Annotated in this window: 115 protein-coding genes (2 of these 115 only partly in view); 68 read left to right on the forward strand and 47 right to left on the reverse strand. The window is 68.3% G+C overall.

Annotated elements, in window-relative coordinates; translation table 11 throughout:
* The 7 genes from QMG86_RS07460 to trmD form a co-directional block, all read left to right on the forward strand.
* A protein-coding gene (locus QMG86_RS07460; protein WP_281878502.1) for an amidohydrolase family protein crosses the window boundary here: on the forward strand, positions 1–484 show its end. 611 nt of this gene lie to the left of the window's left edge; the window shows 484 of its 1,095 coding nt (coding positions 612–1,095); its start codon lies beyond the left edge, outside the window; it ends in the stop codon at positions 482–484.
* 54 nt (positions 485–538) lie between these two features.
* Positions 539–1,522 (forward strand): LLM class F420-dependent oxidoreductase, encoded by a 984-nt coding sequence (locus tag QMG86_RS07465; protein WP_281878504.1) that lies wholly within the window; start codon positions 539–541, stop codon positions 1,520–1,522.
* A gap of 49 nt (positions 1,523–1,571) precedes the next feature.
* The gene (locus QMG86_RS07470; protein ID WP_281878506.1) at positions 1,572–2,309 is read left to right on the forward strand and encodes a class I SAM-dependent methyltransferase; all 738 of its coding nucleotides are present in this window, start codon (positions 1,572–1,574) and stop codon (positions 2,307–2,309) included.
* Positions 2,310–2,537: 228 nt separating this feature from the next.
* A complete protein-coding gene (gene rpsP, locus QMG86_RS07475; protein ID WP_281878507.1) occupies positions 2,538–2,969 on the forward strand; it encodes a 30S ribosomal protein S16 in 432 nt (143 codons plus the stop codon).
* 64 nt (positions 2,970–3,033) lie between these two features.
* On the forward strand, positions 3,034–3,276 hold the full coding sequence (locus QMG86_RS07480; protein ID WP_011210690.1) for an RNA-binding protein: 243 nt from the start codon (positions 3,034–3,036) through the stop codon (positions 3,274–3,276).
* Positions 3,277–3,801, forward strand: coding sequence for a ribosome maturation factor RimM (rimM, locus tag QMG86_RS07485; RefSeq protein ID WP_281878509.1), 525 nt, complete (start codon positions 3,277–3,279; stop codon positions 3,799–3,801). It begins immediately after the preceding gene.
* Positions 3,802–3,874: 73 nt separating this feature from the next.
* Complete coding sequence (gene trmD, locus QMG86_RS07490) at positions 3,875–4,579, forward strand: tRNA (guanosine(37)-N1)-methyltransferase TrmD (protein ID WP_159838754.1); 705 nt, start codon at positions 3,875–3,877, stop codon at positions 4,577–4,579.
* Positions 4,580–4,904: 325 nt separating this feature from the next.
* Here trmD and QMG86_RS07495 read toward each other — a convergent pair whose 3' ends face one another.
* The gene (locus QMG86_RS07495) at positions 4,905–5,756 is read right to left on the reverse strand and encodes a helix-turn-helix transcriptional regulator (protein WP_281878510.1); all 852 of its coding nucleotides are present in this window, start codon (positions 5,754–5,756) and stop codon (positions 4,905–4,907) included.
* A 99-nt stretch (positions 5,757–5,855) separates the two neighbouring features.
* On the opposite strand from QMG86_RS07495, the gene QMG86_RS07500 reads away from it, so the two are divergent.
* The 13 genes from QMG86_RS07500 (at position 5,856) to QMG86_RS07560 (ending at position 20,764) form a co-directional block, all read left to right on the forward strand.
* The gene (locus QMG86_RS07500) at positions 5,856–7,490 is read left to right on the forward strand and encodes an AMP-binding protein (RefSeq protein ID WP_281878511.1); all 1,635 of its coding nucleotides are present in this window, start codon (positions 5,856–5,858) and stop codon (positions 7,488–7,490) included.
* A complete protein-coding gene (locus QMG86_RS07505) occupies positions 7,487–9,127 on the forward strand; it encodes an AMP-binding protein (RefSeq protein WP_281878512.1) in 1,641 nt (546 codons plus the stop codon). Before QMG86_RS07500 ends, QMG86_RS07505 begins: the two co-directional genes overlap by 4 nt.
* Positions 9,128–9,232: 105 nt before the next feature.
* A complete protein-coding gene (locus QMG86_RS07510; RefSeq protein ID WP_281880825.1) occupies positions 9,233–11,623 on the forward strand; it encodes a Tex family protein in 2,391 nt (796 codons plus the stop codon).
* 27 nt (positions 11,624–11,650) lie between these two features.
* Positions 11,651–12,571, forward strand: a complete 921-nt coding sequence (locus QMG86_RS07515; protein ID WP_281878515.1) for a hypothetical protein — start codon at positions 11,651–11,653, stop codon at positions 12,569–12,571.
* Between the two features lie 62 nt (positions 12,572–12,633).
* Complete coding sequence (locus tag QMG86_RS07520; RefSeq protein WP_281878517.1) at positions 12,634–12,924, forward strand: hypothetical protein; 291 nt, start codon at positions 12,634–12,636, stop codon at positions 12,922–12,924.
* Between the two features lie 332 nt (positions 12,925–13,256).
* Positions 13,257–13,598, forward strand: a complete 342-nt coding sequence (rplS, locus tag QMG86_RS07525; protein WP_011210681.1) for a 50S ribosomal protein L19 — start codon at positions 13,257–13,259, stop codon at positions 13,596–13,598.
* A gap of 77 nt (positions 13,599–13,675) precedes the next feature.
* Positions 13,676–14,458, forward strand: coding sequence for a signal peptidase I (gene lepB, locus QMG86_RS07530; protein ID WP_434085554.1), 783 nt, complete (start codon positions 13,676–13,678; stop codon positions 14,456–14,458).
* A 48-nt stretch (positions 14,459–14,506) separates the two neighbouring features.
* A complete protein-coding gene (locus QMG86_RS07535; RefSeq protein WP_281880827.1) occupies positions 14,507–15,292 on the forward strand; it encodes a ribonuclease HII in 786 nt (261 codons plus the stop codon).
* A 46-nt stretch (positions 15,293–15,338) separates the two neighbouring features.
* The gene (locus QMG86_RS07540) at positions 15,339–15,644 is read left to right on the forward strand and encodes a DUF2469 domain-containing protein (protein WP_011210678.1); all 306 of its coding nucleotides are present in this window, start codon (positions 15,339–15,341) and stop codon (positions 15,642–15,644) included.
* Between the two features lie 102 nt (positions 15,645–15,746).
* A complete protein-coding gene (locus tag QMG86_RS07545) occupies positions 15,747–16,103 on the forward strand; it encodes a YraN family protein (protein WP_281878519.1) in 357 nt (118 codons plus the stop codon).
* Positions 16,104–17,612 (forward strand): YifB family Mg chelatase-like AAA ATPase, encoded by a 1,509-nt coding sequence (locus tag QMG86_RS07550; RefSeq protein ID WP_281878520.1) that lies wholly within the window; start codon positions 16,104–16,106, stop codon positions 17,610–17,612.
* A 1,028-nt stretch (positions 17,613–18,640) separates the two neighbouring features.
* Positions 18,641–19,786, forward strand: a complete 1,146-nt coding sequence (dprA, locus tag QMG86_RS07555) for a DNA-processing protein DprA (protein WP_281880828.1) — start codon at positions 18,641–18,643, stop codon at positions 19,784–19,786.
* Between the two features lie 54 nt (positions 19,787–19,840).
* Complete coding sequence (locus tag QMG86_RS07560) at positions 19,841–20,764, forward strand: tyrosine-type recombinase/integrase (RefSeq protein WP_281878522.1); 924 nt, start codon at positions 19,841–19,843, stop codon at positions 20,762–20,764.
* A gap of 12 nt (positions 20,765–20,776) precedes the next feature.
* On the opposite strand, the gene QMG86_RS07565 is transcribed toward QMG86_RS07560, so the two are convergent.
* Positions 20,777–21,274, reverse strand: coding sequence for a GNAT family N-acetyltransferase (locus tag QMG86_RS07565; protein WP_281878523.1), 498 nt, complete (start codon positions 21,272–21,274; stop codon positions 20,777–20,779).
* Positions 21,275–21,534: 260 nt separating this feature from the next.
* On the opposite strand from QMG86_RS07565, the gene QMG86_RS07570 reads away from it, so the two are divergent.
* Complete coding sequence (locus QMG86_RS07570; RefSeq protein ID WP_281878525.1) at positions 21,535–22,170, forward strand: FHA domain-containing protein; 636 nt, start codon at positions 21,535–21,537, stop codon at positions 22,168–22,170.
* A 35-nt stretch (positions 22,171–22,205) separates the two neighbouring features.
* Here QMG86_RS07570 and QMG86_RS07575 read toward each other — a convergent pair whose 3' ends face one another.
* From QMG86_RS07575 to QMG86_RS07585, 3 genes are all read right to left on the reverse strand, one after another.
* On the reverse strand, positions 22,206–22,871 hold the full coding sequence (locus QMG86_RS07575; RefSeq protein ID WP_281878526.1) for a chymotrypsin family serine protease: 666 nt from the start codon (positions 22,869–22,871) through the stop codon (positions 22,206–22,208).
* 171 nt (positions 22,872–23,042) lie between these two features.
* Positions 23,043–23,348, reverse strand: coding sequence for a hypothetical protein (locus tag QMG86_RS07580; protein WP_195083897.1), 306 nt, complete (start codon positions 23,346–23,348; stop codon positions 23,043–23,045).
* 191 nt (positions 23,349–23,539) lie between these two features.
* Positions 23,540–25,003 (reverse strand): MFS transporter, encoded by a 1,464-nt coding sequence (locus QMG86_RS07585; RefSeq protein WP_281878527.1) that lies wholly within the window; start codon positions 25,001–25,003, stop codon positions 23,540–23,542.
* A gap of 54 nt (positions 25,004–25,057) precedes the next feature.
* On the opposite strand from QMG86_RS07585, the gene QMG86_RS07590 reads away from it, so the two are divergent.
* The 5 genes from QMG86_RS07590 to QMG86_RS07610 all read left to right on the forward strand — a co-directional run bounded on the left by QMG86_RS07590 (position 25,058) and on the right by QMG86_RS07610 (position 29,834).
* Positions 25,058–25,804 (forward strand): TetR/AcrR family transcriptional regulator, encoded by a 747-nt coding sequence (locus tag QMG86_RS07590; RefSeq protein WP_281878529.1) that lies wholly within the window; start codon positions 25,058–25,060, stop codon positions 25,802–25,804.
* Between the two features lie 133 nt (positions 25,805–25,937).
* On the forward strand, positions 25,938–26,660 hold the full coding sequence (locus tag QMG86_RS07595) for an acetoacetate decarboxylase family protein (protein ID WP_281878530.1): 723 nt from the start codon (positions 25,938–25,940) through the stop codon (positions 26,658–26,660).
* 553 nt (positions 26,661–27,213) lie between these two features.
* Positions 27,214–27,579 (forward strand): YidH family protein, encoded by a 366-nt coding sequence (locus tag QMG86_RS07600; RefSeq protein WP_281878531.1) that lies wholly within the window; start codon positions 27,214–27,216, stop codon positions 27,577–27,579.
* Positions 27,576–27,884: a DUF202 domain-containing protein gene (locus tag QMG86_RS07605; RefSeq protein WP_281878532.1), complete on the forward strand. Its 309-nt coding sequence runs from the start codon at positions 27,576–27,578 to the stop codon at positions 27,882–27,884. The genes QMG86_RS07600 and QMG86_RS07605 overlap by 4 nt, the downstream gene beginning before the upstream one ends.
* 48 nt (positions 27,885–27,932) lie before the next feature.
* Complete coding sequence (locus QMG86_RS07610; RefSeq protein ID WP_281878533.1) at positions 27,933–29,834, forward strand: alkyl/aryl-sulfatase; 1,902 nt, start codon at positions 27,933–27,935, stop codon at positions 29,832–29,834.
* 12 nt (positions 29,835–29,846) lie between these two features.
* Here the strand turns inward: QMG86_RS07610 and QMG86_RS07615 are convergent, their stop codons facing one another.
* The 3 genes from QMG86_RS07615 to QMG86_RS07625 all read right to left on the reverse strand — a co-directional run bounded on the left by QMG86_RS07615 (position 29,847) and on the right by QMG86_RS07625 (position 31,572).
* Positions 29,847–30,338 (reverse strand): hypothetical protein, encoded by a 492-nt coding sequence (locus QMG86_RS07615; RefSeq protein ID WP_281878534.1) that lies wholly within the window; start codon positions 30,336–30,338, stop codon positions 29,847–29,849.
* A gap of 79 nt (positions 30,339–30,417) precedes the next feature.
* Complete coding sequence (locus QMG86_RS07620; protein WP_281878535.1) at positions 30,418–30,930, reverse strand: DUF1990 domain-containing protein; 513 nt, start codon at positions 30,928–30,930, stop codon at positions 30,418–30,420.
* Positions 30,931–31,053: 123 nt separating this feature from the next.
* On the reverse strand, positions 31,054–31,572 hold the full coding sequence (locus QMG86_RS07625; RefSeq protein WP_281878536.1) for a M23 family metallopeptidase: 519 nt from the start codon (positions 31,570–31,572) through the stop codon (positions 31,054–31,056).
* A 696-nt stretch (positions 31,573–32,268) separates the two neighbouring features.
* On the opposite strand from QMG86_RS07625, the gene rpsB reads away from it, so the two are divergent.
* From rpsB to QMG86_RS07650, 5 genes are all read left to right on the forward strand, one after another.
* Positions 32,269–33,081 carry a 30S ribosomal protein S2 gene (rpsB, locus tag QMG86_RS07630; RefSeq protein ID WP_159838796.1) on the forward strand — a complete coding sequence of 271 codons (813 nt, stop codon included), beginning with the start codon at positions 32,269–32,271 and terminating at the stop codon, positions 33,079–33,081.
* A gap of 163 nt (positions 33,082–33,244) precedes the next feature.
* Complete coding sequence (gene tsf / locus QMG86_RS07635; RefSeq protein ID WP_159838798.1) at positions 33,245–34,069, forward strand: translation elongation factor Ts; 825 nt, start codon at positions 33,245–33,247, stop codon at positions 34,067–34,069.
* A gap of 195 nt (positions 34,070–34,264) precedes the next feature.
* Entirely contained in the window at positions 34,265–34,993 is a 729-nt protein-coding gene (pyrH, locus tag QMG86_RS07640; RefSeq protein WP_174183891.1) for a UMP kinase, read from the forward strand.
* Between the two features lie 49 nt (positions 34,994–35,042).
* Positions 35,043–35,600 (forward strand): ribosome recycling factor, encoded by a 558-nt coding sequence (gene frr / locus QMG86_RS07645; RefSeq protein ID WP_281878537.1) that lies wholly within the window; start codon positions 35,043–35,045, stop codon positions 35,598–35,600.
* 111 nt (positions 35,601–35,711) lie between these two features.
* Positions 35,712–36,722, forward strand: a complete 1,011-nt coding sequence (locus QMG86_RS07650; protein ID WP_281878539.1) for a phosphatidate cytidylyltransferase — start codon at positions 35,712–35,714, stop codon at positions 36,720–36,722.
* A gap of 9 nt (positions 36,723–36,731) precedes the next feature.
* Here QMG86_RS07650 and QMG86_RS07655 read toward each other — a convergent pair whose 3' ends face one another.
* The gene (locus tag QMG86_RS07655) at positions 36,732–37,079 is read right to left on the reverse strand and encodes a LapA family protein (protein ID WP_281878541.1); all 348 of its coding nucleotides are present in this window, start codon (positions 37,077–37,079) and stop codon (positions 36,732–36,734) included.
* Between the two features lie 125 nt (positions 37,080–37,204).
* Between QMG86_RS07655 and rlmN the strand changes: the two genes are divergently transcribed.
* Positions 37,205–38,314: a dual-specificity RNA methyltransferase RlmN gene (gene rlmN / locus QMG86_RS07660; RefSeq protein WP_281878542.1), complete on the forward strand. Its 1,110-nt coding sequence runs from the start codon at positions 37,205–37,207 to the stop codon at positions 38,312–38,314.
* Between the two features lie 104 nt (positions 38,315–38,418).
* On the opposite strand, the gene QMG86_RS07665 is transcribed toward rlmN, so the two are convergent.
* Positions 38,419–38,832, reverse strand: a complete 414-nt coding sequence (locus tag QMG86_RS07665) for a DUF5997 family protein (RefSeq protein ID WP_281878544.1) — start codon at positions 38,830–38,832, stop codon at positions 38,419–38,421.
* Between the two features lie 167 nt (positions 38,833–38,999).
* Between QMG86_RS07665 and QMG86_RS07670 the strand changes: the two genes are divergently transcribed.
* Positions 39,000–39,923, forward strand: a complete 924-nt coding sequence (locus tag QMG86_RS07670) for a LysR family transcriptional regulator (RefSeq protein WP_281878545.1) — start codon at positions 39,000–39,002, stop codon at positions 39,921–39,923.
* Between the two features lie 46 nt (positions 39,924–39,969).
* Here the strand turns inward: QMG86_RS07670 and QMG86_RS07675 are convergent, their stop codons facing one another.
* Positions 39,970–40,284 (reverse strand): hypothetical protein, encoded by a 315-nt coding sequence (locus QMG86_RS07675; protein ID WP_281878547.1) that lies wholly within the window; start codon positions 40,282–40,284, stop codon positions 39,970–39,972.
* 139 nt (positions 40,285–40,423) lie between these two features.
* On the reverse strand, positions 40,424–40,690 hold the full coding sequence (locus tag QMG86_RS07680) for a DUF2631 domain-containing protein (protein WP_063019818.1): 267 nt from the start codon (positions 40,688–40,690) through the stop codon (positions 40,424–40,426).
* Positions 40,691–40,834: 144 nt separating this feature from the next.
* Here QMG86_RS07680 and dxr point away from each other — a divergent pair, with 144 nt between their 5' ends.
* From dxr to QMG86_RS07705, 5 genes are all read left to right on the forward strand, one after another.
* A complete protein-coding gene (gene dxr / locus QMG86_RS07685) occupies positions 40,835–41,974 on the forward strand; it encodes a 1-deoxy-D-xylulose-5-phosphate reductoisomerase (protein ID WP_281878548.1) in 1,140 nt (379 codons plus the stop codon).
* 166 nt (positions 41,975–42,140) lie between these two features.
* Positions 42,141–43,340: a M50 family metallopeptidase gene (locus QMG86_RS07690; RefSeq protein WP_281878549.1), complete on the forward strand. Its 1,200-nt coding sequence runs from the start codon at positions 42,141–42,143 to the stop codon at positions 43,338–43,340.
* Between the two features lie 152 nt (positions 43,341–43,492).
* Positions 43,493–44,650 carry a flavodoxin-dependent (E)-4-hydroxy-3-methylbut-2-enyl-diphosphate synthase gene (gene ispG, locus QMG86_RS07695; RefSeq protein WP_281878550.1) on the forward strand — a complete coding sequence of 386 codons (1,158 nt, stop codon included), beginning with the start codon at positions 43,493–43,495 and terminating at the stop codon, positions 44,648–44,650.
* Between the two features lie 67 nt (positions 44,651–44,717).
* Positions 44,718–45,581 (forward strand): GNAT family N-acetyltransferase, encoded by an 864-nt coding sequence (locus QMG86_RS07700; RefSeq protein ID WP_281878552.1) that lies wholly within the window; start codon positions 44,718–44,720, stop codon positions 45,579–45,581.
* 68 nt (positions 45,582–45,649) lie between these two features.
* Positions 45,650–47,437 carry a penicillin-binding transpeptidase domain-containing protein gene (locus QMG86_RS07705; RefSeq protein WP_281878553.1) on the forward strand — a complete coding sequence of 596 codons (1,788 nt, stop codon included), beginning with the start codon at positions 45,650–45,652 and terminating at the stop codon, positions 47,435–47,437.
* A 96-nt stretch (positions 47,438–47,533) separates the two neighbouring features.
* Here the strand turns inward: QMG86_RS07705 and QMG86_RS07710 are convergent, their stop codons facing one another.
* The 6 genes from QMG86_RS07710 to QMG86_RS07735 form a co-directional block, all read right to left on the reverse strand.
* Positions 47,534–48,538 (reverse strand): hypothetical protein, encoded by a 1,005-nt coding sequence (locus QMG86_RS07710; RefSeq protein ID WP_281878554.1) that lies wholly within the window; start codon positions 48,536–48,538, stop codon positions 47,534–47,536.
* 122 nt (positions 48,539–48,660) lie between these two features.
* Complete coding sequence (locus QMG86_RS07715) at positions 48,661–52,101, reverse strand: beta strand repeat-containing protein (RefSeq protein WP_281878555.1); 3,441 nt, start codon at positions 52,099–52,101, stop codon at positions 48,661–48,663.
* Between the two features lie 335 nt (positions 52,102–52,436).
* Positions 52,437–52,742, reverse strand: a complete 306-nt coding sequence (locus tag QMG86_RS07720) for a hypothetical protein (RefSeq protein WP_281878556.1) — start codon at positions 52,740–52,742, stop codon at positions 52,437–52,439.
* Positions 52,739–53,176: a hypothetical protein gene (locus QMG86_RS07725; RefSeq protein WP_281878557.1), complete on the reverse strand. Its 438-nt coding sequence runs from the start codon at positions 53,174–53,176 to the stop codon at positions 52,739–52,741. The genes QMG86_RS07720 and QMG86_RS07725 overlap by 4 nt, the downstream gene beginning before the upstream one ends.
* A complete protein-coding gene (locus QMG86_RS07730; protein WP_159838940.1) occupies positions 53,173–53,394 on the reverse strand; it encodes a hypothetical protein in 222 nt (73 codons plus the stop codon). Before QMG86_RS07730 ends, QMG86_RS07725 begins: the two co-directional genes overlap by 4 nt.
* Positions 53,395–54,176: 782 nt before the next feature.
* A complete protein-coding gene (locus tag QMG86_RS07735) occupies positions 54,177–54,914 on the reverse strand; it encodes an IPT/TIG domain-containing protein (protein ID WP_281878558.1) in 738 nt (245 codons plus the stop codon).
* A 655-nt stretch (positions 54,915–55,569) separates the two neighbouring features.
* On the opposite strand from QMG86_RS07735, the gene QMG86_RS07740 reads away from it, so the two are divergent.
* Positions 55,570–55,872 (forward strand): hypothetical protein, encoded by a 303-nt coding sequence (locus QMG86_RS07740; RefSeq protein WP_281878559.1) that lies wholly within the window; start codon positions 55,570–55,572, stop codon positions 55,870–55,872.
* 320 nt (positions 55,873–56,192) lie between these two features.
* Here QMG86_RS07740 and QMG86_RS07745 read toward each other — a convergent pair whose 3' ends face one another.
* The 10 genes from QMG86_RS07745 to QMG86_RS07790 form a co-directional block, all read right to left on the reverse strand.
* The gene (locus tag QMG86_RS07745) at positions 56,193–56,729 is read right to left on the reverse strand and encodes a hypothetical protein (protein ID WP_281878560.1); all 537 of its coding nucleotides are present in this window, start codon (positions 56,727–56,729) and stop codon (positions 56,193–56,195) included.
* 17 nt (positions 56,730–56,746) lie between these two features.
* On the reverse strand, positions 56,747–57,622 hold the full coding sequence (locus QMG86_RS07750) for a WXG100 family type VII secretion target (RefSeq protein WP_281878562.1): 876 nt from the start codon (positions 57,620–57,622) through the stop codon (positions 56,747–56,749).
* Positions 57,619–57,933, reverse strand: coding sequence for a hypothetical protein (locus QMG86_RS07755; RefSeq protein ID WP_281878563.1), 315 nt, complete (start codon positions 57,931–57,933; stop codon positions 57,619–57,621). The genes QMG86_RS07750 and QMG86_RS07755 overlap by 4 nt, the downstream gene beginning before the upstream one ends.
* Complete coding sequence (locus QMG86_RS07760; RefSeq protein ID WP_281878564.1) at positions 57,930–58,409, reverse strand: hypothetical protein; 480 nt, start codon at positions 58,407–58,409, stop codon at positions 57,930–57,932. Before QMG86_RS07760 ends, QMG86_RS07755 begins: the two co-directional genes overlap by 4 nt.
* 505 nt (positions 58,410–58,914) lie before the next feature.
* Positions 58,915–59,691 (reverse strand): ESX secretion-associated protein EspG, encoded by a 777-nt coding sequence (locus QMG86_RS07765; protein ID WP_281878566.1) that lies wholly within the window; start codon positions 59,689–59,691, stop codon positions 58,915–58,917.
* Between the two features lie 106 nt (positions 59,692–59,797).
* Positions 59,798–60,958 carry a WXG100-like domain-containing protein gene (locus QMG86_RS07770; RefSeq protein WP_281878568.1) on the reverse strand — a complete coding sequence of 387 codons (1,161 nt, stop codon included), beginning with the start codon at positions 60,956–60,958 and terminating at the stop codon, positions 59,798–59,800.
* Positions 60,955–61,434 carry a hypothetical protein gene (locus tag QMG86_RS07775; protein ID WP_281878569.1) on the reverse strand — a complete coding sequence of 160 codons (480 nt, stop codon included), beginning with the start codon at positions 61,432–61,434 and terminating at the stop codon, positions 60,955–60,957. Before QMG86_RS07775 ends, QMG86_RS07770 begins: the two co-directional genes overlap by 4 nt.
* 40 nt (positions 61,435–61,474) lie before the next feature.
* The gene (locus QMG86_RS07780; RefSeq protein ID WP_281878570.1) at positions 61,475–62,041 is read right to left on the reverse strand and encodes a DUF3558 domain-containing protein; all 567 of its coding nucleotides are present in this window, start codon (positions 62,039–62,041) and stop codon (positions 61,475–61,477) included.
* A 210-nt stretch (positions 62,042–62,251) separates the two neighbouring features.
* Positions 62,252–62,464 carry a DUF397 domain-containing protein gene (locus QMG86_RS07785; RefSeq protein ID WP_281878572.1) on the reverse strand — a complete coding sequence of 71 codons (213 nt, stop codon included), beginning with the start codon at positions 62,462–62,464 and terminating at the stop codon, positions 62,252–62,254.
* Positions 62,461–63,339, reverse strand: coding sequence for a helix-turn-helix domain-containing protein (locus QMG86_RS07790; protein WP_281878573.1), 879 nt, complete (start codon positions 63,337–63,339; stop codon positions 62,461–62,463). The genes QMG86_RS07785 and QMG86_RS07790 overlap by 4 nt, the downstream gene beginning before the upstream one ends.
* Before the next feature lie 251 nt (positions 63,340–63,590).
* Between QMG86_RS07790 and QMG86_RS07795 the strand changes: the two genes are divergently transcribed.
* Both QMG86_RS07795 and QMG86_RS07800 read left to right on the forward strand, forming a co-directional pair.
* A complete protein-coding gene (locus QMG86_RS07795) occupies positions 63,591–64,052 on the forward strand; it encodes a DNA-directed RNA polymerase subunit beta (protein WP_281878575.1) in 462 nt (153 codons plus the stop codon).
* Positions 64,049–64,477 (forward strand): DUF4254 domain-containing protein, encoded by a 429-nt coding sequence (locus tag QMG86_RS07800; protein ID WP_281878577.1) that lies wholly within the window; start codon positions 64,049–64,051, stop codon positions 64,475–64,477. Before QMG86_RS07795 ends, QMG86_RS07800 begins: the two co-directional genes overlap by 4 nt.
* 6 nt (positions 64,478–64,483) lie before the next feature.
* On the opposite strand, the gene QMG86_RS07805 is transcribed toward QMG86_RS07800, so the two are convergent.
* The gene (locus QMG86_RS07805) at positions 64,484–64,981 is read right to left on the reverse strand and encodes a peroxynitrite isomerase (protein WP_281878579.1); all 498 of its coding nucleotides are present in this window, start codon (positions 64,979–64,981) and stop codon (positions 64,484–64,486) included.
* 116 nt (positions 64,982–65,097) lie between these two features.
* On the opposite strand from QMG86_RS07805, the gene QMG86_RS07810 reads away from it, so the two are divergent.
* The gene (locus QMG86_RS07810; protein WP_434086162.1) at positions 65,098–66,453 is read left to right on the forward strand and encodes a TIGR03118 family protein; all 1,356 of its coding nucleotides are present in this window, start codon (positions 65,098–65,100) and stop codon (positions 66,451–66,453) included.
* Positions 66,454–66,501: 48 nt separating this feature from the next.
* On the opposite strand, the gene QMG86_RS07815 is transcribed toward QMG86_RS07810, so the two are convergent.
* The 3 genes from QMG86_RS07815 to QMG86_RS07825 all read right to left on the reverse strand — a co-directional run bounded on the left by QMG86_RS07815 (position 66,502) and on the right by QMG86_RS07825 (position 68,620).
* Positions 66,502–67,002 carry a hypothetical protein gene (locus QMG86_RS07815; protein WP_281878581.1) on the reverse strand — a complete coding sequence of 167 codons (501 nt, stop codon included), beginning with the start codon at positions 67,000–67,002 and terminating at the stop codon, positions 66,502–66,504.
* A 178-nt stretch (positions 67,003–67,180) separates the two neighbouring features.
* A complete protein-coding gene (locus QMG86_RS07820; RefSeq protein ID WP_281878583.1) occupies positions 67,181–68,239 on the reverse strand; it encodes a DNA polymerase III subunit beta family protein in 1,059 nt (352 codons plus the stop codon).
* 33 nt (positions 68,240–68,272) lie between these two features.
* Positions 68,273–68,620 (reverse strand): winged helix-turn-helix transcriptional regulator, encoded by a 348-nt coding sequence (locus QMG86_RS07825; RefSeq protein WP_281878584.1) that lies wholly within the window; start codon positions 68,618–68,620, stop codon positions 68,273–68,275.
* Positions 68,621–68,690: 70 nt separating this feature from the next.
* On the opposite strand from QMG86_RS07825, the gene QMG86_RS07830 reads away from it, so the two are divergent.
* The 3 genes from QMG86_RS07830 to QMG86_RS07840 all read left to right on the forward strand — a co-directional run bounded on the left by QMG86_RS07830 (position 68,691) and on the right by QMG86_RS07840 (position 71,415).
* The gene (locus QMG86_RS07830; protein ID WP_434086163.1) at positions 68,691–69,449 is read left to right on the forward strand and encodes an SDR family oxidoreductase; all 759 of its coding nucleotides are present in this window, start codon (positions 68,691–68,693) and stop codon (positions 69,447–69,449) included.
* 315 nt (positions 69,450–69,764) lie between these two features.
* The gene (locus QMG86_RS07835; protein WP_281878586.1) at positions 69,765–70,703 is read left to right on the forward strand and encodes a phosphotransferase; all 939 of its coding nucleotides are present in this window, start codon (positions 69,765–69,767) and stop codon (positions 70,701–70,703) included.
* A gap of 259 nt (positions 70,704–70,962) precedes the next feature.
* Entirely contained in the window at positions 70,963–71,415 is a 453-nt protein-coding gene (locus tag QMG86_RS07840; RefSeq protein ID WP_281878587.1) for a DUF4254 domain-containing protein, read from the forward strand.
* On the opposite strand, the gene QMG86_RS07845 is transcribed toward QMG86_RS07840, so the two are convergent.
* The 4 genes from QMG86_RS07845 to QMG86_RS07860 all read right to left on the reverse strand — a co-directional run bounded on the left by QMG86_RS07845 (position 71,416) and on the right by QMG86_RS07860 (position 74,791).
* The gene (locus QMG86_RS07845) at positions 71,416–71,913 is read right to left on the reverse strand and encodes a M48 family metalloprotease (RefSeq protein ID WP_281878588.1); all 498 of its coding nucleotides are present in this window, start codon (positions 71,911–71,913) and stop codon (positions 71,416–71,418) included.
* Positions 71,914–72,005: 92 nt separating this feature from the next.
* Positions 72,006–73,394, reverse strand: a complete 1,389-nt coding sequence (locus QMG86_RS07850) for an APC family permease (RefSeq protein WP_281878589.1) — start codon at positions 73,392–73,394, stop codon at positions 72,006–72,008.
* 81 nt (positions 73,395–73,475) lie between these two features.
* Positions 73,476–74,345: a helix-turn-helix domain-containing protein gene (locus QMG86_RS07855; RefSeq protein WP_281878591.1), complete on the reverse strand. Its 870-nt coding sequence runs from the start codon at positions 74,343–74,345 to the stop codon at positions 73,476–73,478.
* A 110-nt stretch (positions 74,346–74,455) separates the two neighbouring features.
* A complete protein-coding gene (locus QMG86_RS07860; protein ID WP_281878592.1) occupies positions 74,456–74,791 on the reverse strand; it encodes a hypothetical protein in 336 nt (111 codons plus the stop codon).
* 109 nt (positions 74,792–74,900) lie between these two features.
* Between QMG86_RS07860 and QMG86_RS07865 the strand changes: the two genes are divergently transcribed.
* The 3 genes from QMG86_RS07865 (at position 74,901) to QMG86_RS07875 (ending at position 78,362) form a co-directional block, all read left to right on the forward strand.
* Positions 74,901–75,572, forward strand: a complete 672-nt coding sequence (locus tag QMG86_RS07865; protein WP_281880831.1) for a PAS and ANTAR domain-containing protein — start codon at positions 74,901–74,903, stop codon at positions 75,570–75,572.
* A gap of 278 nt (positions 75,573–75,850) precedes the next feature.
* On the forward strand, positions 75,851–76,963 hold the full coding sequence (locus QMG86_RS07870) for a terpene synthase family protein (protein ID WP_281878593.1): 1,113 nt from the start codon (positions 75,851–75,853) through the stop codon (positions 76,961–76,963).
* A 118-nt stretch (positions 76,964–77,081) separates the two neighbouring features.
* Positions 77,082–78,362, forward strand: coding sequence for a sensor domain-containing diguanylate cyclase (locus QMG86_RS07875; RefSeq protein ID WP_281878595.1), 1,281 nt, complete (start codon positions 77,082–77,084; stop codon positions 78,360–78,362).
* A 20-nt stretch (positions 78,363–78,382) separates the two neighbouring features.
* On the opposite strand, the gene QMG86_RS07880 is transcribed toward QMG86_RS07875, so the two are convergent.
* Positions 78,383–81,805 (reverse strand): serine/threonine-protein kinase, encoded by a 3,423-nt coding sequence (locus tag QMG86_RS07880; RefSeq protein ID WP_281878597.1) that lies wholly within the window; start codon positions 81,803–81,805, stop codon positions 78,383–78,385.
* A 251-nt stretch (positions 81,806–82,056) separates the two neighbouring features.
* Between QMG86_RS07880 and QMG86_RS07885 the strand changes: the two genes are divergently transcribed.
* The 3 genes from QMG86_RS07885 to QMG86_RS07895 all read left to right on the forward strand — a co-directional run bounded on the left by QMG86_RS07885 (position 82,057) and on the right by QMG86_RS07895 (position 84,305).
* Positions 82,057–82,872 carry an amidohydrolase family protein gene (locus QMG86_RS07885; RefSeq protein ID WP_281878598.1) on the forward strand — a complete coding sequence of 272 codons (816 nt, stop codon included), beginning with the start codon at positions 82,057–82,059 and terminating at the stop codon, positions 82,870–82,872.
* A 158-nt stretch (positions 82,873–83,030) separates the two neighbouring features.
* A complete protein-coding gene (locus QMG86_RS07890; protein WP_281878600.1) occupies positions 83,031–83,411 on the forward strand; it encodes a DUF1304 domain-containing protein in 381 nt (126 codons plus the stop codon).
* A 534-nt stretch (positions 83,412–83,945) separates the two neighbouring features.
* Entirely contained in the window at positions 83,946–84,305 is a 360-nt protein-coding gene (locus QMG86_RS07895) for a DUF4254 domain-containing protein (RefSeq protein ID WP_281880832.1), read from the forward strand.
* Between the two features lie 218 nt (positions 84,306–84,523).
* On the opposite strand, the gene QMG86_RS07900 is transcribed toward QMG86_RS07895, so the two are convergent.
* The 3 genes from QMG86_RS07900 to QMG86_RS07910 all read right to left on the reverse strand — a co-directional run bounded on the left by QMG86_RS07900 (position 84,524) and on the right by QMG86_RS07910 (position 85,947).
* Complete coding sequence (locus QMG86_RS07900) at positions 84,524–85,132, reverse strand: DUF4126 domain-containing protein (RefSeq protein WP_281878601.1); 609 nt, start codon at positions 85,130–85,132, stop codon at positions 84,524–84,526.
* A 99-nt stretch (positions 85,133–85,231) separates the two neighbouring features.
* Entirely contained in the window at positions 85,232–85,426 is a 195-nt protein-coding gene (locus tag QMG86_RS07905; protein WP_281878602.1) for a hypothetical protein, read from the reverse strand.
* Entirely contained in the window at positions 85,423–85,947 is a 525-nt protein-coding gene (locus QMG86_RS07910; RefSeq protein ID WP_281878604.1) for a hypothetical protein, read from the reverse strand. The genes QMG86_RS07905 and QMG86_RS07910 overlap by 4 nt, the downstream gene beginning before the upstream one ends.
* A 348-nt stretch (positions 85,948–86,295) precedes the next feature.
* On the opposite strand from QMG86_RS07910, the gene map reads away from it, so the two are divergent.
* The 5 genes from map to QMG86_RS07935 all read left to right on the forward strand — a co-directional run bounded on the left by map (position 86,296) and on the right by QMG86_RS07935 (position 90,144).
* Positions 86,296–87,159, forward strand: a complete 864-nt coding sequence (map, locus tag QMG86_RS07915; RefSeq protein ID WP_281878605.1) for a type I methionyl aminopeptidase — start codon at positions 86,296–86,298, stop codon at positions 87,157–87,159.
* Between the two features lie 64 nt (positions 87,160–87,223).
* Entirely contained in the window at positions 87,224–88,762 is a 1,539-nt protein-coding gene (locus QMG86_RS07920) for a cobyric acid synthase (protein ID WP_281878606.1), read from the forward strand.
* Positions 88,763–88,848: 86 nt separating this feature from the next.
* Positions 88,849–89,133, forward strand: a complete 285-nt coding sequence (locus QMG86_RS07925) for an AbrB/MazE/SpoVT family DNA-binding domain-containing protein (RefSeq protein WP_228829070.1) — start codon at positions 88,849–88,851, stop codon at positions 89,131–89,133.
* Positions 89,133–89,525 carry a type II toxin-antitoxin system VapC family toxin gene (locus tag QMG86_RS07930; protein WP_159839010.1) on the forward strand — a complete coding sequence of 131 codons (393 nt, stop codon included), beginning with the start codon at positions 89,133–89,135 and terminating at the stop codon, positions 89,523–89,525. The genes QMG86_RS07925 and QMG86_RS07930 overlap by 1 nt, the downstream gene beginning before the upstream one ends.
* 55 nt (positions 89,526–89,580) lie before the next feature.
* Positions 89,581–90,144, forward strand: a complete 564-nt coding sequence (locus tag QMG86_RS07935) for an alpha/beta hydrolase (RefSeq protein WP_159839012.1) — start codon at positions 89,581–89,583, stop codon at positions 90,142–90,144.
* Here QMG86_RS07935 and QMG86_RS07940 read toward each other — a convergent pair.
* Positions 90,124–91,194, reverse strand: coding sequence for an alpha/beta hydrolase (locus QMG86_RS07940; protein WP_281878607.1), 1,071 nt, complete (start codon positions 91,192–91,194; stop codon positions 90,124–90,126). The two genes, QMG86_RS07935 and QMG86_RS07940, sit on opposite strands and share 21 nt — an antisense overlap.
* A 299-nt stretch (positions 91,195–91,493) precedes the next feature.
* On the opposite strand from QMG86_RS07940, the gene mqo reads away from it, so the two are divergent.
* From mqo to QMG86_RS07970, 6 genes are all read left to right on the forward strand, one after another.
* Positions 91,494–93,008 (forward strand): malate dehydrogenase (quinone), encoded by a 1,515-nt coding sequence (gene mqo, locus QMG86_RS07945; protein ID WP_281878608.1) that lies wholly within the window; start codon positions 91,494–91,496, stop codon positions 93,006–93,008.
* 19 nt (positions 93,009–93,027) lie between these two features.
* Complete coding sequence (locus QMG86_RS07950; RefSeq protein ID WP_281878609.1) at positions 93,028–93,477, forward strand: GNAT family N-acetyltransferase; 450 nt, start codon at positions 93,028–93,030, stop codon at positions 93,475–93,477.
* A gap of 252 nt (positions 93,478–93,729) precedes the next feature.
* Positions 93,730–95,709: a VWA domain-containing protein gene (locus tag QMG86_RS07955; RefSeq protein ID WP_281880833.1), complete on the forward strand. Its 1,980-nt coding sequence runs from the start codon at positions 93,730–93,732 to the stop codon at positions 95,707–95,709.
* Between the two features lie 24 nt (positions 95,710–95,733).
* Positions 95,734–96,348: a cob(I)yrinic acid a,c-diamide adenosyltransferase gene (gene cobO, locus QMG86_RS07960; RefSeq protein WP_281878611.1), complete on the forward strand. Its 615-nt coding sequence runs from the start codon at positions 95,734–95,736 to the stop codon at positions 96,346–96,348.
* A gap of 79 nt (positions 96,349–96,427) precedes the next feature.
* Complete coding sequence (locus QMG86_RS07965) at positions 96,428–97,996, forward strand: cobyrinic acid a,c-diamide synthase CobB (RefSeq protein ID WP_281878613.1); 1,569 nt, start codon at positions 96,428–96,430, stop codon at positions 97,994–97,996.
* Positions 97,983–98,351, forward strand: coding sequence for a cobalamin biosynthesis protein (locus QMG86_RS07970; protein WP_281878615.1), 369 nt, complete (start codon positions 97,983–97,985; stop codon positions 98,349–98,351). The genes QMG86_RS07965 and QMG86_RS07970 overlap by 14 nt, the downstream gene beginning before the upstream one ends.
* Before the next feature lie 41 nt (positions 98,352–98,392).
* Here QMG86_RS07970 and QMG86_RS07975 read toward each other — a convergent pair whose 3' ends face one another.
* Both QMG86_RS07975 and QMG86_RS07980 read right to left on the reverse strand, forming a co-directional pair.
* Positions 98,393–99,490 carry an Rv3169 family protein gene (locus QMG86_RS07975; RefSeq protein ID WP_281878616.1) on the reverse strand — a complete coding sequence of 366 codons (1,098 nt, stop codon included), beginning with the start codon at positions 99,488–99,490 and terminating at the stop codon, positions 98,393–98,395.
* Between the two features lie 2 nt (positions 99,491–99,492).
* The gene (locus tag QMG86_RS07980; RefSeq protein WP_281878618.1) at positions 99,493–100,623 is read right to left on the reverse strand and encodes a phosphotransferase family protein; all 1,131 of its coding nucleotides are present in this window, start codon (positions 100,621–100,623) and stop codon (positions 99,493–99,495) included.
* A 237-nt stretch (positions 100,624–100,860) separates the two neighbouring features.
* Here QMG86_RS07980 and QMG86_RS07985 point away from each other — a divergent pair, with 237 nt between their 5' ends.
* Both QMG86_RS07985 and QMG86_RS07990 read left to right on the forward strand, forming a co-directional pair.
* Positions 100,861–102,219 (forward strand): DoxX family protein, encoded by a 1,359-nt coding sequence (locus tag QMG86_RS07985; protein WP_281878620.1) that lies wholly within the window; start codon positions 100,861–100,863, stop codon positions 102,217–102,219.
* A gap of 100 nt (positions 102,220–102,319) precedes the next feature.
* Positions 102,320–103,675: a DoxX family protein gene (locus QMG86_RS07990; RefSeq protein ID WP_281878622.1), complete on the forward strand. Its 1,356-nt coding sequence runs from the start codon at positions 102,320–102,322 to the stop codon at positions 103,673–103,675.
* A 9-nt stretch (positions 103,676–103,684) separates the two neighbouring features.
* Here QMG86_RS07990 and QMG86_RS07995 read toward each other — a convergent pair whose 3' ends face one another.
* On the reverse strand, positions 103,685–104,128 hold the full coding sequence (locus QMG86_RS07995) for a nucleoside deaminase (RefSeq protein ID WP_281880836.1): 444 nt from the start codon (positions 104,126–104,128) through the stop codon (positions 103,685–103,687).
* Positions 104,129–104,393: 265 nt separating this feature from the next.
* On the opposite strand from QMG86_RS07995, the gene cobA reads away from it, so the two are divergent.
* The gene (cobA, locus tag QMG86_RS08000; protein WP_281878624.1) at positions 104,394–105,668 is read left to right on the forward strand and encodes a uroporphyrinogen-III C-methyltransferase; all 1,275 of its coding nucleotides are present in this window, start codon (positions 104,394–104,396) and stop codon (positions 105,666–105,668) included.
* A gap of 278 nt (positions 105,669–105,946) precedes the next feature.
* The gene (locus tag QMG86_RS08005) at positions 105,947–107,407 is read left to right on the forward strand and encodes an MFS transporter (RefSeq protein WP_281878625.1); all 1,461 of its coding nucleotides are present in this window, start codon (positions 105,947–105,949) and stop codon (positions 107,405–107,407) included.
* Between the two features lie 180 nt (positions 107,408–107,587).
* Here QMG86_RS08005 and QMG86_RS08010 read toward each other — a convergent pair whose 3' ends face one another.
* The 3 genes from QMG86_RS08010 to yaaA all read right to left on the reverse strand — a co-directional run bounded on the left by QMG86_RS08010 (position 107,588) and on the right by yaaA (position 110,653).
* Positions 107,588–108,001, reverse strand: coding sequence for a PPOX class F420-dependent oxidoreductase (locus QMG86_RS08010; protein WP_281878626.1), 414 nt, complete (start codon positions 107,999–108,001; stop codon positions 107,588–107,590).
* Positions 108,002–108,279: 278 nt separating this feature from the next.
* A complete protein-coding gene (locus tag QMG86_RS08015) occupies positions 108,280–109,770 on the reverse strand; it encodes a CoA-acylating methylmalonate-semialdehyde dehydrogenase (RefSeq protein ID WP_281878628.1) in 1,491 nt (496 codons plus the stop codon).
* A gap of 139 nt (positions 109,771–109,909) precedes the next feature.
* Complete coding sequence (gene yaaA / locus QMG86_RS08020) at positions 109,910–110,653, reverse strand: peroxide stress protein YaaA (RefSeq protein ID WP_281880838.1); 744 nt, start codon at positions 110,651–110,653, stop codon at positions 109,910–109,912.
* A gap of 58 nt (positions 110,654–110,711) precedes the next feature.
* On the opposite strand from yaaA, the gene QMG86_RS08025 reads away from it, so the two are divergent.
* Positions 110,712–112,469: a proline--tRNA ligase gene (locus QMG86_RS08025; protein ID WP_281878630.1), complete on the forward strand. Its 1,758-nt coding sequence runs from the start codon at positions 110,712–110,714 to the stop codon at positions 112,467–112,469.
* Positions 112,470–112,636: 167 nt separating this feature from the next.
* A protein-coding gene (locus tag QMG86_RS08030) for an acyl-CoA dehydrogenase family protein (RefSeq protein WP_281878631.1) crosses the window boundary here: on the forward strand, positions 112,637–113,556 show its 5' portion. The gene runs 832 nt beyond the window's last position; the window shows 920 of its 1,752 coding nt (coding positions 1–920); it begins with the start codon at positions 112,637–112,639; its stop codon lies off the right edge, out of view.

The following is a 113,556-nucleotide window of genomic DNA, read 5'->3' on the forward strand; positions in this document are numbered from 1 at the left end:
CACCGGCCTCACCGACGAGACCATCGAGATGATGGTCGAACACGGCACCGCGCTGGTCCCCACCCTGGTGAACATCGACACCTTCCCGGGCATTGCCGACGGCGCAGGCAAGTTCCCGGTCTACGCCGCGCACATGCGCGAGTTGCACCGGCGGGTGCGCGGCACGGTCGCCGCCGCGCATGAAGCGGGCGTACCGATCTTCGCGGGCACCGACGCGGGCGGCTCCATCCGCCACGGGCGCATCGCCGACGAGATCGCAGCGCTCGCCGCCGCGGGCCTGTCCCGGCACGACGCGCTCGGCGCGGCCTCATGGAACGCACGCGACTGGCTTGGGCGCCCCGGCATCGAACCCGGCGCGCCCGCGGATTTCGTTGTCTACGAGCAGGATCCGCGCATTCACCCGGAAACGCTCGGTACGCCTTACGCCGTCGTCCTGCGCGGGCGGGTGTACGGCGAACGCGGTCCGGTCACCGGGCATCGATAACTCGTCACCCGGGCTCACCCGCGCGTTCGCGAACGGGGCGTAAGGTCGGATTCCGTGACGATTCGCCTCGGATATCAGATGCCCAACTTCAGCTACGGCAAGTCGGTGCGCGAGCTGTTCCCCACGGTTGTCGCGCAGGCCAGAGAGGCCGAAGCCGCCGGCTTCGACACGGCCTTCGTCATGGACCACTTCTATCAGCTGCCGGGCATCGGCACGCCCGACGAGCCGATGCTCGAGGCTTACACCACGCTCGGCGGCCTGGCCACGGCGACGGAGCGAATCCAGTTGTCGGCGTTGGTCACCGGCAACACCTATCGCAACCCGGCCATGCTCGCCAAGACCGTCACCACGCTCGACGTGGCCAGCGGCGGCCGCGCGGTGCTCGGCATCGGCGCGGGCTGGTTCGAACTCGAGCACCGCTCCCTCGGGTACGAATTCGGCACGTTCACCGACCGCTTCGAGCGGCTCGACGAGGCGCTGCACATCATCCAGCCGATGCTGCGCGGCGAGCGGCCCACCTTCGAGGGCAAGTGGTACCGGGTCGAGAACGCCATGAACGAGCCGCGCGTGCGCGACGACCTGCCGATCCTGCTCGGCGGCAGCGGCGAGAAGAAGACCTTCGGCCTGGCCGCCCGCTTCGCCGACCATCTCAACATCATCTGCAACGCCTCCGAACTGCCGCGCAAGATCGAGGCGCTGCGAGCACGCTGCGCCGAGGTCGGCCGGGATCCGCAAACTCTGGAGACCAGCTACCTGTGCTTCGTGATGATGGACGAGGACGGCGATCTGGTGCGCAAGCAGCAGCGCGATTACCTGAGCCGCATGGGTATCGACCTGTCGTCGCTCTCGGACGCGGAGCGCGCGCAGAGCCCGGCCGACCGTCAGTTCGTCGGCACCCCGGACGAAGTTGCCGAACAGCTGCGGACCCGCGTTCTCGACCACGGAGTCGATGGCCTGATCATCAACATGGTGTTCAACGGGCACGAGCGGGGCGCGGTCGAACTCGCCGGACGCACCTTTGCTCCGCTGGTGCGCTGACAAGCGCGAACCGGGCGCGAATGCCGTTGGCGCCGGATACAATCGGCCGATGATAGCCCCTCCGTGGCGCGCGTCGTACGGTGTCGACGCGCCGTCGGTGCTGCTGTTGCTGGGAGTTCTCGCGGTCGGGTATCTCGCCGCCGCCCTGGTGGTGGCGCTGTTCCAGCAACTGCGTCCGAGTCTGCTGCTCCTGCTGATCGGCGTCGTGCTGGCCGCGCAGTTCGCGTTGTTCCTGCACGCGACCCGACGGGGCAAGTTCCAGGTCTGGGCGGGCTTGCTCGACGACCTGGACCTGCGCGGCGACGAACGACTACTCGATATGGGGTGCGGCCGCGGGGCGGTGTTGCTGGCCGCGGCGCGCCGCCTGCCCGCCGGGCGCGCCGTGGGTCTGGACCTGTGGTGCTCGGCCGACAACTGCGGGAACACCCCGGCCACCGCCGAACAGAACGCGCTCGCCGAGAACGTCGCCGACCGGATCGAGCTGCGCACCGGCGACATGACCCGCATGCCGTTCCCGGACGACGTGTTCGACGTCGTCGTCTCCAGCCTGGCGATCCACAACATCCGGACCGCGGAGGGTCGCGCGGCGGCGGTCCGGGAGGCGTGCCGTGTGCTGCGTCCCGGCGGCAAATTGGTCATCGTCGACATCGGCAAGACCCGGGAATATCGCGCCGTCCTGGCGGCCGATGGCGCGACCGCCCTCACCCTGCGCCCGGTGGGGTGGCGGATGTGGTGGGGCGGCCCCTGGGTGCCCACGCGAGCGCTCACCGCCGTCGCTCCGGGGTAGTGCCGGAGGTGTTGTGGCGGGCGGGCGCCGGTTCGTGAACACGGGACGCGATTTCTGGCGTGATCGTCCGGTCTGGCACAATGGACCACCGTCCTTCCGGACAAGTGTCAGCCCGTCTCCGGTTCCGTACCGCGCGGCGGTCACACACTCGAAAGCGCAAAACCGGGCTCGCAGACCATGCGGGTCGCCGAATTGCGTCGTGACCAACCAACGAAAGGCAGATCAGCAGTGGCTGTTCGCATCAAGCTCACCCGCATGGGCAAGATCCGCAACCCGCAGTACCGCGTCGTCGTCGCCGACGCCCGCACCCGCCGCGACGGCCGGGCCATCGAGTCCATCGGCAAGTACCACCCGAAGGAAGAGCCCTCGCTGATCGAGATCGACTCCGAGCGCGCGCAGTACTGGCTTGGCGTGGGCGCGCAGCCGACCGAGCCGGTCCTGCAGCTGCTGAAGATCACCGGCGACTGGCAGAAGTTCAAGGGCATCGACGGCGCCGAGGGCACCCTGAAGGTCAAGCCGGCCAAGCCGTCGAAGCTGGACCTGTTCAACGCCGCGCTGGCCGCCGCCGACAACGAGCCGGTCGCCGAGGCCGTCACGCCCAAGAAGAAGGGCAAGAAGGACGCCGAAGATGGCGCCGAGTCCGCTGAGGCCGCCGAGTAATGTCCCCCGCCGCCCATGGACCGGCCCGGACGACGGGTGAGTCGCGTCTCGAGGTGATGGAGCAGTGAGCGCCGTCGTCGCCGATGCCGTCGAGCACTTGGTGCGCGGCATCGTCGCCAATCCCGATGACGTCCGCGTCGAGCTGATCACCGGCCGCCGCGGGCGCACCGTCGAGGTGCACGTTCATCCCGATGACCTGGGCAAAGTGATCGGCCGCGGCGGACGCACCGCGACCGCGCTGCGCACCCTCGTCGCCGGTATCGGCGGCCGGGGCATCCGGGTCGACGTGGTCGACACCGACCAGTAGATGGAACTCGTCGTCGGACGGGTCGCCAAGTCGCACGGTGTGCGCGGCGAACTCGTCGTCGAGGTGCGCACCGACGAGCCAGAGGCGCGTTTCGCGCCGGGCACCAGGTTGCGCGGCCGGCTGCCGCGAGCGGCGGAGGTCCGCGAATTCACCGTGGAGTCGGCCCGGGAGCACTCGGGCCGACTTCTGGTGTTCCTGGCCGGCGTGACCGACCGCACGGCGTCCGACGCGCTGCGCGGGATGCTGTTCGTGGTCGACAGCGCCGAGCTCCCGCCGTCCGAGGACCCGGACGAGTTCTACGACCACGAGTTGGAGGGGCTGGAGGTCCGGCTCGCCGACGGCACGGTGGTCGGATCCGTGCGCGAAGTGCTGCACTCCGCTGCCGGTGAGCTGCTCGAGGTGCGTGCCGCCGACGATGGGCGGGAGATCCTGATCCCGTTCGTCACCGCGATCGTGCCGACGGTGTCCCTCGCCGAGGGTGTGATCGTGATCGATCCGCCCGAGGGCCTGCTCGACCCGGAATGAGGCGGTGCGGAATTCGCTCCCGCGTCGCGCGCCCGGCCGGTGCGACGCGGCCCGGCGGCGAGAGGAGACAGGCATGAAACTCGACGTCGTCACGATCTTCCCGGAATACCTGGAGCCGCTGCGCACGGCGCTGCTCGGGAAGGCGATCGACAAGGGACTGATCTCGCTCACGGTGCACGACCTGCGCCGCTGGACGCATGACGTGCACAAGTCCGTCGACGACGCCCCCTACGGAGGTGGGCCGGGCATGGTCATGAAGCCGACCGTGTGGGGCGCCGCGCTCGACGAGGTCTGCCCCGACGACGCACTACTCGTGGTCCCCACCCCGGCCGGAGTGCCGTTCACGCAGTCGACCGCGCACCGCTGGGCCGCCGAGCGGCATCTGGTCTTCGCCTGCGGCCGCTACGAGGGCATCGACCAGCGCGTCTTCGATGACGCCGCCCGCCGCGTGCGGGTCGAGGAGGTCAGCATCGGCGACTACGTGCTGATCGGCGGCGAGGCAGCCGTACTGGTGATGACCGAGGCCGTGGTCCGGCTGCTGCCGGGCGTGCTCGGCAATCAGCAATCCCATCAAGAAGATTCGTTCTCCGACGGGCTGCTCGAAGGCCCCAGCTACACCCGCCCGGTCTCCTGGCGCGGCCTCGACGTCCCGCCGATCCTGCTGTCCGGTGACCACGCGAAAGTCGCGGCCTGGCGGCGGGAGCAATCCCTCGCCCGCACCCGCGAACGCCGCCCCGACCTGCTGGCGGCCCAGGACGAGGCCGGACCCGGGCGATAGACCGGATTCGCCTCGCTCCCAGCCCGAGGGCCACATATCGTCTCGTAGCCGTGCGGTGCGGCGCGCTGTCCCATCCGGCTCGCTTCGAGTTGGTTTCCGGCGCGCGGACGATCGACTCCTCCGAACTCGACGCGGCCGCCCATGCGGCGTAGGACGCGTTGGTCGACGTCGTCGCCCGATGCCAGACCGCGGGGGACCTTCCGGCTCCCGGCCTTGCGCAGGGCGCCGCCGATCCGGCCGCCTCGCCGCGAAGGGCGAGGCCGAGCCGACGCCGCCGACCTGCTCGCCTATCTCCGTCCGGCGTCGTGCCGGGGACCATCACGTCTCACGGCAGCAGGCCGTGGCGGCGGGCGGCCACCACCGCCTCGTGCCGGGAGTGGGCGTCGAGTTTGACCATCGCGTTGCGCAGATAGCTCTTCACGGTTTCCGGTCCGAGTGAAAGGCGTTGCGCCGCTTCCTGATTGGTGCAGCCCAGGGCGATCTGGGAGAGCACGTCGAGTTCGCGGCGGGACAGTTTCGGGCGATCGGGGTGCGGCTCGCCGGTGAGGACCCGGGTGAGTCGCTCGCACACCGCGTGCAGGCGTCCGCGCAAGCGGTCGTCGTCGGCCGAGCGCGCCATGTCGCGCAGTTCGGCGTGGATGTCGCGCAGTTCCTCGGTGATCGCCGGGGCCGCCGAAGGAGACGGCGCGGCCGCCTCCAGCATCCGCAGCCTGCGGTCGACCTCGTCGCGCACGGCGATCTCAGTGGCCAGGCGGCGACCGGCCTGGACGACGAGATCCGCGGTGCGGTCGCCCAGCGGGCTCGCCCCACGCGTCGCGGCGTAGAGCACCGCGCGGGAGCGGCGGTCCACCACCACGGGCACGGCCAGCACGGAGCGGATGCCCTCGCCCGCGACCGGCCCGTCGTAGTCGTGGGTGATCGAGGAGGCGCGGCGATAGTCCGAGACCGCGGCGGGCCGCCCGGAATCCATCACGCGGCCGCCCAGTCCCGAGGTCCGCACGACGGCCAGGCCGCGCAGGCCGTTGGTCAGCGTGCCGACGAATTCGGAGAGCAACAGCGCGTCGCCGTGCACCTCGCCACCGAACGCCACCGGCACGCCCGCGGTGCTCGCCACCCAGCGGATCTCGGCACGCAGAGCATCGCTGTCGCGCGGGCGCAGCAGAGCGGTGTGGGTCACGGGACTCACCCCTTTTCGGGGGTAGTGGGCGGCGGGATGTGACCCACATCCTATTGCACACCCGGGTTGCGCTGGATCACAGAACGAGGAGAACCGAAGATGGGCACCGATCCGAATCAGCGGGTGCGCGAACTGCTGGACTGTTACGACCGCGCCGACGCGTCGGCGGCGGACCTGCTGTGCGACCGGCACCCGGCCGACCGGGTCGCCTTCACGATCGTCGAGGCCGACCTGTCCTCGACCGACCTCACCTACGGCGAACTGCGCGAACGCTCCGCCCGGTTTGCCGCCGCGCTCGCCGGGCTCGGCGTCGAGCCCGGCGACCGAGTCGCCACGCTGATGGCGAAGTCGGCCGACCTGGTGGTGGCGTTGCTCGGCATCTGGCGGCGCGGCGCGGTGCACGTGCCGCTGTTCACCGCCTTCGCGCCGCCCGCCATCGCCCTGCGGTTGACCGCGAGCCGGGCATCGGTCGTCGTCGCCGATGCCGACCAGGCGCCGAAGCTGGCGCCCGGACCGGATCTGCCCGCCGACCCGCCTTGGCGGTTGATCGTCGTGGGCGCCGAGGTCCCGGCGAGCGCACTGCGGTTCGACGACCTGCTCGACGCCCACTCGGCCACCCACCCGCACGCCCGTCCGGTCACGGTCGGCGGCGACGGACTGCTGGTCCAGCTGTTCACCAGCGGAACCACGGGCACACCCAAGGGCGTCCCGATTCCGCTGCGCGCGCTCGCCTCGTTCCACGTCTATCAGGAATTCGCGCTGGACGTCCGGCCCGACGACGTCTTCTGGAACGCCGCCGACCCGGGTTGGGCATACGGCCTCTACTACGCCATCCTCGGCCCGCTGGCCACCGGTATCCGCAGCATCCTGCTGCACGCGGGTTTCTCCGCCCCGCTCACCTGGCAGGTGCTGGACACCTTCGGCGTCACGAACTTCGCCGCCGCCCCGACCGTCTATCGCGCGTTGCGCGCCGACAGCACCACGCCGCCCGTGCATTCCCGGCTGCGCCGCGCCTCCTCGGCTGGGGAGCCGCTGACGCCGGAGGTCGTCGCCTGGTCCGTCGAATATCTGGGTGTCGCGGTGCGCGACCACTACGGCCAGACCGAGCACGGCATGGTCATCTGCAACGCCTGGCACGAAGACCTCGACATCGAGACTCCCGCGGGATCGATGGGGCGCTCGTTGCCGGGCTGGACCTGCGCCGTGCTCGCCGACGACGCCGACATCGTCGCCCGGCCAGGGCAATTGGGGCGCGTCGCGATCGACACCGAACGCAGCCCGCTGCTGTGGTTCCTCGGCTACCTCGACGCCCCGGAACGTACCGCGCAGCGTTACACCGCAGACGGCCGCTGGTATCTGACCGGCGACGCGGGCTCGCAGGACGCCGACGGCTTCTTCCGTTTCTCCTCCCGCGACGACGACGTGATCATCATGGCGGGCTACCGCATCGGCCCGTTCGAAGTGGAGAGTGTGCTGGTGCTGCACGAGCAGGTCGCGGAGGCGGCCGTGGTCGGCATGCCGGACGAATTGCGCGGGGAAGTGCTCGAGGCGTTCGTCGTGCTGCGCGACGGCGCGGAAGGCGGTCCGGAGCTGGAAGCCGAGTTGCAGAGCCTGGTGAAGCGGAAGTTCGCCGCGCACGCCTATCCGCGCAAGGTCCACTTCGTGGACGGCCTGCCGAAGACGCCCAGCGGCAAGGTGCAGCGGTTCGTGCTGCGGCAGGGCGGTGCCCGATGACCTCGGCCGCCGCGCTGCCCCTCCCCAGTTACGCCTCCGGTATCTCGGACGTCCCCCTGCTCGGCGACACCATCGGCGGCAATCTCGATCGCACGGTGGCGGCGTTCCCGGATCGGGAAGCGCTGGTGGACCGGCCGAGCGGACGGCGCTGGACCTACCGTGCGCTCGGCGCCGCCGTCGACGCGCTGGCCTGTGGACTCGCCGGCCAGGGCATCGGCAAGGGCGACCGGGTCGGCATCTGGGCGCCGAACTGCGCGGAATGGTTCCTCGTGCAATACGCCACGGCGAAGATCGGCGCGATCCTGGTCAACATCAACCCCGCCTACCGCACCAGCGAACTGGAGTACGTGCTGCGCCAGGCGGGCGTGCGGATGCTCATCGCGGCCGAGCGGTTCAAGTCTTCGGACTACGTCGCGATGATCGAACAGGTCCGGCCGGATTGCCCGGCGCTGACCGAGGTGCTCGTGCTGGGCACGCCCGCGTGGGACGCGCTGACTCGCACCGCGATCGACGCCGATCGGCTCGCCACGCTGGGTGCGCGGCTGTCGGCCGACGACCCGATCAACATCCAGTACACCTCCGGCACAACGGGTTTCCCTAAGGGCGCCACGCTCAGCCATCACAACATCCTGAACAACGGATATTTCGTCGGCGAGTTGTGCGGATACACCGAACAGGACCGGATCTGCGTCCCGACGCCCTTCTATCACTGCTTCGGGATGGTCATGGGCAACCTCGCGAGCACCAGCCACGGTGCGGCCATCGTCATCCCGGCGCCGTCGTTCGATCCGAAGGCGACGCTGGCCGCGGTCGCGGCGGAGCGCTGCACCTCGCTCTACGGCGTGCCGACGATGTTCATCGACATGCTCGCCGAACTGGAAACGGCGGCTGTGGATCTGTCCACGCTGCGCACCGGGATCATGGCAGGCTCGCCGTGCCCGGTCGAGGTGATGAAGCGAGTGATCGGCCGGATGGGTATGCGCGAGGTGAGCATCTGCTACGGCATGACCGAGACGTCGCCGGTCAGCACCCAGACCCGGCGCGACGACGGCATCGACCGGCGCACCGCGACGGTCGGCCGGGTGGGGCCGCACCTGGAGGTCAAGATCGTCGATCCCGCAACCGGTCTCACGGTGCCGCGCGGCGAACCCGGTGAGCTGTGCACGCGTGGCTACTCGGTGATGCTCGGGTACTGGGACGATCCGGAGAAGACCGCCGAGGCCATCGATGCCGCCCGCTGGATGCACACCGGCGACATCGGCGTGATGGACGCCGAGGGCTACGTGGCCGTCACCGGCCGGATCAAGGACATGGTCATCCGCGGCGGTGAGAACATCTACCCCCGCGAGATCGAGGAATTCCTCTACACCCATCCCGACATCCTGGACGCGCAGGTGATCGGCGTACCGGACCCGAAGTACGGCGAGGAGCTGATGGCCTGGGTCCGGATGCGCGAGGGTGCAACGCCGTTGGACGCCGCAGCCGTGCGTGAGTTCGCCGCGGGCAAGCTGGCGCACTTCAAGATTCCTCGCTACGTGCACGTGGTCGAGGAATTCCCGATGACGGTCACCGGCAAGATCCGCAAGGCGGAGATGCGGGAGCTGTCCAGGCGGCTGCTCGGGCTCGGCGAGGGTTGAGGTGGCGGGGTTCACCTGGGCGTGGACCGCGTGTCAGGCGGCGACTGTAGTGTCTCCGACGTGACGACAGCGCCCGAGACTGCCAGTGCAGAGTCCACACCCGCCGTGCCACGCTCCGACACCGCGGGCCCAGCCAGCGTGAACCGTCGTATCGCGGAGGAGCTCGCGGTGCGTGAGCCCCAGGTGCGCGCCGCCGTCGAGCTCCTCGACGCGGGCTCGACGGTGCCGTTCATCGCCCGGTACCGCAAGGAGGTCACCGGCGGACTGGACGACGCGCAGCTGCGCGTGCTCGAGGAACGTCTGCACTATCTGCGCGAACTCGACGAACGCCGCGCCTCGATCATCGAATCGATCCGCGGCCAAGGAAAACTCGACGACGCCCTGCACCGGCAGATCCTGCTCGCCGAGACCAAGGCCCGGCTCGAGGACATCTACCTGCCGTACAAGCCGAAGCGGCGCACGAAGGCGCAGATCGCGCGCGAGGCCGGGCACGAGCCGGTGGCCGATGCCCTGATCGAGGATCCGAACACCGATCCGGCGCAGTACACCGCCGAGCAACTCGACGGCGCGCGCGCCATCCTCGTCGAACGCTTCGCCGAGGACGCCGACCTGGTCGGCGAGTTGCGCGAACTGATGTGGAACCGCGGGCAGATCACCTCGACCGTGCGGGCGGGCAAGGAAGAAGCGGGCGCGAAGTTCGCCGACTATTTCGAGTTCAGCGAGCCGTTCGACAAGCTGCCCTCGCATCGCATCCTGGCGCTGCTGCGCGGCGAGAAGGAGGAGGTGCTCACGCTGCACCTCGAGCCGGACACCGAGGAGCCGCAGCCGGGCGAACGCACCGTCTACGAGGGCCGCATCGCCACGCGCTTCGGCATCGCCGACCGGGGCCGCCCCGCCGATTCCTGGCTGCTGGACACCGTGCGCTGGGCTTGGCGCACCAAGCTGCAGGTCAGCCTCGGCATCGACACCAGGATGCGACTGCGGCAGGCCGCGGAGAAGGACGCGGTCGACGTGTTCGCCGCGAACCTGCGCGACCTGCTGCTCGCCGCCCCCGCGGGCACCCGTACGACGATGGGTCTGGACCCGGGCTACCGCACCGGCGTGAAGGTCGCGGTGGTCGACGCCACCGGCAAGGTCGTCGCCACCGAGGTGATCTATCCGCACAAGCCGCAGGGCCAGACCGAGAAGTCGCTTGCGGTGCTGGGCGCGCTGGTCGCCCGATTCGGCGTGGAGCTCATCGCCATCGGCAACGGCACCGCCTCGCGCGAGACCGATGCCCTTGCCGCGGAATTGATCTCGCGGATCCCGGAGAACAAGCCCACCAAGATCGTGGTCTCCGAGGCGGGCGCGTCGGTGTACTCCGCCTCGGCCTACGCTTCGCAGGAGCTGCCCGACCTCGACGTCTCACTGCGCGGCGCGGTGTCGATCGCACGGCGGTTGCAGGACCCGCTGGCCGAGCTGGTGAAGATCGATCCGAAATCCATCGGCGTCGGCCAGTACCAGCACGACGTGTCCGAATCGCTGCTGGCCCGCTCGCTGGGCGCGGTGGTCGAGGACGCGGTGAACGCGGTCGGCGTCGACGTCAACACGGCCTCGGTGCCGCTGCTGTCGCGGGTGTCCGGCATCGCCGGGTCGGTGGCGGAGAGCATTGTGGCGCACCGGGACCAGAACGGCCCCTTCCGCAGCAGGACCGCGCTGCTCGACGTCCCGCGCCTGGGCCCGAAGGCGTTCGAGCAGTGCGCGGGCTTCCTGCGGATCCGCGGCGGCGACGATCCGCTGGATACCTCCGCGGTGCACCCGGAGGCGTATCCGGTGGTGCGGCGCATCCTCGAATCCACCGGCCGCGGCATCGCCGAGGTCATCGGGAACACCACGGTCCTGCGCTCGCTGCGCGCAGGCGATTTCACCGACGAGCGCTTCGGTGTCCCGACCGTCACCGACATCATCGCCGAGCTGGAGAAGCCGGGCCGCGACCCGCGTCCGGAGTTCAAGACCGCCGAGTTCGCCGCGGGCGTGGAGAAGGTCGCCGACCTGAAACCGGGCATGGTGCTCGAAGGTGTGGTGACCAACGTGGCCGCGTTCGGCGCGTTCGTCGACGTGGGCGTGCACCAGGACGGTCTGGTGCACGTCTCGGCCATGTCGCACAACTTCGTCAAGGATCCGCGCGAGGTGGTCAAGTCCGGCGACGTGGTCAAGGTCAAGGTGCTCGAGGTGGACGTGGCACGCCAGCGCATCGGCCTGTCGCTGCGCCTGGACGACGAGCCGGGCACACCCGCCAAGGGCGGCGACAACCGGCAGCGCGGTCAAGGCGGCCGATCCGACCAGGGTGGGCGCTCCGGAGGCGGCGAGCAGCGGCAGCGGCAGAATGGTCAGAACAGGCAACAGGGTCAGAACCGCAATCAAGGACAGGGGCGCGGCGGCAACCAGCGCCGGAACGCGCCCGCACCGAGCGGCGCGATGGCGGATGCGCTGCGCAGGGCGGGTTTCGGCCAGTAGTCCGGTGCGCGGGAGGGAGTAGCGGCCATGCGACGGTGGCTCCACGAGGACGTGATCGCCCAAGGGCGGCTGCCGTTGCTGTGCTTCCTCCTCGGATTCATCGTCGGATTCCTGTTCATCCGCGTCAGCGTCCGGCTCATCCGGGCGCGGGTGCGGTGGTGGCCGGGCAATCTGCGGGCCGGTGACACGCACATCCATCACATGGTGTTCGGGGTCATCCTGGTGCTCGCCTCCGGCGTCGGCATGGTCGCCCAGTACCAGAGCGCCGACACGGCCACGGCGAGCATCCTGGCCGCCTCCTTCGGTGTGGGCGCGGCGCTGGTCCTCGACGAGTTCGCGCTGATCTTCTATCTGCGCGACGTGTACTGGGAGGAGCAGGGACGCACGTCGGTGGACGCGGTCTTCGTCGCGCTCGCCGTCACGGGATTGCTGCTGCTGGGCTTCCACCCGCTGTGGATGCTGGACATCAACGATTTCCGGCGCGATCCGAGCACCGAGGTGCGCGCCTTCGTCGTCGCGTTCGCGGTCGTCAATCTCGCTCTGGCGGCGATCGTGATCGCCAAAGGGAAGATCTGGACCGGCCTGTTCGGCATGTTCTTCCTGCCCCTGCTGGTCGTCGGTGCGCTGCGGTTGAGCCGTCCGGGTGCGCCGTGGGCGCGCTGGCGTTACGCCGACCGCAGGCGCCTGAGGTACCGGGCGATCGTCCGCGAACGGCGCTATCGCCGCCCGGTCATCCGCGCGAAGATCTTCGTGCAGGACCTGGTCGCGGGAAAACCGGACGTCGAGCACGTCCGCACGGCGGCGGAAGCGGAACTCACCCGCACGGTCGTGCCCGCTCCGCCCGCCCCGCACCGGCACCACTCGCTCTGGCACGCCGACCACGTTTCACTACACACGCCCGGCTCGCCGCCCGCCCAGGACGCGATCTCCGGCGAACAGAATCGCTGAGAGCGGCGCATTCGGCGGAGATTCGACCTACCCTGCGCTATGCGTATACGTATACTGTGATCGTGGTGGATCCTCTGAGTCTCGCGGTCGGCGCCGGACTCGTCGGTGTCGGCTGGGCCTTCGGCCGGTTCGGACATCGCCGAGCCCGGTCGAAGGGCCGCCTTCTCGCGCGCTGCGGTTGCGGGCACGACCTGGCGCTGCACGACCGCGCTACCGGCAATTGTCACGCCGAGATCTCCCGTAAGGGCACGCACGGCCTGCGGGAATGGGTGGGCTGCCAGTGTCGCCGCTACACGGGGCCGACCCCGCTGGAAGAGGTGTTCGCCTCGCCGATACTGCCGCCGGAGTCCTGAGCCGGAAGAGGGGGCAGCCCGAAGGCCGTCGTGCCGAGTTCGCAACCGCCGTGCTGTCCCGCCCTCGAGGTTCCGCTGTGCGGAGTGAGGGCGACCCGCGTGGCATCGCGGTCGGTAACAGGCGGCGGTCGTGCACCGTGGCGCGCCGGGGGTAGCGTGAAAGGGCGCCGTCGCAGGGCCCGATTTCTTCCGCGGCGCGCCGATCTGGCACAATGCTCAGGTTGCCCTGGGTGGTTGTCGACCCGGCGCACCCCCTTATTCGGAGCATGAACCGGCCGAGCACGTCCAGTGCCGCCAGGGTCCTCTGTTCGCGCGAAACCAGAAGGATGGAAATGAACACCCTTGACTTCGTCGACGAGAAGTCGCTGCGCAGCGACGTCCCCGACTTCCGGCCGGGCGACACGCTGAACGTGCACGTGAAGGTCATCGAAGGCTCGAAGGAGCGCATCCAGGTCTTCAAGGGCGTCGTGATCCGCCGCCAGGGTGGTGGCATCCGCGAGACCTTCACGGTCCGCAAGGTGTCGTTCGGTGTCGGCGTGGAGCGCACCTTCCCGGTGCACAGCCCGAACATCGACCACATCGATGTCGTGACCCGCGGTGACGTCCGCCGGGCCAAGCTGTACTACCTGCGCGATCTGCGCGGCAAGGCCGCCAAGATCAAGGAAAAGCGCTGAGTTAGCTTTTCGGTACAACAGATTTTCCTCAGCCCGGCATCGGACCACGGTTTCGCTGCCGGGCTAATCTGTTCGGCGTGGCAGACGAAAGTGGGTCGGTGTCGGTGTCCGAATCGGGCGACGAGGGTACGCGGGCAGGTCGCGCCAAGCGGCGCCCGAAGAAGAAGCAGCGGCCGTTCTGGCAGGAATTGCCGATTCTCATCGTGATCGCCGCGGTGATCGCCGCGCTGATGGTCACCTTCGTCGGCCGGCCGTACGTGATCCCGTCCGAGTCGATGGAAACCACGTTGCACGGATGCGCCGGATGCACCGGTGACCGCATCTACGTGCAGAAGCTCAGCTACTACTGGGGCGATCCGCAACCGGGCGACGTGGTCGTGTTCGTCGGGCCGCCCTCGTGGAACACCCACTACCAGTCGATCCGTTCGGACAACCCCGCGGTCCGCGGCGTGCAGAACTTCTTCTCCTTCTTCGGCCTGGTGCCGCCCGATGAGAACGATCTGGTGAAGCGGGTGATCGCGGTCGGCGGCCAGACCGTGGAGTGTTGCGATCCGCAGGGCCGGGTCATCGTGGACGGCAAGCCGCTGGACGAGCCGTACGCCCGCTACCTCGCCCCTTACGTTCCGGGCCAGCCGTACAACGCGAGCGGCGGACGCGAGTTCAAGCCCGTGAAGGTGCCCGAGGGGCATCTGTGGGTGATGGGCGACAACCGCAACCAGTCGGCCGACTCCCGCGCCCATATCACCGACGAACTGCAGGGCACCATTCCCGTGGAGAACGTCCGCGGCAAGGCGGTGTTCAAGATCTGGCCGCCCGGCCGGATCGGCCCGGTGCGTTCGGAGAATCCCCAGGTGAACTGAGCACGCGGCGCGCAGGATAATTGGACGGTGGGGCAAGGGCGAGTGCCGGTGGGTAACGGTTGGCCGCCGCGCGTGGTGATGCGCAGGGCCGGAGGGTTGCGCACGCTCGAGGCGGCATTGATCCGCAGCGGTCTCGGGCCGGTCGCCGGTGTGGACGAAGCAGGGCGCGGACCCTGTGCGGGACCGCTCGTGGTGGCCGCGTGCCTGCTCGCTCCGAAGGCGTATGACAAGCTGGCCGGCCTCGACGACTCCAAGAAGCTCACCGAGGCGACCCGCGAAGAGCTGTATCCGGTGATCGTTCGTCTGGCGCTCGCCTACCAGGTCGTCGTCATCCCGGCCTGGGAGATCGACTCGATCGGCATCCACGTCGCCAATATCGAAGGGATGCGTCGCGCCGTGGCCGGGCTTGGGCGCACTCCCGGATACGTGCTGACCGACGGATTCCGGGTGCCCGGTATCCCGGTGCCCTCGCTGCCCGTGATCGGGGGCGACGGCGCGGCGGCCTGCATCGCGGCGGCCAGCATCCTCGCCAAGGTCACCAGGGACCGCATCATGGTCGAGCTGGACCAGCGGTTCCCCGGCTACGGCTTCGCCGCCCACAAGGGCTACAACACGCCCGAGCACACCGCCGCGCTGCACCGCCTCGGGCCGAGCAGCGAGCACCGTCGCTCGTGGCGCAACGTGCGCGAAGCCGCCGGGTTGCGGCCGGTCGCGGCGGCCGCCGACGAGGCCGACGCACTGCTGGCCGAGGGCGTGGACGAAGCGCTGCCGGAGCAGTTTCCGGACGGGCGTACGGCTGGCCGAGTAGCTACCGACGCGGCGCATGCGCGATGATGTCACCACACGACGCGATGCGGCGAGAAGGAGGACGTCCCACCCGATGAGTGCCGAGGACCTCGAGAAGTACGAAACCGAGATGGAGCTCTCGCTGTATCGCGAGTACAAGGACATCGTCGGTCAATTCTCGTACGTGGTGGAGACCGAGCGCCGCTTCTATCTGGCCAATTCCGTGGAGCTGCGCCCGCAGAACGCGGACGGCGAGGTGTACTTCGAGGTGCGGATGAGCGACGCGTGGGTCTGGGACATGTACCGTCCGGCCCGCTTCGTCAAGCACGTCCGGGTCATCACGTTCAAAGACGTCAACATCGAGGAGCTGGAGAAGCCGGACTTGCGGCTGCCCGAGTGAGCCTGCCGTTCAGTTCTGCACAGCGACTCGGTTATCAACAGACTTTCCATTTCCCCAGGTCGACGGCTCTGACCTGATCCGGTTCCGGCGCACGCTGGCCGGGTGACAGACAGACAGGCGCTCGGCGCGCACGGGGAGGAACTGGCGGCGGCATTTCTGCGCGCCGCGGGAATGCAGATCGTCGCCAGGAACTGGCGTTGCCGATACGGCGAACTCGATGTGATCGCCACGGACGGGGACGTGACCGCGTTCGTGGAGGTCAAGACCCGTTCCGGCGTGGGATACGGTACTCCGGCCGAGTCGGTCACCTTCGCCAAGCAGCAGCGGATTCGACGGCTGGCCCTGCTGTGGCTGGCCGAGCAGGACGGACCGTGGCGGCGCATCCGGTTCGACGTGGTGTCGGTGCTGGTGGCGCGTGGCCGCACACCGGTCATCGATCATCTCCGGGCGGTGTTCTGAATGGCCCTCGGCCGGGCGCACTCGGTCGCGGTCACCGGCGTGGACGGTCTGCTCGTCGAGATCGAGGCCGATATCGGGCAAGGCCTGCCGTCGGTCCATCTGGTCGGGCTCCCCGATACCGCATTGCAGGAGTCGCGCGACCGGGTGCGCTCCGCGGTGGCGAATTCGGGGGAGAAGTGGCCCGATGGCCGGGTGGTCCTCGCGCTGTCGCCCGCGACATTGCCGAAGCTGGGCAGCGTCTACGACTTGGCGCTCGCCGTCGCGGTGCTGGACGCGTCCGGCTCGGTTCCCTCCGATCGGCTCGCGAAGACCGTGCTGCTCGGCGAACTCGCGCTGGACGGCCGGGTACGGCGGGTGCGCGGCATCCTGCCCGCGGTGCTCGCGGCCCGCAAGGCGGGCTGGTCCACCGTCGTGGTCCCGGCGGTGACCATGGCCGAAGCGGGACTGGTCGAGGGCATCGAGGTCCTCGGGGCGCGCAGCCTGCGTGCCGTCGTGGCCTGGCTGCGCGGGGAAGGCGCGCTCGACGAGCCGGACGGCGACCTGCCCGACACGGTGCGCCAAGGCGGCGATCTCAGCGAGGTGGTGGGGCAGGACGAGGCCCGCTGGGCATTGGAGGTGGCGGCGGCGGGCGGGCACCATCTACTGCTCACCGGGCCGCCCGGCATCGGTAAAACGATGCTCGCGCAACGTCTTCCGAGTCTGCTGCCACCCCTCACGGAGGCCGAGGCACTGGAGGTGACCGCGATCCACTCCATGGCGGGCACGCTGGCCGGTGACCATCCGCTGGTCACCGCGCCACCCTTCGTCGCCCCGCATCACTCCACTTCGGTGACCGCGATGATCGGCGGTGGTTCGGGGACCGCCCGGCCGGGCGCGGTCAGCCGGGCCCACCGCGGCGTGCTGTTCCTCGACGAGTGCGCCGAGATCGGCACGAAGGTGCTGGAAGCGATGCGAACGCCATTGGAAGAGGGAGAGGTGCGTATCGCCCGGCGCGACGGCGTCGCGCGTTATCCGGCTCGTTTCCAGCTCGTTCTGGCTGCCAACCCGTGCCCGTGTGCCCCGGCGCGCGATGTCGACTGCATCTGCGCGCCGCTGGCTCGCCGCCGCTATCTCGGCAAACTGTCCGGGCCGCTGATGGACCGGATCGATATCTGGGTGCGGATGCACGGGCAGTCCGGCGCGGCGTTCAGCACCGACGCCGCGGAGAGCAGCGAGGTGGTCCGCGGCCGGGTCGCCGTCGCGCGGCGCGCCGCCGCCGAGCGCTGGCGCGAATACGGGTGGCTGACCAATGCCGAGGTTCCCGGCCACATCTTGCGCCAACGATTCCGATTGCCGCGGGAATCACTCGCGCCCGTCGAGGCCGCATTGCGTCTCGGTCGCATGTCCGCGCGGGGTGCGGACCGGGCCATTCGCGTCGCCTGGACGATTTCCGACTTGCGCGGCGGTGACCTGCCCACGGCACAGGACGTTCTGGCCGCTCTGAACTTTCGTCAGCGGGGTGCCCAATGAGCGCGATGATGCCCGCCGAAGAGGGGGCGGCAAACCCGTCTGCGGCGGTGACCGTACGCGGCGCCGCGGACGTTTCCGGCATTGTGGCGACGCGTGCGGCCAGGGATGTGTCCGCGACCGCGAATCCGCATGAGCCCCCTGCGGCCGGGGATGTGTCTGCCGGCACGGAGGTGTCCCGGGCTGCCGACCTGCCTGCGGCGGGAGCGGTGCCCGGCGGCAGGAGCGCGTGCGTAACTGCTCCCGCGTCGCCGGTCGCCGAGGTGCCTGCTGTCGGGGCCTCCGCTACTGCGGACTTGCCTATCGTTGCGGGCTTGCCTGTCGTCGGGGACTCGGCTGCCGTTGGAGGCGCGCCTGTCGTCGGGGACTTGTCTGCCGTCGGAGGCGCGCCTGTCGTCGGGGACTCGGCTGTCGTCGGGGACTCGGCTGCCGTTGGAGGCGCGCCTGTCGTCGGGGACTCGGCTGTCGTCGGGGACTCGGCTGCCGTTGGAGGCGCGCCTGTCGTCGGGGACTCGGCTGTCGTCGGGGACTCGGCTGCCGTTGGAGGCGCGCCTGTCGTCGGGGACTTGTCTGTCGTCGGGGACGTGGCTGCTGGGGACCCGCCTGTAGTTGCGGACTTGCCTGTCGTCAGTGATTTGGCTGGCACTGAGGACTTGCCTGTGGTTGCGGGCTTGCCTGTCGTCGGGGGCTTGGCTGGTGGTCGGGACTCACCTATCGTCAGGGGCTCGGTTGCCACTGGGGACGTGCCTGTCGTTGCGGACTTGGCTGTCGTCGGGGACTTACCTATTGCGGCGGACTTGGCTGTTGCCGCACACTTGCCCGCTGACTCGGACGCACCTGCCGCCCCAGACCTGCCTGGAGGCGGAGAAGTGTTCGCCGCGAATGCGCCTGCGGTTGCGCACCCGCCCGCGGTGGACGTACCGGCAGCGGCGAACGGGCGCACGGTCGCCGACTCGTGCGCGGTGGCCCGAGCGCCTGCGCTCGCGGATGGGCGCTCGGTGGTCCAGGTGCCCGCGGGCGGTTCAGGATCGCTGTCCGGCGAACCGGATGCCCGGCGGCTCGCATGGGTGTACCTGTCGCGGGTGGTGCAGGGGCCGTGTGCGCCGCTGTCGGCGCTCGTCGAGTCGGTCGGGGTGGTGGAGGCGGCGCGTGCCGTGCGCGAGTGCGCCCTGCCCGAACCGCTTCGCGGGCCTACGGCGCAGCGGAGCGGTGTCGACGTGGCGGCGCGGGATCTGGAGATGATCGAGCGGATCGGCGGGCGGGTGGTGACGCCGGACGACCCGGAGTGGCCCGCCTGGCGCATGCTCGGTCTCACACAGCTCGAGCCGGGCCGGGATCGCGACGGCGCGGTACCGCTGGTGTTGTGGGTGCGCGGTCCACGCTCGCTGCTGGAGTCCAGCGAACGGGCGGTGGCGGTGGTCGGCGCGCGGTGCAGCACCGGGTACGGCAATCGGGTCACGGGAGAAATCGCGGGCGATCTCGCCGCACAGGGGTGGACCATTGTTTCCGGGGCCGCCTTCGGGATAGACGGCATGGCGCACCGGGCAGCGCTGTCGGTAGAAGGCCCCACGATCGCCGTGCTGGCCTGCGGCATCGACCGGCCCTACCCGGCGCAGCACGAGCGCTTGCTGGCCGACATAGCCGAGTCCGGCTTGGTGGTCAGCGAATACCCACCAGGCGTCTCCGCGCAGAAGCACCAGTTCCTCGCCCGGAACCGATTGATCGCCGCCCTCGCCGACGGTGTGCTCGTGGTCGAGGCCGGGCTGCGCAGCGGGGCGCGTAACACCGTCAAATGGGCGCGTCGCCTGGGGCGTCCGGCGCTGGCCGTGCCGGGCCCGGTCACCTCGGCCGCTTCGGTGGGCTGCCACCGCATGATCCGCGACGGCGAAGCGCTCCTGGTGACCAGGGCGGAGGAAGTCGTCGACGAAGCGGGGCCGTTGCGGTTGTCGCTTCCCGGAGCGGCGGCCGCGGGCGGCAACTTGGAGGACCAGTTGGCCGGAGACGAGGCGCTGGTCTTCGCCGCGCTGCCGAGAATCGGCTCCCGGCTGCCACTGGAGGTGTCGCGGCAGTGCGGACTGCCCCTTCCGGCGGTGCGTGCGACCTTGGCCGCACTCGAATTGACGGGTCTGGTGGCCAGTGACGAAAACGGTTGGCACCGAACGGGGCGGCGCGGATGAGCCCCTTCGGCGCGGCCGCTTGCCATCCGCGCCGCGGATCGGGACGGTGGAAGCATGGCGGAGTTGCCCGAAGACCTGGAAGCGCTGCTGGTGGAGTACGGCAGGCATCTGCGGCTCGGACGCAATCGCTCCGAGCACACCGTGCGCGCGTACCTGGGCGACGCGCGATCCCTACTGGAGCATCTGTACACGCGGTCGGCGGATTCGGCGATCCGCGAACTGGACCTGCTGTTGCTGCGTTCGTGGCTGGCCCAGCAAGCGGCGGGGGGCGCGGCTCGCACGACTGTGGCACGGCGCGCGTCGTCGGCGCGCACGTTCACGGCATGGCTCAGCCGGACCGGCCGGTTGCCCGCCGATCCGGGGCTGCGGCTGGGTTCCCCGAAGGCGCACCGCGTCCTTCCCGCCGTACTCGGGCGGCAACAGGCGCTGGGCGCCATGGATGCCGCGGAGTCCGGTGCGGCGCAGCGCGATCCGATGGCCCTGCGAGACCGGGCGATAGTGGAGTTGCTGTACGCCACCGGGATTCGGGTCGGTGAGCTGTGCGGCTTGGACGTCGAGGACGTGGACCGCGAACGGCGCGTGGTGCGCGTACTGGGCAAGGGCAACAAGGAGCGATCCGCGCCGTTCGGCGTGCCCGCCGACGAGGCGGTCGGCAACTGGCTGCGCTACGGACGTCCGGCCTTCGCCACCGCCGAGTCCGGTCGAGCGCTGCTGCTCGGCCGCCGCGGCAGGCGTCTCGATCAACGCCAGGCCAGAACCGTTGTCCACGAGGTGGTCTCGGCCATCCCGGGCGCACCGGATCTGGGTCCGCACGGTCTGCGGCACACCGCCGCGACCCACCTTCTCGAAGGCGGGGCCGATCTTCGTGTGGTTCAGGAACTGCTCGGGCACGCCAGTCTGGCCACCACGCAGCTGTACACCCACGTCTCCATCGACCGGCTCAAGAAGGTGCACGACCAGGCCCATCCCCGGGCTTGACCCGCGCACGGGTCACGGACCGATGTAGTAATGCACCCGAGCCTCCCGTCCATCCGCGGTACGCCAGCCGCCGGGCCCGCTGTGCACCTGCCGCCAACCGTGTCGCTCGTAGAGGGTGATCGCCGCCGTGCTGTCGGACGCCACCGTGAGGACGGCGCGCTGCCCCCAGCTCGCGGCGACGCGTGCGGCTTCGGCCAGCAATCGTGCACCTACCCCCGCTCGGCGGGCGGCCGGGAGGACATACAACCGGATCACCGAGACGACCGCTTCCGCGCCCGCCGATTCGCGCAGGACCTCCGGCGTGTTGTCACTCGTGCCCAGGCCGATGTGCCCGACTACGGTGCCGTCGCGGTCGGCGACGAGTGCCGCGAGGAGTTTGGGCGGCGCCAGCCAGCCGGCGGGGTCGGCAGGCCAGACCGCCGGATATCGGTCGACGTGGTGAACGTGCCGCAGGGCCGCGGCGCAGGCGTCGAGGTCGGCCTCGGTGCGCGGTCGGATGATGACGCTCATCCGACCATTCTGGGCCGTCCGCCTGGCCGGACCTGCATTATCCGACTGATTGGTCGGTTTTCTTGCTGATCACGTGCCCGAAGTCCGTTACCGGCTCACTCTGTGGCGAAGTAATCGAATCCATATGTTTCCGGCACGGAGAAAGGGCACCCTGAGAGTAGCGAATCGGTGCCCGCAGTTCCCGGCGTACTTCGAGTGTGGGAAGACGAACGATGTCTACGTCCAGCGGACCACAGGCCCTGCGTCGCGAACTGTACCCATTGGCGGGACAGTCCGCGTGGGAGCGTCCTGCTTCCATTTCGCCACAACCCGTCACGCCGGAAGGCGTGCGGGAAATCTCCCTCGACGGCGGCGCGTCCAGAATGACGATCGGGCGGTCCGGCGCGGCCGATATCATCGTGACTTCCGACCCGACCGTGTCCCGCCTGCACGCGATTCTGGAGCGCATCGGCGGATGCTGGACCATCGTCGACGACGGCTTGTCGAAGAATGGGACATTCGTCAATGGTGAACGCGTCGGCGGACGGCGGAAACTCGGTTCGGGGGATATGATTCGCGTCGGTCGGTCGGTATTCGTCTTCCGGGTCGCCGAATCCTTCCACGAGGAAATGACGCTCGCGCATTCCCCCCTGCCGACCCGCAATTCGCTGACGCCGGCCCAGTATCTGGTTCTCGCGGCGCTGTGCCGCCCGTACGACGCCCGTGACGCCTATTCCTATCCGGCCTCCAACCGCCAGATCGCGGACGACTTGTGCCTGAGCCTTTCGACGGTCAAGACGCACATGCGTGCGCTGTTCCGGATATTCCAGGTCGAAGCCTTACCGCCGAACCAGAAACGCCTGTTCCTGGTCGAACGCGCTATCGAATTCGGTGTCGTCACCGATCAGGAAAGGTAAGGCTCCGGCCGGCTCGTCGGAGGGTTCCGGTTCGGTCAGATCGGTTGGAAACCCGCGCCCGCGCCGCCGCGCGCGTTGACGTCGGCGACGACCGCGGTGATGTCGGTGCCGAGTTGCGGGCCCAGGCACGGCACGGCCAAGTAGCCGCTGACCATGCCGACGAGTGTGGTCCCGACGACGAGCGGAGCGCCCGAATCGCCCTCGACGACACACGTCTGCGTCCATGTCGAATTGCCGCCCGTCAACATGTCGCCGTAGGCCGGTCCGCAGGTGCGGCCGGTCGTCCGGCCTTCCTTGCAGACCGTGTCCGGGGGCCGGGCGGGCCCGCCCAGGCCGGTGATGGTGGTGCCGCCCACCTGGTTGACCGGCGCGACCTTGCCGGGATCGAATTCGATCACGGAGTAATCCAATTCGCGGCTGGCATAGACGACAGTGCCGACGGTACCGGCGCCGCGATCGCTCTCGGGGACGATGGCGGCATTCGCGTCACCGCAGTGGGCCGCGGTGAACCCGACGAGCCGACCGCCGGTGTCGCGCCCGATGGTGGTGAGCGTGCAGATGTTCTGACTGCCGACGACGATGCCCGAGCCGCCACCCAGTACGGATGGCGTCTCGGCCTGCGCGGTCCCGGGTGCCCCGAACAGCGCCGTGACAGCGGCTGACGCCGCCGCAGCGCCCACGAGTTTCCTGAACTTGGTCATCCGGAAATTCAACCGCACTTATCCGGGCGTCACGATTGATTCCCGCATGTTCACCGGATCGGTGCTTCGGCAAGGCCGAAACGAAATCAGCAGAGCGCTGCGAAAGACGAACGCCTCGGGCTGGTCACAGCCCGAGGCGCACATATTGGAGCCCACTTCTGACGGATGCGGTCAAGCCGCGCAGACGAACACGGCAACCGCGTTGACCACCGGCGGAAGGAGCAGCAGAGGAGCGCAGAAAATGCCGAGCGGCCAAATCAGGCCCAATGTCGCGGGCTCGACCTGAGCCGGTACCGCGTTATCCGCCACTTGCACAGGTCCCGGTGCTACGTCCGGAGCAGCGGATGCGAAACCTGAACCGAGGGCGATGATCGGTGCGAGCGCTACCGCCGCCGCCGTTACACGCATTTTGTTCGTGATCATGATGTCTCCAGCGATTGATTGCTTCACCAGCCCTCGTTTGTTGAAGGCCGTCATTGTGAACACACATCAACTCTTCTCGGCGGGCGCGCGCTAGACCATGAGCCCGGGGGTCGGAATCATTCATACCGGGGGAACCGAGGAGACGTCGGAATCGCTATTCTGCGCAACGCACGCGGGTGTCGCACCAGGCGGGCCGCGACGGGGCGATGCGCACGCGCCTGCCCCGCGCAGCCCACCCGGCACGATCAGCCGTGCGCGACCGGAGCGGTTTCCGGTTGCCCGGCTGCTTGCGGCCGCCGGGCGCGCAGCAGCACCGCGCCGAGCAGGGCGGCGGCGATGCTGAATCCGGCGCTGATCCACGCGCCGGTGGACATGGCGGCGGTGAAGGCATCCTTGGCGGGCTCGATGTAGCCGAGCTGGAAGGCCGCACCGATGGATTCGCGCGCGGCGTCCGGGGCGTCGGCGGGCATGTGCGAAGTGAACACACCGGCCAGCACGCTGCCGAGGATGGCGATGCTGATCGCCATGCCCACCTGCTGGATCGTGTCGTTCATCGCGGAGCCGACACCGGCGTGCTGCAGCGGGATCGCGCTCATGATGGCCGCATAGGCCGCCGGACCCGCCAGTCCGCCGCCGACGCCCATCACCAGCATGCTGACCAGCACCCACAGATACCCGCTGCCCGCCGCCAGGATGCCGAAGGCCACGCCCATGACGAGCAGGCCGGACACGATCAGCGTCTTGTTGCTCAGTGTCTTGCCGAGCGTCGCGCCGAGGCCGTTGCAGACCGCCGCGGCGATGGCGTAGGGCAGCAGCGCCAGCCCGGCCTTCATCGGGCCGTAGCCGAGGACGAACTGCAGGTATTGGGTGAGCATCAGCATGACCGCACCCATGCCGAAGACCATCAGCAGCAGGGTGAAGCAGGTGCCGGTGAAGTCGCGGCTGCGGAACACCGCCAACGGCAGCATCGGATGCTCCGACCGGCTCTCCCAGACGACGAAGGCGATCGCCGCGCCGACCGCCAAGACGATCGCGCCGATGTTCCATTCCCGCTCGATGATCACGTAGACCGTCGCGCCGAGCGCCACGACGGACAGGACGACGCCGACCAGGTCGACCGGCCGCTGCTCCCCGGTGGTCTCCGGCATCAGCACGACAGCCGCGACGATCGCGAGCAGTGCCACCGGGATGTTGAGCAGGAACACCGAACCCCACCAGTAGTGCTGGAGCAGGAAGCCGCCGAGCGTCGGTCCGGCGACGATGCCGACCATGGAGACCGTCGACCACGCCGCCATCGCCGTGCGCCGTTCGTCCTCGGCGAAGGTGGTCATCAGGATCGACAAGGTCGACGGCATCAACAGCGATCCGCCGACGCCCATCGCGACGCGGGCCGCCACGACCTGCCACGGTTCGGAAGCCAGCACGGCGGCCAGTGACGCCACCCCGAACACGGCCAGTCCGGTGATCAGCGCCCGCCGCCTGCCGAACCGGTCGGACAGGCTGCCCGCGGTGAGCAGGAGCCCGGCGAAGACCAGCACGTAGGCGTCCAGAATCCACTGCACGTCCGACGGCGTGGCGCCGAGTTCACGGATCAGCGACGGGATCGCCAGATTGAGCACGGTGCTGTCGAGCATCAGCACGAGCAAGGACAGACAGAGGACCCCCAGGACCCACCACCGGCGGGGGTCTCGTACAACGTTCGATTCCACTCGCACAGCGTACGAGAAACTCGAACAGTGTGCGAGCGATTATAAGATCGTGTCGTGACCAAGCAGTTCGCGTCGGTATGGACCAAACAGCCGCGCCAGCCCAAGTCGTCCGGGCTGCGCCGCGAGCAGATCATCGCGGCGGCCGTCGAGATCCTCGACGCCGAAGGGCTGGAATCGCTGAGCATGCGCAAGCTCGGCGCGAAACTGGGCGCGGGCGCGACCAGTCTCTACTGGCACGTGTCCAACAAGGACGAACTGCTCGAGTTGGTGCTCGACGAGTTCTGGGGCCTGGTCCGGACGCCGGAGCCCGAGCAGACTTCCTGGCGCGAGTTGCTGAACACCTTCGCCTACAGCCTGCGCGCGACCATCAGGGAGCATCCCTGGATGGCGTCGCTGGTCGGGCAACTGCCCAGCATCGGTCCGAACTCGCTGCGGTTGAGCGATCGGCTGCGCCGCGCGTTCGTCCAGGCCGGTTTTCGCGGTGTGGACATCTATCTGGCCAGCGGGACGGTGATGTGTTTCGTCCTCGGTCAGGTGATTCCGGAGATCGCCTGGGACAAAGTGTCCAAAGGCATGGAGATCGACGCCGACGGCATGCTGCGCGTGATGGGGGAAGTGGCCGGCGACTATCCCGAGATGCTCGCGGACTATCAGGCGACCGTGCCGACCGACCAGGAGGCCGCACGCGCGATGGCGTTCGACTTCGGCTTGCTCTGCGTCCTCGACGGACTCGAAGCCCGTCTGCGTAACATGCCGGAATCCCGGCAGGAGTCTCCGGCGAAGGACACCGGTCGATTATGAAACGTGTTCTAAGAAATGGGCCCGGGAGGCGGTATGGTGCCGATAAATTGAAACGTGTTCTAAGTGCGTGATCCGGTGCAGGGACCGCATGACGACGCGGCGCCCGGGCGCCGCTGCGCAGAAAGGCGTCGACATGAGCACGCACACCATTCTCGGCAGAGAGGTGCGCATGCCGGTTCGCATCCGGCTCGCGCACGCCTTCATGGCGACCTATCTGGTGCCCGCGGAGCCCGCGCAGCGCCTCATCGACTACTCCGGCCTGCGGATTCTCCGGCTTCCGGGCGGACGCGCGATGTGCACGCTGGTCTTCGTCGACTATGTCGACGGCGACCTGGGCCCCTACCACGAATTCGGCGTCTCCTTCATGGTGCGCCACCACACCGCGGCATCGGGGTCGGGCAATCTGAAGGCGCTGGTCACCGGCCGTGCGGGGGTGTTGATCCACCGGCTGCCCGTCGACGGCGATTTCACCCTGGCCGCGGGGCGCGGTATCTGGGGCTTCCCCAAGGAACTCGCCGAATTCGTGGTCGACCACGGCGGCCGGACGCGCAGTGGCGCGCTGCACCAGAACGGGCAGCTCATCGCGGATCTCACGGTTCGGCCGGGGTTCGCGACCCCGAACCGTGCCGCCGCCTCCTCGTTCGACGCCTACTCGCACATCGATGGCGTCACCCGCTGCACGCGCTGGGAGATGCGTCCATCCGGCATGCGAGCGCGTCTCGGCGGGGCGAGGCTGACCCTGGGCGATCACGAGATCGCCGCCGAACTCCGGTCGCTGGGCCTGCCGCGGCGCGCGTTGATGTCCTCGTCGGTGTCGCGACTGGCCATGACGTTCGAAGACGCGACCGCGATCTGACGCCGCTCGGTCGCGTAACCACCCGGTCACGGCGGGCGAGGAGCGTGGACGGTCCGGCGCGGCTCCGGTTAGCCTGACGTAGCCGATCGTTCGCCAAACGCTCAGTACGGAGTGTGCCCGTGACCGTCGCCGACCGGAAAGGTGTGGCTGAAAAAGGCTGTGAACAGGCCAGAGCGCGGGGTAACGGCCGGTTTGCGCGAGAAGTTCGCGATGCTGGACCCTCCCTCGAACTCCGGTTGCCAGCCGGATCGGGAACGTGCCGACTCGCACTCGGCCGCTCGAATACCGCCGCGATGGGCGTGTCCACCAGGGGCGCACGTCCAGCGCGCATACCGATATGGAGCGCGTTCCCGTGGCCGGTGATCGCCCGGCGCGCGTTCCGGTGGTCCGCACTAGCGTGGTTCGTCGTGACCACCGCGCAGTCCGGCATCACCCAGTGCACCGGGACATCGCTTCGCGCCAGAAGAGGCCACGCCGTTCGATGCGGGCGGGCCGGCGGCCCAGGACGCACGTGCGCGGGTACGCGGCGTCTTCCGACCCGAACCGAGGCGGCGTGACGCTGCCGAATCCGGAAGCCGAATCGGAAGAGGGTGAAGAGGAACTCGACTACCGCTTCACGCTCGCGAACGAGCGCACGTTCCTGGCCTGGATGCGCACCGCGCTGGGGCTGCTGGCCGGTGGCGTCGCCGTGCACACGCTGGTGCAGTCGTTCCGGATCGGTGGGTTGCGGCGCGCTATCGCGCTGAGCTGCTTGGTCCTGGCGGCGGTCGTCGCGGTCGGTGCGTACGCGCACTGGCGGCGCGTCGGGGTGGCCATGCGGCGCGGCGATCCGCTGCCGGAGACGGTGCTGGTGCCGATCCTGTCGGCGGGCATCGCGATCGTTTCCGTGCTGGCGGCCGTGGCGGTGTTGCTGCGATGAGCGCGCCACATCTATCCGCGGAACGCACCGCCCTGGCGTGGCGGCGCACCGCCGTGTCGGCGATGGTCGTCGGCACGCTGTTCACGCACCAGGCGCTGGGCAGCGGCTGGCGCGCGGCCGCGGTCGCGCCCGTCGGCGCCGCGATCGCGATGGCGGCGCTGGCCGGGGCCTGCTACCTGCGCAACCGGAGCCTGCGGCGGGGCCGCTTCGCCCATGGCGATCGCGTCATCGCCGCCACGGCCGCGGCGGTGGTCGTGGTCGCGGTGGCCGCCGCCGCGGGCGGTTCCCTCGATCCGCTCCCCTGAACGGGGGAGCGGCTCAGCAACGTTGGCCGAGACGACAGGAGGACGACCATGAGCACAGCGAGCGAGCCGAGTGACTTCATCGTCGCGGAGCATCGGCGGGCGGCCGCCGCACTGCCCTTCGCCGACACGACCGACGCGGCCGATGTCGAGCGCGGTTTCATCGCCGCGCTGGAGCCCGGCGTGGTCACCTCCGACGACGGAACGGTCGTGTGGGACAACGACTCCTATTCGTTCCTGCGGGAACCCTGCCCGGTCTCGGTCCATCCGAGTCTCTGGCGGCAATCCGGCCTCGCGGTGCGACAAGGGTTGTTCGAGGTCACCGAAGGCATCTACCAGATCCGCGGTCTCGACATCTCCAATATGACGCTGGTCGAGGGCGAAACCGGCGTCCTGGTGATCGATCCGCTCATCTCGGCCGAGACCGCGGCGGCCGGTCTCGCGCTCTACCGCGCCCATCGCGGTGACCGCCCGGTGACCGGCCTGATCTACACCCATTCGCACGCCGACCATTTCGGCGGGGCGTGCGGAGTCACCACCACCGAGGCGGTCGAGGAGGGGCGCTGTCCGGTGCTGGCGCCCGCCGGATTCCTGGAACACGCGGTGGCCGAGAACGTCTACGCGGGCACGGCGATGGCGCGCCGCGCAGGGTACATGTACGGCGCGGTGCTGCCCCGCGGGCCGCTGGGCGCGGTGGGTTCCGGGCTCGGGCAGACCACGTCGGTCGGCACGGTCACCTTGATCCCGCCGACCGTCGACATCACCGCGACCGGCCAGGAGGAGACGATCGACGGCATCCGGATGGTCTTCCAGCTGACACCCGGTACCGAAGCCCCCGCGGAGATGAACTTCTACTTTCCCGACCACCGCGCGCTCTGTATGGCGGAGAACGCCACCCACACCCTGCACAACGTGCTCACGTTGCGCGGCGCGCTGGTGCGCGACGCCCATATCTGGGCGCGATACCTGACCGAGGCGATCAACCTGTTCGCCCGCGATTCCGACGTCGTCTTCGCCTCGCACCATTGGCCCACCTGGGGCACCACTCGGCTGGTGGAATTCCTCTCGCTGCAACGCGACCTGTACGGATATCTGCACGACCAGACCGTCCGCCTGTTGAACCAGGGGTACGTGGGCGCGGAGATCGCCGAACTGGTCACCCTCCCGCCCGCCATCGAGGAAGCCTGGCACGCACGCGGCTACTACGGCTCGGTCAGCCACAACGTGAAGGCCATCTACCAGCGATACATGGGTTGGTTCGACGGCAATCCCGCGCACCTCTGGGAACATCCGCCGGTGGAATCCGCGCGGCGGCACGTCGAATTCATGGGCGGCGCGCAGGAAGTGCTGCGTAAAGCGCGGACTTCTTACGACGCGGGGGACTACCGCTGGGTGGCGCAGGTGCTCGACTACGTCATTTTCGCCGACCCCGACAACGACGCCGCGAAAGAGTTGCAGGCCAGTACCTTCGAACAACTCGGCTACGGCGCGGAGAACGCGACCTGGCGCAATTTCTATCTCAGCGGAGCCTACGAGCTGCGCTACGGCTCGTTCGGCACGCCCACCAAGAGCGATTCGCCGACCATGGTGGCGGCTCTGTCCGTCGATCAGATCTTCGACGCCTTGGCGTTGCGCGTCGACGGTCCCAAGGCGTGGAACCACCGGATCGTGACGGACTGGATTCTCACCGACCAGGACCGCACGCACCGCCTGGAGCTGCGCAACGGCCGCCTCACCCACTTCGACGTCGCACCGGGCATGAAACTGCCGGAACCGGACGCCACCTTCACGCTGGCCAAGAACACCCTGATCCGAGTGTTGCTGGCCGGCGAGGACTTCGGCGTCGCGGCGGCGGCGGGCGACATCGTCATCGAGGGAGATGTCACCAAGCTCGCCGAATTGGTGGACATCTTCGACGCCCCCGATCCCGATTTCGCGATCGTCACACCCTAGTTCGCGCCTTGATCATCGAGCCTCCCGGCCGAAGAAGTAGCCGACAACGATCCCGGCGAGGCCCGACACGGGCGCCAGGTATTGCGTAAGTTCTTGGGCGGGCAGACCTTTGATGATGCCGAAGAGGACACCGGCGACCGTGCCCGCCACGAGCGCGGCGGCGAGCCCTGCGCGGTAGCGAGCCTCCAGGATCTTGTTCTTCGCCTCCGCTTCTTCCTTGATCAGCTCGGTGCGTCGCGACTCCGCCTGTAGCTCATGGTCCCGCCGCGCCCGATCGACGGCTTCCGTGTCGGCATATGCTGATGCCTGGTATTCGCGTTTCGCCGTGATGTAGGCCATCATTTGATCGAATGACAGGGCTTCGACGCCCATCAGTCGGGAAGAATCGATGATCTCCTGGATTTCGGCGCGGTTGTCGAGCGCCTCGCCGTAAATGGGCGAGGGGGGGTCACTTTCCACAGGAAGATCCGGGAGACTTTCGGCCGTCTCGGGTTCGCCGGTCACCGTAACAGTATCGCCTGCGTCCCGGCCCACTGCCGGTGGTCGGAAATTTTGGCTGTGAACCGATTCGTCGGCACTGTGCTCAATCGGACGTCGGCAACGTCGCGAGGTATCGGCCCGCGACGAAACGCTGGATCAGCCGCACCGCGGGTCCGCCGAGCCGGGTGTACCAGGTGGCGGGGCGGGAGAACGCGACGATCAGCCCGTACACCGTGTCGTCAGCGCGGTCGTACTCCACGGCGAACAATTCCTCGCCTGACGCCGGGTGGCCGGGCAAGGTTCCGTAGGCGAAACCCCGCCGGTCGGGTTCATCGAGGACGTACACCACGCGACACGGGGCGGTGATCCCCAACGGACCGAATCCGAGCCGCACGGTGATTGCCGTGCCGGGTTCGGCCGTCGGCGTATCGGCGGACCGGAAGATCCCGGTGCCCTTTTGCACGCGGTAGCTCAGAATCTCCGCACCCGCGCGTTCGAACAGCGCGCGTCCCCGGCCGAGACGTCGCCGCACCCGCAACCCGTGATAGCCCTCCGGCAGCACGCCTCGGGTCGCACCGACTTCGGAATACGTGAACGACGACAACCCATCCGCCATGCCCCGATCTTCGCCCCTCCGAGCCCGGTCCCGCCACCGCGGATCGCCGACACGCCGGTCCTGATTGTCCGGCTGCTCCGAAGACCTGAGCCGACCCGTGAACGAAGCCGCGGATCGCCACATTCAGGGGCGCACCGGTTTGAGCCGCAGGGGAGTGAGGCGCAGCAGCCCGAGCGGGTCCAGATACTCACGGTTGCGGCGGCGACCGCCGTCTACGCGGGCACCCCAGTGCAGACATGTCGTCGCGCATCCAGGGTGCCCGGACTCCAGCGTGCCGATCCGGGTGCCGCGTCCGACCCGCCTTCCCACGGGAATCTCGGCGCGTACGGGCTCATAGGTCGTACGCAGCCCGCCCGGGTGCTCGATGGACACGACCGGCTTATCGGCCACCGTTCCGGCGAACACGACGATCCCTGCCCCGGCCGCGAGCACCGCTTGCCCCTCGGCGCCGGCCAGATCGACCCCGCGATGTCCAGGCAGCCAGTTCTGCGCGGGTTTGTCGAAGTGCCGTAGCACCGCCGGGCGCGGTTGCAGCGGCCAGCCGAACCGACCGTCGGGTCCGGCTGTCGCGGTCGGCGTCGTCGCGACGATCGCGGTGACACCGAGAGCCAGCGCCGAGAAAAGACGCCGACCACGTCGCATGGCATTCGGACCGAGCATTCGTGCCTGGTCGGCAGGCCGACTACGACCCGCAGAGCGGTACGGGAGGTGCGCACAGGTCGCCACCCGAGGTGGAAGGCGTCTCGTCATCGCCACCTGTATCGAGGCCGGATTGCCGGAACGGAAGCGGCGTGCGGCGCAGCAAACCGGACAGAGACGGCAGGCAGGCCGATCCCGTGCACGCCCCGGGCACGGGTCGCGGGGCAGGCGTCCGGGCTGCGCTCGGCGACGCGGTCACGACGCCGAGCACGAAGAAGAGCGGAACGAGGAAAGTGGTCGCGGTGGAGATCGGTTTCATGGCTCCAGCCTTCCGCGATTCCGGCGTCGCCGAGGGCTCGATCCGCGGAATGGGGATAACTCACCCGCCTGTGAAAAGCTGCTGTTCCCCCTGGTCAAAGCCTTCGGCTCGGACCGATTTAGATCTGTGTGCCGGAAGGCCGTAAACTGATCGAGCGGTCCGTGCCTGCATGGACCGACTTCGCGCGCCACCCGTGCTTGTTCATAGCGGCGCTGTTCGAATCGGACTCGAGATATCTGGGTTCGCGGCAGCGTGTTCGGAACAGGGAATCGCCGGCTGGTCCCCACCTACGTGGTCGGGTCCGACGATTCGGCGGCGCCAGGGCAGCGGATCACCGATTCGCTGCGTCAACCGGCAAACGAAAGAGAGATACGGGAGCTATGGCTGTCGTAACCATGAAGCAGCTGCTCGACAGCGGCGCGCACTTCGGACACCAGACCCGGCGCTGGAACCCGAAGATGAAGCGGTTCATCTTCACCGACCGCAACGGCATCTACATCATCGACCTGCAGCAGACGCTGACCTACATCGACAAGGCCTACGAGTTCGTCAAGGAGACCGTCGCCCACGGTGGCACCGTCCTCTTCGTCGGCACCAAGAAGCAGGCGCAGGAGTCGATCGCGGCCGAGGCGACTCGCGTCGGGATGCCCTACGTCAACCAGCGCTGGCTGGGTGGCATGCTCACCAACTTCTCCACCGTGCACAAGCGTCTGCAGCGCCTCAAGGAGCTCGAGGCCATGGAGCAGACCGGTGGTTTCGAGGGTCGCACCAAGAAGGAAATCCTCATGCTGACGCGTGAGATGAACAAGCTGGAGCGCACCCTCGGCGGTATCCGCGACATGCAGAAGGTGCCTTCGGCCATCTGGGTCGTCGACACCAACAAGGAGCACATCGCCGTCGGCGAGGCGCGCAAGCTGAACATCCCGGTCATCGCGATCCTGGACACCAACTGCGACCCCGACCTGGTCGACTACCCGATCCCGGGCAACGACGACGCGATCCGCTCCGCCGCCCTGCTGACCAAGGTCGTCGCCTCCGCGGTGGCCGAGGGTGTGCAGGCGCGCGCAGGCGTGGCCTCGGGTGACGAGAAGCCGGAGGCGGGCGCGGGCGAGCCGCTGGCCGAGTGGGAGCAGGAGCTGCTCGCGCAGGCCGCCCCTGGCGCCGAGGCCGCCGAGACCTCTGCCGAGGCCTGAGACCCGTCACCACCGCGGCGTGAGCGACGCTCCCGGAGGCACCAGCCCGCGTAGGGGCCCGCGAACGCCGCGGATGGGCACAGTTTCGCCGGCGTTCACGGGCGAGTGTCATCGTGAGCGCCGCTGCCACCACCCACACTTCTCCGAAGGAGGCTCGCCGAGAATGGCGAACTACACCGCTGCCGATGTGAAGCGGCTCCGGGAGCTGACCGGCTCCGGGATGATGGACTGCAAGAACGCGCTGGCCGAGACCGACGGTGACTTCGACAAGGCCGTCGAACTGCTGCGCATCAAGGGCGCGAAGGACGTCGGCAAGCGTGCCGAGCGGACCACCGCCGAAGGCCTGGTCGCCGCCAAGGACGGCGTCATGGTCGAGATCAACTCCGAGACCGACTTCGTCGCGAAGAACGCGGAGTTCCAGCAGCTGGCCGAGCAGGTCGTCGCCGCGGCGGCGGCCGCCAAGCCGGGCGACCTGGAGACGCTGAAGGCGCTGGACCTGGGCGGCAAGACCGTCGACGAGGCGGTGCAGGCGCTCGCCGCGAAGATCGGCGAGAAGCTCGAGCTGCGCCGCGTCATCTCGCTGAACGGCCCGGTCGCCACCTACCTGCACAAGCGTGCCTCCGACCTGCCGCCCGCCGTCGGCGTGCTGGTCGAGTACACCGGTGAGGGCGACGCCGCGGCCGAGGCCGCTCGCGCCGCCGCCATGCAGGTCGCCGCACTCAAGGCCAAGTACGTGACCCGCGACGAGGTTCCGGCCGACATCGTGGAGAACGAGCGCCGCATCGCCGAGCAGACCGCTCGCGAGGAGGGCAAGCCCGAGGCCGCGCTGCCGAAGATCACCGAGGGCCGGGTCAACGGCTTCTTCAAGGACGTCGTGCTGCTCGAGCAGCCGTCGGTCACCGATTCGAAGAAGACCGTCAAGGCGCTGCTGGACGAGGCCGGTGTCACCGTCACCCGCTTCGCCCGCTTCGAGGTCGGCGCGAACTGAGTCTCGCCGCACCCCCAGCGTGCAGGCCCCCCGCCGACCGAACGAACGCCGGTTGACGGGGGGCCTTCTGCTGCCGCTCCAACCTGATAAGGCAGGATGGATGCCGCTCTGCCTTGCTCTACGTCACAGGCGCTCGCGATGAGCGACGAATCGCCGGAAGAACGACAATCCCTCGCCGAAGGAGACTGGAGACCCATGACGGACCCGGGGACCGATCGCCCAGGATATCGCCGGGTACTGCTGAAACTCGGCGGGGAGATGTTCGGCGGCGGGAAGGTCGGGCTGGACCCGGATGTCGTGCAGACGGTGGCCGAGCAGATCGCCGAGGTGGTCGCCAGCGGCGTCCAGGTGGCCGTGGTGATCGGCGGCGGGAACTTCTTCCGCGGGGCCGAACTCGAGGAGCGCGGCATGGAACGCGCCCGCTCGGACTACATGGGCATGCTCGGCACCGTTATGAACAGCCTTGCGCTGCAAGACTTCCTGCAGCAGCAGGGCGTGGACACCCGGGTGCAGACCGCGATCACCATGGGCCAGGTCGCCGAGCCCTACCTCCCGCTGCGTGCCAAGCGGCACCTGGAGAAGGGCCGTGTGGTCATCTTCGGTGCGGGCATGGGCATGCCGTACTTCTCCACCGACACCACCGCCGCCCAGCGCGCGCTGGAGATCGGCGCGGACGTGGTGTTGATGGCCAAGGCGGTCGACGGGGTCTTCACCGCGGACCCGCGCGTCGACGAGACCGCGACCATGTACTCCGAGATCACGCACAAAGAGGTCATCGAGCGCGACCTCAAGGTCGCGGACGCGACCGCCTTCAGCTTGTGCATGGACAACCAGATGCCGATTCTGGTGTTCAATTTGTTGACCAAGGGCAATATCGCCCGCGCGGTCGCCGGTGAGAAGATCGGCACACTGGTTCGGTCCTGATACCCGCGACCGCGGATCATGACATGACGACGCTGTGGAGGAAACGGTCGTGATTGAAGAAGCGCTCTTCGACGCCGAGGAGAAGATGGAGAAGGCCGTCTCGGTGGCGAAGGACGATCTCGGAACCATTCGTACCGGTCGCGCCAACCCGGGCATGTTCTCCCGGGTCGTGGTCGACTACTACGGGTCGCCCACCCCGATCACCCAGATGTCCAGCATCACGGTGCCGGAGCCGCGCATGGTCGTGATCAAGCCCTACGAGGCGGGCCAGCTCGGGGCGATCGAGACCGCGATCCGCAACTCGGATCTCGGTGTCAACCCCACGAACAACGGGGACATCATCCGGATCAGCGTGCCGCAGCTGACCGAGGAGCGCCGCCGCGAGCTCGCCAAGCAGGCGAAGGGCAAAGGCGAGGACGCCAAGGTCGCGATCCGCAATGTCCGTCGCAAGGCGATGGACGAACTGTCGCGCATCCAGAAAGATGGCGAGGCAGGCGAGGACGAGGTCGGGCGCGCCGAGAAGGAGCTCGACAAGACCACCGCCAAGTATGTCGGCCAGATCGATGAGCTGGTCAAGCACAAGGAAGCCGAACTGCTCGAGGTCTGACGCGGATCGGCCGGTAGGCGTGGCGGGGGCCCGGAGGAGGCCCCGCGTCACCGCGAGTGCCGCCGAGCCAGCGCAAGGCCCGCCCGGGCGGGGGACGAACGGAACGACGAGTTGAGCGACGGGACAATCGTGGCCGAGAACGCCGCCGCGACCGGTGCGGCAGAGGAGCCGCCGGTGAACGGGAAAGCCGATGCGATGCAGCAGCGCGCGCACCATGCTCCTGCGTCCGGTCATGAACCGTTAGGCGCCCCCGCGGCGTCGGCGCCCGATCCCGCGGCGGCCCACACCGCGCCCGCATCGAGTGGTTCGCGCGCGGGTCGCAATTTGCCGGCCGCGCTCACCGTCGGCTTCGGCCTGGGTCTTTCGCTGATCGCGATCCTGCTGTTCGTACCGAAGGTGTTCATCGGCGTCGCGGCGGCCGGGGTCGGCGTGGCCACCTGGGAAGTCGCCAAGCGGCTGCGCGAAGCCGACGTGCTGGTCCCGCGGGTTCCGCTGATCGCGGGCGGCCAAGCGGTGTTCTGGCTGGGCTGGCCGTACGGCGCCAGCGGCGTCGCGGGCGCGTTCGCCGCCACCACGCTGATCTGCATGGTGTGGCGGCTGTTCGACCACGGTTTACAGACCGCGCCGCGAAACTTTCTGCGCGACACCGCCATCACAGTGTTCGCGCTGGCCTGGATTCCCTTGCTCGCCTCGTTCGCGACGCTCTTGCTGCTGGAGCCCGACGGCAACCTGCGGGTACTGACCTTCATGATCCTGGTCGTCTGTTCCGACGTCGGCGGGTACGTGGCAGGCGTGCTGTTCGGCAAGCATCCGATGGTGCCCTCGATCAGCCCGAAGAAGTCGTGGGAGGGTTTCGCCGGCTCGCTGGTGTTCAGCGTGATCGGCGGCCTGCTCACGGTGACGCTGCTGCTGGAGGCGAACTCGATGATCGGCGTCGTGCTCGGCGTCGGCCTGGTGCTGGTGGCCACCTGCGGTGATCTGATCGAATCGCAGATCAAACGCGAACTCGGCATCAAGGACATGGGTACGTTGCTGCCGGGGCACGGGGGCATCATGGACCGCCTCGACTCCATGCTTCCCTCGGCGTTCGTCTCCTGGCTGGTGCTGTCCACGCTGCTGTGATCCGGCGCGTCAGCCCTTCTTGGCCGCGCGGCGCAGTTGCAGGATGCGCACGCCGCCCACCGAGGCCATGACGAGCGCGCCACCGATCACCGACAGCAGGACAGTGACGCCGAGCGGCAGCGAGAAGTCCCAGAAGAAGAAGTGCACCTGAACCTGTTCGAGGTTCTGCACGATGAAGATCAGCAGCAGGACGAGGATCAGGACGCCTGCGACGAGCCCGGTCCAGGCGTAACCGGTGCGCGAGGCCAGCGACGTCTTGGCCGGTACGAGGGGCGGGGCGCTCGGTGGTGTCGTGCGCCGGCGCTGCGACAGGTCCGGGTCCGGCTCCGGCGGATGTTCGGGGGGATGCGTGGACATACCTCGATCATGGCCGACGGCTATGACGGCCGCAGGTATTTCCCGGCGACGGGCCGGGCATGTCGGGCCGCGCGCGTATGGTCGGGTGCCGGGGAGGTTCCGGCGGATGGGAGAATGGAACAACTATGACCGTCTCCTTGCCCTTGGTTTTCGATGCTCCGCGCCGTGGCATGCCGCCGCGCCATCTCGCCGACCTCGATGCCGAGGGCAGGCGCGCGGCCGTCGAGGAACTGGGCCTGCCGACGTTCCGCGCGGACCAGATCGCCCGCCAGTACTACGCGCGTTTGCAGGCCGATCCGGCACGGATGACCGATCTGCCCACCGCGGTCCGGGACAAGATCGGCGAGGCGCTGTTCCCGCCGCTGTTGAGCGTGGTCAAGCACGTCGCGTGCGACGACGGGGAGACCCGCAAGACCTTGTGGCGCGCGGGTGACGGCACGCTGCTGGAAAGCGTGTTGATGCGCTATCCGGACCGCGCGACCCTGTGCATCTCCAGCCAGGCCGGTTGCGGCATGGCGTGCCCGTTCTGCGCCACCGGTCAGGGCGGGCTGAACCGCAACTTGTCGACCGCCGAGATCGTCGACCAGGTGCGTGCCGCGGCCGCGGCGCTGCGGGACGGGGAAGTGGCGGGCGGGCCGGGCAGGCTGTCCAACATCGTCTTCATGGGCATGGGCGAGCCCCTGGCCAATTACAAGCGGGTGGTCGCCGCCGTCCGCCGGATCACCTCGCCCGCGCCGGACGGTCTGGGCATCTCCCAGCGCAACGTCGTGGTCTCGACCGTGGGTTTGGCTCCCGCCATTCGCAAACTGGCCGACGAGGGATTGTCGGTCACGCTCGCGGTCTCCCTGCACACGCCCGACGACGAACTGCGCGACACTCTGGTCCCGGTCAACAATCGCTGGCCGGTCGCCGAGGTGCTCGACGCGGCCCGTTACTACGCCGACAAGACGGGTCGCCGCGTCTCGGTCGAATACGCGCTCATCCGCGATATCAACGATCACCCGTGGCGTGCGGACATGCTGGGGGAGAAGCTGCACAAGGCGCTCGGCTCCCGCGTGCACGTCAACGTGATCCCGCTCAACCCCACCCCCGGCTCCAAGTGGGACGCCAGCCCCAAGCCGGTCGAGCAGGAGTTCGTGCGCCGGGTCAACGCACAGGGCGTGCCCTGCACGGTCCGCGACACCCGCGGCCAGGAAATCGCCGCCGCCTGCGGACAGTTGGCCGCGGAGAACTGAGACAGCCGGTCCATGAACCGGCCGGATGGCGCGTCGCGGAATCCGCCGCGATCTTGCGCTGTCCGGACGGAAGCCTTTCCCCGACGGCCGACGCGGATGACGAGCTAGCCGCGGTTCTTCGCCGGGCGGTTGGTGGCGGCGCGGCGTTCGGCTTCCTTCGCCTTGATGCGCGCGTTCTCCGCACGGACCGCCGCGTAGTTCTCGCGCTCGCGCACGAGCCACTCCGGCGGGTCGGCGAGCAGGGCGTCGATCTCCTCGGCGGTGAGGTGATCGGAGATTCCCGCCCGGGTCAAGCCGGTGTTGGAGACGCCGAGTTTGCGGGCCACCACGTCGCGGGGGAACGGGCCGGTGCGGCGCAGTTCGGTGAGCCATTCGGGGGGATCGTTGCGCAGCGCGTCCAGCTGGGCGCGAGAGATCGACGCGTTGCGGAACTCCTCGGGCGCGGCCGGAAGGTAGATGCCGAGTTTGTCGGCCGCCGTCAGCGGCTTCATCGTCTGCGGTTTCTTGTCCGGGCTCACCGACACAGCCTAACGGGCGCGGCGGGAGGGATCCGTCCCCAGCCCCGCCTCGGACCACGCGGCGACCGCTCGACGGGTGCCTGCCGCGGGCGCGGAACACGAGCTGGGCAGCCGTCTGTCCGGCGGCGCGAAGGGCTCCCCTCTGCTGGTGGCATACGCTTCCACGAATGAGCCGGTTGGAGTCGATCGATGTCGTGCGCCTGCGCTGGTTCGTCGCGGTCGCGCAGGAATTGCACTTCGCGCGCGCGGCGAAGTCGCTGCACATCTCGCGGCAGAAGCTCAGCCATACCGTCATCGATCTGGAGAACGAGCTCGGCACCAAGCTCTTCGTGCCCGGCGCGCAACCGACCCGGCTCACCGACGAGGGGCAGGAGTTGCTGGAGCAAGCCCGCGAGATCATCGCGCGGGCAGAGTCGGCGGCCCGGCAGCGCGGACCGGAAGCTCCGGAAGCCCTGCGGGTGGGTTTCGTGCCGGGCGTCACGGTGTCCAAATGGACCCGGATCTGGGCCGAGCGGTTCCCGGACACCCCGCTCGAAGTGAGCGCGCTGGCGCAGGCGGATCAAGAAGCGGCGCTGCGCGAGGGACGTGTCGACATGTGCTTCGTCCGGCTGCCGATCGACCGCGAAGGCATGAGCGCGATCCCGCTCTACCGGGAGGTTCCCGTCGTCGTGGTGCAGAAGGAGCACCCGCTGTCGGTGTTCGACGAGGTGCGCGTGACCGACCTGGCCGACGAGCATGTGCAGGACACCTCGGACATTGATGCGGTCGGCGGTGCGCTGGAACTCGTCGCCGCGGCCGGTGGCGCGGCCATCGTGCCCCACTCGCTCGCGCGGCTGCATCATCGCCGCGACCTCGTCTATCGCCCGATGCTCGGCGTTCCCGACACGGAGGTCGCGCTGGCCTGGCTCGCCGACCACACCAGCGATCTGGTCGAGGAGTTCATCGGCGTCGTCCGTGGGCGTTCGGAGCGGAGTTCACGCGCCCCCGCCCGCGCCGAGCGGAACGAGCCGCGGAAGAAGGTCCCGGCCCAGAAGACAGCCGGACGTCCGGCTCCGGTCAAGAAGAAGCCCTCCCGGCGGCGCGGACGCTAGCCGGTCGGCGGCGGCGCGAACGCGGACGGTCCGCGCCGCCCGGTGCTCAGCTGCGGCAGACCCGGTTCAGTTCGTCGGTCGCCGCGTCCATACTCGTGACTTTGTCATCGGTGAGAGCCTGTGCGTAGGCGGCGATGGCGGCCTTCTCCGCCCCCTCGGCCGGGATGGCCGAGAGCTTCGCGGCCAGGGACTGCTGCACGGTCGGGTCCAGATTGCCGCCCGACTCGTCGATGGCGGCGTTGATCGCGTCGATGGCCGCGCCGCACGCGGGCGACTGGGCGTGCGCGGGCGCCGCGGGCAGGAGCAGCAGCGCGCCGAACGCGCTCGCGGCGAGCAGGGCGGCCGAAAAAGTCTTGGTCATTGCGTCCTAAAGGGTTCGTGCGGACAGAAAACCGAGGTCCGCGACCCGGCTGGGGCGCGGACCTCGGACGCACACGGTACCGGGCTGTGCGGCGCGGTACAGGACGAATGAACTTGTGCGCGTAGCTTTTCCGAATGGATCAGCGCGGCTTGCGCTGCAGCAGCGAGTCGCGGATCAGGATGCCGGCGATCAGGACGGCGAAGCCGACGAGGAAGATGTCCTCGATCTTGCCGCTGTGGTTGCCGACCAGCATGGCCAGCAGGATCAGCGCGACGATCCAGCCCGCGATCCGGAAGGTGCGACGCGACTCACCGCTCCAGCCCCAAGCGGCGGAGGGAACTTCGGCGGGGTCCACGCGAGTGACGACGCGCTCGGTGTCGGCGTGTTCGAGTTCCGTGGCGGCCACGATCGCTCCTTAGCTGTTACTTGTACCGTGATTCCGGTACGCACTCGATGAGCTACTGCCGCATATCGTGACATACGACGGTGCGTCGTTGTAAGTCGGCCCGCGCCGGTCGAACGCGTTCCGGCGGTAGGACACAATGAAGTCGTGTCCGACATCGTGAGAGTCCTGCTACTGGGCAGCACCGGATCCATTGGCACCCAAGCGCTCGAGGTGATCGCCGCCAATCCCGACCGCTTCGAGGTGGTCGGACTCGCCGCGCGCGGCGGCAACACCGAGTTGCTCGCCGCCCAGATGGCCGCTACGGGCACGCGCAATGTCGCCGTCGCCGATCCGGCCGCGGCCCAGCGGCTGGACCTGCCGCTGGGCGGCCCGGGCGCCGTGACCGAGCTGGTGCGCCGTACCGAGGCGGACGTCGTGCTGAACGCGCTGGTCGGCTCGCTCGGGCTGGAGCCGACCCTGGCTACCCTCCAGTCGGGCACCCGACTCGCCCTCGCCAACAAGGAATCGCTGGTCGCGGGCGGTTCGCTGGTGACCAGCGCCGCCGCTCCCGGTCAAATCGTCCCGGTCGACTCGGAGCACTCCGCGCTGGCGCAGTGCCTGCGCGGCGGTCGCGCCGACGAGGTGGACCGGCTGGTGCTGACCGCTTCCGGCGGCCCGTTCCGTGGCTGGACGGCCGAGATGCTCGATTCGGTCGGGCCCGCCGAGGCCAAGGCGCATCCCACCTGGTCGATGGGCCTGATGAACACCCTGAACTCGGCCTCGCTGGTGAACAAGGGACTCGAGCTGATCGAAACGCACCTGCTGTTCGGGATCCCCTACGACCGCATCGACGTCACCGTGCACCCCCAATCGATCGTGCACTCGATGGTCACCTTCACCGACGGCTCCACGCTCGCGCAGGCCAGCCCGCCGGACATGAAGCTGCCCATCGCGCTGGCGCTGGGCTGGCCGGACCGGGTGCCCGGCGCGGCCGCGGCCTGCGATTTCGGCACCGCGTCCAGCTGGACGTTCGAACCGGTCGACAACGATGTCTTCCCCGCGGTAGAGCTGGCGCGCGCGGCCGGCCAGGCCGGTGGCAGCGTCACCGCGGTCTACAACGCCGCCAACGAGGTCGCGGTGCAGGCCTTCCTGGACGGCGCTCTCCGTTTCCCGCAGATCGTCGGCACGGTGGCCGCGGCCGTGGAGGCGGCGGAGCAATGGCGCGCGGAGCCGCGATCGCTCGACGAGGTCCTCGCCGCGGACACCTGGGCGCGGGAGTTCGCGGCCGCCCGGATTCGCGGCTGAGACCCTGCGGCGCCGGATCGGACGCGCGCACCGACGGCGTGCTGGCACACTGAACACACAGGACAGGACTTTGTCCGGTTAGGGTGAACGGAGTGCTCGCGGCCAGGAGCGGACGCGTGCGTGCGGGATATTCGAGCTGCGCAAACGCAGGAGGGCTGTAGAGCAAATGGTGTTCGCGTTGGGATTCGTGCTGTTCGCGCTGGGCATCACCGTGTCGATCGCGCTGCACGAATGTGGGCACATGTGGACCGCCCAGGCGACCGGCATGAAGGTGCGGCGGTACTTCATCGGATTCGGGCCGAAGATCTTCTCGTTCCGTCGTGGGGAGACCGAATACGGCCTCAAGGCGCTTCCGCTCGGCGGATTCTGCGACATCGCGGGCATGACCGCGCTCGACGAATTGCGCCCGGAAGAACTCGACCGCGCCATGTACCGCCAGGCCACCTGGAAGCGGCTGGTCGTGATGTCCGGCGGCATCGCGATGAACTTCGTCCTCGGCTTCATCCTGATCGTGGTGCTCGCGGTCGGCTGGGGGCTGCCGAATCTGAAGGAACCCCCCGCGACCGCGCTGGGCGTCATGAGCTGCGTACCACAAGGGAAGGCCGACGGCTCCAGCGAGCCGTGCACCGGCACGGGCCCGGCGCAGCGTGCCGGACTGCAGCGCGGTGACATCGTCAAAGAGGTGAACGGCGTCAAGGTGGACACCTGGCGGCAGTTCCAGGCCGAGACCCAGAAGCAGACCGGCCCGTTCACCTACCTCATCGAGCGCGACGGCAGCACCCTCAGCATTCCGGTCACCCCGGAGCGGGTCATGCGCTATCCCGAGGGCGGCGGCGAGGGCCGTGAGGTCGGCGCCGTCGGCGTGGCGCCGGAGCGCTACGACCCCGTGCAATACGACCTGCTGGGCGCTATTCCCGCCGCCGCCGTGTTCACCGGCGACATGTTCGTGCGCACCGTCGATTCGCTGACCCAGATGCCCGCGAAGGTCTCGGCGCTGTGGGACGCGGTCACCGGCGGTGAGCGGGATCCGGAGACCCCGGTCAGCGTGTACGGCGCCAGCAAGATCGGCGGCGAGACCGCGGAACGCGGCCTGTGGAACATGTTCATCCTGGTGCTGGCCAGCCTGAACTTCTTCCTCGGCATCTTCAACCTCCTGCCCTTGCTGCCGCTGGACGGGGGTCACATCGCGGTGGTGATCTACGAGAAGATCCGCAACACCATCCGCGGCTGGAAGGGACTGGCGCCCGGTGCGCCGGTGAACTACTTGAAGTTGCTGCCCGCGACCTATGTCGTTGTGGTGATCGGCGGTGCCTACATGCTGCTCACCCTCGCCGCCGACATCGTGAACCCGATCAAGCTGTTCTGAGCCGGGCTGCCGACCGGGCGGCGCGACCGGCGACGTAGGCTGGCGTGGTCGACCGGGGAAGCCTTGTCGTTGCTGTCACAGGGTGGCCGTCCTGCGCCAAGGCTAGACTCGGCACCGAACCGGCCGGACACGATGAAAGTAGGCAGCCGAAGGTGACCAGCACAATCGGATTGGGGATGCCGACCGCTCCCGCGGCAGTGCTCGCTCCACGGCGTAGGACCCGCCAGTTGATGGTGGGCAATGTCGGGGTGGGCAGCGACCACCCGATCTCGGTGCAGTCCATGACCACGACCAAGACCCACGACGTGAACGCCACCCTGCAGCAGATCGCGGAGCTGACCGCGTCGGGGTGCGACATCGTGCGGGTGGCCTGCCCGCGTCAGGAGGACGCGGACGCGCTGGCCACGATCGCGGCGAAATCCCAGATCCCGGTGATCGCCGACATCCACTTCCAGCCGCGCTACATCTTCGCCGCGATCGACGCCGGATGCGCCGCGGTGCGGGTCAACCCCGGCAACATCAAGGAGTTCGACGGCCGCGTCAAGGAGGTCGCCAAGGCCGCGGGCGCGGCGGGCATCCCGATTCGCATCGGCGTGAACGCCGGTTCGCTGGACAAGCGGATGCTGGAGAAGTACGGCAAGGCCACGCCGGAGGCGCTGGTGGAGTCGGCGCTGTGGGAGGCGAGCCTGTTCGAAGAGCACGGGTTCGGCGATATCAAGATCTCGGTCAAGCACAACGACCCGGTGGTCATGGTGGAGGCCTACCGTCAGCTCGCCGCGCAGTGCGACTACCCGCTGCACCTCGGCGTCACCGAGGCGGGCCCGGCGTTCCAGGGCACGATCAAGTCGGCGGTCGCCTTCGGCGCGCTGTTGTCGGAGGGCATCGGCGACACGATCCGCGTTTCGCTGTCCGCGCCGCCTGCCGAGGAGGTCAAGGTCGGCGGACAGATCCTGCAGTCGCTGAACCTGCGTCCGCGCAAGCTGGAAATCGTGTCGTGCCCCTCGTGCGGGCGCGCTCAGGTCGACGTGTACACCCTGGCCAACGAGGTGACCGCGGGCCTGGAAGGCATGGCGGTGCCGCTGCGGGTGGCCGTGATGGGCTGCGTCGTGAACGGCCCCGGCGAGGCGCGCGAGGCCGACCTGGGTGTGGCCTCCGGCAACGGCAAGGGCCAGATCTTCGTCAAGGGCGAGGTCATCAAGACCGTCCCGGAGGCGCAGATCGTCGAGACGCTCATCGAAGAGGCGATGCGCATCGCCGAGGAGATGGGCACGGACGCGGGCACCGGCGAACCGGTCGTCACCGTCAGCTGAGCAGCCGCTCACCAGCGCTTTCGGCATAGCCATACCGCATCGCGCCGGTTCGTGGCAGGCTGTCACCGTGCGGAGTCTGCTGGAGCCGGCGCGACGGGCCAAATACGCCCCTGCGCGGCAGCTCGCTAATCGGGATCTTGCTCAGGTCTTGCGTGTGCTCGATGCCGATCCGGTGGCCTCGTGCATGGTCGCCGCCCGCCTGCAGGAGTTCGGCCTGGACAACCGGTGCGGCCAGGGGGAGCTCTGGAGCAGGGGCGGCCCCGCGGAGTCGCTGTGTTTCTCGGGTGCGAACCTGGTGCCGTTGCTCGGCAATCGTGACGCTCTGCGTGCGTTCGCCGACCGGGCGATCCGCTGGCCCCGCATCTGTTCCTCGGTGGTGGGACGCCGGGAACTGGCGTTACCGCTGTGGGAGATGCTGGCCGGTCACTGGGGCCCGGAGCGGGAGCTACGTGGGGAACAGCCGCTTCTCGCGCTGGCCCAGCCGCCGCTGGCCACGCCGGACCCGGAGGTCCGCCGGGTGCGCCACGACGAACTCGACCGCTATCTCTCGGCCGCGATCGCCATGTTCATCGAGGAGGTCGGCGTCGATCCGCGCGCGGGTGACGGTGGCCGCGGCTATCGCCGCCGCATCCAGAGCCTGATCGAATCCGGCCGCGCGTGGGCCCGTTTCGAGGACGGGGAAGTGGTCTTCAAAGCCGAGGTCGGCTCGCTGTCCCGGCGCACGGGCCAGATCCAAGGGGTCTGGGTCCATCCGGACCATCGGGGGAAGGGGTGCGGCACCTCGGGCACCGCGGCGGTCGCGAACGCCGTGGTCGCTTCGGGCCGCACCGCGAGCTTGTACGTGAACGACTACAACGCGATCGCCCGCCGCGCCTACAGCCGGGTCGGGTTCCGGCAGATCGCGACATTCGCCACCGTTCTGGTCGACTGAGCGCGCCGACGGCGAATGCCGGAGTGCCGCAGGCGTTTGCCCGGCAGTCACTATTACGATCGGTCCCGATGTCGACTCGGATGCTGCTCTCGCTCGCCGTCGCGGCCCTCACGGTGGCCGCCGCCGGTTGTGCGAGCGAGCCGCAAGGGCCTGTCCCCGCCGCGGACGCGTTCGTCAAAGCGTTCGCCGAGCACCGGGTGAGCGCCGCCGCCGACCTCACCAATGTGCCGGAGAAGGCCAGCGCCGCATTGCGTTCCGCATGGGATCAGCTCCAAGCCGAACAGCTCACCGCACGCACCGGCGCGGCGCGCGTCACCGGAGACACCGCGACCGTCGACTACACCTACGAATGGCGCCTGCCCAAGAACCGGACGTGGAAGTATTCGGGCCAGTTGCAGATGGGGCGCAGCAACGGACGCTGGATGGTCCGCTGGACCTCCTCCAACATCCACCCCAAGCTCGGCGACACCCAGACCATGGTGTTGCGCTCGAATCCGCCGCCGCGCGCGCGGGTCAACGAGCAGTCCGGCAGCGACGTCATGGTGCCCGGCAAGGTGTCGCGGGTCGCGTTCGTCGCGGCCGACGCCGCCGATCCCGGGAGCGTGGCCACCGCGCTGGCCGCGGCGCTACACCGTTTCGACAAGTCGCTGACGCCGGAGTCGATCCTCGAGGAGGCGAAGGCGGCCCGGGGCGCCTATACGGTCGCGCTGCTCAACGACATCGAATCCGCCCAGGTGACGACTGATCTCATCGGACTGCCCGGTGTCACGGTGACCCAGCAATGGGATCTGGTCGCCACCGATCGGGAATTCGCGCCCGATCTGCTCACCCAGGTGCGCAAAACGGTGATCGCGGAGGTGGACGGCAAAGCGGGGTGGAGCGTGGTCACCGTGAACGCCAACGGCGCCGACACCGACGTGCTGATGGACGTGCCCTCGCAACCCGCGCCGTCGTTCTCGCTCAGCGTCGACCGCAACGTGCAGAACGCCGCACAGCGTGCCGTGCAGCCACGGACCGAGCAGACCATGATGGTGGTGCTGCGCCCGTCCACCGGCGCGATTCTGGCGGTGGCCCAGAACAAGGCCGCCGACCGGGACGGCCCCCTCGCGACGATCGGCCAGTACCCGCCCGGCTCGGTGTTCAAGACGGTCACCGCGGCCGCGGCCATGGCGAATGGTCTCGCGACGCCGGATACGGTGCTGCCGTGCCCGAGCCGCATCGTCATCGGCGAGCGGACCATTCCCAACTACAACCTGTTCACCGTCGGGAACGTGCCGATGTCCACGGCCTACGAGCGGTCGTGCAACACCTCGTTCGCCAAACTCGCCAGTGAACTGCCGGGCCCCGCGTTGCATGACACCGCGGCGAAGCTCGGTGTCGGACCGGTCTATTCGGTGGTGGGGCTGCCGACGACCTCCGGCGCGGTGCCGTCCGCCGACGACCTGATCCAGCGCACCGAGGACGGCATCGGTCAGGGCAAAGTGGTGGTCAGCCCGTTCGGCATGGCGCTGATGGCGGCAACCATCGCGCACGGCTCCGCGCCGGTGCCGTACCTGATCGCGGGGCGGCCCACGCAGATCGATGGTGACCGCCCGGCGCTGGCTCCCGATGTCATCGAAGGACTGCGCACGATGATGCGCCAGGTGGTCGTCGGCGGCACGGCCGAGCGGATCGCCGATCAAGGCCCGGTCTACGGCAAGACCGGTGAAGCCGAGGTGGACGGCGGGTCGCACTCGTGGTTCGTCGGCTTCCGTGGCGACCTCGCCTTCGCCACGCTGCTGGTCGAAGGCGGCAGCTCCGACAACGCGGTCGCGGTGACACGCGACATGTTGGCGGCGCTGCCTGCTGGATACTGATGCAACTCCGAACAGCGCGCGCCTCGGCGGGGAACGTCGCGGAGCCGGACTCGGAACGGTGCACGCACACCGATCCGAGTCCGGCGGACCGGCCGGTCATTGGCCGACGGCCGATTCGATCAGCAGATGCTCCAAGCTGATCGTGTGGTCGGCGTACTTGTCGACACCGATGACCGCGACGAAATCCCGATCACCGGCACGCTGCTGCAGCGACGCCCACGAGTTGGCGAGATACCAACCGGCTCCGGCGGTGCCGCGTGCGCCCAGACCACCGCAGTACATCCGATACCGGCCGGGATGCCGATCGGCGTCGGGGCGTACCCGGGCGACGATGCCGATGTTGCGGTCATCGCCGGAGCTGTAACTACTTCCGTCGGCCAGCCGCAGGTACACGGTAAGGGAACCGTCCTCGGCAGTGCTGTCCCACAGGGTGAACAGCGGACGCTCGGCGGTATCCAGGTACCGGCGCAGGAAGTCGTTGCCGCTGAGCCCGAAGCTGATATACGGGCGGTCGCGGTGGACGACGTGATCGCGGTCGCTGCGGACGTCGACCGGGATGCTGGTGTGGCGTTGCAGAAAAGACAGCACGTACAGCAATCCACGAAGCTCGTTCTCACCCACTACGGACGGAACGTCGTATCGTGTCGGAAACACGCTGGCTTGCTTGTCGAACACGCGCTGCCGGCCGATCCCTGCCGCCCGGAGCGCTTCCACCGAAGACCGTGCCAGCTCGAACACCGGATAAACCAGCGTCGTTCCGTTCGTGGTCATCTCGGCGCCGAGGAAAGCCTCGACCGAGGCGTCGGTGCCGGAGAAGCCCGCCTCGTGCGAACGGAGTTCGGCGGGTGTGGAGTTGGCCATCTGAAACAATCCCTCCACGGTCCAGCCCGGGAACATTCGCTCCAGCACCCGGCAGTGATAGTCGCGCGGAAGTCCGATCATGCGCCCGGACAACCACTGGTAGTACTGCGCTTTCGCCGGCCCATGCCCGGGAGGGATGGGCGGATCCAGGCGCGCCGCGCACCTGTCGTACGCGGCCAGAAAATCGTGATGACTCTTGAGATGCCGCTCCGCCAGCAGCATCTTCAGTACGGTCGCCAACGAAACCCCCTTACCCCTGCAGCCTCCGTCCACGGTGACGGAGACTCATGTCGTATTCGCTCAACCGCGACGAAACTGGGCCGCCGGCGAGAAGCCTGCCGACGGCCCAGCCGTTTCAGCCGTCAGATGTAGATGAATGGGAGACCATTACTGGTTCCTCCGGAGGTGGTCGCGGTGACTTGCACTGTTCCCGTTCCGGCGGGAGTGACGGCGGTGATCTGTGTTGCGGAGTCGACGGTGAACGAAGCTGCCGGTGTGCCGCCGAAATCGACGGCCGTAGTGCCTGTCAGGTCGGTCCCGGTGAGGACGACCGTCGTTCCACCGGCCGCCGGCCCTACGTTCGGAAGCACGACCGCGAGTGTCGGTACCGCGATGTAGGTGTAGGCGAGGCCGTTGCTGGTTCCGCCGGGGGTGGTGGCGGTGACTTGCACCGTACCGGTCCCGGCGGGCGCTACGGCGGTGATCTGCGTTGCCGAATCGATCGTGAACGAGGTCGCCGGTGTGCCACCGAAATCGACCGAGGTAGTCCCGGTCAGCCCCGTGCCGGTGAGGATGACGGTTGTCCCGCCCGCTTCCGTGCCGACACTGGGAACCGCCGCGGTGAGGGCGGGAACCGCGACGTAGGTGTAGGCGACGCCGTTGGTGGTTCCGCCCGGGGTGGTGGCCGTGATCTGGACGATTCCGGTCCCCGCCGGGGCGACAGCCGTGATCTGAGTGGGTGCGTCGACCGTGAACGAGGTCGCCGGTGTGGCGCCGAAGTTCACCGCTGTCGTACCGGTCAGGTTGGTGCCCGTGAGAACGACGGTCGTGCCACCGGACACCGAGCCCAGGGTCGGAGCCGCCGCGGTGAGGGTGGGCAGCGCGACGTAGGTGTAGGCGACGCCGTTGCTGGTTCCACCCGCGGTGGTGGCCGTGACCTGGACAGTTCCGGTCCCTGCTGGGGCGACGGCCGTGATCTGGGTGTCGGAATCGACGATGAACGAGGTCGCCGGCGTGGCGCCGAAGTTCACCGCGGAGGTAGTAGACAACCCTGCTCCGGTGATGACGACGATGGTTCCGCCGGCGACCGGTCCTACATTCGGCACCACCGTGGTCAGGACGGGGATCGGGATGTAGGTGTAGGCGACGCCGTTGCTGGTTCCACCCGGGCCGGTGGCGGTGATTTGCACCGTCCCGGTCCCCGCCGGGGCTACGGCGGTGATCTGGGTGGCGGAGTCGACGGTGAACGAGGTGGCCGGTGTAGCGCCGAAGTTCACGGCGGTGGTGCCGGTCAGTCCCGTTCCGGTGAGCACGACTGTCGTACCGCCCGATACGGTGCCCACGTTGGGAACCGTCGCGGTCAGGGTGGGGACCGGGATGTAGGTGTAGGCGACGCCGTTGCTGGTTCCGCCGGGGGTGGTGACGGTCAACTGCACGGTTCCGGTCCCGGCGGGAGCGATGGCCGTGATCTGCGTGGCGGAATCGACGGTGAACGAGGTGGCCGGTGTGGCGCCGAAGTTCACCGCCGTCGCTCCCGTCAGTCCTGTTCCAGTGATCACGACTGTCGTGCCACCGGTCGCGGGACCAACATTCGGCACCTCCGTGGTCACGGCGGGGATCGGGATGTAGGTGTAGGCGACGCCGTTGCTGGTTCCGCCGGGGGTGGTGACGGTCAGCTGCACCGTTCCGGTCCCGGCGGGAGCGATGGCCGTGATCTGGGTGTCGGAGTTGACGGTGAACGAGGTGGCCGGTGTGGCGCCGAAGTTCACCGCGGTAGCCCCGGTCAATCCTGTGCCGGTGATGACGACGGTCGTCCCGCCCGCTTCCACGCCCGAGTTCGGTACCACCGCGGTGACAGTGGGCAGCGCGACGTAGGTGTAGGCGACGCTGTTGCTGGTTCCGCCGGGGGTGGTGACGGTCAGCTGCACGGTTCCGGTCCCGGCGGGAGCGACGGCCGTGATCTGGGTGTCGGAGTTGACGGTGAACGAGGTGGCCGGTGTGGCGCCGAAGTTCACCGCGGTGGCTCCGGTCAGGCCCGTTCCGGTGATGACGACTGTGGTTCCGCCGGTGACCGGTCCTACGCTCGGGACCACCGTGGTCACGGCGGGCACGGCGACATACGTGTAGGCGGCGGCGTTACTGGTTCCGCCCGCGGTGGTGACGGTGACTCCCACGGTCCCCGTCCCCGCGGGGGCGATTGCCGTGATCTGGGTGTCGGAGTTTACGGTGAACGAAGCTGCCGGTGTGGCGCCGAAGTTCACCGCGGTGGCTCCGGTCAGGCCCGTTCCGGTGATGACGACTGTGGTTCCGCCGGTGACCGGTCCTACGTTCGGCACCACCGTGGTGATGGCGGGCACCGGAATGTAGGTGTAGGCGATGCCGTTGCTGGTTCCGCCGGGTGTCGTGACGGTGACTTGCACGGTTCCGGTCCCGGCCGGCGCGACCGCCGTGATCTGGGTGGCCGAGTTGACGATGAACGAGCTCGCCGGTGTGGCGCCGAAGTTGACCGCTGTCGCTCCCGTGAGATTCGTTCCGGTGATGACGACCGTTGTCCCGCCGGTGACCGGACCGGCATTGGGCACCAGCGTGGTGATGGCGGGCACCGCCACATAGGTGAAGGGAAGGCCGTTGCTGGTTCCGCCGGCAGTGGTGACGGTGACCTGCACGGTCCCCGTTCCGGCTGGAGCGACAGCGGTGATCTGGGTGTCGGAGTTGACGACGAACGAGGTCGCCGGTGTGCCACCGAAGTTCACCGCCGTGGCGGTCGACAGGCCCGTTCCCGTGATGACGACCGTGGTTCCGCCGGTTGTCGGGCCGGTCGTGGGTACCAGGCTGGTCAGCGCTGGGACACCGGCATAGGTGTAGGTGACACCGTTGCTGGTCCCGCCCGAACCCGTGACCGTGACCTGCACGCTCCCCGTTCCGGGAGGCGCGATGGCGGTGATCTGAGTGGGCGAATTGACCGTGAAAATGGTTGCGGTGTTGCCGAACCGGACAGTCAGCGGGCCGGTGAACCCGGTGCCGGTGATCGTGACGGTGTTACCTCCCGAGGCAGGCCCGGCGGTCGGCGAAATGGAGGTGATGGTGGGGACGACCACGTAGATGAACGGCACCGCACCGCTGGTGCCGCCCGGACCGGTGACCGTGACCGGCACGATGCCGGTACCGGCCGGCGTGACAGCCGTGATCTGGGTGTCGGAGTTGACGACGAACGAGGTCGCCGGTGTGCTGCCGAAATTGACCGCGGTGGCTCCCGTGAAGCCCGATCCGGTGAGCGTGACCGTCGTCCCGCCCGCGGTGGAGCCTTGATTCGGGTTGATGCTGTTGAGTGCGGGAACCGGAACGTAGGTGTAGGGGAGGCCATTGCTGGTTCCCCCCGCGTTGCTGACGGTGACCTGCACCGTACCGACCGAGCCGGCCGGGGCGATGGCCGTGATCTGAGTGGGGGAGTCGATCGTGAAAGTGGTCGCGGTACCGCCGAACCGCACGGTCGTCGGACCGCCGAATCCGGTACCCGTGATCACGACACTGGTTCCACCCGTTGCGGGCCCTGATGTCGGGGAGAGGGAAGTGATGGTAGGCATGACGCTGCCTCCTTTTGCCGTGGTGATGATTCCTCTGCACCGGGGGGCGCCCGCCGCTCTTCAGCGGCCCGGCTATCTCCATTAACGCCTTTGGATTGATGGCTGGCAACGTATCTCGCGATCCGTTTTGGTCCGTTTTCGGTTGACCGGCGGTACGTCGGTCAGCGGCGCGAACATCCTGGCAGGCGTTGTGGCAGCAATATTTTCGATGGCCCTGCGCCGCCGTCGATGAGTGCACCGCTAGCACGCAGCATGCCGAGATCTGCGGTCCCGGCGAACGATTGGCGACCATCCGGAACGTCCTTCGGCATCCCGGCTCGGAAGCCTTTTCCGGGTTACAGGAACAGTTCCGGTGGGTCGTCGAACTCGATGCCCGCCTGCCGTGCCCGGGTCACCATCCTGCGATCCCACTCGCGGTGGACCCGGAGCGCCATGCGGAACTCGCCCATCTGCTCGGACATCTGCTGTGTCTGTGAAATGGCGAGGTCGCTCAGTACCTTCGCGGCATCGGCCTTCGTCTTCGTCATGGTGGCGTCGACATCGCCGCGCTTGAACCACCCCGTCACGGCTGCCGAGAGCACCGAAGAGCTGGCGATGAGCACCAGCGCCGCGAAGATCGGCGACTGCTGGACGATATTCATGACGCCTCCCTCATCCTGACCGCGTGCAACGTCCGAACGTCCTGCAGCACCTGTCGGCGCTTCCACAAGAACGCGACGCCCAAGGCGATCGGCAGCGGACCGCCGAGAACCGTGGCCGGGCCGAGGGTTCGGTGCTGGATCTGCAACAGCAGTAGCTGCGCACCGAAGGCCACCAGGGACCAACCGAGCGCCCCTAAGCCGACTTGTTCGACCAGATAACCCCAGACACGCCGGGCGAACAGGCCGACCAGCGTCGTGACGCAGCCGACCAGCATCAAAACGAGCCACAGCGTGCGAAATCCCGCGGGCATAGCCGCGGTCGCCGAACCCGGCGGTGGACCGTAGACGCAGTGCAACAGCATCGAGACACCGAATACCGCGCACAGCACCACCTCGAAGGGGTCGTGGCGTGTCTTCTCCTTCTGGGCCCTCATGCCGGTTCACCGCTATCCGGTGGCGCCGGGCTCACCCGGTGGCGCGCCGATTCGACTGCGGGCAAGCCCAGTGCCGCCGCGACGATCGCGAGGACGAACCCCGAGAGGTCGGCGGAGACGACACCCTTGGTGACGCCGTACCCGATCAGCGCTACCAGCAGTGGGTACAGCAATGCGCGAACGGGCTCGCTGTGCAGGATGGTGATCACCTTGTTCATCGGTTCTTCCCTTTCTTCTTCTGTATCGACGGTGCTGCCGGCTGATGCCGGAGCCCGCCGTCTGAAAACCCACCGTTGGGTTTGTTCGAACACGGCAGGTCCGGGCGTTCGGATTGCGCCGTGTCGTTGGAGTGCCGCCCCGAGCCGGGGAATCAGACGAACCCGTATGCGTCCGTGAAGGCTTCGTGGTGCGGTGTCGCGGCCTGTGCCGGTGCGGCACCGTCCACCGGAGTACCGGTCGTCGCCCTGGCACGTCGATCCGGTGAGTGGTGTCCCGAGGAGGGAGAGAGGAAGGTAGGCATTGGGCTGCCTCTCTGTTTGCTGGTTCCTCTGTACCGGGGTGCCCGACGCTGGCGGCGAACCGGTTAACTCCGTTATGCCCCATGATCAGCGGGTCGGCAACGCGCCGAATGATCCGTTTTTGTCCGTTTTCCAGATTGTTGCCACGTATTGACCAGGCGGAGGCGCGATCCGGTCGGACCGCATCCTCCGGCCGTGCCGCAGTGTGGTTCTCGCCGGTGCGGCGAGCCGGGGTCCGACACCCCCGGGAAGCGGCCGCCTCGCCGAAGCGGAAACGCCATGCCCGCCGGAATTCTCGTCGTCGCGCCGGTGCGTCTACCAGTCCGCGGGTCGGCAGAGCGAGATCGTTGATGCCTGTCGGGAGGAGATCCGGGCGCCACGCGAGTCGTGCCATCCGATCGGACCGAAGACTCAGGGATTCACGCTCGAATGCGACCGGGCCGCCGCCGGATACCCCGGCGGCGGCCCATGCGCTGTCCCGATCAGACGTAGGAGTACGTGACACCGTTACTGGTACCGCCGGACCCGGTGACGGTCACCTGCACATCCCCGGCCGCGTGGGCCGGTGCGACGGCGGTGATCTGGAGAGCCGAGTCGACGGTGAAAGTCGTCGCGGTGTCGCCGAACCGTACGGTGAGCGGACCGGTGAACCCGGTGCCGGAGATCGTGACGTTGTTCCCACCCGACGTGGGCCCCGAAGTCGGCGTGACCGCCGAGATGGCGGGCACCACGACGTAGCTGAAGGTGACCCCGTTGCTGGTGCCACCCGGAGCGGTGACGGTGACCGAGACGATGCCCGTGCCCGCGGGGGCGACGGCCGTGATCTGCGTGTCCGAGTCGACGGTGAACGAAGTCGCCGGTGTGGTGCCGAAAGTGACCGCGGTGGCGCCCGTCAGCCCCGACCCGGTGAGCGTGACCGTCGTCCCTCCGGAGGTGGACCCCTGGCCGGGCGCGATGGAACTCAAGGACGGAACCGCGAGATAGGTGTAGGTGGCTCCGTTGCTGGTTCCGCTCGAGTCCGAGACCGTCACCTGCACCGGACCGGCCGACCCCGCCGGAGCGATGGCCGTGATCTGAATCGCGGAATCGATGGTGAAAGTTGTTGCGGTGGAGCCGAAACGCACGGTCAGCGGACCGGTGAATCCGGTACCGGCGATCGTGACGCTGGTGCCTCCTGTGGTCGGGCCCGAGGTCGGGGTGATCGAAGTGATAGTGGGCACGGCGATGCCTCCTGGTTCCGTAGAGATTTCCTCTGCACCGGGGAGGGCGCCCCGACTCACTCAGTGACCCGGCACTTTCCATTAGGACCCCGCGCCGCTACGTCGGCAATAATCCACCCACTCCGTTTTTGTCCGTTTTCCTCGTTCGTCCCCGGTGGGCGTAGCTCGGCGGTGCCTCGCGAATTTTGGCCTTGGCCATCGCTTCATCGCGGCCCATATCGTGGCCGGCCGCGCCGAGGGCGATCCGGCCTTCGCGCGAAGGCGACAATTCGGCTCCCCTCGGCTATCTGTTGTGCCGAGTCGGCATCTGAATCCCGATGACCCCGCCCTCGCCCGGCACGTAGCCCGCCGGACCATCGCACCCTCGTGACGGGTTCATCTTGACTGGGGCCCGCCGGTAACCTTCCGACGCCGAGACCAGGTCCGGCAGCACCAGGCGGATACGGTGGCCGCTCCGCGGCGGCTGGAGTCCGTCGGCAGCTGCTCCGGAGCGGTATCGTGGACCGTCTATCCGAGCGCGTTGCGTCCGAGGGGGATTCATTGACCGAGAGAACCGGTGCGGGATTCGATGTGTGGGGCTGGTCGGCCTCCGCTGAACATCCACCGATGCACGGCTCGGTCGTGCCCGTCGACCCGCGCGGGTAGGAATGGAAGCGTGATCGGTCAGCCGCCACCGCTCCCGGCGGGCCCGGGTCCGGTGCTCGACGCCAGGGCAGTCCTGAACGGAACCGTCGACATGCGCGCCTACCGGCGCAAGTATCTGGTCATCTGCGCGCAACCCCGGCTAGGTCTCGCCTGGGATGCAGGCCTGCTGAAAGCCAACCACCAGGCGAGTTTGTCGACGCTGACCTCCTGCATCGAATGGCTGGACATGCACTTCGGCTGGGAACTGGTAAGCGTCTTCACCCGCCAAGTCGACAAGTACTACATCCACCACGCGATGCTTCGGCGTCGATAGACGGTCGGCGGCAATCCATGCGGCGAAGCGGGACCGGCCGCAGCGGCCTCTTACGCTCAGCTGACGGACGACCTGCCGTCAACCGTTGCGTGCGCGGATCCTCTCGATGAGCACCCGCGCGCCTTCCCGTCTCAGGTCATCCTCTGGTCTGCCATCCATAGCCGGGAGAGTCGGTGTTGAAGTCGTCGGAAGCGTTGCGCGGCTACCGGTCTATTGCCGCGATCCGGATACCCCGTCGGGCCCCTCTTCTTCGGCCGGAAATCGGCTCAGGCTTACAGGGTTCGGTCGCGCATCGATTGCTTCCACTGCGGAGCCGATCGCTAAGCCTCTGAGACTTTCCTCGTCAGGTCGATCAGGAACCGGGCAGCCTTATGAATGTCTTCATCCGTTAGATGCAGGACGCCACTTTTCGTTCGGGTTTCGGAATCGGTAATTCTGAGTTGCCCATTCCACTCTCCGATGCGGGTGGCCAGAACGACTTCGGTGCCGGGATTCTTTGCATCGGTGCGCATATCCTGAATCCAAACCGGATCGTTCGGTTCAGTTGATTTCCTGAACCCTACGACACCTTCGGTCGGATCTGGGACATTCGGTGCGTTCCGTAACGATACTCGGCCATTTGCTCTCTGGCTCTCGCTGTTGATGACAGTACAGATTCCGCTGGGTGAGATCGTTTCATTTGGGTCGATGATCGGCACCGAGGTCAAGCCGACTGCACTTAGCTCGTTACCGAAGAAATCCAGCAGCGAATCGCACAATCCTCCCTGTGTCAAGGTAGCCGAGGGCTCCTGTGATGCCAGAGTTGGTGCAACGGAGCATCCGGTTGCCAGTGCAGCGACGATTGCCGCCACGGTCATAGTTCGAGCGATCCCGATCACAGCTGGAGCTTCCAATCAGACTTGTCGCCATCATTTACAGACGCATCACCGAGTGCGTTACGGATCCCATCGATACCGTCGCCATAACTTGCGACGACTCCTGGAGGCCACTTGTTTTCGGGCAGGCCGGCTTGCGCCGATATGCTCTGGACTATCTTGTTGCCTTCGATCATATTTGTCTGGGCATTTGTCGCGATGGATGTAGCAACTCCGAGGATGAAGGTCTTCGAAGCGTCCACTGCAGCCACCAGGTCAGTCGAAGCCGATATGGGGCCGAGTGGTATATTGAAAAAAGACTTGACTAGAGTGGTGACGACGGCCAAGACTTTGGTAACCAAATCCTTCGATTTGGTTGCGAGTTCAGTGTAAAGGGCGAGCTCATTTTGGGCGATTTTCTCGAGACTCGTCGCTATCGTCTCGCATACTTGGGGCATGGTGTCCAGGGCAATCTTCTGTCGCATGCGCATTTCCCTGTATCGGTTTGCTGCATCGCCTTCCCATTCGCCCGTCAGATCTGTTTCGGAAAATGAATTACCGGCATTGATGATGTCGTTCTTGATATTACGCCATTCATTCGCATAGTCGATGAAGGTGACCGGGACCTCTAGTCCGGGCTCCATTTCGGCGAGTTTGTCCCAGGTCTCCCCCAGCGCTCTGTTGATCTGATCGCGGTTGGCCCATACCAGATCGACCTGGCTCTCGGTCGTGACAGCGCTGCCGGTGAGCAGTCCGCCGGTGTACCCCTGTGTGCGGATCAGCTTGACCAGATCCCCATGCCAATCTTGAACCTTCTGGGGCAGGTCGCCGATCTCGCTATTGCTCGAACGAATCGACTCTATCTGTCTGATCAATTCTTCGCGGGTAGTAGTCACAGTTCACCGGCCTTGCTTTGGATGGAGTGCGCGCCTGCCATATCTTCTGCCTCATATGTATCATGCGCGTGCTTCAGTACCGCAGCTATGTCCTCGAATACCGTTTTCCCTTCGAGCATTCTGCCGAGGAAGTAGCTTGGCGCGGGCCTATACTTCTCCAGTGTGAGGGCGAACGCGCCCGCCTTTCCTTCGGCGATCTCGACAGCGAAGGTCCTCATAGCCGCGCGGTTCAAATGGTCTGCGGCTTCATTCCATTTGTTCACAGCGTGCTGCATCAGATTCAGTGAAGCGACTACCTTGTCGGACGTCATATCTGCCTCTCGTCGAGCAGTCGTTCTCGGTGGCGGTCCAGATGGAATTCCAGATCTGCTTCGGTGTATCGTGAGTAATCCCGCTTGACCTCGAATTTCGGGCGCAGCGAGCGGATCTGATGGGCGCACCACGAAATTTCTTCGGAAAGTTGCTGAGGATCAGTGGCGCCGGGCCAGTACGGCGAAACCTTGATCGACCGTATGTAGGTACGGTCGGCGCAAATTTCAACGGGATGTCCCCCGTGGACCACAGTGTTTCCGTACACACGATATTCGGCGTCTCTGATCATCCTGGTGGATATTTCGCTGAATTGTTCCCATGTTTCGGTCTCGAGCAGCACCATGAGTATCGTTCGGTGAGCTGGAATCGCCGCCTCCGAAATCTCCTGTGGCGAAGGCAAACGGCCAGCGGAGTATAAGCGATCCAGACGCATGGATGCTGACGCCTTATACGCCGACATCAACTCATCGCTCACTTCATGAGCCGCAACTCGAGTACGCCACCCGGAGTGGAAGTCTACGCGGACCGGTAGGAATCCACCGTCGAGTTCCATTGATACGAGTGATGATCCGGCAGTAGGTCGGACCGGGGATGATTCACTTTCCCGGGCGCGCTGTACTGGCTGGTGCGACATCGACGCAGGCGCAGATGCTGCGGACTTCGTACCGGCAAAAGGTGGTACCGCGGCAGTCGACGCGCGATGAGGTCGCCTCGGCTCGAGTGGTTCGTCGTCCCAGAATTCATCCGGGTCGTCATAATGGTTGTAGTGGCCTTGAACGGCCATCAGAGTACCTCGCGGCGAGTGTCGGCAAGTGGTGTGGACATGATGGTCTGATTTGAAATCGCGTTCACTCCCCCTCGTAGATACCACCCGATTGCCACAACCTTCTCCATCGGCGATCGTTTTGTCAACTGGACGATCGTTGAGTGCAGGTAACGGATAACCCGGCAGGGTAGGCGGCTTCGGTTCCGCAGGGCCGCTACCAACTTTCGGGGCGGGTGGCTTCGAGGCGGTGGAGGGCTTGGGTGATCCAGGTGGTGAAGTGGGTGGTCAGGTCGGTGGGGGTGGTGGGGCGGATGGTGATGTGGTCGGTGCGGTGTTCGGTGTAGCGGCCGTCGGTGGAGATGTCGTGCCATTGGAGGACTTTGGTGGGTTTGGTGTGGGTGTGCAGGGGGGCGGTGATGAGGACGGCGGTGCCGCCGCCGTCGAGGGGGCGGCCGAGGAGGCGTTGGTACTGCTCGCGGGGGGTGTTGCGGGCGTTGTCCTGGAGGTAGGTGTCGCGGCGGGGGACCAGGTCGTCGGGGTGGAAGGTGGCGGGCTTCTCGGTTCCGGGAGCGCAGGCGGGGATGGCGTTCACGAGGCGTGCCGGGAGTTGTTCGGCGGGGAACATGCGTGCGCGGATCGGGCCGTGTTCGTGTTGATTGCCTGGCTGGCTGAGGACGACGGCGCGGTAGCTGTCGCGTGCGCCGAGGATTCGGTACTCGCGGATGTCGTCGGGGCCCGTGCTGTTCTTGTGCTTGCAGGTGCCGCCGAGGATCTCGATCCGGAGGTCGGAGTCGCCCAAGGTGCGGAAGGCCGCGATGATCTCGTCGAGCTCGTCCGTGGAGTAGCGGTCCCACACGGCGGCGCGGTGGGCGGCGAAGTCGTCGCGGAAGGCGAAACGGCTGGTGTAGCGCAAGGGGCTGGGGATGCGATCGTGCGCGTCGCTGTACCAGAGAGCGGCGAAGTCGTCCGGTTCCCAGGTCCATTCAGCCATGTGAGGTCCAATCCGGCCGCGTCGACGCGGCCACTGTTCACGCGCGCACGCCCGCTCGCCGAGACGGCAGGCGGGCGTGCGCGGAGTCGAGAAGTACGCGGCCCGATCAGTCGGGCGTGCCGCCGATGACGCCGCCGGGCAGCGTTCTCGGAGGTTCACCGAGCAGTTCGTCGGTGTTCTCCTGGGTGATCAGATAGTCCGGCGTCTTGTGCTCGGACTCGTCGTCCTTGCCGCCGCCACGAGCGCCGGGCGCCATCATGCCGGGCATGCCGCTCGTGCCGCGCAGTCCGGTGGTGGCCCTCGCCGCAGCTGCCGGATTCACTGATGCGTTCGGCGTTCCCGGTGCGCCGGTGACGCTGCGTCCCGGTTGCGGGTGGCTCGTTGTGCTGGGCGTGCCGGGGCTGCCCGGGGAGCCGGGACTGTGCGGAGTCGGTGTGCCTGCCGGCGCAGTCTTGGTCGGGTCCGTGGTGGAGGCGGGGGTGGTAGACGTGGGGTCCACACCTGCGGGGGTGGTCGAAGTATCGGCCGCTGTCGTATCGGAGGATTGCTGGTCCTGGGCCGACTCGTCGGTGGACTGCTGCTCTTCGGTGCTCGTCTCGTCGGGCTTGCCGTCGCCATCCTTGTCACCGGGAGTGCCGGAATCGGTCGTGGGACCATTGCCCGTGTCGTTCGAGGTGGGTCCGCCGCTGTCGTCGCTCTTGTATCCACCCGGCGGAGGCGCTGATATGTCCACCGACGCGGTGGGGCCGACCGGCGTGGGGAGCACCGGAATCTTGCCGTCCATTTCGCTGAACGGCTGTACGTAGAACTCCTTCATCGCGACCCGCGCGGACTGCTCCGCCTCGGAGCGTTCGCCGTTGAGGCTCCAGCGCGTCGGGTGGAAGATGCGCTCACCGAAACTGAAATTGACGAGATCGGGGATGGCCTTCTTCGTATCGGCAATCGCGGTGGCGGCGTCGCGGACCCGGTAGTACAGCTCCTCGAGGGACGTCGTCAGATTCTGCGCTTCGCTGGTGTACTTCGCGATGGCGCTCTTGGACTGCTCCGCGGCAGGGCCGGACCAGGCTTGAGCTATGGAAGTCTGGATGGAGCGCGCGAACGTTTCGACTCCTCGCTCCCACTCGTTGCGAGCTTGCCAATACGTGTCGGCTCGAGTGAACGCATCGGTGGGGTCGAGCGGCTTGAACGTGTCGTTGATCCGGGAGTGTTCCCAGCTGTCGGCGTGCTCGCCACCGTTCGGGATGCGCTTGTTCTCGTAGCCGCTCATTCGTTCGCTCCAGTCGGGAGCCTGGGCGGTGAAAATTGGACTCCGACCGGCGGGCGCTCGGGCAGGGTAGTGTTCAGTCTATTGAAGGCTGCGGCAAAGTCGCTGTCCGCCTGCATGAGTCGATCCCGGGCAAGCCGATGTACCTCTTGGATGTCCTCGACGATGCGATAGTGATCTTCCATGATCTGATGAACGCTATTGCGGTCCTTGGCTCCCTTGGCCTTGTCCTTGAATCTGTCAACCAGGGTTTTTGCCGAGACCAGGTCGCCGTTACGCTCGCCTAAGCCCCAGTGATCCTGCCCTGACACAAGATCCATATATCTCTGAATCTTCCGAATCGCGTCTTTGAAATACTGGCAGTCCCGGTCTATGTAGACGAAGTCCTCCGGCGACATCTGGATACCCAGCTGCCCTTCTCGTGCAGCGTTCAAGATGTTTCCCATCGGCCGAGGCGGCTGCGCGTTGTCGTCACTCATTTTCTATCCCTCCCGGTGAGTACGATCGCTTTCAGCATTGTCAAGCGTTGGAAGGTATTGTCGGGACTACTTTCTCCGCCAAAGTCTTCGCGAGTGCGCAGGTATCGATTTTGCCTGTCTTTCGATTTGACGGGGGGTTGCTCAGGAAGATTTCGAGGCTTCCGCCCTTCATCTCTACGTTGATCGTGCACACGGCGTCGGGGTGCTCCTCGACCTGACGAGTAGAGATCGCACGGCGTCCGTTGATGATGAACTCGTGGGTGTCCGCGAACTTCTTGTCCCGCACCATGTCGACGGTGATATTTGTCGTCCTGATGACGGGTGCATATCCATCCGTCTGGACCCAACCGCAACCACGCCACTTGACTCCGCCTGACGCGTTCGAGTCCTGCTTGTCTTTACTGCGCAGATTCTCTGAATCGAGGATGCTTTGCGGGATGTCGGTGCACGGGTCGTAGCCTGTAGGTACGTCCGGGGCGAGCGTTGGGTTAGCGGAAGGCGCTCCGCTGGGCGCTGTATCGTCATCGGCTGGACCGCAGCCTGTCAGTACGAGCGCGGTGCCGACGGCGAGGATGATCAGTCGCCGCGGATTCCACCCTGATGTCATTGGTCCCCCTCGCGCACCGGTTCGTCGTTCCTGGCTTCTCCAGGGACGGACCGGGCTCTTCCGCCCCCTGCAGTGGATGTTGACGCTACCGGCGGCGTTTCCTGCGTGCAAGCGGCCTGAAGCGTATCGCCGGTGGGCGATCCCGCCCAGTTCAGCGAGTGCCCCGGCCTCGCGAGAAGAAGAAGCCGGGGCTTTCGACGGGTAGTTCGATCAGGACTGCGACAGAGCCAGTTCTCCGCTGGATATGCGGTCAGTGAACGAGTCCCACTCGCTCGGGCCGAACGCGAGAGCCGGGCCGTTGGGATTCTTCGAGTCACGTACACCCACGCAACCTTCGCCCAGGAACGCGACCTCGACGCAGTCCTTCTCGGCACTGCTATAGCTGCTCTTGAACCAGGTGACGTCGGATAGGCTGGCGTTCACTCGGCGTACTCCTTCGCGATCTTGTGGATGAGAGCTCGGCTTCGCTCCTGGTCAAGTGCCGATCGCTGAATATCGGCGTACGTCTGGCGATATCGCCGGATCTCGTCGGGCCTCTCAAGATACAGGTCACCGGTGAGTCCCTGCATGTAAACAACCGGCGGCTCGGTGAGATGTGCAGTGGGATGGTTCGGAAAGTCGAGCATTACAAAGGACCCGGCGCCCAATCCCGCGTACGCCTCCGCTGCGAGCGGTACCACTCGGATTGATACATGGTCTCGTTCGCCTACAGTCGCCAGGTGCCTGAGCTGCCGTTCCATTACTGACGGGCCACCGATCGCGCGGCGCAGTGCGGACTCATCGATGACAGCCTCCAGGAGAACCGGTTCGGAGTCTTCCAAACGGGCCTTCCGCTGCTTGAACATCTCTATCCTCCGCTCGACTTCGTGTCCGGGTATCGCGGGAAGCTCGACCCAGATGAGCGCGCGTCGGTACTCGTCGGTTTGCAGGATTCCGGGCAGAAGGGTCGTTTGGTAGGACACGAGACGCTTGGCTACCGCCTCCAACTCCACGAAGAGGCTGAACTCTTCGGCGATGGTGTCCCCGTAGGCATGCCACCATCCGGGTCGCTTGGTCTCCTCGACCAGATTGAGCAGGATAGCGGTCCGTTCCTCCGACGCCCCGTACACCTTGCACAACCGCTCGACGAACAGCGGGTTCAGCCGGACCGGTTGCCCGGTCTCCATCCGCCACAGGGTCTGCTTCCCCACGCCGATCGCATCACGTGCGTATTCCGCGCTGATGCCTGAGCCGATCCGCAGCTCACGCAGCTGCCGCCCCAGCATCCGGCGGGGGAGGGTGGAACCGGTTGAAGTCACGACGAAATCCCTTTCGTAGCCTAAGTATTGGCTGGGTACCTAACTGGAACCGAATGGCGGGGGACCTTGGAACCTGGGCGATTTCCGCCCGGTTCCACCACTGAGAACATTCCCGCCCAGCAATATCCGGTGCTCTACTGAACCTCGCCCGGACCCATTCGAAGAAGTGCTGAAACCTTAACCGCCGCAACGGTTCCAGGTCCAGCGACCGGGCTTTTCGCGTACCGAACAATGTGAATCGAGGCAGGCGAATGAATCATGCGGCATTCGCGGACACTCCCGCGTCCCGCTGCGCGTTCTACCGCCGCACCTGTGGGCTGCCCGCCGGGATCCATCCGGAGATCGGCCGGATCGTCGTGAAGGCGGGTGTGGTGGGCGGGATCACGATGCCCGACAGGCTGGGGCAGTGCGTGCGTGACGACATGCTTTTCCGTGGTAGGCCACTCGGCCCGGTGGTCGCGCATATCCGTTCCCGCCGATGGACTTTTCTGTGCCGTCCCGATCTACCCGACGACATGCGGCTGTTCGCGGCCTTGTTCCGGCTCGACGTCTCGGTCGTGCCGTTCGGCAGTGAAATCGCGCTGCCGTCACCTGCCGATGCACCCGGCGCGTTTCGCCGATGGGTGATCGCGCCGCGAGACACGTTCCGTCCGTCCGGGATGGTGATCGTGGATTGCGTGCTGGCTCGCGCGGGCGGGAAAGGCGCGCCGTGAGCGAGGGCCTGCCGACGCGAAGTCAGCTGCTGGGAGCCTGCCGGGAGGGCGCACCGCCGCCGGACCATCCGGTGCTGCTGGGGGCGCGCGCTCTCGCGGAGCTGCATACGCGCCGGATCCAGGCGGGCCAGAGCTGCGCGTGCGACAACGATGAGCGCCGGGCCCGGTTGGTTCGTGACGTCGACCGCTGGGTCGAGACACGATTGCCCGCAGCGCGTGGCGGAGCCTATCTGCACACCGAATCGGTCGGCTCGGTGGTCGACCGCGTCGCCCGGCTCAGCGCGGGCGCGTACGCGGCGATGGCCGCCGACCAGGGCTGGGACCTGTGGTTCGCCTGGGAGCGACTGGCCGAACTGGCCGTGGCCTATGAGGATCTGGTCGGCGAGCTGCGCAGCGGACGCCGCCGGTTGCCGAGCGCTTTCTAGCGCGAGTCAGTTCCGCAGCAGGGTGGCGGCGAGGTGGTGCCGCAGTGGTTCGCCGACCGCCGCCATCCGGAGCGTGTAGTCGATCGTGTCGCCGGACACGTGCAGCGACCGGCCGACAGCGGTGACGAGTTTCGCGGTGCTGCTGCGCCCGATGGCGGTGGAGTCCAATTCCATGCGCAGCGTGCCGTCCTCGATCGTGAGCGAGCCCTCGCAGATTTCGGTGATGCCGGTGGGATGGGCGAGGATCAATTCGACGCGGTCGGGGCGCGGGCGTCGCAGATAGCCGGTCTCGGCGTGCAGCGGCCGGCCGTCGTCGGTGGCGCGGGTCTTCTGCCGGTAGGTGAGGAACGGTCGGCCGAGATGGCCGAACCGGATTTCCTCGATGTAGCCGAACGGCTGAATGGTCGGGTATTCACCCTGCCCATTACCGCGCCACGTGCCGAGCAGTGGAGCGAGCGGAGCGATATCGGGGTGCAGGGCAATCGCAGGCTGGGGTTCGACCACGGCGAACAGCCTAAACCCGTGCCCGTCCAACCGTTCGGGTACTCCCGAATTTGCCGCACGCTAAGGTTAGCTTCGCCTTATCACCAATGTGGTGTGGTCGGAAAGGAAACAGTAAGTTGAACGGACGCTGGAATGAGTCGCGTCGTGGCGGTACGCCTCGGTCGCGGACCCGAAGTGGTCTGCTGCGCGCGTCGGCGCTTGGTGTCGCGCTGATCGTGGCGGCGGGCTGCACGGACTCGAAGTCGGACGAGGCGCCCGCGCTCGACGGCAACAAATACGTCCAGACCAATCTCGCGGCCAACAACGCGGAGTACAAGGCGCAGTTCGTTTTCCCCGACCTGGTGAACGCCTGGGGGCTGGCCAACCGCCCCAAGGGCGCAGGCGGGCACTTCTGGGTCGGCGCGGGCGGTAAGTCGTTCCAATTCGTCGGCGACGTGACCAAGTCCTCGGACGAGAAGCTGCACAAACTCTTCCAGGACGATCTGAAGATCGTCACCATCCCCGGCGCCGACGCCGACACCTCGGACAAGAGCGCGGGCAAGACCACCGGCGTGGTGTTCAACCCGGCGCCGATCACCTCGGACCTGTTCGTCGTGCGCGACCAGCCGGTCGAGGCGGAAGGCGGCCCGCTCAACGGTTCGGCGCGATTCATCTTCGCCACCGACTCCGGCAAGATCTCCGCCTGGACCGAACTGGGCTTCGAGGGCCGGATCGTGCGCCACGACGGACCCGCCAACCTGGTCTTCGACGGCCAGGCGCAAGGGATGCAGTTCTTCGGGATCGCGCTCGCTCCTTCCGGTGACAAGCTGCTGGCCGCCGACTTCGGCGCCGACCCGCAGGTGCGGACCTTCGACAAGAACTGGCAGCCGATACCGACCATCGGCTTCGCCAACCCGTTCGCCACCGGCGATGCGATCGACCCGGCCGCGCCGGAGAAAGGCAAGAAGGCCAAGCCCGGCGATCCCGCGCCGTTCAACGTCTCGACCATCGGCAACCGGGTGTTCGTCGCCTACGCCACCACGCAGCCGGACGAGAAGGACGCCACGCAGTTCGATGCCGGCGAGGAGGATTCGCTGGACAAGGACGAAGAGCGGGAAGCGGGCGGCAAACCCGACAAGGGCAAGCTCGCCGAGTTCGACGCCAACGGCAAACTGGTGCGCATCATCGATGACGGCAAGCGCCTGAACGCGCCCTGGGCGGTGACGATCGCGCCGGACGGGTTCGGTCCGCTCAGCGGCAAACTGCTGGTCGGCAACTTCGGCGGCGCCGGACACGTGCTCGCCTACGACGACACCACCGGCAAATTCGCCGACTACCTGCGTGATGCCGACGGCAAGCCGGTCGCGATCGAAGGACTGTGGGCGCTGATGTTCGGCAACGGCGAGAGCCTCGGTGACGCCGACTCGCTCTACTTCACCGCTGGACCCGACGACGAGAAGGACGGCCTGTTCGGCAAGCTTCGGTTGAAGTAGGACCCTTCCCCGAGCGGCCCGCACCGATCCGGTGCGGGCCGCTCGTGCTTATCGTCCACCCGTCGGCGCCGAGGCCCGGGGTTCGGTGCGCCGTTCGCGGATGGCCGACTCGACTTCATCGACCGCCGTCCGGATCATCGCCCCGTAGCCATCGTCGGCGAGGGTGTGCAATCGTGTGCGAGCGGCGTCGATTTCGCGCTGTGCGGCGTCGAAGGAACCGAGCCTGCGGTAGTCGTCGGCGAGGTTGAGATGCAGTGACGGGTAGAACGCGGCCACCCGCAGCGATCCGTCATAGTTCTTGGCGCGGGCGTCGGAGAGGCTGTCGGCGGCGTCCAGCGCCCGGATGTTCCAGGTGAGCGCCTCGGCGGCGTCGTCGTACAAATCGGCCAGATAGTGGGCGAGTGCGCACCGGTGCAGCGGGTCGCCCTGTGGTCCGAGCGAGGCCCATACGGCGAGCAGAGCGTCGCGCGCGTCGTCCGGGCGGCCGTCGTGGCCGAGAGTGACGGCGCTGGTGATGGCGTCCATGGTGGGATCGTGGGTCGGGTTCATCCAGGTCTCCTTCGGTGGGATGAGGTCGCGTGTCGTGTGCGAGTTCGGGTGGCCGGTGTCGGGCCGACACCGGATGTATCTGGAGGCAGGCGGTGTGCGGGCGGGACGCGCGATCGGTCGCGGTGCAGACACGACGAACGGGCGGCGCAGCAGATACCGGCCGTCGGCGGCGGGGTGACTATGCCGAAGCGTTCTCGTCGAGCGGCCGCACCGGCATGGCCAGGGTGGTGAGATCTCCGTCGGTGGCGGAGCGCAGGATCACCGGATGATCGGCGGCGATGATGTCGAGCATGAGATCGGGGCCGAGCGCGGTGTGGACGGCGGGCAGCAGTGTCGCGGGATCGAAGGACAGCGTGACGGCGGAGCCGGTGACCTGAGCGGGCACGTGATGCGCCGCGCCGGGTGCGACCGCCACGAGCTCGGATGGCTGGATCTCGAACCGCACTGTCGCGGTGATCTTTTCGAGAAGGCGCAGCATGGCATGCCGGGCGACGAGCACCCTGGTGCGGACCGGTCCCAGCCCAGCCAGTAGGGCGCGATGGTCGGGGAAGTCGCCGTCGATGACGGCGGACCGGTGTTCTCCGCCGTCTCCGGCGAGAATCAGCCCGCCGTCGGCCGGTGTGGCGACGACCTCGTCCATGCCGCGCAGCGTCTCGGCGATCGACGCGAGCCCGCCCGGATCGAGCACCACGGACCAATCGCCGCCGTGCTGCCGGTTCGCCACGACGGTGCGGGTGGACAGGCGGTATCGGTCGGTGGCCGTGAGAGTCACGGCGTTCGCGCCGGCTTCCAGGAGAACGCCCGCCAGTACCGGGATCTCGCGGGTACGAGCCGCGGCGGCCCGGACCTGCTCGAGCGCCTCGGCCAGCGCCGCCGCATCAATCGCCACGTGCGCGCCGAGTGACCGCTTGACCACGGCGGCGACGCGAGCGGCCTCGTGCGCTCGCCGCGCCAGTTCCGCCACGTGACGGTCGAGCAGTAGGCCCGCGTGCTCGGCGTCGCCGGTGAGAATGTCCGCGATCGCCTCCAGCGGCAGATCTATCGCGCGCAACTGCCGGATGAGCGTCGCCCGCTCCCGCTGCGCCTCGGTGTAGTAGCGGTATCCGGTCAGTGCGTCGACGCGGGCCGGAACGAGCAGGCCGCAGTCGTCGTAGAACCGCAGCGCGCTCGCCGTGAGCCCGCTGGCCCGCGCGAGCACACCGATCGTGATCAACCCTGTCGACTCCGCACTCACCACGCGGCCATCATGGAGCCTCAACCAACTCGAAGGTCAAACGCCGGGGTCGGTGGGAGTTACGCGCCAGCGGCGCGACCAGTCCCAGACCGATTCCAGTGCTGTGCCGAGTTCGACGCCCGCGGTGGTCAGTTCGTAGGACTTGTCCGGGTTCTTCGCGATCAAGCCCGCGGACTGCAGGTGCTGCAAGCGCACCGACAGCATGCTGGAAGAGCAGTTGCCCATGCGCCTACGCAGTTCCAGGAAGCCGAGGCGGGCGGGTTCCAGTTCCCACAGGATGCGCAGAATCCAGCGCTGGCCGAGCAGGTCCATCGTGGCCAGCAGCGGCGCGTTCGCCGGGTCCTCCCGGCCACGCGGCGGCTTCGGTTCGTTTGCGCTTCTCATTTAGAACCAGCATAGTAGTTCTGAATCAGAAGCATCGGCCCGGGTCGCCGGGCGGACCGAGAGGGTGACGGTGGACGACACGACCGGACGGCGAATCGTTCTGATCACGGGCGCCTCCCGCGGTATCGGCGCGGAGACCGCTCGGGTGCTGGCAGCGCGGGGCGACCACGTGGTGATCAACTACCGGGAGAAAGCCAAGCGGGCCGACGCGCTGGCCGAGTCGATCCGGCAGGCGGGCGGCAGCGCCTCCACCGTGGGCGCCGACATCGCCGACGCGGACTCGGTCCGTGCGCTGCTCGCCGCGATCGTCGAGGAGTTCGGGCGGCTGGACGTGCTGGTGCTCAACGCTTCCGGTGGGCTGGAGCGCGATGCCGCGCCCGGTTACGCGATGGCCCTCAACCGCGACGCGCAGGAACGGCTGGCGCGGCTCGCCGTGCCGCACATGCCGTCCGGCGCGCGGATCGTGTTCGTGACCAGTCATCAGGCGCATTTCCACGGCCGCAAGCCGGTTCCCGCCGACTACGAACCCATCGCGGCCAGCAAGCGCGCGGGGGAGGACGCGCTCCGTGCCATGATCCCCGAACTCGCAGCCAGAGGTATCGCCCTGCACGTGGTCTCCGGCGACATGATCGACGGCACGATCATCGTCCAGCTGCTGGAGCGCCGGAACCCCGACGCCGTCGCCGCGCGCCGCGCGCAGGGCGACTTGCCCACCGTCGCGGAGTTCGCCACCGCCGTCGCCGCGGCAACCACCGCCCCCGCCGACCCGGGCCACACCACCTACATCGGCGGTCAGGACTACCTCGACGTGCGCGAAACCGTCTCCTGAACGCTGATCGTCGTGGTGGTCGCGGGCGGTCGGTCCGCGACGGTTGGCAGTCGAGGCCCGCGAGACGATCTCGGGTGCCGATCGAGCATGTGACTTCGCCAGGCGTGGCCGGGTCTGCGGGCGCTGGTAGTCGGGGTATGCGGAGCCGTCTCCTGAGCGCCGTCCGTCGGTCGGCATCTGTGAGCTGCGCGCGGTCGGGCAGGTCGCCCACCCTCTCGCCGTTCATCAGCGCGCCTTGATATCGCGCACGCGTGGGCACGCAAGGAATCGGCAATTTCGGTGGAGCGTCGAGGCCGGGACCCGGATCATGGGCGGATGGTCGACTATCTGAGCACTGCGTCGCGGACCGAGTGGGCCGCGGTCCCGCTGCCGGTGCGTGCGGAAGTGGCGCGGCTGCTCGGGGATGACATTTGTGCGGCGGTCGATCAGCGCGGCGGGTTCAGTCACGGGGTGGCGGTGCGGCTGCGGACGAGCGGGGATGGCGCCGCTTTCGTGAAGGCGATCGAGGTGGGCGACGGGCTCGCGTCGGTCTATCGGCAGGAGGCGCGGATCGCGTCGCGTCTGCCCGCCACGGCGCCCGCGCCGAAATGCCGGTTCACCAGCGAGATCGCGGGATGGTTCGTGGCCGCGTTCGAGGATGTCGAGGGGATGTTTCCGCGGCTCGACGAGCCGGGGGAGTTGCAGGACTGCCTCGATCTCGCCACGCGGTTGGCCACGGAGTTGACGCCGAGCCCGCTGGTGGACGTGCCGACGGTCGCGGAAGCCTACGGGACGGAGCTGATCGGTTGGCGGACGTTCGTGACCGAGGGCCCGCCCGTGGACCTGGACCAGTGGTCCGTTCGCCACCTGACGGAATTGGCCGAATTGGAAGCGACCTGGCTGACGGCCGCGGCCGGGAACACGCTGCTGCACACCGACCTCCGGCCGGACAACATGCTGCGGCGCGCCGACGGTGCGGTGCTGGCGGTCGATTGGGCGTGGGCTTGCCGAGGCGCGGCGTGGATCGACCTCGTCGCCCTCGCTCCGTCCATCGCGGCCGCCGGTGTGGATCCGGATCCGATCGTCGCCGCCCACCCGGTGACCCGTGACATCGACTCCGCGGCCATCGATGCCTTCGTGTGCGCGCTGGCCGGATATTGGGCCGCGGCCTGCCGGAGGCCCGGACCGCCGCGTTCGCCGTATTTGCGTGATCATCAGTCGGCGTTTGCTCGGCTCTCCAGAGATTGGCTGGCGTGTCGCACTGGTTGGCAATAACCGCAGTGGAGACGGATCTATCGTCGAAAAACCTGAGATCACTGGATGTTTGCCGTTGGTGTGGCATCGGGGCGGCGCCGAGAATCGGGCCGATGGGCGTGTCGCGGCGGTGGAAGTGAGCGAATCCGACGCGCCTGCTGCCGTTCTCGGTCACGCTGGGCACATGTGGATGTTCGGGCAGTGCCGGAACACCGGCGAGGCAAGGCATCGAGGACGCGACCGAGACGCGTCCACCCTGGTCGGAATGGGGGTCCGTGAAGTGGATCAGTTATCCGAGGCCCGGGTGATCCCGGGCAAAGAACTCCTGCTGGCCGCCTTCCGAGGCTTGCCGCACATGGATCATCCGATGCTGGAGGCGGCGGGCGAACTGGCGCAGTTGCACCAGACGCGCGAACGCACTCCCGCGAGCCGATGCGACAAACTCGACCGGCGCCGAGCGCAACTGGTGCGCGGCATCGACCGCTGGGTCACGCTCGCGACGCCGATCCCGCCGCCCGCCGCGCCCGAGCACAGCGAGACCGTCGGCCGCATGGTGGACCGGCTGGCCATGCTGGCCGCCCAGGCGTTCGCGCCGCTGACGCACGCGCCCGATTCGGTCTTCTACGACGCGTGGATCAGGATCGACGAATTGGCCGACGGTTACCAGGATCTCGTCGACGACCTGCGCACCGGCGCGCGACGACTACCCGAGGGGCGCTACGACCGCTGGTAGCTACCTGCCCCGCCCGAACAGCCGGAACGACCGCCTGCGACGGCGCGGCAGGGTCGCGTACACCATGGTCATGTCCGCGAAGACCTCCGCTTCCCGTTCGCGATCGGCGCCGAATTCGGCACGGCCGAGCACGTGTTCGATCGACTGCGGCGAAATCGAGGGCAGGATGACGGACAACGAGGGCGGCAGCGGATCGCCGCGCTCGTGGTCCTTGTGGTGGCCCAGCAGCATGTGGCCGACCTCGTGCAGGATGACGTGATCGGCGTTGCGGCCGGTCGCCGCGGCGTCGTACACGATGATGTCGTCGTGCTTGCGTGCCACCCACAGGCCGCCCCCGCCACAGCCCGTGTCGGCCAACATCGCCTTGGGCACCGGGTGCAGGCTGATCGAGCGTCCGCGATGGGCGGCCACCGCGGCCAGATAAGCGGTCAGATTCCACGGGTTGGGGAGGGGCACGGTCCGGGTGGCATCCCCGAAACGGGCTTCCATGCTGGTCATCGGCGCCCACCTTACCTACCGGGCGGCGACTAGTCATCTGCGGAATCCGGGCCTACCGGCGGCGGTGATCCGCAGGGCGACAAGCCGATCGGTCACTCGGTGGGCGGCCTGCTGTCCAACGGCTGGGCCCGGATGGCACGGATGGCCAGGTAGTTCAGGCCCCACAGCGCGATTCCGATGGCCAGCAGCACGCCCGCGATGGCATATTGGGCCGGATTGCGATCGGTGAACGGCGTGACGAGAAAGCCGCAGGTGAGCGCGCCGAGCACGGGCAGCGGCGTCGGCGTCTTGAAGTGCTTGTGCGGCACCGGGTCTCGCCGCAACACCAGCACGGCGACGTTGACCACGGTGAACACCGCGAGCAGCAGCAGCGCCGTGGTGCCGCCGAGTTCGGGCACCTCGCCGACGAACAGGATCAGCCCGAGTGCGAGCAGCGTGGTGAAGATGATCGCGTTGAAGGGCGTGCGGCGCCGCTCGTGAACCCGGCCGAACGGCCGGGGCAATACTCCTTGCCGAGCCATGCCGTAGATCAGGCGGCTGGCCATCAACATGTTGATCAACGCCGAATTGGCGACGGCGAACATGGTGATGTACGCGAAGATGTGCGTCGGGAAGCTCGGCGCGCCCACCTCGACGACCTTCAGCAGTGGGGTGTCGCCCTCGCCGAGTTGATCGGCGGGGACGAGGGCGACCGCGCTGATCGACACCAGCACGTAGATCAGCCCGGTGATGATCAGCCCGGCGAGCAGCACCTTCGGGAAGATGCGGGTGGGCTCCTTGCACTCCTCGGCCATGTTCACCGAGTCCTCGAAACCGACCATCGCGTAGAACGCGAGCGTGGTGGCCACGATGACGCCGCCTACCGCGTTGCGCTCGCCGGTGTCGAATTCGACGATGCGCGAGAAGTCGCCGTCGCCGAAGCCCAGCGCCCAGCAGCCGATCCCGATCACGATCAGCAGGCCGGTCAGCTCCACGCAGGTGAGCACCACGTTCAGCTTGACGCCCTCGCTCACGCCGCGCAGGTTGATCGCCGCGACCACCGCCATGAACACCAGCGCGATCACCGTCACCGCGGTGCCGCTGCCCAGATCCAGGTCGAAGGCTTCGGCGAAGTTGGCCGCGAAGGCCCGCGACGCCGTGGAGGCGGAGGTGATGCCGGAACTCATCACCGCGAAGGCGACCATGAACGTGAGGAAATGGATGCCGAACGCCTTGTGCGTGTAAAGCGCGGCGCCCGCGGCGTGCGGATACTTGGTGACCAGCTCCAGATAGCTGAAACCGGTGATCAGCGCGACCAGGAACGCCACCAGGAACGGCACCCACACCGCGCCGCCGACCTCGTTGGCCACCTTGCCGGTGAGCGCGTAGATGCCGGTGCCGAGGATGTCGCCGACGACGAACAGCAGAAGCAGCCCCGGCCCCATCACCCGTTTGAGCTCGGGCCCGGATTCGGCTGGTGGATTCTCGGTGACTTCGGACATAGGTCCTCCCCTCGGCAGTAAGCGCGAGGGTACCCATTCCGGCGCGGAATAGTCGTTCATCCGCGCCGGATGCCGGTGGCTCTAGTCCTCCCGGTCCATTCGGCGCGCGGCCTCCACGATCATGGCCGCGGAGTCGCGCGGGCTCAGCGCCATGGCGCGCAGCTGATCGAAGATCACGCCGAATCGGCGGATCTCGGTGTGGCCCTCGATCAGCTCGTCACCCGCCATGCCCTCGACGTAGACCAATTCGGGGTCGGCGGGATCGGGGAAATCCAGCAAAGTGAACGAGCCCGCCATGCCGGGGTGCGCGCCCGCGTCGAACGGCAGGATCTGGAGGATCACGTTCTTGCGCTTGATCTCCTGCAGCAACCGGTCGAGTTGCCCCCGCATCACCGCGGGCCCGCCCACGGTGCGACGGATGGCGGCCTCGTCCAGGACCACCCACAGTTCGAGCGGGTCCTCCTTGGTCAGGTTGACCGCGCGGTCCATCCTGGCCTTCGCCCTGCTCTCCATGACCGACGCCTCGAGCTTCGGCATCGAGGTGTCGATCACGGCCGTCGCGTACTCGTAGGTCTGCAAAAGCCCTGGAATGAAGGAGGTTTGATAGTGCCGGGCGGACAATGCCTCGGACTCGAAGTTGATGTAGGCGGCATAGACCTCGGACACGCTGCCCTCGTACGCGCGCGACATGCCCGGCTTCAGCGCGTCGGACAGCAACTCCAGGGCGTCTTCGCGCTGTTCCTCGCCGATCCGGTAGAGATCGAGCATCGCCATGAGGGTGCGCCGCTGCGGACGCGCCTGCGCGGTCTCGATCCGGTACAGCGTGGTGACGTTGATCCCGGTCTTCGCGCTCACCTCTTCCTTACTGAGCTGGGCGTTCTCGCGCATCTCGTGCAGCATCGCCGCCAGCCGCCGCAACCGGACGGTCAGGACGGTGCGCTTGCCTGCCATCAGTACTACCCCTTCGGTCTGCGCCCTTGCTGGAACGCGTTATCACGTGCGCCCTCGAATGCGGCCTGCGTGCAGCGGATCTGTGCCGAGTGTGGGCACAGCAACAGAGACTACCTCCCGTGATGCACGTTATGGTCGGTGTTTTCGTGGGAGTCTGCGTTCGGCGGCCGACTCTGCGGGGCAAACCCGACCGGGCGCTCGGTCGAGGCGGCGTCCGGATACTCGCCGACCAGCCCGGCATTGTCGCGCGGACGATCGGAACGCCGCGCGGCCGGAATGCGACCGTGGGATGCCATCCCACGCTCGTGGTCCGGCCGGGTGTGGTTCGGCGGCGCTTCCGGCGCCGGCCACCGATGTCGCGACCGGCGCGCCCGCCGCGTCACGGCGCATATTGCAGTCAGATTGCTATTAAATTCATACCCATCCAAAATAATGTTGATCGCCATGTAGAACACACATTTTTGAAGGATGCGGAGAGTTTGCCACAATTTGATTTCATCTCGTGTTCCCGGCCTTCTGCCGCGAGCGCCGATAGATAATGGCCGCGTGACGAGGATGGATCACCTCGCGCTGAGAAGCGCCTCCGCGATAGAGAGCGTCATCGCGGGCACGCCGCAGAGCGTGGGTACCTTCCGCTTCTGGTTCGAGGATCAGCGATGGGAATGGTCGGACCAAGCGGCCGCGATATACGGCTACGCCGGCGGGAGCGCGCGACCCAGCACGGAGTTGCTGCTGGCGCACAAGCACCCTGACGACCGGGCGCCCGCCGCCGAGTCCATCGCCACCGCGGTGCGCAGCGGTGAGCCGTTCTGCGGCCGCCACCGCGTCATCGATGCCGCCGGGCGCACCCGGCACGTCATCGTCGTCGCCGATCGGATGCGCGACGACCGGGGCGCCGTGGTCGGCACCGCGGGCTATTTCATCGACGTCTCCGACATCCTCGAGGAGAACCGGCAGGAGATCCTCGACGACACCCTGCCCGAACTGGTCGAGTCGCGGGCGGTGATCGAGCAGGCCAAGGGCGTGCTCATGGTCGTCTACGGCATCAACGCCGAACAGGCGTTCCGGGTGTTGCAGTGGCGCTCCCAGGAAACCAACATCAAGTTGCGGACGCTGGCGCGGCAACTGGTCGGCGAGGTTCCCGCGATGGGCGGCGGCCCGGCCGCGCAACGGGCCCGCTTCGACCACCTGCTGCTGACCATGCACGACCTGCTGGCGTCGAAGTAGGCGCCGGGACCGGAGGCGGCGCGCCCGGCCCCGGGGGTGCCGCGTTCCCCGGCCGCGTCCGGAATTGGTCGCTTGCCTAGTTGCGCTATGGCGACCCGCGCGCCGCGACGCCGCCCGGTACGGCGAACTCGCCGTTTGCGGCTGTGTCGCCGTCGAATCATCAGCGCGCCAACGTCATCGAGGACACGGGGTTGCGTGATCTTCGCCCTTCGACCGACCCCACTCCCGATAAGTCGGAGACAATTCATTAGAAGTCACCATAGTGGGAGGAAGTCGTTGTGGTCAGTGAGTACACATCGGCACTCGAGCGGGAAATCGTCACCATGCGCGGGCAACACGAGGCGTTGCTGCGAACCGGGCGGCAGTGGTCGTTGCGCGCGATGTTCGGTACACCCGACTGGGACATCGTCGATTACTGCCGCGACTTCCGGCCCAACCGGTTCGGCGACCGAGCGTGCGCGGAGGTGGAGCGCTTCTGCCGCGAGCACGGCATCTGGCTCGAGCCCGCGGGCCCGCACTACAACAGCATGACGCCCTACCTGCATCCTGGGGCCGTCAGCGCCGAGCGGATGACGATCATCGGCCTGTACAACGCGATCCTGTTCTGGCTCAACGACACCGTTGGGCGGGAGAAGTTCGGTCACCTCGGGGACGACGAACAGCGCGAAGCGCGCGTAGCGATCGACCGGCTGTGCGTCCTCCTGCGCACGCGCTCGGCGCCGCGGGACGCCACTCCGTTGGAGACGTCGGCAACGGCGTTCCTCGCGATGCTGTCCGCCCTCGCGGACCCGGCCTGGCTCGACCGGTTCATCGAATCGACCATCGAGCACCTGCGGCCAGCGATCCAGGACCAGAACGCCCGGGCGCGCGGTGGGTTGCTCAGCGTCGAGGAGTACATCGACCTGCGCTCCCAGGTGTCGGGCATGTATCCGGCGATCGCGCTGTGCGAGTTCGGCCGCGACGACTATCTGCCGTGGGAACGGATCCGCCACACCGGGCTGGACGGCGATCTGCACCGCCTGCGGATGCTGACCGTCGAGATCGGCGCGCTGATGAACGACGTGTTCTCCTTCGAGAAGGAGTGCATCGTCGATCTCGCGGACTTCAACTTGATCCCGGCGGTACTGCTGAACCACCCCGGATGGTCGCTCGAGGACGCCGTGCGGGGCGCCACCGAGATCGTGCGCGCACGGCTGGCCGAGTTCCGGAAGGTGGGCGCGGTCGTGGCCGAGCGATGCGACCACTTGGCCGCGGAGGACGCCGAGCTGGCGGCCACCGTCTCGACCCATCTCGCCGATCTGGTCGCGTGTGTGCAGGCGACCTGGGTCTGGCAGGTCAAGACGATGCGGTACAAAGGCGCGTCGATCTTCCGGGAGAACGGGTTGCCGTAGGGCCGCCCTTCTCGCCATGCCTGGGAATGCTTCCGGGCGGCAGTACTCGACGGTCTCGAACAAGTGTGGATACGATGCGTCGGGGGCTATCTCCGGCCTGAATGGTGAGGGGGTTGCGGTGGAACAGATCGAACTCGCCAGGATGGCGAACTCGTGGTGGCGCGCTCTGCAGGCCGTCGCCGATTGGTCGGTGTCCGTACCGGACCCCGAGGCCGTGCTACTCGGGATGGTCGAGGAGCTGGTTTCCGGCCTCGAAGCCGAACCTTTCGACGCGAGCGTCGGGCTCCGCGTGGGCGCGGGGCTGGCCTCCGCCGGACTGGTCGGCCCGGCGGTGCCCAGTACGTCCGCCCAGGTCCTCTATGGGCTGGCCGGACACGAGACGGCTCCGGATGCCGGGCGGCGGCTCGCGGCGCTGCTCGCGGCTGTCGGTCAGGGCTACGAAGCGCAGTCGCGGGAGGCCGCCAGCCACGCGCGCCGCTTGTATGACGAACGGTTCCGCGTGGTGTTCGACAACGCGGCGATCGCGATCGCCATCGGTGACACCGACGGCACGCTGCTGGACGTCAACCGGGGCTTGGCCGAGATGATCGGAGTCCCGGCGGAGACCCTGCGCGGGGTGTCGGTCTACGACTTCGCGCACCCCAACGACCGCGAGGGCATCCGCACGCTGGTGTACGAGAAACTCGTGCCGGCTGGGGCGGGCACGGTGAAACTGGAGCAGCGGATCCGGCGCGCCGACGACAGCTACGGGTGGGCGTCGTTCGCCATCACCTTCGTCAAGGGCGTGGACGGTCAGAGCGACTATCTGCTCGCGGTCGGCGAGGACGTCACCGAGCAGCACCGGATGCGCGAGGAGCTGCATCGGCAGGCCCGGCACGACCCGCTCACCGGACTGCCGAACCGGCGGCATCTCATCGAACGGATCGACGCGATGATCGCCGACGCCCGCAACGGGGACCGCGCGGGGTTGTGTTTCGTCGACATCGACCGCTTCAAACACATCAACGATCGCTACGGTCACGGCACCGGCGACCAGATTCTGACCGCGGTCGCGGAGCGCCTGCAGGACAGTGTGCGCGGATCGGGGTGCCTGGTCGCCCGCATCGGCGGCGACGAGTTCGTCGCGCTGGTCCCGCCGCCTGCCAGCGACCACCGGGTGGCCACCGTGGCGAACAGCCTGCTCGAGGCGCTGGTCGACCCGATCACCGCCGGTGACCGGCGGCTACGCATGTCGATCAGCATCGGCGCGGTCGTCACGGCGGTGGCGGGCGCGGACGCCGAATCGCTGCTCGACGCGGCCGATACCGGCCTCTACCGGGCGAAAGCCGACGGCAAAGGCCGATGGGTGCTGCACATTCTGGACACCGACACCTCACGCGGTCCGCAACCGGTGTTGTGAGCGGCGGTTCGCGCGAGGGTTCAGCGGGCGAGCAACCTGTGCAGGAACCTCGGCGAGACCATCGGCCGTTCCTCGGGCCAACGTCCCTCGCGCAAGTCGTAGTCCAAGCTGTGCAACAGCGACATGACCAGGTGCCCCTCGTCGAGCAACGGCCGGATGAGCCCGGCCTCGGCGTACCGGACCACCACCGGGACCAACTCGTCCTTCGCCGCTTCGATCCGGCCGGCCGCCGCGAGGCAGGAAGCGAGCAGCAGCGAGGCCTGTGCCGCGGCCCGGGGGCGTCGATCGGCGTCGATGGAATCCCGCAGCTGCCGGGCACGCGCGGACGCGGCGGCAACCCTCTTGGCGGCGCCGGAACGCAGCAGCATGCGGATCGCGGAATCCTCGCGCATCTCCGCGGCCATCGTGGCTATGCCGCTTTCCCCGGCCGGCGGTTCGGTGACATAGGTGGCCGTCAGGCCGAGCCGGACCTGCTCATTGGCGATGCGGGTGGCCAGCCGGGGCAGTTTCAGGGCCTGCGCCACCTCGGCGCCTTCTTCCAGCCGTCGTGCGGCGGACGACAGGTCGCCGCGCAGGGCCTTGATCCGGGCGCCGGTGGCGTAGTTCGCCATCAGGAAGTCGACCGGGCCGCCCTCGGTGCCGAGCCGGCCCGCTTCGTCCAGCAAGCGCTCGGCCCCGGGGAGCTGGTCGCGTTCGTAGAGCAACTCGCCGAGCAGGGCGCCCGCCAGACGGGCGGCGTAGGACCGCGGGCCCGTGGAGCTGATGGCGATCTCGAGCGCGGTGCGGAAGCTGTGTTCGGCCGTGGCGATATCGAGCTGTTCGCGTGCCGCGACGCCGACCAGGCTGTGGCTGTACATCAGGATGAATGTGCTGCGGGTCTGCCGGTAGAACGGTGTGGCCCAGTCGTGCCATTCGCGCGCCCGGTCGTAATCGAACCGGCTGAACGCGGAGAACGCGGCGAGATTCGCGGCTTCGCACAGCACCCACGGACCCAGCGTGTCGGCCCGGCCCAGGCATTTGCCGACTACGGCGTCCACGCCTTCGGGATGGTCGCCGAACGCGCGTTCCACGCACTCGATGAGGTCGGCTTCGATCGCCAGATCCGGGTCGTCGACCGTCGCCTTCTCCAGCGACGCGCGCACCAGCCGTAACGCGGCGTGCAACTCCGTGGGCTGTCGCAGCACCACGTGGGTCCAGGCGATCGCGATCTGCAGCCGCGGGCGCGCGGCGGCCACCGCAGGCGGAAGTTTGGCGACCAGGCCGAGGAACGTCGCCAGCTGCGCGTCTTGCACCAGATCGCGGGCTTTGGCCTCGACGATGTCGACCGCCATCTCGCCGCCGTCGCCGGCCAGCGCGTGGTCGATGGCGTCGCTGAGCATCCCGTGGTCGCCGAACCATGTCGCCGCCGTGCGGTGGAGTGCGGCGACCTCGTCGGGGAAATCACGCTCGAGTCGCCTGCGCAGGAATTTCGCGAACAGATGGTGGTAGCGGAACCAGTCGCCGCTGTCGTCGACCCGGCGCAGGAACAGATTGCGGCGTTCGAGATTCTCCAGCAGGTCCTGCCCGTGCGGCCTTCCGGTCAGGGCGGTGGCCAAACTGCCGGAAACCCGGTCCGGAAGCGCGGTTTTCAGCAGAACGTCGAGCAGCTCGGGCTCGACGGTGTCGAGCACGTTCTCGGCCAGGTACTCGGCGATGGCATGGTTGCGGCCGGACAGGTGGGCGATCAGCGAGGCCGGATCGGGGTGCTCGCGCAGCGACAGCGACGCCAGTTGCAAGGCCGCCGCCCAGCCTTCGGTGTAGTCGTGCAGTTCGGCGTTCTCGGCGTCGGCCAGCGTGAGACCGGTCTGTTCGGCGAGGAACGTGCGCGCCTCGTCGGGGTCGAAACGCAATGCGGCGGCGTCGATTTCGACGAGCTGGTGGCGAACGCGCATGGTGCCGAGCGGCAGACCTTCCAGCGAGCGGCTGGTCAAGATGATCTGCAGGTGCTGCGGGCCCTCCTCGATCAGGTAGTGCAGGGCCTCGACGGCGGCGGGATCGGTGATCCGATCCCAGTCGTCGATCACCAGGGCGAACCGCTCGTCGCGTGCGTGGATGGCGTCGATCAGCGTGGTGAGCACGTAGCGTGCGGCGGCGGCGTCGCCCTCCTCGAGCACCGGCGTCAGGTCGGGCGCCAGCGCCGGGCTGACGCGATTGAAGGCCTCGATCAGATGCGTCAGCAGCCAGACGACGTTGTTGTCGTCCCGGTCGACGTTCAGCCAGGCCACCGCCACCTTCTCGGTCTCGGCGAGACGCTTGGCCCACTGGGCCGCCAGGGTGCTCTTGCCGAACCCGGCTGGGGCGTGGATGACGGCCAGGCGCGGCGGCGGCACGGTCTGCAACGCGTCGATCAGGCGCTCGCGCTGGACCAGCGGCCGAGTAGGCAACGCCGGGCGGAATTTGGTCTCCGGCGTCGGCGGGGTCTTCGGGTGCGGGGTGGGGAACCGCGCGGTGGCCGTCAACGGCCGCGTGCTGAGGTCTTCGGGCGCGGGCCGATCGCCCGCGGGCAGAGTCATGTGCTCGACCTGCATGTCGTTGCCGCGCTGGATATCGCGCAGCCGCTCGCCGAACGCGGCGGCCGAGGGCGGACGGTCGGCGGGATTGTGCGCCATGCTGGCCTCGATGGCGGCGGCCACCTCGTCGGGGATGCCGTCGAGCCGCAGATCCGGCAGCGGGTCGGCGGCGATACGCAGGAACTGTGCGACGACCTGCTCGCCGGAACGACGCTCGTATGCCGCGTGACCGGTGATCATGGCGAACAGCGTCGCGCCGAGCCCGTAGACGTCCGAGGCGACCGACGGCACGCCGGAACGCAGCACCTCCGGCGCGGTGAACGCGGGCGAACCGGTGACCACACCCGTGGTGGTCTCGAAACCGCCTTCGATACGGGCGATCCCGAAATCCGTGAGTTGTGGCTCGCCGTAGTCGGTGATCAGGACATTTCCCGGTTTGATGTCGCGATGCAGAATGCCTGCCCGATGCGCGGTCTCCAAGGCGCCCGCCAGCTTCACGGTGATCCCGATCGCCTCCGGCAACGGCAGCAGACCCTCCCGGCGGATGCGGTCTTCCAGCGAACCGCGCGAGTGATACGGCATCACCAGGTAGGGTCGTCCGCTGCGGGTGGTCCCCACTTGCAGGATCGGCACGATGTTGGGATGCCCGGACAGCGCGCCCATGGCCTGCTGTTCGCGCAGGAATCGTTCGACGTTCTCCGGTTCGAGATCCGGTCGCGCGGTGAGCACCTTGACCGCGACGCTGCGATTCAACGCCCGCTGCCTGCAGCGGTAGACGACGCCGAAACCGCCCTTGCCGATCACTTCGGGGTCGTCGAGACCCGCGCCCTCCAGTTCCCGCTCGATCCCTGGAGGCCGATCGTGCTGTGTGGCGAACGGGTCCGAACCGGCCATGGCCCTGCTCTGCGTCGGATGTCTGTGGTCCTGCGGGTAGATACCCAGTTTATGCCCAGCGAACCCGGCGCTCAGTTATTACGTTTGAGATAGAAGACGAGGTACAGGTGGGCCTTGCGGCGCTGTGTCGTCGTTGTCCAGGGGCGGCTGCCGGAACGCAGCAAACATGGGAGCCGGGCTGCCGAGCAGGATGCTCCAGCGGACGTCGTCGGAGCGGCGCCGGGCGCTATGACATATGTCAGAATCCGCGCATGACCATCGACGTCTGGGCGCAACACCCGACCCGGCGCTTCCTCGCTCACGACATGTTCGCCTCACTGCGGCGGTGGACCGGAGCGGTGATACCGACCGACGAGATCCCCCTGTCGGTCACCCTCGACGCGATGGACGCCGCGGGCGTCGACCGAGCGCTCATCTCGGCGTGGCACGCGCCGGAAGGCGTCCTCATCTCCAACGACGAGGTCGCGGCCTGGGTGGCCGAGGCGCCCGAGCGCCTGCTCCCCATCGCGTCGGTGGACCTGCGCAGTCCGATGGACGCGGTACGGGAGTTGCGCCGCCGCGTGGACCAAGGATTCAAAGGGCTGCGGGTGCTCCCGTGGCTGTGGGAGCTGCCGCCGACCGATCGGCGCTTCTATCCGCTGTTCGCGGCCTGCGTCGATCTGGGCATCCCGTTCTGTACGCAGGTGGGGCACACGGGTCCGTTGCGGCCGTCGGAGACCGGCCGCCCCATTCCGTACATCGATCAGGTCGCCCTCGACTTCCCGGAGCTGACGATCGTCTGCGGGCACATCGGTTATCCGTGGACCGAGGAGATGATCGCGGTCGCGCGCAAGCACGAGAACGTCGTCATCGACACCTCCGCGTACACGACCAAACGCCTTCCCGCAGAACTGGTCTCCTATCTGAAGTCCCGGAGCGGGCGCAGGAAGGTGCTATTCGGCACGAACTATCCGATGATCTTCCCGCAGCACGCGCTCGATGGTTTCGCGGCCCTCGGGCTCGACGACGAGACCCGCGAGCTGTACCTGGACGGCAACGCGCGGCGCGTTTTCGGACTGGCCGGTTGACCGATTTCGCGCGGCGGCGTGTCGGCAGGCCGTTGCCCGCGCTTTCCCCGCTTCGGTCATAGGATGCCTCGGCGCGCCGGTGTCGACCGGGCCGTCGCGCGGATCGCCGGCGGATCGGGTGCCGGCGCCCCCGGTCGGCACGCATCCGAGGAGGTCGAATGCTCTGGGCGGTACAGGTGTTCGCCGCCGCGGCCGCTGTGCTCCATGTCGGCATCTTCGTCATGGAGTCCGTGCGGTTCGGCGACCCCAAGGTGTACCAGGGGATCTTCCGGCTCTCCGAAGCCGAATTGCAGGCGGCGCGGCCATGGGCGTTCAATCAGGGCTTTTACAACCTGTTTCTGGCGGTGGTGACACTCGTGGGCGTGGCGATCCTGCGGTCGGCGCCGGAGGCGGGATGGGCGCTGCTGCTCGCCGGATGCGGGTCGATGCTGGCCGCGGCGGTGGTCCTGGTGGCGCACGACCGCCGGTTCGCCAGAGGTGCGATGGTGCAGGGCGCGCTGCCCGCGCTGACGCTGCTCGCCGCCGCTACTCGGCTCTGAACGTGTCCAGGTGGTGGGCAAGCCGCTGAAGGCCGGTGTGGCGCTTCGGGATCGTGTTCCTGTCACCGGTCCCCGCGAACGCCATCCGCACACTGGTGGCAACTAAAGGTTCACAGCGGTGGTCGCTTCCGTACTCGTGGACGGGCGCGGGGTTCTGAACAGTGACCGGAAGTCGGGAACGAAGGACGTCTCCCGTATCGCCGAACGGGACGGGGATCGTTCGGCCTCTGGTGCCGAAAAGGGTTGCGGTGAGTGTGCTCTCGGCGCTGACGCACCGTCAGGAGGCCTTGACCGCAGAAATGCAGACGCAATCTTGCGTTCTTGCATCTGTACGTGCATGATCCAGCTAGCCTAGTTGTGACAACCGATCCGATGGCCGGGATAACCGAATCGAGAGCCAATTATGTTGGTACAAAGAGCGTTGGTGTCGGGCGAACTCGGAGTACGGCGATGAGCGCGCCGACAGTCGGCGTCTTACCGACCGCACCGCAATTGTTGTGTGCTTTCCAGGGACGGCGTTTCCAAGACCGGGAGCTGCTGCGGTCCGCACACGCACTCGCCGAGCTGCACCAGCACCGCGTGCAGGCGGTGGACGCCGCACTCATCGCCGAAATAGACTGCCGCCGTCGCGAGCTCGTCGACGACATCAACGACTGGGTCGCGCAGGAGATCCCACAGCACCGCAACGGGGCTTCGCTGCACACCGAGAGCCTCGGCGCCGTGGTGGACCGGATGGCACGTAGCTGGGTGGACGCCAATCAGGTCATTCACACCGAGGGCGCGCGCAGCGACAATACCCATAAACATTGGTATCAACTGGCCGAACTCGTCGACGGGTACACTGATCTGGTAACCGACGTGGCCGGTGGCCGCCGCCGTTTGCCCGAACAATGAGTTCGACGCGACGGTGGTCTCGTCCGCGGTAGTGACACTGCCCCGCAGCGTCACTCGTCCGAATGGCGACGTCCCGGTGCCGAGCCGCCCGACCAGTGGCTTTCTCCGGGTGGTCCTGTCGCCGGCACAGTGACGGCGGGCGCAACGGGGCGCCCCGCCCGGCGTGCCGCGTGGTCGACTGGCGCGGCACGCCCGTGACGGATTCTCTTGCCTGGCAATCATTCCGCGACTAGCGCGCGGCCGCCCGTGCGCGCTGCCCGACGGGCGCGGCGTCGCCGGAGATAGCGACGGATCCGGCTGGCGCAGAAGTACACCAGGGTCACACCGGCGACGAGCAGAACCGCCGCGATCACCGACGCGGCCAGTGGGTGGAAAACGGCGAGGGTGACCACACCGGCCACGGTCACATCCTCGACGGTGCTCACCACGATGTTGCTGGCGGGCTCGGGGGAGGTGTTGACCGCCATCCGGGTTCCGGCCTTCACCAGATGGCTGACCAGGGCGGCCGTTCCGCCGACCGCGCCCGCGGCGAGTTCCGGCAGCGAGCCGTCCTGTCCGGCCAGCAGGGCCGCGACCACCGCTCCCGCGATCGGCCGTACCACGGTGTGCACCGCGTCCCAGAACGAGTCGAGATACGGGATCTTGTCGGCCACGGCCTCGATCAGGAACAGCACTGCCGCCGCGATCAGGACATCGGTGCGCTGCAAGGCTTCCGGCACCGAATCGGCGAAGCCGAACCGGCCGAAGAGGCCGAGCAGCAGGACCACGGCGTAGGCGTTCACGCCACTGGCCCAGCCTGCTGTGAAGATCAGCGGTAGAACGGACACGAGCCCATGGTATGGGGATGGGGCGACAGGCGTCGGCAGCGTGGCCCCTGCTGCCCGGGCCGCGTCGAAGCGGTGTTCCGAGCTCCCGCAGCAGGACGGCTATGTGAGTTCCTTGCGGCCCTGCACCGTGAATTGGCCCAGCAACTCACTGAGTCCGTTTCCGAGGTCCATGAGCGCGGTGTCGAGAGCTGCGCTGTCACGCTTCCGTTCGTCATCGTCGGAAGCGATTCCGGTTGTCGCCATGTGCTTCATGACGAAAGGCTCGTAGCGCCGATCGATGAATTCTTTTGTCAACTGCGGGAATTCTGAAGCAACGCGTACATGTCCTCGCTGGAAGCCATGCTCGCCAGATCGGCGGCGGCCATGAAGGCGACCAAGCGATCAGCGAATACCGTCATTCCGGTACGAAAGCCATCGAGATCGGTTACGCGGAGGTATCCGGCCATGGCTCCTACCTGCGCTACGAAGCCGTACGCACTGGCGAGGAAGTCGTGGTAAGCGTCTTTTCGGTTCTTCAGTGCCACCTGCACCAACGCGAGTCGCTCGTCGCGATCCGCTTTGTTGACAGTGACGTACACGGCGGCGGAGGCCGACACGATGCTGGAGATCAGCGCAGCGCACAGCGCCGCTGTGAGCGCGTACCGTCCACTTCGGGTGGTCGTGTCCGTCTCGCGCGTGTGCTCGTCCTCGCCTGCCGCCGACTCGGTCCGGGCATTCCCCGTTGGCTGCTCCGCGGGAAGGTCGAGCGATGAAGGCGCTGCGGTTTTGTCCCGGTGCGGTTGAGAAGCTGGTTCAGTAGCCATTTCTACTCCCACCCGACGGAGGGTTTCCGGTGTGCGGATCATTTCACGCGCCAGCGGACACCGTCGGCTGAATTACTCGATCCGGTGTCGCCTACGCCGACTCGCGGGGTACGGACTCGGTCCGATATGAGCCCACGATCGTCACGCCACATCGGTCTGCGTATTCGTCGGTGCCCGGGCGAATGGGATGCCGTGCGTCCGTCAAGACCGCGGTGGGACGACCTCTCCCGGATGGCCACGGTCCGTGCCGCCGATTCGGCGACCGATGGGCTCCGGCTGCCCGGCAGAACCGGACCGTGGTCCGGCGCTGTTTCCGCTGGCCCTCGGCATCGGCGCGGTGGTCCGATTACGCTGTTCGCTATGTCTGTCCGCACTCGCAAGCCCCTCGTCCCCGGAACGCTGTCGCCCACCCGTGAAGTGCCGCGCGCCATCGAGCGGCCGGAATACGCGTGGAAGAAGACCGCCGACGAGGGGCGCGAGCCCTGGGTGCAGACCGCCGAGACGATCGAGAAGATGCGGATCGCGGGCAAGATCGCCGCGCAGGCGCTGGAGGAGGCAGGCAAGGCGGTCGCGCCCGGCGTGACCACCGACGAACTGGACCGCATCGCGCACGAATACATGTGCGACCACGGCGCGTACCCCTCCACCCTGGGTTACAAGGGCTTTCCGAAGTCGTGCTGCACCTCGCTGAACGAGGTCATCTGCCACGGCATCCCGGACTCGACCGTGATCGAGGACGGCGACATCGTCAACATCGACGTCACCGCCTACATCGACGGCGTGCACGGTGACACCAACAAGACATTCCTCGCCGGTGACGTCGACGAGGAGGTGCGCCTGCTGGTCGAGCGGACCGAGGAGGCCACGATGCGGGCGATCAAAGCGGTCCGGCCCGGCCGGGCGCTGAACGTGATCGGCCGCGTCATCGAGTCCTACGCCAACCGGTTCGGCTACGGCGTGGTGCGCGACTTCACCGGCCACGGCGTCGGCCCGACCTTCCACAGCGGACTGGTCGTGCTGCACTACGACCAGCCCGCGGTGGAGACCATCATCGAACCGGGCATGACGTTCACCATCGAGCCGATGATCAACCTCGGCGGCATCGACTACGAGATCTGGGACGACGGCTGGACCGTCGTCACCAAGGATCGCAAGTGGACCGCGCAGTTCGAGCACACCTTGGTCGTCACCGAGTCGGGGGCCGAGATCCTGACCCTCCCGTGACCGGCGGCCTGGCCGGTCGCGGACCGGCGGTCCGGGTGGCCGCACCCCGCATGACCGGGCCGCGATGAAGGGCGCGCTGCTGGTCGCGGGCACGACCTCGGACGCGGGCAAGAGTGTCGTCGTGGCCGGGATCTGCCGGATGCTGGCGCGGCGCGGCGTGCGCGTCGCCCCCTTCAAGGCCCAGAACATGTCCAACAACTCCGTGGTCACGCTCGACGGCGGGGAAATCGGCCGGGCGCAGGCATTGCAGGCCCAGGCGTGCGGACTGGAGCCGAGCGTGCGGTTCAATCCCGTCCTGCTCAAGCCGGGCAGTGATCGCCGCTCCCAGCTGGTGGTGCGCGGCAAGGCGGTCGGCACCGTCGGCGCGGAGGACTACTTCCGGCATCGCCGGGAGCTGCGCGAGGTGGTGGCCGCCGAACTGGCCGCCTTGCGCGCGGAATTCGACGTGGTCGTCTGCGAGGGCGCCGGGTCGCCCGCCGAGATCAACCTGCGCGCGACGGATCTGGCGAACATGGGTCTGGCGCGCGCCGCGGAGCTGCCGGTGCTGCTTGTCGGGGACATCGATCGCGGTGGCGTGCTCGCCCATCTGTTCGGCACCGTCGCCATCCTCGAGCCCGAAGACCAGCGATTGATCTGCGGGTTCGTCGTCAACAAGTTCCGCGGCGCGGTCGATCTGCTGCGGCCCGGGCTGGAGCGTCTCACCGAGCTCACCGGCCGCCCCACCCTCGGCGTGCTGCCGTATGCCGACGATCTGTGGATCGATGCGGAGGACTCGCTGAGCACCCTCGCCGACGCGCCGGTCGGCCGTCCGCGGCCACCGATGGGCACCGAGTGGCTGACCGTCGCCGCGATCCGGCTGCCGCGCATCTCCAATTCCACCGATGTCGAGGCGCTGGCCTGCGAACCCGGCGTCGCGGTGCGCTGGGTGGCCGAACCGTCCCGGTTGGCGGACGCCGATCTGGTGGTCCTGCCCGGCAGCAAGGCGACGGTTTCGGATCTGCGGTGGTTGCGGCGTACCGGCATCGCCGACGCATTGCGGGCCCGCGCCGGCACGGGCAAGCCGATCCTGGGCGTCTGCGGCGGATATCAGATGCTCGGCACCCGCATCCTGGACCGCGTCGAGTCCGGTGCGGGCGAGGTCGACGGGCTCGGACTGCTCGATCTCACCGTCGAATTCGCCGAGCCGAAGGTGTTGCGCCGCAGCTCGGGACACGCCGCGGGAGTCGCCGTGCACGGCTACGAGATCCATCACGGCCGCGTCACGCACCGTGCGGATCAGGCGTGGCTCACCGTCGACGGCGAGCCGGAGGGCAGCGTCCGCGGCGCGGTGTGGGGTACCCACCTGCACGGGTTACTGGAGTCCGACGAGTTCCGGCGCGGGTGGCTCCGCACGGTGGCCGAGGCGGCGGGGCGCGCGGGTTTCGTCGCGGCCGACGACGTCTCGGTCGCGACGGTGCGTGCCGCCCAGCTCGATCTGCTGGCCGATCTGATCGAAGACCACCTCGACCTCGCCGCATTCGAGCGCCTGCTGACCGACGGCGCGCCCGCCGATCTGCCCTCCCTGGCCACCGACATCGTGCTCCCGAGCGGCCGCATCGGTTGACGCGAACCACCCAGCGCCTTACCTTGCAGTAAGGAATTCGGCTCCAGGTAAGGCTAGGGGCCGATCGGCACGGTCGGGTGAGGATGATGGCGGCGGAGAAGAGGCCCAGCAGCCGAGGGGCGAATGTGGTGTCGGCGACGGTCACGAGCAAAGGGCAGATCACGATCCCGATCGATGTGCGCGTCGCGATGGGCTTGCGCACCGGCGTGCGCGTCGCGTTCGTGCCGACGCCCACGGGCACCTACGAGCTGGTGCCCGAAACGCGAACGATCAAGGCGCTGAAAGGCATCGTGGGCTGGTCCGGATCCCCGATCGGCCTCGCCGAGATGAACGAGGCGATCGCGGGCAACGTCGTGGAAGGCAAGCGGTGATGATCGGTCTCGACGCGAATGTGCTGATCCGCTACCTCACCCAGGACGACCCGGAGCAGTCCGCCCGTGCCAATCAGGTGATCGACGGGCTCACCGAGAGCAAACCGGGCTACGTCACGATGATCGTGCTCGCGGAGATCCACTGGGTGCTGCGTCGCGGCTACAAACAGGACCCCGAGGCCGTCACCGACGTGCTGCTCGGACTGCTCGATTCGAGCGAGATCGTGGTCGAGCGCGCCGACACCGTGCGCCAGGCGTTGCGCCGGGCCGCCGACGGCGCGGACTTCGCCGACGCGCTGATCCAGCAGCTCGGTCAGGAGGCCGGGTGTGAGCTGACCGTCACCTTCGATCACAACGCAGGTGAGCGGGCCGGGATGCGCCTGCTCGCGTGAATCCGGCACCCCGACCCACCGCCGCGGTGCCGTGATCCGTGTAGCGTGATTCGGCATGGAATCTCGGCAGATCACGGTGGGTGACCGGGCGTGGACCGTGCGGATCGACGGGCCGGAATCCCGGCACAGCGTGCTGCTGCTGCCCGACGCGGGCGACCCGGCGGACGTCTTCGATCAGGTGTGCGCCCGGCTGCACAATTCGGATCTGCGCACCTTCGCGGTGGAGTCGATCGAAGGTCTCGACCCGGCCGCCGTCACCGCGATCCTCGACGCCCTGGGGCTGCCGTGGGTGAACGTCGCCGGGTGCGGAGCGGGCGCCGTGCTGGCCTGGCAGGCGTGTGCGCGCGGCTTCGGCCGTTTCCAGAGCCTGGTCGTGGCCGATCGCGGTCACCCGGCCACGCCCGGTGCCGATGGAGCGGTGGCGGACGCGTCGACCGGCCCGGTGGAGGTGCCGACCACGCTGCTGGTCACCAAGAATCTGCCGCGCTCGGTGGCCGACACCTCCGGGCGGTTCGTCTACGGCGAGTTCCGGGTGGTGGAGGTCGACGTCACCGATGTGGCCACCGAAGCCGACCACGAGCTGGCCACCGAGATCGTGCTACGCACCAGCCTCTGGTGAGTCGGCGCCCGCCGCGGCCTGGTAACCGGCCAGCCAGTCGAGCCAGTTGTCGAGTTCGCGAAACGCCTGGGCCAGCGGTTCAGGGCCGGAGAGGAACACGTCGTGCTTGGCGCCGTCGATCGGCACCATGTTCGTGCGATCGCCGAGGCAGCCGGACCAGCGCTGGATCTGCTTGACGTCGAGCACCGCGTCGGCCACGTCCACGGCGGGGCCGTACTCCTTGGCGAACTTGGTCATCCGGGAACGCAGGATCAGCGAGGGGACGCCGATGTCGAGGCCCTGGTGCAGCCGCGCGTGGCCGTTGCGGATCGCCCGCAGCCAGCCGAGCCGGACCGGGAAGCCGTGCAACGGTTTCCAGTCCAGGTTGTAGTTCCATTCGCCGGACACCGAGTGGTGCAGGCTGTCACCGTAGGTGCTGATCTTGCCGCCGGGCAGCTGCACCATCTTGCGGAAACGGCCCACGGCCTTGATGATCGGCGTCCCGATGCTGCGGTAGTACGCCGGACCCTGCAGGTCGAACCACGGGCTGTTGAGCACCACGCCGGTGATGCCCGCCGCGGCCGTGCCCTCGGCGCGGTTGAGCCGATCCAGCCACAGCGACACGACCAGACCTCCGGTGGAGTGGGCGTTGAGCACCACCGCGGCACCGGTCTCGGCCCGCACGATCCGCAGCGCCTCCGCCAGCTCCCGGTCGTAGAAAGCGAGATCCGTCACATAGTGCGGGGTCTGCCCGTCGCGCAGCGAACGGCCGCATTTGCGCAGGTCGAGCGCATAGAACTGGAACCCGCGCGCGGCGAAGTGCTCGGCGAGGTGCTCCTGGAAGAAATAGTCGGTGAATCCGTGGACATAGAGCACCGCGCCCGCGGTCTGTTCGACGGCGCCGGAGGGGACGTAGCGCACCAGCGTGGCGACCACCTCGCCCTCACCGTCGGGATCGGGGCCGAGAGGCAGCGTGCGCTGCTGGTAGTGCGGACCGAGGACGTCGGGGCGCCAGCCTTCGCCATCCGGCGAAGTGCTGACCGGTTCGGCAAGCGACTGTTCGTTCGTCACGCGACCAATGTATTGGACAGTGTCATGCGCCGACAGACCACGGCCGTCCACCCGCCGCCGAAGTGATGACGATCTCTGTCACATTCCGCACATTCAGCAGGTTCGCTGCGGGGTGGCGGCGTGGTGAGGTGCACAATTGGGCTTAGGTGAACGGCGGGTAACCTAACTCCCGCCATGCCGTTCGGGGTCGGCGGACGCCGGAACCGAGCCACAACCACACCGTGCCCAGGCAGGTCCACCCGCCCGGTGGGCCCGCGCAGAAGGACAAGGAAGTCGATCTACCCGTGCCGAACGCTGCCATGACTGAAAAGACCGATGTAGTACTCATCGGTGCCGGCATCATGAGTGCCACTCTCGGCGCGCTGCTGCGGCAGCTGCAGCCGGAGTGGTCGATCTCCCTGTTCGAGCGGCTCGACGCCGCGGCCGCGGAGAGCAGCGATCCGTGGAACAACGCGGGCACCGGGCACTCCGCGCTCTGCGAGCTGAACTACAGCCCGCAGCTACCGGACGGCTCGGTGGACATCACCAAGGCCGTCGACATCAACGAGCGGTTCCAGGTCTCCCGTCAGTTCTGGTCCTACGGCGTGGAGAACGGCATCCTCCGCGATCCGTCCGCCTTCATCAACCCGATTCCGCACGTCAGCTTCGTGCACGGCGCCGACAACGTGGAGTACCTGCGCAAGCGGTACGAAGCGCTGGCGCCGCACCCGCTGTTCGAGGGCATGCAGTTCATCGACAGCCCCGACGAGTTCACCCGGCGGTTGCCGCTGATGGCGCGCGGGCGGGACTTCGCCGACCCGATCGCGCTGAACTGGACCGACGGCGGCACCGACATCGATTTCGGCTCCCTCACCCAGGAGCTGCTGGCCTACCTCGGCGCCTCCGGCGCGGACCTGGCCTTCGGGCACGAGGTGCGCGATCTGTCCAAGCAGTCCGACGGCTCCTGGCTGGTCACCGTGCGCAACGTACGCACCCGCGAGACGCGCAGGCTGATCAGCAAGTTCGTCTTCGTCGGCGCGGGCGGCGGCGCGCTGCCGCTGCTGCAGAAGGCCGGTATCAAGGAGGCGAAGGGATTCGGCGGGTTCCCGGTCAGCGGACAGTTCTTCCGCTGCGTCAACCCGGCGCTGATCCAGCAGCACGAGGCCAAGGTGTACGGCAAGGCCGCGGTCGGCGCCCCGCCGATGTCGGTTCCGCACCTGGACACCCGCGTGATCAAGGGCAAGCCGGGCCTGCTGTTCGGCCCGTACGCGGGCTGGACGCCGAAGTTCCTCAAGGACGGCAAGAACACCGACCTGTTCAAGTCGGTACGGCCGAACAACATCTTCTCGCTGCTCGGCGTCGGGGTCACCGAACTCGGTCTGACCAAGTACCTGGTCAGCGAGCTGCTGAAGTCCGAGGCGGGCAAGGTGGTCACGCTGTCGGAGTTCATTCCGCGCGCCGAGGCCAGGGATTGGGAGCTGATCACCGCGGGTCAGCGCGTGCAGGTCATCCGGCGCAAGGGCGTGGGCGGCGTGCTCGAGTTCGGCACGGCCGTGATCGCCGCCCAGGACGGCACGATCGCCGGTCTGCTCGGCGCCTCCCCGGGCGCGTCCACCTGTGTCACCGCCATGCTGGATGTTCTCCAGCGGTGCTTCCCGCAGGAGTACGCGGAGTGGACGCCGAAGCTCAAGGAGATGGTGCCCTCGCTGGGCGTGAAGCTCTCCGAAGACCCGGCGCTGTTCCACGAAGTGTGGGATTGGACCTCCAAGGCGCTGAACCTCGTCGACGGCGGCGACAACACGCCGAAACACGCCGGGGTCGCGGCGAACGCCTAGGTTGTGATAGCAAGGCGCGATGATGTCAACGGTTGTTCTCAAACGTTCATGGGCGCAGGATCTCGATACCGCGACGCTCTACCAGCTGTTGAAACTTCGCGTCGGAGTCTTCGTCGTCGAGCAGAAGTGCGCGTACCCCGAACTGGACGGGAAGGACCTGCTTCCCGAGACGCGGCACTTCTGGCTCGATGACGAGGGCGAGGTCATCGCCACGCTTCGGCTGTGCGAGGAGCACCACGACGGCGTGAAGAGTTTCCGCATCGGCAGGCTCTGTACCTCGGCGCCCGCCCGCGGGCACGGCTACACCACGCGACTGCTGCAGGCGGCGCTGGCCGAGGTCGGCTCGGCGACGGTGCGGTTGAGCGCCCAGAGCTACCTGATCGACCTGTACACCAAGCACGGCTTCAAGGTCGACGGCGAGGAATTCGACGAGGACGGCATCGCGCACGTGCCGATGCGCAGGGGTTGATTCCCAGCGCCTGCGGCGCTGGGAACGGTGGACGCTCGGTCTCGCTTCGCTCGAAAGAGGTGAGCGAGGTGAGCCGAGCGCGTTGGGTCCGTAAACGCACCGCTTCGAACGGTGCGATGAGTGGGACCGGCGCAACCCCGACCGCTGTGCCGGTTCAGGTGAGTGCGCATCGGTTCTGAATCGAAGGGCACTGTCGGGCCGACGCGGCCGCGCGCTTAGAGTTGGGGCGTGTCCGTGTCCCATGCCGAAACCGTGCCGACGTCCGACCAGCACAGCCGAACGCTTTCCGGTTCGGATGGTGAGGCGGGATTCCCCTTCTCGGCGGTGGTCGGGCAGGAACGGCTGCAACTGGCGCTGATCCTCTGCGCGGTGCATCCCGGCATCGGCGGCGTGCTGGTGCGCGGTGAGAAGGGCACCGCGAAGTCGACCGTGGTGCGCGCGCTGGCGCAACTGCTGCCGCCGGTGGTGGACGAGACCGGCGCGCGGCCCGCCCGCTTGGTGGAGCTGCCGGTGGGCGCCACCGAGGACCGCGTCGTCGGCTCGCTGGACTTGGAGCGCGTGCTGCGGGACGGGGAGCAGGCGTTCCGCCCCGGCTTGCTGGCCGCCGCCCATCACGGCGTGCTGTACGTCGACGAGGTCAACCTGTTGCACGACCATCTGGTGGACGTGCTGCTGGACGCCGCGGCGATGGGGCGGGTGCACATCGAGCGCGATGGTGTGTCGCACTCGCACCCGGCGCGTTTCGTGCTGGTGGGCACGATGAATCCGGAAGAGGGCGAACTCCGTCCGCAGCTGCTGGACCGGTTCGGGCTGACCGTGGACGTGGCGGCCTCCCGGGACGTGGACGTCCGCATGGCGGTGGTGCGCCGCAGGCTGGACTACGAGGCCGACCCGGCCGGGTTCGCCGCGCGGTACGCCGCGGCGGACCACGAGGTGGCCGAGAAGATCCTCGCCGCCCGCGATCGGCTGGGCCGGGTGACGCTCGACGACGTGGAATTGCGCCGGATCGCCGCGCTGTGCGCCTCGTTCGACGTCGACGGGATGCGCGCGGACCTGGTCGTGGCGCGCACCGCGACCGCCCATGCCGCCTGGCGCGGCGGCGACGCGGTGACCGAGGCCGACGTGCGGGTGGCCGCCGAGCTGGCGCTGCCGCACCGGCGCAGGCGCGATCCGTTCGACGAGCCCGGCATCAGCGAACAACAGCTCGACGACGCCATGCGCGACGCCGCCGACCAGGCGCGACGCGAGGAGGAGGCATCCACGCCGAGCGATGCCTCCGAGCCGGACGGTACGCCAGCGGACGTGGACAATGCTTCCGGCGACGACCCGGACGGCCCCGACGACCCGTCGCCGCCCGACGGTCCGGGCGGCGGGCACGCACCGGAAGGACGCAGTGGCGCATCGGTTTCCGCCGGTGCGCGGACACCGCGCTGGGAAGTGCCCGGCGTCGGCGAAGGCGCTCCGGGACGCCGCTCTCGCGCGGAATCCCGGCACGGTCGCGTGGTGCGTTCCAGCACCGACACCTCCTCGGGCCTGCACCTGCTCGGCACAGTTTTCGCGGCCGCGCCGCATCAGCGTTCCCGCGGACGCGGCGACGGGCCGTTGCTGCTGTCCGCCGACGATCTCCGTGGCGCGTATCGCGAAGGGCGCGAGGGCAATTTGGTCGTCTTCGTCGTCGACGCGTCCGGCTCGATGGCTGCCCGCGACCGGTTGTCCGCCGTCACCGGAGCGGTGGTCACGCTGCTGCGCGACGCCTATCAGCGCCGCGACAAGGTCGCCGTGGTCACCGTGCGCGGCGCGGAAGCCGAACTCGTGCTGCCGCCCACCTCGTCGGTCGACATCGCGGTGCGCCGGTTGTCCGGGATGCGCACGGGCGGGAAGACGCCGCTGGCCGCGGGCCTGCTGAAGGCGCGTGAGCTCGTGCTGCGGGAACGCGTGCGCGATCCGCGCCGCAGGCCGATGCTGGTGCTGCTCACCGACGGTCGCGCCACCGGCGGCGTCGACCCGGTGCCCCGCGCCCGCGCCGCGGCCCGTCTGCTCGCCGGAGACGCCGTCACCTCGATCGTGGTCGACTGCGAACGCGGCATGATCCGGCTCGGGCTCGCCGCGGATCTGGCCCGCGACCTGCGCGGGGGATACCTGCGCTTGGCCGAGTTGACCGGCGATTCGGTGGCCGGCGTCGTTCGCGCGAGTTCCGCAGGTCCGCGCGGCACGTCGGTGCGGGCGGCGTGACCTTCCAGGGGTTAAGGAGATTCGATGCCCAAGGGTGTTCCGGAAACTGTTCCCGACGACGGGCTGACCACGCGGCAGCGGCGCAATCAGCCGGTGCTCGCGGTGCACACCGGGCCGGGCAAGGGTAAGTCGACGGCCGCGTTCGGGATGGCGCTGCGGGCCTGGAACCAAGGTTTCGACGTGGCGGTCTTCCAATTCGTGAAGAGCGCCAAGTGGAAGGTCGGGGAGGAAGCCGCCTTCCGCGCCCTCGGCGCGCTGCACGAGCAGACCGGCGCGGGCGGCCCGGTCGAATGGCACAAGATGGGCGAGGGCTGGTCGTGGACCCGTAAGCAGGGCACCGAGCAGGACCACGCCGCGGCCGCGCTGGCCGGCTGGCAGGAGATCGCCCGCCGCCTGCGGGGCGAACAGCACCGCTTCTACGTCCTCGACGAATTCACCTACCCCCTCAAATGGGGCTGGGTGGACGTCGCGGAAGTCGTCGACACCCTCCGTGACCGCCCCGGCAACCAACACGTCGTCATCACCGGCCGCGACGCGCCGCCGGAACTCCTGGACGCCGCCGACCTCGTCACCGAAATGACGAAACTCAAACACCCCATGGACGCGGGCCGCAAAGGCCAACGAGGCATCGAATGGTGATTCCCGCGAGTGGCACATCGTTGCGGCGAATCGCGAGAGGCCCGCACGATGGTGTGCCACTCGTGCGGCGGTCGCGGGGATGAGGGCCGTGGTGGTGGCGGCGCCGGCGTCGGGGAGTGGGAAGACGACGGTGGCCACGGGGCTGGTGGGGGCGTTGCGGCGGGTGGGGCATCGAGTGGCGCCGTTCAAGGTTGGGCCGGATTACATCGATCCGGGGTATCACGGGCTGGCAGCGGGGCGGCCGGGGAGAAATCTGGATCCGGTGCTGGTGGGGACGCAGCGGGTGGTGCCGTTGTTCCGGCACGGTGCGCGGGGGTGCGACCTCGCTGTGGTCGAGGGCGTGATGGGGCTGTTCGACGGCCGGATCGATGAGAACCACTCCGGTCCGGTGGCGGAGGGGTCGACGGCGCAGGTGGCGGCCCTGTTGGGGGCGCCGGTGGTGCTGGTGGTGGACGCGCGGGGGCACAGCCAGAGCCTTGCGGCGCTGCTGCACGGATTCGCCACCTTCGACAGCGGCGTCCGGCTCGGGGGTGTGATCCTGAACCGGGTGGGCAGCGAACGGCACGATCAGGTGCTGCGCGCCGCCTGCGATCGTGTCGGCCTGCCCGTGCTCGGATCGTTGCCGCGGATGGCGGACCTCGAGGTGCCGTCCCGGCATCTCGGCCTGATCCCCGCCGTGGAACACGGTGCGGCCGCGACGGCCGCGGTGGCGGCGATGACCGATCTCGTCGCCGCGCACGTGGACTTGCACGCGGTCGCCGCACTCGCGCGCTCGTCGGTCACCGGACCGGCGTGGGATCCGGCCGCCGCCGTGCGTGGTCTCGAAGGAACCGGAGGGGTATCCACCGCGGCGTCCGTCCCGATGGCGTCGGCATCTCCGGATGACGCCGTTCACCAGGAGACATCGACGTTGCTAGGGGGAGCCGGTGACGATGAGGCGTCGACGTTCGTCGGCGGGGGTGGGGACTCCCGCGTCTCCATCGAGCGCGCCGCCGACAGCGCGCTCACCGCGGATCGGGAGGGGCCGCTGATCGCCGTCGCCGGTGGCCCGGCGTTCACGTTCGGCTATGCCGAGCATCGTGAGCTGTTGGTGGCCGCGGGGGCACAGGTGGTGGTGTTCGATCCGCTGCACGACGAATTGCCGACCGGGACTGCGGGATTGGTGCTGCCGGGTGGTTTCCCCGAAGAACACGCCGCGGAGCTGGCCGCCAATTCCGGCCTGTTGCGGGCAGTGGCCGCAGCCGCGCGGCACGGGATGCCGGTGCACGCCGAATGCGCCGGGCTGTTGTATCTGACCCGTTCGCTGGACGGGCATCCGATGGCCGGGGTGGTGGAGGCCGACGCCGCGTTCGGACCGCGCCTGACCCTCGGATACCGGGACGCTGTCGCGCTGGCCGACTCGCCGTTGTGGCGGGCCGGGGAGCGGGTCCGTGGCCACGAATTCCACCGCACGTGCCTGGTGTCCGCGCCGCCACGAAGTCCGGCGTGGGGCTGGCTCGGCAGCGCGGGAGAGCGCGTGCGTGAGGGCGCGCTGAACGGCAACGTGCACGCCTCGTACCTGCACACCCACCCGGCGGGGAATCCCGAGGCGGTGCTGCGATTCGTCACGGCGGCAGCGCGGTTCGCGAGCTCTCGTGCCCCCAGCTGAGGTCGTCGTCGGCATCGGCCTGCGACGGGGCACTTCGGCCGACACGATCCGCGCCGCACTGCGCGAGGGCGTCGCAGATCACCGAATCGCGGGCCTGGCCACCATCGCGCGGCGCCGGGCCGAACCCGGACTGCTCGCTGTCGCCGCGGACCTTCAGGTCCCGCTGCGGTCTTTCTCCGCCGAGGAACTGTCGGTCGTCGCGGTGCCCAACCCCGGAGACCGGACCCGAACGGCCGTCGGCACGGCGAGCGTCGCGGAGGCCGCGGCGCTGCTTGCCACCGGAGGCGGGCCGCTGGTGCTGCCCAAGCGCGTCGTGCACGGCGTGGTGCTCGCGGCCGCGCTGTACCGGCGGTAGCGCCGGGGCGTACGAGGCGCGCCGCGGTACGGGCGGCTGCCTCAGGGTGCGACCGAGCCCCAGTCGGCGAATCCGGTAGGGTCGTGGCGGCCGATGCTGGCGTGTTCGAACAGGCCCCAGCCCTCGGCGTCGCCGCAGCGGGCCCGGGCGACGTGGTCGATCACGCCGTACGGGGTGCGGGCGATGATGGCCGGGTCGGTGAGGTCGTAGCGGCTGGAGGACGACCAGTCGCGGCCCTTCCACTGGCCGTGCTGCCAGTCGGGATCGCCGCCGTAGCCGCAGCCGACGTGCAGCGGGACGCCGATGCCCGGCGTGATCTCGATCTCCAGGGACTTGCCGTCGGGCGTGGTCGATTCCAGTCGCGCACCGACGGGGAGCCGTGTGCCGGATCGGTAGTCGATCGAGATCCGGGGCCAGCCGAGTTGCTCGGTGCGTCCGTCGGGCCAGATCCGGGTCGCGTCGTTGAGTGTGCGCGTGCCGTCCGGCTCCTCCTGCACGATGACCACGACGGCGAAATCCTCGAAGCGCAGCGGCGCGTACAGCCACCAGAACCCGCCCGATGGCTCGGCGGCCGCCCGGCCGGGCGGCTCGGTCTCGCCGACCGGGCGGATGCCCCACGAGCGGTCCCTGGTGCCGGTCCACACCGCCGGGTCGACCGCGATGTCGTCGCCGTCGACGTGCAACGTCCCCGCCCACGAGCCGACCTGCGCGAAGCGGGACGCGTCGATGATCGGCCGGTTGCCCGCGAGGATGAGATGCGGTTGCTCCTGTACGGCGGGGAAGGCGCCGGTCCAGGTGAGGTCGAAACCGAGGTCGTCGTGATCGCAGACCACCCGGATGCGCCGCAGCGGCTCCAGCACCTCGACCCGGTAGCCGCCGACGCGCTGGTCGAGGCTCCGGTCGCCGAGCGCGTCGGAGAAGCGCACCGCGCGCACCGTGTCGCCGCGGCGCACGGCGGCGTAGGCGTCGGTCACCCCGAGGTTCGGGTACACGCCGAGACCGGTGATGAGGAAGGTGCCGCCGTCGCGGTCGTGGGCGTTGAAGTAGCTGCGATCGTAGAAGTTGCGGTCGCTGGAAGCCACGCGGGCCAGCGACAGCGGGGTCTGATGGATGGGGTACTCGTCCAAAGGCACAGGCATGGTCAGTCCCATTCGTAGGTTCCGTCGAGCAGCGCTTCCAGGCTTGCCCGGTGCATGACGTAGTCGTCGCGATCCGGCGTGTCGGTGTCCTCGCCGAAGTGGATCATCCTGCGCTTGATCCGTGCCATCACGATCGCGTGCCGCAACGCGGCGTAGACGATGTAGAAGTCGAGATCGCGCACCGCATGACCGGTCAGCGCTTCGTATTTCGACACCACGTCGTCGCGGCGCAGGAAGTCCGGGAGCCCGGGCTGACCGAAGCGGGTGGCCAGATCCTGGAAGAACCGGTGGATGAAGATCACCCAGCCCAGGTCGAGCTCGCGCGGCGCGAGCGCGGCCATCTCCCAATCCAGCACCGCCACCGGGTCGAAGTCGCGGTAGATGATGTTGCCTGGGCGGGCGTCACCCCAGCTCAGCACGTCCGGACCCGGGTCGGCGGGCCAGTGCTCGTCCAGCCAGGCGAAACTTCGTTCGATCAAAGGGATCTCGAAGCCGTCGTCGGCGAGCGCCCAGCGGTACCACGAGCGCTGCGCCTCGACGTGCCTGCGCAGCGAATCGCCGGGTCCGTTCAGCATCGGGAACAGCGCCGCGGGGTCGGGGATGCCGTGGATTCTGGCGATCACCTCGACGGTGTTGTGCGTGAGCCGCAGACGTTCGGCGGGGGTGGCGTCGAACAGCCAGCCGACGAACACGTACGGCGGGTTGTCGGTCGGTATCCGCCCCTCGACGCGGCGCATCACGAAGAACGGTGCGCCCAGCGGCTTCTCGTCGTTCTCCAGCCAGCACAAGCCCGGCACGGGCACGTCGGTGGCCGCGGCTACGCCCGCCATCACCTGGTATTGGGTGGCCAGGTCGTAGGTCTCGAAGACCGGGAAGGACCCGGCTTCGGGCGCCATCCGCGCGACGAACGACCCGCGCTCCGTGTGCCCCGCGGCGGTCCACTCGGCGTCGAACAGGAGCGACGTGCTGGACATGCCCCCGGACTGCGGACGCGACAGATCGGAGATCCGCGGCAGGTCGTCCGACTCGACTTTCGTCCGTAGCCAGCGCGCCAGGTCCCCGGCGAGCGTCTCGAGGTCGCGTTCGCTGACGGTCAGCTGCTGTCGCTGTGCCGGGTCCGGATCGTCGGCCATCTTGTCCTCCTGACACGTGCTGCCCGGGGTGCACCGCTCGGGTGCGCCGGGATACGCGACTGTAACGCGTTCTAGTTATCGGTGGGCCGGAACCGCGAACGAATTCCGGCCGGCACGGTGCGGCGGGCACGTAGGCCGAAAGAAGGACCCGGAAATCCAGGGTTTTCCCGGAGGTCATCCCATGACCTGGTCGGATACCTTCGGCTCGCGAAAGTGTCGGCCGACGAGGAGGGCGATGTGCGTACCGTCGAGACGGAGGTGGTGTCGCCCGGTATCGGCGAGACCGCGACCGGTGCCGAGCGGCCCTGGAGCCTGCCCGCCCGGATCGCGTTCCGCTTCGTCTTCGCCTACTTCGGGCTGTTCTGTGTGCTGTTCGCGCAGATCCTCTTCGTGTTCACCGGCATCCTGAGCAGGTGGCTGCCGGAAAACGCGATCCAGTGGCAGATGCGCGTGACGAACCCGCTGGTGAGCTGGGTCGGCGACCACGTCTTCGGCGTGGATGCCGTCTTGCGCGAGGACTCCGGCAGCGGCGACCAAGCCGCCATCTGGCTGCTGATCTTCTGCGAATTCGTCGCGGCGGTGCTGATCACCCTGGTCTGGTCGATCCTCGATCGGCGCCGCCGGGAGTACACGACACTGCGCAACTGGTTCGTGATGTTCGTCCGGCTGTGCCTGGGCGGCCAGATGCTCTTCTACGGTCTCGCCAAGGCGATTCCGGCGCAGATGCCCGCGCCGTCGCTCACCGCGCTCCTGCAACCGTACGGGACGATGAGCCCGGCGTCGGTGCTCTGGAACCAAGTCGGCGCCGCGCCCGCGTACGAAATCCTGCTCGGGACGGCCGAAGTGCTCGGCGGTCTGCTGCTGTTCCTGCCCCGCACCGCGACGGCGGGCGCGTTGCTCAGCCTGGTGAGCATGGCGCAGGTCTTCGTGCTGAACATGACCTACGACGTGCCGGTGAAGATCCTCTCGTTCCACCTGCTGCTGCTCGCGCTGATCGTGCTGGCGCCGCAGGCCGGGCGGCTGGCGAATCTGCTCGTGCTGGAACGCCCGTCCGAACCGGCCACCCAGCCGCGGCTGTTCGGTTCCCGCCGCGCCAACCGGATCGCGGCGACGGTGCAAGTGGCGCTGGGGTTGTGGGTGCTGGTCAGTGGTGCGCACATCGGCTGGCAAGCCTGGCGCGAGTCGGGCGACGGCGCGCCGAAGCCTCCGTTGTACGGCATCTGGACCGTCGGCGAGTTCACCAGGGACGGGCATCCCACGCCGCCGCTGATCACCGACGAGGCCCGCTGGCGGCGGTTGATCTTCGATCGCGAGCACACAACGGTGCAGAAGATGGACGACTCGTTCCTGCCCGTCGTGGCCGTGATCGACGAAGCCGCGCACACCCTCGTCCTGTCGGAAGCGAAGTCGCCGGACGCCGAGCCCGCGCGTTGGGGCGCCTTCACCTTCACCCAGCCCGCCACGGACACGTTGCGCCTCACCGGTGAGCTGAACGGGACACCCGTGACGTTGTCGCTCGACCGGATAGATCTGAACTCCTTCACGCTGCGCAGCCGGGGCTTCCATTTCGTGCAGGAATACCCGTACTTCCGCTGACCCGAGTCCGGCGGCGGCTCGCGATCCCGCCGAAACGCGCTACGGCCACCGCACTTTTCGATACCTTCGGTCTGCACCGACTCGGACTGGAGGGGCCGCCGTGACCGAAGCGATCCTCGACCGGACGGAAGCCGCGGACGCGGAGCGTTCCGGTATCCGCCCGTGGCGCGCGACGACACGGGTGGCGTTCCGCTTCGGTTTCCTGTACTTCGGGCTGTTCTGCCTGGTGTACCCGTCGATCGTTCCGGAGTTCCTCGGACTGACGCGCGAATGGCTGCCGGACTGGGTGAACTCCGGCGCCGCCCGCGCGCTGCGCCCGGTGGTCGAGTGGACCGGTACCCGGGTGTTCGGCACATCCGTCACGGCGAACACGGCGTCGATCAGTGGCGACCAGGCCTACTTCTGGGTGCTGGTGTTCGTCCTGCTCGTGGTCGCGGTGCTCGCAACGCTGGTCTGGAGCGCGCTGGATCGGGACCGGCCGCACTACCGGGCCGTGCAGCCGTGGTTCCTGCTGTTCGTGCGGTTGTGCCTGGCCGGGCAGCTGGTCGCCTACGGCATGGCGAAGGCCATCCCCACTCAGATGCCGCCGACGCCGCTGAGCCGGTTGCTCGAGCCCTACGGGAATTTCAGTCCGATGGCGGTGCTCTGGAATCACATCGGGGTGTCGCCGCACTACGAAATCCTGCTCGGCTGCGCGGAATTGCTCGGCGGCGTGCTGCTGTTCGTGCCGCGCACCGCACTGGTGGGCGCGATGCTGAGCCTGGTCTGCACGACACAGGTGTTCGTGCTCGACATGACCTACGACGTGCCCGCGAAGATCCTGTCGTTCCACCTGATGCTGCTGTGCCTGGTGCTGCTGGCCCCGGAGGCCGGGCGTCTGGTGCACGTGCTCGTGCTGGACCGGCCGACCGGACCGTCCACCACGCCGCCGCTACTGCGCACGCCGCGGGCGAATCGGATCGCGGCCGCGGTGCAGATCGCACTCGGGGTGTGGTTGGTGTTCTCGAACGCGCACATCGGCTGGGAAAGATGGACCGAACAGGGGGCAGGACGACCGGAACCTCCGTTGTACGGCATCTGGGCGGTCACCGAGTTCAGCGTGGACGGCAAAGCGCTGCCACCGCTGACCACCGACCAATTGCGTTGGCAGCGCATCGTCTTCGACCGCGACGGGGCCTCCGTGCAGCGGATGGACGGGCAGTTGGTTCCGGTGCTCGCCCAAGTCGATCCCGGTGCGCGCACGCTGGTCATGGTCGCGCCACCGGCGGCCGTCGGCGACCGACCCCAACCCTTGGCGAGTTTCGGATTCGACCGGCCCGGACCCCAGCGGCTGACGTTGACGGGCACGCTGGCCGGACAGCCGGTCTCGATGGCGCTGACCTCGGTCGCGCTCGACGACTTCCCGCTGCGCAGCCGCGGATTCCACTGGGTGCAGGAATATCCGTACTTCCGCTGAGCCGGTGGCTCAGGCCTCCAGATCGTCGGCGGACCCGATGTCCTCGTGCCACAGCGCGGGATGCTCGGCGATGAACCGGCTCATCAGATCGATGCAGCGCCGGTCCTCCAGAACGGTGACCGCGACGCCGTGCCCGGCGAGCCATTTGTGCCCGCCGGAGAAGGTCTGCGACTCTCCGACCACCACCGCGCCGATGCCGAACTGGCGGACCAGGCCGCTGCAGTACCAGCACGGCGAGAGCGTGGTGACCATGATGGTGCCGCGGTAGTCGCGCCGCCGTCCCGCCGCGCGGAAGGCGTCGGTCTCGGCGTGCATGCTGGGGTCGCCCGACTGGACCCGGCGGTTACGCCCGCGCCCGAGCAGCGTGCCGCCCGTGTCGAAGAGGGCGGCGCCGATCGGGATCCCGCCTTCGGCGAGTCCGCGCAGCGCCTCGTCGTAGGCCACGTCGAGCAGTCGTTCCGGTGTGAGCTGCTTCATCGTCCGCCTTTCCGAGCGACTCCACCGCAACCTACCGCCGCGGGCGGCCGGTTCGCTCGTTACCGCTGGTCACAGTTGTCGGTCGGGTCGGTGGTCCACGCCTCGGCCGTCCGCGGCCGCGCCCGGTCAGCGCTGCGAACCGGCTCCGGCTACCCGCGGCTTCGCTCGCCGCGGCTGCTCGAGCTGCGGGCATGCCGGTCGATTGCCGGTGCCGGACGGTCACGCCGTAGGCTCGAAACTTGTGCCGAACACGTCAGACGCAACGCAAGACCCGCCGACCGGCGACCCGAACTACCTGGTCGGGCTCGATCTGCACGGACGGCGCGTCGTCGTGGTCGGCGGTGGGTCGGTCGCCCAGCGCCGACTGGGACTGCTGATCGCCTCCGGCGCGGACGTCCACGTGGTGAGCCGCGCGGTCACGCCCGCGGTCGAGGGGATGGCGACCTCCGGGCAGATCACCGTCACGCTGCGCGCTTACGCCGACGGCGACCTCGACGGCGCCTGGTACGCGATCGCGTGCACCGACGAGCCCGAGACCAACGCGGCGGTGGTCGCCGAGGCGACCCGGCGGCGGATCTTCTGCGTGCGTGCCGACACGGCGCGGCTGGGCACCGCGGTCACCCCGGCCACCGCGCGCTACGACGGGCTGACGCTCGGCGTGCTGGCGAGTGGGCAGCACCGGCGCTCGGCGGCCGTGCGCAACGCGTTGCTGGAAGCCCTGCAATCCGGTGTGGTGAGCGACGACTCGACGCCCGTCGCGCCCGGCGTCGCCCTGGTCGGCGGTGGGCCGGGCGACCCCGATCTGATCACCGTGCGGGGGCGGCGGCTGCTGGCCAGGGCGGATCTGGTGGTCGCCGACCGGCTCGCGCCGCCGGAGCTGCTGGCCGAACTCGGCCCGGAGGTCGAGGTGGTCGACGCCGCCAAGATCCCGTACGGGCGGGCGATGGCGCAGGAGGCGATCAACAACGCCCTGATCGAAGGCGCGAAGGCGGGCAAATTCGTGGTGCGGCTCAAGGGCGGCGACCCGTACGTGTTCGGGCGCGGCTACGAAGAACTCGAGGCCTGTGTGGCCGCCGGGGTCCCGGTCACGGTGGTGCCCGGCGTCACCAGTCCGATCTCGGTGCCCGCCGCCGCGGGTATCCCGGTGACCCACCGCGGCGTCACCCACGAGTTCGTGGTGGTGAGCGGGCACGTCGCGCCCGACCATCCGGATTCGCTGGTGGACTGGCCCGCGCTGGCCCGCCTGCGCGGCACCCTGGTGCTGATGATGGCGGTCGAGCGGATCGAGCAGTTCGCCACCGCGCTGCTGAACGGCGGACGCCCGGCGGGCACACCCGCCACCGTCATCCAGGAGGGCACGCTGCGCACCCAGCGTGTGCTGCGCGCCGATCTCGGCACGGTGGCCGCCCGGGTGCGCGCCGAAGGCATCCGCCCGCCCGCGATCGTGGTGATCGGCCCGACCGCCGGTTTCTCCGCCGACGCGGTCGTCCCGCACGCCGACTCGGCGGCAGGATAGCGTTCGCGGCCGCCCAGGGGAGCAGGGGCGGGCACGGGTGGTTCAGCCGGGATGTCGACCGGCTGGTTCACTGGGACCGCTCGTCGTCATGAGCCGGAAGGACCTGGGACTATGCCTTGTCGCATGGACTCGAGACAGCTGGTGGTCCGCGCCGACGGTGACCGGCCGGATCCCCGGGACCGCTCCCCGTCGCGCGTCCGGCCGGATCGGTGGGTGGACAAATGCGGCAGCGGCATCAATTACAGTGACTCACTGTGCTTCGGAACCCCGCTGCGACGATGCAGTATCCAGTGACGCAGCGGGCCTTCGGGCTCGCGATCCTAGTGCTGAGCGGATTGCAGCTCATGGTCGTGCTCGACGGCACGGTCGTGATCTTCGCGCTGCCGCGGCTGCAAGAGGAGATGGGGTTGTCCAGCGCGGGCAGCGCGTGGACGGTGACCTCCTACGGGCTCACCTTCGCGGGCCTGATGCTGCTCGGCGGCAGGCTCGGCGACGCCTTCGGCCGCAAGCGCATGCTGGTCGTCGGCGTCGCGGTGTTCACGCTGGCCTCGCTGTTGTGCGGGCTCGCGCAGAACCAAGCCATGCTGCTGGCGGCGCGGGCGTTCCAGGGCGCGGGCGCGGCGGTCGCGGCGCCCACCGCGTTCGCTCTGGTGGCGACGACCTTCGCGCCGGGCAAGGCGCGCAACCAGGCGATCGCGATCGTCGGCTCGATGGTCGGCATCGGGTCCGTCGGCGGGCTCGTGGTCGGCGGCGCGCTGACCCAGCTGTCGTGGCGATGGATCTTCCTGATCAACGTCCCGATCGGCGCGCTGATCATCCTTGGCGCGGCCTACAAACTCGCCGACACCGAACACCACCGCTCGGCCCTCGACATCCCGGGCGCCGTGCTCGGCACCATCGCCTGCGCGTCGATCGTGTTCGGCGCCACCGAGGGCCCGGAACTCGGGTGGGGGCATCCGGCGATCATCGGCTCGCTGATCGCGGGCGTCGTGCTGCTGATCGTCTTCGTGGCGCTGGAACGGCGGGTGGACGACCCGCTGCTGCCGTGGTCGCTGTTCGACAGCCGCGACCGCGTCGCCACCTTCCTGCTGATCTTCCTGGCCGGCGGTGTGCTGGGCGCGATGACCTTCTTCGTCGCCCAGTTCATGCAGAACGTCATCGGATACGGTCCGCTCAAGGCGGGCGTCGCGGCGATCCCGTTCACCGTCGGCATCGGCATCGGCGGCGCGGTGGCCTCCAAGGCCGCGCTGTACGTCGCGCCGCGCTGGCTGCTCGCGGGCGCGGCCGTGGTGCTCGGCGGGGGATTGCTGTTCGGTTCGACCCTCGACGGCGAGGTGCTGTACTTCGCGACGCTGCTGCCGCTGCTGGTGGTGATCGGTTTCGGCGTCGGCGTCGCGATGGTGCTCTCGCCGCTGTGTGTGCTGGTCGGCGTGCCGCCGGCCAATATCGGCCCGCTGGCCGCGGTCGGGCAGATGTTCATGAACCTGGCCACGCCGGTGGCGATCGGCCTGCTCACCCCGATCGCCGCTTCTCGCACCCTGTCGCTCGGCGGCCGCACCGAGAAGGTGGCCGGGATGACATCCGCGGAGATCGCCGCGCTGGGCGACGGCTACACCCTGGTGCTGTTCGTCTGCGCCCTCATCGCGTTCGCGGCCGGACTGGTCGCCTTGACGCTGCGCTTCACTCCGCAACAACTGGCCATGGCCCAGCACGCCCAGGAAGAAGCACAGCAAGTGTGAGTGGCTGAATCAGTCCTACGGCGGCGTATGCCTTAAATCGCCGTTTTCCCTCGAGGTGCCCGGCTCACCTCGACCACGTCTTTCGAGCGAAGCGAGACCGAGCATCCGCCGTTCGCGGCCCAGCTCGCGCACACGCGAGCCATAAGGGGGCCGCGGACACCAGCGCCGAAGGCGCTGAAATCAGAACCGCCCCGCCACCCGGCGGGGTGTGACGCGCACGATGATGCGCGGACCGTCGTTGACGGAGGCGGGGTTGAAGTCCGCGTACTTCTGTCCGGTGTACTTCATGGACAGTTCGTTGGGCAGGGTCTTCTCCGGGTCGGGCGTGATGGTCGCGCTGCCCCGGATCTCCGCGTAGACATACGGGTTGTCCGGCGGGTTGATCAGCAGGGTGATGCGCGGGTCACGCGCGAGGTTCTTGCCTTGCTGACGATCGGTCGTGGTGGAGAAGAGCAGGTCGTCGCCGTCGCGCTTCAGCCAGATCACGGTCAGATGCGGTTGCCCGTTGGGTCCGATCGTGGCTGCGGTGGCGAAGACCTTCTCTTCGTCCAGGTACTTCTTGAGGCCCTCGGAAAGTTCTGCGGTGCTGGTCACGTTCTCAGCGAACAACGGCGCGCCGCAAGGAATTCCCGTCGGCTCGGCGCATACGGGCCGCCGAAAGCACGGTGGACCGGACCAGGCGCTGATCTGCGACGTGTGGTCGAGGATTGCTCCCTCGGTCATCGGTGGGACGCCGCCGTACCCGCAGGCGCTCGCGGGTACCCCGGTGGAGGGCCGCCTGGGTGCTCGGGGTCCGTGCGGTAGCTCTCGCACGCCGGTTGCCTGCCATTCCGGGGCGGTCCCGGCGTTTCCGACCGGAGCGCTGTCGGCTCCTATCGGTTCTGCGGGAAGCCGAGGTTCAGTCCGCCGTGGCTGGGATCGAGCCAGCGGGTGGTGACCGCTTTGGTGCGGGTGAAGAACCGCACGCCGTCGGCGCCGTGCGCGTGCGCGTCACCGAACAGCGAGTTCTTCCAGCCGCCGAAGCTGTAATAGGACATCGGAACCGGGATCGGCACGTTGATGCCGACCATCCCCACTTCCACCTCGTTGTGGAAGCGGCGAGCGGCGCCGCCGTCGTTGGTGAACAGGGCGGTGCCGTTGCCGTAGGGGTTGGCGTTGATCAGCGCCAGCGCGTCGTCATAGGTGTCGACGCGCACCACCGACAGCACGGGGCCGAAGATCTCGTCGGTGTAGACGCTCATGTCCGTGGCGACGTTGTCGAGAATCGTCGGCCCGAGCCAGAACCCGTCGGTCGCGCCGTCGGCTTCGACGCCCCGGCCGTCGAGAATCACGGTGGCTCCGGCGGATTCGCCCGCCGCGATGTAGTCCGCGACGTGGTCGCGGTGCGCGCGGGTGACCAGCGGACCCATGTCCGCGCCGCGGGTGCCGTCGCCGGTTTTGATGGTGGCGGCCCGTTCGGCGATCTTGCCGACCAGCTCGTCGGCTGCCCCGCCCACCGCGACCACCACGCTGATCGCCATGCACCGCTCGCCCGCCGAGCCGAATCCGGCGTTCACCGCGGCGTCGGCGGCCAGGTCCAGGTCCGCGTCCGGCAGCACCACCATGTGGTTCTTCGCGCCGCCGAGCGCCTGCACCCGCTTGCCCGCGGCGGTGCCGCGCTGATAGACGTACCGGGCGATCGGCGTCGAGCCGACGAACGAGACGGCCTTGACGACCGGATTGTCCAGGAGTTCGTCGACCGCGACCTGGTCGCCCTGAACCACGGTGAACACGCCTGCGGGCAATTCGGCTTCGGCCCACAGCCGCGCCAGCCACAGCGACGGGGACGGGTCCTTCTCGCTCGGTTTGAGCACCACCGTGTTGCCCGCGGCGATGGCGATCGGGAAGAACCACATCGGCACCATCGCGGGGAAGTTGAACGGCGAGATGATCGCGACCGGGCCGAGCGGCTGGCGGATGGAGAAGATGTCGACCTTGGTCGAGGCGTTCTCGGTGTAGCCGCCCTGGAGCAGATGCGGAATGCCGCAGGCGAACTCGACGACTTCCAGGCCGCGGCTCACCTCGCCGATCGCGTCCGCGAGCACCTTGCCGTGTTCGGCGGTGATCAGCCGGGCCAGCTCCTCCTTGCGCTCGTTCAGCAGCTCACGGAAGCGGAACAGGATCTGGGTGCGCCGGGTCAGCGAGGTGTCCCGCCACGCCGGGAAAGCCTTCGCGGCGGAATCGATCGCCGCGCGGGTGTCGGCGACGTTCGCCAGCGTGACCTCCCCGGTCACCACGCCGGTCGCCGGATTGGTCACCGGGGCGGTCGTCCCGCCGGTGCCTGCGAAGGCCTTGCCGTCGAGCCAGTGCGCGATGGTCTGCATGTCTCCTCGATTCGCTCGGTGGGCATCGGCGGTGCCGCCGCTCCGGCCGGGGCGCGAACGCGGCTCGACTACCACTGTCCGGCATACACCCTTCACCCTGCGCCGACGATCCGTACGGGATCTCCGGTGAGTACCGCGCTCAGGTGATGATCAAGAGTTCGGTCGGCGACGCGATCTCGGTTCGCAGCCCGGCCTTGGCCGCCACTCGCGCGACGCCCCGCACGTCGGCCGGTTCCGCTCTGGTGAGCACGAGGGCCCGCGCCAGCAGGCCCTTGTGGTGCTTGTTGAAATGACTCACCACCGTGCGGGAGCCGTCCGGATGCTCGGTGAGCACGTTGGCGGTGATCGCGCCGGGGACCCGCCCCAGCTGCTGATAGGTGCCCGAGCGCAGGTCGACCACGAGTTCATCGCCTGCCTCGGCGCGCAGGGCGGTGGCCAGCTCGTCGCGCCACACCGCCGAAAGGGTTGGCAATCCCGGCAGTTTCGAGCCGCCGGACAGGCGATAGGCGGGAATCGGGTCACCGGCGCGGACCGCGCCGAACAGGGCGGAGCCGATGCCGAGCCGCGCGTATGCCTTGGCTCGCTGCGCCTTGGTGAACGAGCGCGCGTCGAGCGCGTCGTAGAGGACGCCGGTGTAGCGCTCGAGCGCGGGACGGGTCGGCGAGGTGCGCAGCGCCGCGTTGCGCGCGATCTCGCCGTCGGCCCCCTTGCCGAGACCCAGCGCGGCTCTGGAGCCTTCCGGGTCGGCCGCCAACCGCACCACTTCCTCGATCAGCCGGGCGCGCACCGCGGTGAGCTGCGGCATCGCCAGGGAGTCCAGCGCGAGCGGCGCCCCGGCGCCGCCATCGGACTTGGTTTCGGAAGGAGGCAGCAGCACCAGCACGAACGAATACGGTAATGCGCTGGGAGCGGCGTCCGGCCAGCGACTACCCTGTGCTTCCGTGATCACCCGCCTCTCCCGCCTGTTCCTGCGAACCCTCCGCGACGACCCCGCCGACGCCGAGGTGCCCAGCCACAAGCTCTTGGTCCGTGCCGGCTACGTGCGCCGCGTCGCCCCGGGTGTCTACTCGTGGCTGCCGCTGGGCCTGCGCGTGCTGCGCAAGGTCGAGGACGTGGTGCGCGCGGAGATGGACGCGATCGGCGCACAGGAGATCTCACTACCCGCGCTACTGCCGCGCGAACCGTACGAGACCACCAACCGGTGGACCGAGTACGGCGACGGCCTGTTCCGGCTGCGCGACCGCAAGGGCGCGGACTACCTGCTCGGCCCCACCCACGAGGAACTCTTCGCGCTCACCGTGAAGGGCGAGTACAGCTCCTACAAGGACCTGCCCGTCACGCTGTACCAGATCCAGACCAAGTACCGCGACGAGGAGCGGCCCCGCGCGGGCATCCTGCGCGGGCGCGAGTTCGTCATGAAGGACTCCTACTCCTTCGACCTGGACGAGGACGGCCTGAAAGCCAGCTACCACGCGCATCGCCAGGCCTACCAGCGCATCTTCGACCGGCTGCGGGTCAAGTACGTCATCGTCGCCGCCACCTCCGGCGCGATGGGCGGAAGCGCGTCGGAGGAGTTCCTCGCCGACAGCCCGGTGGGCGAGGACACCTACGTGCGCTGCCCGGAATCCGGCTACGCGGCCAATGTGGAGGCGGTGGTCACGCCCGCGCCCGAACCGCTGCCGATCGAAGGGCAGCCCGAGGCTGTCGTGCACGACACCCCGGACACCCCGACCATCGCGACGCTGGTGGACTGGGCCAACAACGCCGGTATCGCCGAGCGCTACGGCCGCCCGGTCACCGCGGCCGACACCTTGAAGAACGTCATGGTCAAGCTGCGCCACCCGGACGGGAAGAGCGAGATCGTCGGCATCGGCGTCCCCGGTGACCGCGAGGTCGACGACAAGCGCCTCGGCGCTTCCGTCGAACCGGCCGAGGTGGAACTGCTCACCGAAGCCGACTTCGCCGAGAATCCGTTCCTCGTCAAGGGGTACATCGGCCCGAAGGCCCTGCAGGCCAACGGTGTTCGCTACCTGGTCGATCCCCGCGTCGGCACCGGCACCAGCTGGATCACCGGCGCCGACGAACCGGGCAAGCACGTCGTCGGCCTGGTCGCGGGCCGCGACTTCACTCCGGACGGGACCATCGAGGCCGCCGAGGTCCGCGACGGCGACCCCTCGCCCGACGGCCGGGGCACGCTGGTGGCGGCGCGCGGCATCGAGATCGGTCACATCTTCCAGCTCGGCAACAAGTACACCGACGCGTTCGAGGTGGACGTGCTCGGCGAGAACGGCAAGCCGGTGCGGCTGACCATGGGCTCCTACGGCATCGGCGTCTCGCGGATGGTCGCGGTGATCGCCGAGCAGCAGCACGACGACAAGGGGTTGCGCTGGCCCGCGGCGGTCGCGCCGTACGACGTGCATGTCGTCATCGCGAACAAGGACGACGCGGCCCGCGCCGGAGCCGAAGAGGTGGTGTCCGGCCTGCACGCCCAGGGCCTGGACGTGCTCTTCGACGACCGCACCGCCTCGCCGGGCGTGAAGTTCAAGGACGCCGAGCTGCTCGGCATGCCGCTGGTGCTGGTGATCGGCCGCGGCTGGGCCGAGGGCAAGGTGGAGCTGCGCGATCGCTTCACCGGCGAGACCGAGGAACTCCCCGCCGCGTCCGCGGTGGACGCGGTCGTGGCCAGGGTCCGGGGCTGATCCGATGCCGAAGCGGCCCCCGGCGTGATGCGCCGGGGGCCGTTCGCCTTCGCGCCCAACCGCAGGGAGCGTAGCGCGGCTACCTACGCCACCGTAACCTGTATTCGCTGGTCACGGATCCGCTGACCTCGTCCACGCTGCTGTTACCCGCTGGTAAGTTAACCGGCATGACAAACACCGACGTGCGGTTGTTCAACCCCGCCACCTATGACCCGCAGCAGTTCGACGCCGAGACGCGGCGCCTGTTGCGCGCCACGATCGAGTGGTTCGAGGGCCGGGGTAAGCAGCGTCTGCTCGCCGACGACGCGAACGCGGTGTGGACGGCCGACTTCCTCGACTTCGTGAAGAAGGAGAAGCTGTTCGCCACCTTCCTGACGCCCACCGCGTACGCCGACGGCGATCCGAACCGCCGCTGGGACGCCGCGCGCAACGCCGCGCTGTCGGAGATCTTCGGCTTCTACGGTCTGGCGTATTGGTACGCCGAGCAGGTGACCATCCTCGGCCTCGGCCCGATCTGGCAGAGCGACAACGAGGCGGCCAAGAAGCGCGCGGCCGCCGATCTGGCCGACGGCGAGGTGATGGCGTTCGGCCTGTCCGAGCAGACCCACGGCGCCGACATCTACAACACCGACCTGGTGCTCACCCCGACCGAGCCGGGCAGCGCGGACGCCGAGGCGGGCATCCTCTTCCGCGCCGACGGGGAGAAGTACTACATCGGCAACGGCAACGTGGCCAGCATGGTGTCGGTGTTCTCCCGCCGCGCCGACCTCGAAGGCGCCGACGCCTATGTCTGGTTCGCCGCCGACTCCCGCCACGAGAACTACCGTCTGCTCGGCAACGTCGTGCATCAGCAGATGTACGTGAGCACCTTCCGGCTGGAGAACTACCCGGTGCGCGCCGAGGACATCCTGCACACCGGGCCCGAGGCCTTCTCCGCCGCGCTGAACACCGTGAACGTGGGCAAGTTCAACCTCTGCCACGGCGGAATCGGCATGGTCGAGCACTCCTTCTACGAGGCGATCACCCACGCGAACAACCGGATCCTCTACGGCAATCCGGTCACCGACTTCCCGCACGTGCGGTCGAA

It is taken from the genome of Nocardia sputorum (genome assembly GCF_027924405.1).
Taxonomy (GTDB): domain Bacteria; phylum Actinomycetota; class Actinomycetes; order Mycobacteriales; family Mycobacteriaceae; genus Nocardia; species Nocardia sputorum.

What these genes read in the sequence shown, in the direction of transcription:
- QMG86_RS07470 (WP_281878506.1), top strand. Translation starts at nt 1,572, where the DNA reads ATGATAGCCCCTCCGTGGCGCGCGTCGTACGGTGTCGACGCGCCGTCG.
- rimM (WP_281878509.1), top strand. Translation starts at nt 3,277, where the DNA reads ATGGAACTCGTCGTCGGACGGGTCGCCAAGTCGCACGGTGTGCGCGGC.
- trmD (WP_159838754.1), top strand. Translation starts at nt 3,875, where the DNA reads ATGAAACTCGACGTCGTCACGATCTTCCCGGAATACCTGGAGCCGCTG.
- QMG86_RS07500 (WP_281878511.1), top strand. Translation starts at nt 5,856, where the DNA reads ATGGGCACCGATCCGAATCAGCGGGTGCGCGAACTGCTGGACTGTTAC.
- QMG86_RS07505 (WP_281878512.1), top strand. Translation starts at nt 7,487, where the DNA reads ATGACCTCGGCCGCCGCGCTGCCCCTCCCCAGTTACGCCTCCGGTATC.
- QMG86_RS07515 (WP_281878515.1), top strand. Translation starts at nt 11,651, where the DNA reads ATGCGACGGTGGCTCCACGAGGACGTGATCGCCCAAGGGCGGCTGCCG.
- rplS (WP_011210681.1), top strand. Translation starts at nt 13,257, where the DNA reads ATGAACACCCTTGACTTCGTCGACGAGAAGTCGCTGCGCAGCGACGTC.
- QMG86_RS07540 (WP_011210678.1), top strand. Translation starts at nt 15,339, where the DNA reads ATGAGTGCCGAGGACCTCGAGAAGTACGAAACCGAGATGGAGCTCTCG.
- QMG86_RS07550 (WP_281878520.1), top strand. Translation starts at nt 16,104, where the DNA reads ATGGCCCTCGGCCGGGCGCACTCGGTCGCGGTCACCGGCGTGGACGGT.
- QMG86_RS07560 (WP_281878522.1), top strand. Translation starts at nt 19,841, where the DNA reads ATGGCGGAGTTGCCCGAAGACCTGGAAGCGCTGCTGGTGGAGTACGGC.
- QMG86_RS07565 (WP_281878523.1), bottom strand. Translation starts at nt 21,274, where the DNA reads ATGAGCGTCATCATCCGACCGCGCACCGAGGCCGACCTCGACGCCTGC.
- QMG86_RS07575 (WP_281878526.1), bottom strand. Translation starts at nt 22,871, where the DNA reads ATGACCAAGTTCAGGAAACTCGTGGGCGCTGCGGCGGCGTCAGCCGCT.
- QMG86_RS07580 (WP_195083897.1), bottom strand. Translation starts at nt 23,348, where the DNA reads ATGACGGCCTTCAACAAACGAGGGCTGGTGAAGCAATCAATCGCTGGA.
- QMG86_RS07595 (WP_281878530.1), top strand. Translation starts at nt 25,938, where the DNA reads ATGAGCACGCACACCATTCTCGGCAGAGAGGTGCGCATGCCGGTTCGC.
- QMG86_RS07605 (WP_281878532.1), top strand. Translation starts at nt 27,576, where the DNA reads ATGAGCGCGCCACATCTATCCGCGGAACGCACCGCCCTGGCGTGGCGG.
- QMG86_RS07610 (WP_281878533.1), top strand. Translation starts at nt 27,933, where the DNA reads ATGAGCACAGCGAGCGAGCCGAGTGACTTCATCGTCGCGGAGCATCGG.
- QMG86_RS07620 (WP_281878535.1), bottom strand. Translation starts at nt 30,930, where the DNA reads ATGGCGGATGGGTTGTCGTCGTTCACGTATTCCGAAGTCGGTGCGACC.
- QMG86_RS07625 (WP_281878536.1), bottom strand. Translation starts at nt 31,572, where the DNA reads ATGCGACGTGGTCGGCGTCTTTTCTCGGCGCTGGCTCTCGGTGTCACC.
- rpsB (WP_159838796.1), top strand. Translation starts at nt 32,269, where the DNA reads ATGGCTGTCGTAACCATGAAGCAGCTGCTCGACAGCGGCGCGCACTTC.
- tsf (WP_159838798.1), top strand. Translation starts at nt 33,245, where the DNA reads ATGGCGAACTACACCGCTGCCGATGTGAAGCGGCTCCGGGAGCTGACC.
- pyrH (WP_174183891.1), top strand. Translation starts at nt 34,265, where the DNA reads ATGACGGACCCGGGGACCGATCGCCCAGGATATCGCCGGGTACTGCTG.
- QMG86_RS07655 (WP_281878541.1), bottom strand. Translation starts at nt 37,079, where the DNA reads ATGTCCACGCATCCCCCCGAACATCCGCCGGAGCCGGACCCGGACCTG.
- rlmN (WP_281878542.1), top strand. Translation starts at nt 37,205, where the DNA reads ATGACCGTCTCCTTGCCCTTGGTTTTCGATGCTCCGCGCCGTGGCATG.
- QMG86_RS07670 (WP_281878545.1), top strand. Translation starts at nt 39,000, where the DNA reads ATGAGCCGGTTGGAGTCGATCGATGTCGTGCGCCTGCGCTGGTTCGTC.
- QMG86_RS07675 (WP_281878547.1), bottom strand. Translation starts at nt 40,284, where the DNA reads ATGACCAAGACTTTTTCGGCCGCCCTGCTCGCCGCGAGCGCGTTCGGC.
- QMG86_RS07690 (WP_281878549.1), top strand. Translation starts at nt 42,141, where the DNA reads ATGGTGTTCGCGTTGGGATTCGTGCTGTTCGCGCTGGGCATCACCGTG.
- QMG86_RS07705 (WP_281878553.1), top strand. Translation starts at nt 45,650, where the DNA reads ATGTCGACTCGGATGCTGCTCTCGCTCGCCGTCGCGGCCCTCACGGTG.
- QMG86_RS07715 (WP_281878555.1), bottom strand. Translation starts at nt 52,101, where the DNA reads ATGCCTACCATCACTTCCCTCTCCCCGACATCAGGGCCCGCAACGGGT.
- QMG86_RS07720 (WP_281878556.1), bottom strand. Translation starts at nt 52,742, where the DNA reads ATGAATATCGTCCAGCAGTCGCCGATCTTCGCGGCGCTGGTGCTCATC.
- QMG86_RS07725 (WP_281878557.1), bottom strand. Translation starts at nt 53,176, where the DNA reads ATGAGGGCCCAGAAGGAGAAGACACGCCACGACCCCTTCGAGGTGGTG.
- QMG86_RS07730 (WP_159838940.1), bottom strand. Translation starts at nt 53,394, where the DNA reads ATGAACAAGGTGATCACCATCCTGCACAGCGAGCCCGTTCGCGCATTG.
- QMG86_RS07745 (WP_281878560.1), bottom strand. Translation starts at nt 56,729, where the DNA reads ATGACCGTGGCGGCAATCGTCGCTGCACTGGCAACCGGATGCTCCGTT.
- QMG86_RS07755 (WP_281878563.1), bottom strand. Translation starts at nt 57,933, where the DNA reads ATGACGTCCGACAAGGTAGTCGCTTCACTGAATCTGATGCAGCACGCT.
- QMG86_RS07765 (WP_281878566.1), bottom strand. Translation starts at nt 59,691, where the DNA reads ATGGCTGAATGGACCTGGGAACCGGACGACTTCGCCGCTCTCTGGTAC.
- QMG86_RS07770 (WP_281878568.1), bottom strand. Translation starts at nt 60,958, where the DNA reads ATGAGCGGCTACGAGAACAAGCGCATCCCGAACGGTGGCGAGCACGCC.
- QMG86_RS07775 (WP_281878569.1), bottom strand. Translation starts at nt 61,434, where the DNA reads ATGAGTGACGACAACGCGCAGCCGCCTCGGCCGATGGGAAACATCTTG.
- QMG86_RS07780 (WP_281878570.1), bottom strand. Translation starts at nt 62,041, where the DNA reads ATGACATCAGGGTGGAATCCGCGGCGACTGATCATCCTCGCCGTCGGC.
- QMG86_RS07795 (WP_281878575.1), top strand. Translation starts at nt 63,591, where the DNA reads ATGAATCATGCGGCATTCGCGGACACTCCCGCGTCCCGCTGCGCGTTC.
- QMG86_RS07815 (WP_281878581.1), bottom strand. Translation starts at nt 67,002, where the DNA reads ATGAACCCGACCCACGATCCCACCATGGACGCCATCACCAGCGCCGTC.
- QMG86_RS07825 (WP_281878584.1), bottom strand. Translation starts at nt 68,620, where the DNA reads ATGAGAAGCGCAAACGAACCGAAGCCGCCGCGTGGCCGGGAGGACCCG.
- QMG86_RS07835 (WP_281878586.1), top strand. Translation starts at nt 69,765, where the DNA reads ATGGTCGACTATCTGAGCACTGCGTCGCGGACCGAGTGGGCCGCGGTC.
- QMG86_RS07845 (WP_281878588.1), bottom strand. Translation starts at nt 71,913, where the DNA reads ATGACCAGCATGGAAGCCCGTTTCGGGGATGCCACCCGGACCGTGCCC.
- QMG86_RS07850 (WP_281878589.1), bottom strand. Translation starts at nt 73,394, where the DNA reads ATGTCCGAAGTCACCGAGAATCCACCAGCCGAATCCGGGCCCGAGCTC.
- QMG86_RS07855 (WP_281878591.1), bottom strand. Translation starts at nt 74,345, where the DNA reads ATGGCAGGCAAGCGCACCGTCCTGACCGTCCGGTTGCGGCGGCTGGCG.
- QMG86_RS07860 (WP_281878592.1), bottom strand. Translation starts at nt 74,791, where the DNA reads ATGGCGATCAACATTATTTTGGATGGGTATGAATTTAATAGCAATCTG.
- QMG86_RS07865 (WP_281880831.1), top strand. Translation starts at nt 74,901, where the DNA reads ATGGATCACCTCGCGCTGAGAAGCGCCTCCGCGATAGAGAGCGTCATC.
- QMG86_RS07880 (WP_281878597.1), bottom strand. Translation starts at nt 81,805, where the DNA reads ATGGCCGGTTCGGACCCGTTCGCCACACAGCACGATCGGCCTCCAGGG.
- QMG86_RS07885 (WP_281878598.1), top strand. Translation starts at nt 82,057, where the DNA reads ATGACCATCGACGTCTGGGCGCAACACCCGACCCGGCGCTTCCTCGCT.
- QMG86_RS07890 (WP_281878600.1), top strand. Translation starts at nt 83,031, where the DNA reads ATGCTCTGGGCGGTACAGGTGTTCGCCGCCGCGGCCGCTGTGCTCCAT.
- map (WP_281878605.1), top strand. Translation starts at nt 86,296, where the DNA reads ATGTCTGTCCGCACTCGCAAGCCCCTCGTCCCCGGAACGCTGTCGCCC.
- QMG86_RS07920 (WP_281878606.1), top strand. Translation starts at nt 87,224, where the DNA reads ATGAAGGGCGCGCTGCTGGTCGCGGGCACGACCTCGGACGCGGGCAAG.
- QMG86_RS07925 (WP_228829070.1), top strand. Translation starts at nt 88,849, where the DNA reads ATGGCGGCGGAGAAGAGGCCCAGCAGCCGAGGGGCGAATGTGGTGTCG.
- QMG86_RS07930 (WP_159839010.1), top strand. Translation starts at nt 89,133, where the DNA reads ATGATCGGTCTCGACGCGAATGTGCTGATCCGCTACCTCACCCAGGAC.
- QMG86_RS07935 (WP_159839012.1), top strand. Translation starts at nt 89,581, where the DNA reads ATGGAATCTCGGCAGATCACGGTGGGTGACCGGGCGTGGACCGTGCGG.
- mqo (WP_281878608.1), top strand. Translation starts at nt 91,494, where the DNA reads ATGACTGAAAAGACCGATGTAGTACTCATCGGTGCCGGCATCATGAGT.
- QMG86_RS07950 (WP_281878609.1), top strand. Translation starts at nt 93,028, where the DNA reads ATGATGTCAACGGTTGTTCTCAAACGTTCATGGGCGCAGGATCTCGAT.
- cobO (WP_281878611.1), top strand. Translation starts at nt 95,734, where the DNA reads ATGCCCAAGGGTGTTCCGGAAACTGTTCCCGACGACGGGCTGACCACG.
- QMG86_RS07965 (WP_281878613.1), top strand. Translation starts at nt 96,428, where the DNA reads ATGAGGGCCGTGGTGGTGGCGGCGCCGGCGTCGGGGAGTGGGAAGACG.
- QMG86_RS07975 (WP_281878616.1), bottom strand. Translation starts at nt 99,490, where the DNA reads ATGCCTGTGCCTTTGGACGAGTACCCCATCCATCAGACCCCGCTGTCG.
- QMG86_RS07980 (WP_281878618.1), bottom strand. Translation starts at nt 100,623, where the DNA reads ATGGCCGACGATCCGGACCCGGCACAGCGACAGCAGCTGACCGTCAGC.
- QMG86_RS08005 (WP_281878625.1), top strand. Translation starts at nt 105,947, where the DNA reads ATGCAGTATCCAGTGACGCAGCGGGCCTTCGGGCTCGCGATCCTAGTG.
- QMG86_RS08015 (WP_281878628.1), bottom strand. Translation starts at nt 109,770, where the DNA reads ATGCAGACCATCGCGCACTGGCTCGACGGCAAGGCCTTCGCAGGCACC.